Here is a 115343-nt window from a genome sequence, read left to right as displayed (position 1 = left end):
GAACTCATCGGTGCGGACGAACACTTTGTAGATCAGCTCTTCTTCCGTCAAATAAATATCGCCGATCGTAATCGTCGTGCCTCCGAACTGCTTCGTAACGGGCTCGATAGGCGAATAGCCGTTGTCGATCGCGTTCTGGACGCCGTCCTTTTTCCGCACATCCGTCAGCCAGTCCACCGCGATCTGGAAACCGGGTACGCTTTTGACGAAGGAAGCGAATGCGGGGGACATTTTCACGCCGAAGGAGAAAACAAGCACCAGCACCGCAGCCGCTGCACCTCCCGCAGCGGCACGCCGGTACCGGCGGGGCCTCGCGGAAGGAGCCTGCCCCGCGGCGGGAGTATGCTCCAGCTCGCCGGCATCGAATTTGTCCGGCAGCTCGTCCGCAAACTGATAGAGCGATTCCGGCACGGCGATATTGTCAAACGACTTGTCCAAAGCCTGTTTCAAACTATGATCGCTCTTCATATCATTATCTCCTTTGTTTGCGGTCTCGTAAGATGGAGATCCCGGCTGAGTTTCAACCGGGCATGATAAAGCCTGGATTTCACCGTTCCGGCCTTCAATCCCAGCATTTCGGCGATCTCTTCGATACTCAGCTCCTGAAAATAATACAGCACGACGACCATCCGCTGCTGGAGCTTTAAAGCCAGAACCGCTTCGATCACACGCTGCGAATTTTCCTTGCGGAGCAAGTCTTCCAGAGGGGATGAGCCGGGATCCCGGATGATCTGGTCTTCAATGTCCAGGCTGTGCTTGTAAGGTTGTTCTTTCCGGGCTACATCAATCGAACGGTTGGCTACCACCCGGCTGAACCATCCCGGGAACCGCCTGATTTCCCTGCCGCTCATAATCGTCGAGTACGCCTCTATCAATGTATTTTGTACGGCCTCTTCCGCCAGCTGTCTAGAGCCCAGAATGGCTAAAGCGGACCGGTATGACTTCGCGATCAGGGGATTGACCAGGGCACGGAATGCATCCTTGTCTCCCCGCCGGATAGCTTCCAGCTGCTGCTGCTCGGTTTCCAGTTCCATACTGACCCTCCTTCTACACTCTCTCTATCTATTGGCGTAAGAAGTCCGGCATCGGTTCAAAAAAAAGTTAAAAAACCTTTTTGAGCATACTCCACAAGATGTCGGCGGTGATATAAGGCTCTCCGGCGTTTATTCGGCGGACAATCTCGCTCCCCGGCCGGTTAATCCCGTCTTCAATCGAAAAAAAGAGCTCGATTCCCGCCCGCCGGCCTTCTACCGCGACAGCGTCCGTATAAGCCCCATACGGAAAAGCCAGCAGGCGGCGGTGGCTGCCCGTTTCTTCATCCAGTCTCTTTTCCAGAAAAGCGATGTCGCTGCGGATTCGTTTCCGGTACTCTCCGTCGATCTCGCTCCGCTTCTTCTGCTCCAGGAACATCCGGGAGATTAGCGCCGGGGTCAGCGTCTCCGTGCTTCCTTCGGATATTTGCCGGTGCAGGTTGTAGGTGTGGTTATAAATGCCCATGCCCGCATCCCTCAGCTCGCGGATCTGATTCCAGTTCAAATGGGGCTCGGCGTCCGGATTGAACAGGTCCGAGGAAATGCCCACGATAAAATTGGAAGCCGTCACGCCGTGTTTTTTCAAAATCGGCAGGGCTTCGGTATAAAAGGTTTCGTACCCGTCGTCGAAGGTCAAAACAACGGCATTGGACGGCAGTTTCCCGCCTTCCCGCATAAACTGTACAAACTGTTCCATCGGAACGATATGAAATCCCCGGTCCTTCAGCATCTTCAAGTGCTCCTCAAACCGCCCGGGAGTCACGGTTGAAGCAAGATCCCTGCGGCTGCCGGCCGTCTTCCGGATATCATGGTACAGCAGAACGATGGCTTTATTCTCGTAATAGACCGGCCCTGCCGCATTCTCCCGTCCACTCCTGTCCCATCCGACCATATAAATCAGAAGAATCCCGAAAAAAATGCCGCAGGCCGCCAAAACTATGTTTTTCATTCCTATGCTAACCTCTCATACTCCGTAATAAGCGCGCTATACTATAGTCGTAAGCGGACGGTTCCGGGTTCAATCCGGGTTCAAATCCGATGAATGCAGCACAAAAAAATCCCTTCTGACGGCACGCATGCAACCTTCCGGTCAACATCCTGTCTAAGAAGGGACTTATCGGATCTATTCGGTTACCGGCTTCTCCGCTCGCCCGCGGTTGGCGGTTTCTTCCGGTTCAATTATAGCAGGTTTGGCGGATAGGAAGGGCTTTTAAATCACTTTTTCTCCCAATCGGCGAGAGAATGGTTGAGCTTCTCCAAGGTTTCTTCCAGCCGGGAAAGCTCCGCTTCAGGCCAGCTTCCCAAAATCTCCGAATAGGCCCCGATGCGCGCTTTGCGGACATTTCTGAACACTTCTCTGCCGCGGGGAGTAATTTCAATCAGGCTTGTCCGGCCATTTTTCTGGTCGGGAGAGCGTCTGATAAACTGCTTCGCTTCGAGTGCCGCGATCTGTCTGCTCGCCGTTGATACGTTGAGCCGGAGTTCGTCGGCGATCGCGTTGATGGCCACGGGCTCGCTCTCCTCGAGTTTGCTCAGCAGGATATAGCCGGAACGGTCCAGCTCGCCGAGCTTGGGGCTGATGGCCGTCGTGAGGCGTACGAGCAGGGCGATTTCGTATTCGATCTTCTCCAAAATATCCTTCATATCGGCTCCTTCCCGCGCTTCCGCAGGCTCTCAATTGATTACTTTTAGGATACATTCGGACGCTTGTATTATGCAATCTCGGTTACATATAAAATCAGGCGAGACCCTCTTAACGGGCCCTTCACGGAAGGAAATCCGGTTATTCCCGGTTGATTTATCCGCATTTTGGTGTATACTGCAATTTGTATCATACAACTTGTATAATGAAACTCGCTAATATTATGCTTCCGGGAGGCTTTTTCTATGACCCAGTTCACTGTACCCGGGACCGGCTCCGCCGCAGGTAGAGGAATCAGAAAGATTCCATCCTATCTGATTATTTCCGTCCTGACGATTTTGACGATCGGTCCCCAATATTTTCTGAACGTCTCGTTCATCCTCAATCAGACCTTGATCCAAAGCACGCTGACCGCAAGCTCTAAGGGCCTGCTGCTGCTCTCCATCGTATCCAACCTGGCCTTCGCCCTATGCGTCCCGATCGGACCTGCGGTCACCAGGCGCTACGGCATCCGCAGAAGCTATTCCGCATTTATGCTCGTATTTCTTCTGGGGTCGCTGCTCAACCTGCTGTCCCCCAACATGGGGCTTCTTCTGCTGGGAAGAGTTTTGCAGGGCCTCGGCTCAGGTTCGCTGTTCCTTACGATTCTGCCCGTAAGCCTCCGCTCCTTCCCTAACCGGGTGCGCAACCGGTTCCTGCTGCTCGCCATCGGAGGCTTGTTCGGTTCGTCCGCCGTCGGAGCGCTGCTCGGTTCCATGTCCCTGACGTCGGACACGTGGCGCTGGCTGTTTGCCTTAAGCGCCTTAACGTCCATCCTGTGCCTGCTGATCGGTCCTACCGCTCTTCCGGCAGAGCCATCATCGCTGGCCCCGAAGCCCGCGCCGGACAAAAGCGGCATCGCCGTGCTGACGCTCTTCATGTCGGTGCTGGCGGTTCCGCTCTACTATTTGCAGGAAAAAGGACCGGGCTCGCTCTATGTCTGGCCGTTCTTTATCATCTGTCTGCTGCTGCTCATCCTCTTCCTGACGCTTGATTACGGAAAGGAGAACCCGCTGCTGCCGTGGAGGGCACTTCTGTTCTCCAAGCCCGTATTCGGCACTGTGATGAGCATAGCCAGCCACATCTCACTGATTATCGTTCTGGCCGGCACCAACGGAGTGCTGCGAAGCGTGCGGGAGATTCCTTTTATAAACCTCACGTACTTTTATCTCTGGCTTTTCATAGGCATCATGGTTTCCGCCCTGCTCTGCACGGTTTTGTATGATCGCCTGGGACCGGGGATTCTCGGTTTCATCGGCTCGCTCGCGGTCATCGCGGTCAGTCTTCAATGGCTGCATCTGGACGCTGAAGTTCCCTTGTCTACGATGTACATGCAGATCGCTTGTCTGGGCGGCGGTATCTCCATGACGCTGATTTCAGGCGCGCTCGGTACGGCCATGGCGGGCAACCTTCACCACGCGGCTCTGCGCTCGGTATCCCTGCACTTTATGCGCAATCTGGCGGGCGCCCTAGCCGCTCCGTTCGTAGGCCGGTTTCTGTACCGTCACAGCGCCGTCCACTACGAAACGCTCCGCAGCCAGATGAGCGTGACAAATCCGGCCCTGAACGCCAATATATCGGAGCTGGCGGGCCATCTCACGGCCGGAGGTCTTTCCGCCGCGGAAGCAAAAAAAACGGCGGCTTCCATGCTTCTCCTAGAGGTGAAAAAAACGGCGCTTCTCGGCGCTTATCAAAATTTGTTCACATTTTTGCTGGTGCTCGGCATCGTCATGCTGCTTGCTTCAACCGGTAAGGCATTGACCGGAAAAGGACGTTCGCTTGTCCAAAAAGAACAGGCCCCGAAAGCTCGGTCCGCGCAGGATCCGGCCCCTGTTTTAGCCCTTCCGCAGCCCTCGCCAGAGCATATCGGAAGCTAAAATCGTACATTAATCATCCATCGGTCAATTAAAATTCGGATTTTGCCATCGACCTTTTTTATCGCCCTATAAAGCATTTTTTATGGAAATATGGTTGCTCTCCCATTAAAAACATGTAATAGTATTAGAAAATTAAACCTAACAAGGTTGGTGAAGTGAATGGGAGTATCGCTAGGAGGCAAGGCCGTAAACGAAGTGGCGGCAAGAACGTATATTGAAGAAGTTTATCAGACTGTTTTACAGCGTAATTCGAATCAATATGAATTCCAGCAAGCCGTTAAGGAAATCGTGGAATCCCTCGTTCCCGTTTTCGCCAAAAACCCGCATTACATGAAAGCCGGCATTCTCGAAAGACTGGTCGAGCCGGAAAGGCTCGTTTCATTCCGTGTTCCCTGGGTGGACGATCAAGGCAATGTTAGGGTAAACCGCGGTTTCCGCGTTCAGTTCAACAGCGCCATCGGTCCTTACAAAGGCGGACTCCGGTTCCATCCTTCCGTAAACGAGAGCATTATCAAGTTTCTCGGCTTCGAGCAAATTTTCAAAAACTCCCTGACCGGTCTGCCGATCGGCGGCGGTAAAGGCGGATCGGATTTCGATCCCAAAGGCAAATCCGACGGGGAAGTCATGCGCTTCACGCAAAGCTTCATGACGGAGCTTTGTAAATATATCGGCCAGGATACGGACGTTCCTGCCGGAGACATCGGTGTCGGTGCCCGCGAAATCGGGTACATGTTCGGACAGTACAAGCGGATCCGCGGCGGCTTCGAAGCGGGCGTCCTGACCGGCAAAGGCGTCGGTTACGGAGGCAGTCTGGCCCGTCCGGAAGCAACCGGTTACGGCACTGTCTACTTCGTGCACGAGATGCTTCACGCCAAAGGCCTCAGCTTCGACGGAAGCACCGTCGTTGTATCCGGCTCCGGCAACGTGGCGATCTACGCCATGCAGAAAGCTCAGCAGTTCGGCGCGAGAGTAGTGGCCTGCAGCGATTCCGGCGGCTATATCTACGATCCGAACGGCATCAATGTGGAGACGGTCCGCCAGCTGAAGGAAGTCGAGAGAAAACGGATCAGCGAGTATACGCTTCTCCATCCCGGTTCCTTCTACCATGAAGGCTGCGAGAAGATCTGGACGATTCCCTGCGATATCGCCCTCCCGTGTGCGACGCAGAACGAAATCGACATCACGTCCGCCAAGACGCTTATCGGCAACGGTGTAAAAGCGATCGGAGAAGGCGCCAATATGCCGACGACGCTTGACGCTATCGACGCGTTCCTGCAGGCAGGCGTTCTTTTCGGCCCGGCCAAAGCGGCCAACGCCGGCGGCGTGGCGGTATCCGCGCTGGAAATGTCGCAGAACAGCATGCGCCAATCCTGGACGTTCGAAGAGGTGGATGCGAAGCTCCATCAGATTATGAAGAACATTTACCAAGCTTCGATTGAGGCTGCCGCCGAGTACGATCACGCGGACAACCTGGTCGTAGGCGCGAACATCGCGGGCTTTAAGAAAGTGGCCGACGCCATGATCGCCCAAGGTATCATTTAATTTTACTTGTGCCCGGACATCCCGGACGTATACACGAAAAGCCTCACCGCCTTTTTTAAGGCCGGTTGAGGCTTTTTTTGATCACATAACTCGAAAATAACGAATTCCGCCGTATCGGCTGCCTGGCGGACCCAAACCGGTATGGAAGGGGGAAGCTACTGCTACTGCTTCAACAGCCAAACCACTCCCGCCGTTACCGCGAATATAACCACCGTCGTCAGCATGTTCTTCAGCATTTTGTTCATTCGTAATTCCTTTCCTCCTTGGTTGTGTATGTTTTACTCATCGAAACGCTTGCGTCCGTAACGATCAGGCTGAGGGCGATAGATTCTGCGGCCCAAGCGCTCTCTTTTTTCGGAAAGCTTTGGTCATCGGCGTCCGCTCCGGCGAGCGCGTTCCCGGCGGCGCCGGAAGTCTCTGCGGCCGGAGCATGCCCGGCAGTGCGGGCAGCGCCAGCGGAGGACGCCAGAGCCGGGGCCGGGCAGCCTCCGCAGCGGGCACTCCGCCCTCGGCCGATACCTCCGCGGCGAAGGAAGAGCCTCTGCCGTCCGGCATGGCTTCGCTTTCGCCGCCCCCCGGGAGCTTGAGCCCGCCGTCAGAGACGCTGCAGGGGCCTCCTAAGACGCGGAGAAGCCAGTTGGCCATTCTCGTCCAAACTGCCCGCTTCGTCGGCACTGACGGGCTCCTGCGGGCTCTGCGAGAGATGGCCGATCTCCTCCGGCTCGCTCCCTACCTTTTTCGCTCCAAACCGGGTACTCGAAGATGAACAGATCCGGGTCGGGGGCCAGACAGCGTCCGAAACCAAGACGTCTTTGCTCCGAACCGCTCGGCTTGCCGATCCGCGTTTCTTTGGCGCCGGGCAAGCCGACCTGCCGTTTTGGTGACATGTTTCGGTTCAAGTACCGTCATGCGGATTTTCCTGCCGGAGAAGATCGGCCGGACCGTTATGCAAAAAAAGAAACCGTTCTTGCGGGCAAAGGGAACGAAATACCCAACCGTGCCCGAATAAGCGGTTTCCGGATCTTGTAATGAGCGGTGCGGCAATTTCATCCTGCTGCAGCTTTCAAACCTGGCAGGAGGCGAAAAACCCGGTTTGCCGGCATCCGAACGGAATCGCCCCGACTATCTGGCAAGACGTTCGACTACCGACCCCGACTGCTCCAGATTGGACCAGAACAGCTTTAATTCGCTGCGCAGCCTGTCCAGTTCCTCGATTGTGATGTTCAGCTCTTCATAGCCGCCGAACGTCGGAATAATTTCGCGGTACATATAGTAGCGCGAGGGCCTGTACACCGTTTCCGCCCCTTCCCACTCCGCCGCCGATTTGGAGGCCGGGATGCTGAGCGTATTGCGCCGGACAAATAACTGCGCGCTCTCCGAACAGAGGAAATCGACCAGCATGCCCGCCGCTTCTTTGTGTCTGGACGCCCGGTTAACGGCAAGTCCCGTCACAAGCAGCAGCGTCCTGGCCCTGCCCGTGTAGGGCAGAGGAGCGATATCGTACTCGAACGGCAGATCCTTTAAATACTTCAAGCCGTAGTAGGTCGTCATGATCATGGCCGTTTTCTGCTGGGCAAACAGCTTCTCCGCGTCGGCGTCCCCCTCGGACAAGAAAGAGGGAACCGGACCTTGGGTATGGATCAGGTCGCGGAAAGTCTCGAGACTCTCCCACAGCAGCGGATCGTCAAACCGGCAGCCGTCTTCCGTGCGCTTGAACTTAAATCCGTTCTGCAGCAGGAACACCGGAAACCGGTTGGTCGACGCGATATGCGCATAGAAGCCGGAAATGCCCGACTCTTCCCTGATCCGCAGAGAGACTTCCGAAAGCCGGTCCCAGGACCAGCTGCTGTCCGGCTCAGGAAGCTGAAGCTGCCGGAACAGCGTTTTGTTATAGCAGAGAATGACCGGCGAGAACAGCATAGGCTGGGCGATCTGCTTTCCGCCGCGGGCGAACACGCCCGGCAGGAAAGAATACGGAGCCGGATTCGGGGGCCGGGGCTCGAACAGGTCGAGCGCGCCACGGTCCGCCATCTCAAGAAAGTTCCAATTATTGAGGGACATGACGTCGAGCCAGCCGCTGCTCAAATAGCCCCGCACCGAATCGGGATAATTCGTATAAGGCAGCGCCGCCGTCTCCACCTGAATATGCGGGTGCTGAAGCCGAAACTGCCGTAATAGCTCCTGCAGTCCGGTTTCGCTGTCCAGCGAAGGATAGCAGCCGATCCTGACGGTGACGGCGTGCTCCGCGTCCGGCTTTATAATCCGGTTTCCCACCCGGGGAACCTTCTCGATCAGTCCTTCGGACACCAGGATATCCAGCGCCTTGCGGACGGACTTTTTGCTCAGCAGATATTGATCCGCCAAAGCCAGCTCGGAAGGCAGGTAATCGCCCGCGGGCCGGATAGAAGATAAAATCTCTTTGCGGAGGGTTCCGACCATCTCTTCGAACCGGGTTTGAAACGTAATGCGGTCTGGCTTTTTGCTCATGGTAAATCTCCTCGTTCCAGAACTGGCAGACATAATTTAACAATAGTATACCATAGGACGCCTCAACTTGGTCTATTTGTACCCCACACGGTTCTCAGTTTGGCCCCTATCCGCCGATCCCTGCCTCTTGCAAACTTTTAAACGTATACCACAGACGTTTATTCCCCCATCTGCCTTTACAAAATTGATAATTCCTTTTATGAGCTGAATTATTTTTAGAATACCCTGTGTTCATATCGAAATGGAGAGGATGGTGTAATTTTTTGTCGAAATACGAAAATAAAATGTAAACTGCATTGAAAAAGATTACATTTCATGTAAAGGCTGTACATGAGTCTGTCGGAAGGAGCGATGCGAAAAGGACCTGATTCGATACTGCCGAGTCAAACCATTTAACTTGAAGCTTAGAAGCATCGGCATGACGCGCCGAGGTCCACAAGTCACACACCCGCTTTAAAAGTCCGGTTATGGTCTTATTAAGGAGCGTGATGCAGCATTCTTGAACGCGCTTACAAAATTATCGCAAGCCTCTCCGGGAAAACTCGCTGAAATCAACTGCCGGCATCTGCGGAATCCTGAAATTCCGGGTTTCCAGCCAGTCAGCGCCTATTTGCCGCTTTATTTCACACTATACAGGGAAATTTTAATGGATATTGTTTAGGGAGGTTCATCTATGAATGGTTTAAACCGGCTGCGCAGCGTGCAGGGAAAATTGTTTATCATTATAGCCGCCGCACTGCTGCTGCCCGCATCTCTGCTCGGTTATCTCACTTACAAACAGACCGAATTCGTCAACTACACGGCAGTAACCGGTAAAAAAGAAGAGCTGGAAAAGCTGTCTCCCCGCTTCGCGGAAATGTTCTCCGAAGCGGAGAAGCTCGTTCTGGAAGCAGCCGCCAAACCCGAAATGCAGCTTGATAAATTTGCCTTCCCTGAACCCAAGCGGACCGACTACCAGAATATGCAGAAAGTGAACGATGTCCGCCAAAACGATTTTTACGTGAACTTTTTCCCTACCCTGCTCGATCAGAACTATTATTTGAGCATGTTCTACTCGACTGTCAAAGGCCAGTCCTACATTTATCCCAAGGTTCCCCTTGAAGTCGATCTCACGAATTTCGATTCGCGGGAACGCGGCTGGTACAAAGCGGCCATCGCCAATCCGGATAAGGTAAACTGGTCCGATCCGTACCTGGACGCCGTGAACACCAGCATCTCGACTATGACGCTGTCCAAAGCCGTCAAGGATGCCAGCGGCACCGTCATCGGCGTCATCGGGCTTGATTTCGGCTTGAACGCCATGGCCGGCGTGATGCGCGACAATATCAAGATCCAGACCATCTGGATTCTGGGTATAACCTTTGTCATCGGCATGACCGGTCTCTACTTGTTTGTACGCCAGTTTGCCGCCCGGATCAAGGCTCTGCGCAGCGGGATGCACAAACTGGAGGCGGGCGACTTCACGCATAAGGTGAAGCTGAAGGGACAAGACGAGATCGCCGATCTCGCCAGAAGCTTCAACGACATGGCCCTCTCCCTGGCCGGGTTGATCCGCCAGGTGTCGGTTTCGGCGCATACCGTGACGGAGGTGGCCGGCGAAGTGTTCCAGCAGACGAAATCGTTCTCCGGCTCTTCGCTGGAGGTCACCCGGTCCGTCGAGGAAATTGCCACCGGGGCGGGCGAACAGGCGGCCGTAGCCGAGCAGAACAGCCAGATGGTGAACGACATCGACTCGCTGATGCTCCGGCTCCGGGAAGATACCGGAGAGACGGTAGCCATCGCTCAGGATACGGAAGGACTGAGCGCGGCCGGACTCCAGCAGCTGAATTCCCTGCAGAATCTTGCGGCGGAAGGAACACGGAAGAACGAGCATACCCATGCCATCGTTCACGCGCTTAAAACGAAGTCCGAAGAAATCAGCCATATCATCCGGATTATCCGGGAGATCGCTTCGCAAACCAACCTGCTTGCGCTGAATGCCTCCATCGAGGCGGCCAGAGCCGGCGAGCACGGCTCCGGATTTGCAGTCGTCGCCCATGAGGTGAAGAAGCTGGCCCAGCAGTCGGAGCAGTCCGCGGACATTATCAACTCCATCGTCATGGACATTCAGCAGGAAATCGGCAGCACCCTTGTGTCTTTCACCGAGTATAACGAGCTGATGAGCCAGCAGAATCAGTCCCTGGAATACACGAAGGTTGCTTTTGCCGGCATCTCGGACGCGGTGGAGAGAACCACTTCCCGCATCCAAGTGATGTCCGAAAGCATTGATAAGATTACCGCGATTAAAGACGGCATGCTGAATTCCATCTCGAACTTGTCCGCGATCAGCCAGCAGACTGCGGCCGGAACCGAGGAGGTCGCCGCCACGATGGAAGAGCAGCGTACGGCCGTCGTCGCCTTGACCGACATGTCCGACCAGCTTAAAGCGACGGCACAGCATCTGATCGGCGAGACCCGGCGGTTCAAGCTGGAGCCGGACAACTGAGCGGGTCCTCTGCTTCATCCAGCCGGATAAAGCCCGTTAGGCCACCGCACTTGCTCTAAACTAACCCGCAGCAGGATACCGCCGGGACTAAAGAAAGCATGCCGCCCCCAAAAGTGGCGGCCGGAAAACAAATCACCCCTGCAGGGAAGCGCATCCGCTTCACGCAGGGGTGATCTTTTTTATGCGAGACCTCTCAATAGTACGTAACCTCGCTCCGGGCTCCCAGCGGAAGCATTTCATAGAGGTAGCGCTGGACTCTCTCCTTGACCGCGTCGGTGACGGGAACCGAAGCCCGGGCTACGAAATGGACGGTACCCGTGACCGAATCGTACCGGCTGAAGGTAAAGCGGATGCTCGACGTGAACATGTCGTTCAGCGCCGCCGCAATGCGGTACTGGCTGGATTCCCGGGCCACCGCCGCTTTCCAGATCGTCTCCGGAAGCTCCTGGACGCGGGCCTGCGGAATGCCGTCCGCCTTGATCTGGTCGTAAGGTTTTACTTTAAAGCAGACATGAGGCAGCAAATAGCTCGAAGCGAATTCTTTTAAATGGGCAATGTCTTCCGCGGTTAGAAGGAGTTCTTCGTTCCACGCGTAGATGACCGCCGTATTTTTACCGTCTGTATGAACACGGACATATCTCAAATGAGGATAGCGCCGCTGAATCAACTGCTCGGCTAATAATCGGGTTCCCACCAGCCTCACCTCGGCGAAAAAGTTTGGATATCCGTTCTGCGAACGGTTGCAAGCGTTTCCGATGCCTCTGCTTCGGTTATGCAGTATATGCAGCGCGGACTTACCGCGTTCAAAACAAATACCGCCCTCCGGGATGGGGGACGGTATTGCGGCAGCATGCTTACTGAACTTCGATGGCAAGCAGGGCCGGGACTTCCCGAGTCAGACTCAGAAGCTCCTCCAGCCGGTACGTTTCGGGCAGCCTCACGGTGATCTCCAGAACAATCTCATCCGTTTCCTTGGCGGCATTGTCCATCGTAAAACTGAGTACCTTGATGCCCCGGCCCCGGACGGCCGCCAGAATCGTCTCCAGTGCGTCCGGCTCGTTAGCCAGACGTATGAACAAATGCTCGCTTTTCGGAGCCGCGAGCCAATTGAACCGGCCGTGCAGCACCTTCTGCGCAGCCAGGATCAGGAGCGTGACGCCGATTCCGAGCCAGTACATGCCGGCACCGACCGCCATCCCCACCCCGGCCGTTGCCCAGATGCCGGCGGCAGTCGTAAGCCCCTTCACCGTCTGCTTCTGCATGAAGATCATGCCGGCACCGAGGAAGCCTACACCGCTGACGACCTGCGCAGCCACACGGGAAGGGTCCAAGCCCAGATTGGGCCAGTCCAGCTGATCCTGAAAGCCGTATTTGGAAATCGTCATCATAAGCGCCGCACCCACGGCCACAACAAAATGAGTACGGATCCCCGCTTCCTTGGAGCGGCTTTTCCGCTCGTATCCGATAAGCGCTCCGCATATACCGGCGACAAGCACCCTCAACAAGTAATCGAATTGAACCATTGTCTCACTCCCCTGCCGCGTCTTTCAACGATAAGACGGCTGAATTTTAGAGGCCGGAGCCGTTAAACTCATCCGCTCTTAAGCGATTAAACCGCCGGATCTTCAGAATAAATCCGCCTTGGCGGTTTCCTGTTTATTACCCGGTTTCGGCGTCTGATTCCCAGCTTATGCGGTTTCTTTTAATCGTACCCCTTTTCCTTGGCGATATCCAGCTTTGTCCAGTTTACGCAGGTTTCCAGGATCAGGGACATCAGAATCCCCACTACCAGACCGTTGCCCGCAAGGGGCCGGATATAAACGGGCAGGGCCGAGAATACGACGGAGGGCGTGTTCATGATGCTGATGCCGAGCAGAATGGGCAGGGCCAGACGATAAATGGTTTTGGAATTGAATGCCGTCCCCTCCACAGAGCGGACCGCCGTACCGAACATCTGCAAATAAGCGACGAAAAGAACGGCGCTCCCGACACTGACCGGCAGGCCGGAAAACCACCCTCCGAGAGCCGGGATCAGTCCCAGCATGAGAAAAAGGCCGCCGCCGATGGCGAGAGCCTGCCGGTGCAGGATCTTCATGCTCTCCAGCAGCCCCATGGAAGAGGCGAACGTGCCGAACGGAATCAGGCCGAATACCGGTGTCAGCAAAGTCATGAGGCCGGTGATCGTAAACGACCGGCGGTACTGGCTCTCCGTGGCGGCTTCTCCGTACAGCCTCTCGGCGGCTTTCAGCGAAGTCACCGTGTTGGACATGTTGATGAAGCCGACGACGAAAGAAGCGGCCATAATTCCGGGATCCAGCCGGAGACTTCCCCATGGAAAAAGCTCGCGTACGGCCGCAGCATGTTCCGGCATGCTGCCGGGTGCCGGGAAGGTGAGGCCATATGCGGCCCAGCCCAGCAAAATGCCGAAAAGCATGGCAAAGTTGCTCACCCAGCCGCGCCCCTTCAAATAAACCGCCGCGACGAACAGCGCGATCAGCACCGACAGAAGGGCTACGGGCGGATTCATCCGCCCGTCTTCCCCGATGCCGAGCATGCCTGTGAAGAAATTCGCCATAAGCTGGGCGGACAGAAGAAACAGGGAAACGCTGATGACGACCGGGTTAAAGAGCTTGCGCAGAATACGCGCGAAACCGAGCAGCCCGAGGACGACCATCATCAGGCCGGACAGGAGATACCCGGCGGCAAGAGAACCGCCGACCGCCTTCATATCCGCGCCGCTTGCGGCGGCCGATGCGGCAATGCTGAGCGTGAAGCCCCACCAGACGCCCGCCGGACCGTCCATCAGGGCGAACCGGTGGCCCCAGTACGCCTGAAGTATGCAGGCGGCGCCGGTCAGCACGAAGGATACCTGCAGAGAGAAGGCAATCTGACCCGGCGGCAGCTGGAAGACATGCCCCAGCGTGAGCGGTACCACAATCGTGTTCGTCAGAATGAAGAACATCCATTGGAGGCCGGCCAGGGACATCTTGGGCGTTAACATCGCGCGCATGCTCAGGCCTGGCTCTCTTTCCATACCGCGTAGGGATGTTCCGGAGAATCCGGCTCCACGCGGACGAGCTGAACGACTCTTTTATCGGCAGGAAGCGCCAGTTGATCGTAAACGAATTTCGTGCTCATGCCGATTCGCGAAGCTTCCTCTTCCGTATAGGCGTAATAAAACGCCTTGAATTTGGCCCAATAGACGGCGGCCAGGCACATCGGACAGGGCTCGCCGCTGGCATACAGCTCACAATCGGATAAATCCGGCCGGCTCAGGACCCGGCTCGCTTCCCGTATGGCCTGGATTTCGGCATGAGCGGTAGGATCGTGCGTCTCCAGCACATCGTTGACGCCTTCCGCGATAATACGGCCGTCTTTTACAATTACGGCTCCGAACGGTTTGCCTTTTTTGTCACGCGTATTCGTGCATGCAAGCTCTACGGCCCGCTTTATAAATACATCGGTTGAATTCATCGGATAACTTCCCTCTTTCCACGATTCGGATTAAATGCGCCAGTTCCATGGTATCATGATGGGAAGTATATAAATAATATCAATAAAATTTGTTTCCTATATGATTTTCGTATGGAAGGAAGGAGACGATTAGTGTTGGATCTGAAACAACTGCATTATTTCAAAGCCATTGCGGAAGAAGGCCAGATTACGGCCGCCGCCAAAAGACTGCATATCGCCCAGCCCCCGCTCAGCCAGCAGCTGAAAGCGATGGAGGAAACGCTCGGCGCCCCTTTATTCCGCAGAGAGGGACGCAAAATGCTGCTCACCGAAGAAGGCCGGACCCTGTACAAGCATGCGGTCAAAATCATCGCTTCCATGGAAGAAGCGCAGGAAGAGATTCACGCTGTGCGCAGCGGCTGGTCGGGCAGGCTCTACATCGGGGTCAATACGCTGTCCGACGACCTGCTTCCCCGCATTTTGGGCGAATTCAGACAGAATCACCCCCAGTTTACGTTCAAAATTCATCAGAACGAATCGTCGCTCCTCTGCCGGCTGCTTAAAGATCAGGCCATCGACCTGGCCATTGTGCGCATGCCGCTTCCCCTGCCCTTGCAGGATTTTACGGTACATTATTTGCGTTCGGAGCATTACTTCTTCGTAACGGCCGCCGGTGACACGGAAGCGCAGAGCCCCATCACGTTCGAGCGGATCCGCGAGTACCCGCTCATTATTCCGAGCACGGAGGGGCTGGGGCTTCATCATATGATTCATGAAGAATTCGCGAAAAGGCGGCTCACGCCCGACATCGTGTGCGAATGCTCCGACATGTCCACTCTGCTCCAGCTCGTTTCCTCGGGTCTCGGAGCCGGAATCGTGCCGGAAACCGTGCTAAAGCTGCACCCCGGCCCGCTCCTGCGGTATATCCCTATCGAAGGGGATATCCTTCCGGCTCAATCCGCTTTGGTCGGTCTCAAGGACGGGTGGCTTTCGCGGGCATCCCAGGCGTTTATCGACGCTTACCGGAACTGGTAACTCGCGCCTGAATCACCTTGCCTGTCCGAGCGTCTCTTCCAGCCGCCGCTTCATGGCGTCCCGGTGATCGGCGAACTGCTTATGGCGGTGTCCGTTGGCCCCCGAAGGATGCGGAAACCCGTGCAGAATGCCGCACTGCCCGAGAAACCCTTCCTCTTCCATCAGATGCAGCAGGCCCTCCACCGTCCTGCCAAGCGGAATAATCAGCGCCCGGGGCTGCCGGTCCAGCTCTTCCTTCGTAAAGGCGACGGCCGTTTCCCGCAGAAATTTATTGGATAAGAGGGGCGGCTGGGCTCCCGTGTAGTTTTTTCCCTGTACGAAAACGGGGTACCTCAGCAGAGAAGTCGTGTGCAGCACAGTTCCTGTGCCCTGCGCGAACAGCTCCTCGCTCGAAGGAAGCCCCAGATAGCGGTGCAGTTCAAGCTCGTCCAGCATCGAAATGAGGTTGCGGCGCATACTTCCCGAAAACCTTGCCGCTTCCTTCGCCTTTCGGACGATCTCGCCTTCAGGCAGTCCTTGAAGCAAACCGGCCCTTGCCGTTTCGAAGGCCGTTTTCATCTGGGTCCAGCCCGGCGTAATCCCCACGATCACAACCCGGGCGGCCGGACGGATAAATTCGTTGTGGGGCGCGTAATACATGGCCAGCCGGCCGCTCCGCTTCATAAGAAAGTCGTCCGTGAGCAGGTCTTCTTTGGTAAGCGGGCGGTCCGCCGGCAGTGAAAGAATAGCGGGCTTGTACGTTTGGAACTCGCTTGTCGTCAGCATATCAGGCTGACCTCCTTTCTGAGAATGGGGGGGGGGGGAAGCGAATGTTGTTGCGGAATTCCTTTTTTGCGGTGAACCGGCCTAGTCCGACCGCCGCTGTGCGATTCCCCTGCTATCTGTGCTGCATTCTATCCGGCGGGTATTACCCATTGATGCCGTGAGAGCCACAGCCGGTTTGGCGAGTCAACGTTTTACGAGCGAATGTGTCAGGGCGGGATAAAACATGCAGCGAATCTGCTTCCTCCGGCAGTCTATACGGCAGCGAAGGTTGCGGCCCGCTTGCATCAATAAAAGGCCGGAACCCCGCATAACGCTCGGTTCCAGCCTTCGCTTGTGTATCAATCTCTCTCGGGCAAAAATTTAAGAAGAAGCGAATAAGTGCCGGTTTGTCCCGAGGCCGAGAGTGCGGGGGCATTCTCATTCACGGATGCCTGATCCGCCCCTCCTTCCGCTTCCAGCGACGCCTCCCGCAGAAGCCAGTTTGACGCCAATGAACCGCCGAGCAGCTCCGCCTCGTCCGCCGTCAGCGAGAGCCCGTCGATCCGGCCTACGGACGCGGTGAAATCCGTGCCGGTTTCCCGGCCGAGCCGTTCTTTGAGCCACGTCTGAAGCCCGCCGATCGTATTGAACTTCATCCGGTAGCCGTTTCGGATGCCTTCGGCAATTTGTTCGCCATGAGTCTCACCGTAAACGAAAAAATCCTCGTAGTCCGTATCGCTGCCGGAAGCTTCCTGCAGAGGCTTAACATCTCCGGACGCCGCGCTGGCCAGCAGCACCTCGTCGGAAAGCCCTAACCGGCGTACTCGTTCCAGCAGTATGGCCGTTTTTTGCGAAAATCTTGCCTGCGTCTCCATAGAACCACCTCTATTCGTATGCCGCCTGTTGGTGCCCGCGGCATCTTGGTTTATTTTCATTCCAGTTTATAGAAAAACCCGTTACTCATGCAAGTGGCAGGCCGCATAATGCCCCGGTGCAATCTCCCGCAGCTCCGGCTCCTGCACCGCGCATCGGCCTATCGCAAACGGACAGCGGGAGCGGAATTTGCATCCCGTTATCGTTTCCAGCGGACTCGGCAGATCTCCTTGCAGAATGCGTCCGCCTGCCGCAGCCGCCTTGGGGTCGGGAACCGGTATCGCGGACAGGAGCGCCTCCGTATAAGGATGAGCCGGATTCGTGTACAGCTCCTCGCTCGGGGCGACCTCCACCAGCTTACCGAGATACATCACGCCGATGCGGGTGGAAATATGGCGCACCATGGACAAGTCATGGGCGATGAACAAGTAGGTCAGCCCGAGTTCATCCTGGAGTTCTTCCAGCATATTGACCACCTGTGCCTGCACCGACACGTCCAGCGCCGAAATCGGCTCGTCGCACAGCACAAATTCCGGTCCGGCCGCCAGCGATCTGGCGATGCTGATCCGCTGCCGCTGGCCTCCGCTGAATTCGTGGGGGTAGCGCTCGGCATGTTCGCTCTTCAAGCCGACCTTGGCGAGAAGCTCAAACACGCGCTCACGCCGTTCCGCTCGTGAATAGGCGCTGTGAATCTCCATCGGCTCGGAGATCAGCTGGAGGACGTTCATACCCGGATTCAGCGAGGAATACGGGTCCTGAAAAATGGCCTGCATCCGCTTCCGGTAAGGCTTCAGTTCCTTCTCGGTCATAGCGGCCATGTCGCGGCCGTCATAGGAGATTTTCCCGGAAGTGACGTCGTGCAGCCGGATGATGCAGCGGCCCGTCGTCGACTTGCCGCAGCCGGATTCCCCGACAAGCCCGAATGTTTCGCCTCGGTGGATGCGGAAGCTGACGTCGTCGACCGCTTTCAGCTCCCGGGTGACACGCCCGAACAAAGATCGGGACGCCGGGAAATATTTTTTAAGCCCCCGGACGTCGATCAGCACGTCCCGGTCCGGGAGAAGGGAGCCGTCTGCCGGTTCCCGACGGACAGAGTCCGGGTCCGCTAAAGCAGCGGAGCGGCTCGCGGCCCCGGTTTTGCGGTCTTCCCCCGCGCCGAAATCCGTCCCCTTCGGCGCAGCAGGGCTCGCGTCTGAAACTGTCGTACCGTGCTTTCCGCTCATGCGTCTTCCTCCTTTCGCTTTGCGTCCACCCCTTGCGGCACGCTCCCGCTATCGGGGCTGCCGGGCTCTCCCGCCTGCGTGCCGGCGATCCGTACGTCTCTCTCCGGCGCCAGGCTCCGCTTCGCTCCCGGCAATCCGCGGCCTTCCGCCGCGAAGCCGAAACCCGCTCCGGCTCCGGCAGCAGCGGTATCCGCCTCTACGGGAGCCGCAGGCGAGTCTTCTCCCGCCTCTTCCCCCAACCAGCACAGCGAGCGGTGCCCCGGCTGGTTTTCGTAATACGGCGGGAGCCGCAGGCACTTCTCCATCGCATGGGGACAGCGCTCCATGAACGGGCAGCCCGGGGGCGGATCGAGCAGATTCGGCGGTGTGCCCTCGATAGGCACGAGCTTCTCCCGGGATGCGCCCCCCGCTTTCGGAATGGACCGCAGCAACCCCTGCGTGTACGGATGCCGCGGTGCCCCGAAAATGGCGTCCACCGGTCCCTCTTCCATCACCAGCCCGCCATACATGACCACGACCCGGTTACACACCTGCGCGACCACGCCCAAATCGTGCGTAATGAGCAGAACCGACGTCCCCGTCGTATCGCACAGATTTTTCATCAAATCCAGAATCTGAGCCTGGATCGTAACGTCAAGCGCGGTGGTCGGCTCATCGGCGATCAGCAGCTCGGGCCGGCAGGAAATCGCCATCGCGATCATCACCCGCTGCCGCATGCCCCCGCTGAATTCATGCGGGTACTGGTCGATTCTCTTCTCCGGCGACGGAATGCCGACCTCCCGGAGCAGTTCTACAGCCCGCTGGCGGGCCGCCTTGCGGCCGAGCTTCTGATGGCGGCGGATCACTTCGGTGAGCTGAGCCCCGACTTTGACAACGGGATTAAGCGAAGTCATCGGATCCTGGAAAATCATCGCCACCCGGTTGCCGCGGAGCTTCCGCAGCTCTTCTTCCGGCAGCCGCAGCGTATCCGCCCCCTGGAGCATCACCTCGCCGCCGACGATCTTTCCGGGAGGCTGAATCAGCCGGATCAGGGACTTGGCCGCCACGCTTTTGCCGCTGCCTGATTCGCCCACGATCCCGACCATCTCGCCCGCCTCTACCGTGAAGCTTACGCCCCGGACGGACTGCACCTCGCCTTCCCGGGTGAAGAACGAGGTTTTTAAATCACGAACCGATAATAAGGAAGCCATTCATCTCCACTCCGTTGCTGAAAAAGTTAGCGCCGGTTCACCTTCGGTTCGAACGCCGAACGGAACACATCACCCAGATAGTTGAAGCTAAGAACTGTCGTCAGAATGAACAGGCCCGGAAACAAGGCCAAATGAGGGCTTTCGCCCAGATAGCCTTTGGCGTTGTTCAGCATGCTTCCCCAGGAGGCATACGGCGGTCTTACGCCGAGTCCGAGAAAACTTAGCGCGGACTCCATCATAATCGTGCCCGCTATCGAAATGGTGGCGGCTACGATAATCGTCGGGATAATGCTCGGAATAATGTGCCGGGCGATGATCCGGAAGGTGCTCTGCCCGGATACCCGGGCATACAGCACATACTCTCTTTCTTTGACGGAAATGGTTTCCGCCCGCACGATCCGCGAGATATACATCCAGCTGAGCAGACCGATAATGAGAATGATAGTCGAAATACTCGGCTTTAAATAAGCGTTCAGAATAAGCATCAGGAAAAAAGACGGAATGGACAGCAGAATATCGACGCCGCGCATAATAAAGCTGTCTGTTTTGCCGCCGAAATAGCCGCTGACCGTGCCTACGGCCGTCCCGATAAAGACGGACAGGATCATCGACAGGAAGCCTACGCTGAGCGAAACCCGGCCTCCGTATAAGGCCCGCGCAAAATAATCGCGGCCGTTATCGTCCGTCCCGAACCAGTGCCCGGCACTCGGAGGCTGCAGCCGCTCCGTCAGTTGAATGGCATTCGGATCGTACGGGACGGCGAATGCGAATACCGCCGCCAGCGCGTACAGCGCCAGCAGGATCAGCGCCGCGAGGCCGGACTTCTGCCGGAGCAGCTGCGCCTTGAGCAGGCGCCATCTCATGGTGTTCATTCGTCCTCACCTCATCGTTTTTATTCGGGGATCAGCCAGGCCGTACAGCACGTCGGCCAGCAAATTACCGAATATGAGCAGGAAGGACGACATCATCGTCATGCCCATAATGAGCGGATAATCCAGACCGAAGACGGCGTTGATGCCGAGCGAGCCCATGCCGGGCCACGAGAAAATACTTTCTACAATAAAAGCGCCGGTGATGATCTCCGCAAAGGACAAGCCGAACAGCGTGATCACAGGCAGGAGCACATTCCTCAGAATATGGCGGAAAAGCACCGTGCGCCGGGTCGAGCCGTAAGCATACTGAATCTGGACATAATCCTCCTCCAGCTGACTGATCGTACTTGAGCGGATGTAGCGCATGAACACCGACACATGCGTGATGCAGAGCACCAGGCACGGCATGATACCGTGCTTGATGACATCCCAGGCGGAATGGACTCCGATCGTCCGCATTCCCATGCTCGGAAGCCAGTGCAGCTTGACGGTGAAGACATAGATCAGAATCAGCGCGAACCACAGGCCCGGCAGGGATATGCCGATGTACGACAGAAGACTGAGCACACGGTCCGCCAGCTTGTTTTTATACACGGCCGAAATCAGTCCCAGCACAACCGCGATCAGCAGAGATAACAGGAAAGCCGAGCCCATCAGCCCGATGGTGGCGGGAAGGCGCTCCACGATCAGAGTCAGCACGGGCCTGTGATTGTTGAGCGAGTAACCGAAATTGCCCGTCAGCACATTTTTCAGCCAGAGCAAGTACTGCGTATAAAGAGGCTGATCAAGCCCCATGTTCCGGCGGATCCGTTCCACATCCTCCGGGCTCATATTCGGCGTTACGAAAGAAAGTACGGGATCGCCGGGCGCCAGCCGGATCAGCGCGAACGAAACGATCGAAATAAAGAGCAGGATAGGTATCAACTGCAGGATGCGGTGCAGCACGTATTTTCCCAAATGAAATTCCTCCGTCAATGACGCCTGGTTGTCTTCGGTTCCGTCCCGGCTACCGGCATCACTTCATGTAGATTTTCGAGTAATCGTCAAACAGCACCACTTGTTTCGGCACCGCCTCTTCAAGACCTCCGAATCTCGCGTCCACCGCCACGATAGACTTGCCGTAAGCGATCGGGTACGTCGTGACCTCCTCGGCGGAAATTTCCTGAATCGTCTGGTAGAGCTTCGCGCGTTTGGCCGGATCCGTCTCCACGGCGGCTTTTGTCCACAGCGCGTCGAATTCGCTGTTTTTATAATGAGAATAGTTGTACGATCCGCTGCTGAGATAGAGCGGTTTGTAGGCATCGGGTTCGAAGCCCATGCTGTAGCCGCCGAAAGACAGGTCGTATTCCTTGTTGTCTTTGTTCAGGGCTTTCTTGCCCAGCGCCGCTCCGTCCAGGGGAATCAGCTCTACGGTAACGCCGATAGCTTTCAGCTTCTGCTGCAGATATAGCGACATGTTCTCTTCCGCCTTGCTGCCGTTGTAGTACGCGAAGCGGATTTTCAGTCCTTCGGCGCCGGCCGCTTTAAGCAGCTCTTTCGCTTTTTCCGGATTGTAGTCGTAACCCTTCAAGTCCTTCTGCTGGTATAAGGTATCCGGCGAAAAAATGGAAGAAGCCGGTTCCGCAAACTCCTGCGACGAAAAACCTGTCGTAATCAGTTCCTTCTTATCGAGGCCGTGCACGATCGCCTGACGGACTTCTTTCTTGTTCATGATCTCGATGTTCGTGTTGAATACCAGTGTCGTAACGCCGCCCGACGGGAACGTGATGACGTTCGCCTGACCGGTGCCCTTCACTTTGTTGTAGTCCTGGGGCTCGATCAGCATCATGTTGATCTCCCCGTTCTGAAGGGCAAGCACGGCCGCGCTGCTGTCCTTGGCCACGCGGTAAGTGATGCTGTCGAGCTTCGCTTTTCCGGCAAAATAAGAGTCGGACCGTTCCAGCGTCACGTATTCTCCCGGACGGTACTCTTTGAATTTAAAAGGCCCCGAACCTACCGGCTGATTATTTTTGGCGCTTTTCTCCAAATCGCTTTCTCCGGCAAAAATATGCTTCGGAATCGGAATCAGCTGGACCAGCGCGCCTTCGAATGCCGCCGTTGTCTGCGGGAGGAGGAACTCCACCGTCAGATCGTCGACTTTCTTCGCCTGAATCGGCTTGCCGTCCAGCACGAACAGACTGCGGAAATAGCTGTGCTGCTTCTCGTCCAGCACCTGCTCGAAGGAGAACACGACGTCGTCGGCCGTCAGCTTCTGCCCGTCATGCCACGTCAGGCCGCTGCGCAGCTTCAGCACGTACGATTTAAGGTCCGCGGAAGGCGTCAGGCTCTCGGCCAGCACGAATGTTTTCTTGCCGTCATTAATGCTGAAAAGCGGCGAAAACAGCGACTTGCCGATCGTCAGGGACATGCGGTCCCCGGCGTACAGGGGGTTGAACGTTTTCGGGTCATCCTTGATCGCCACGATGAGGCTGCCCCCGGTTTTCGGACCGGACGGGCTCTCGGCCCCTTCCGGACTCCCCGTCCCGCTGCAGGCGCTTACCAAGAGAAGAATGACGGACATGAGGACAACGGCCAAGCTTTTGGACCTTTTCATAAAAACCCCTCCAGATCAAAATTTAAAATACTGCAAATGTATGAAATCTTTTTGTTTACTTCTAAACCTATCTGTTTAGTCGGATAAATGATAGCAGAACGCCCGGCATAGACTGCTTATTACCAGCCTGCGCCGTTTAAGACGATTTCCGCGGCAGGTCCGGCGCATACCGTGCGCTCGTTTCCTCCGTCTGCCAATCGACTCCGCCTCTTCAGCAAGCTGAAGTCAGAAGAAATGCTCGTGGACGGCTTCGGCAACATCCCTAAAGCGTCCCTGGTGCCTTCGAGTCCTCGGCAGCTTAGTTTTCCGCCTTGCCGGGCCGGTTGGCGATTTTTCCGAACGGGTGCTGCATCTTTCTCCTTGCTTTCAGCTCAAGTCGCACTGCGCCCGGCCTACTTCATCTTTTCTTTCAAAACGTTATCCAGAAGCCGCTCCAGCAGGGAAAGTCCCCGGACAATTTCTTCAAGCTCTTCCCGCGAAGAGTTTTTAACGAAAAGTTCCTGAAAATCCCGCACGTTGGCGATGATATCCTTCATCTTTTCCTCCGCTGCCGGAGACAACTGGATCTTGACCACGCGCTGGTCTTCCTTCGTCCTGAAACGCTCGACCAGTTCCATATTCTCCAGCCGGGAACAAATGGCCGAAACGTTGCTGTCGACCATATTGAGCGCCGCCCCGATATCGCTGACCCTCATCGCCCCTTCCTTATCGAGAAGAAGCAAAATGTTGATCGACGGAGCCGTAAGATTATGCGGAGAATAGTGCTGGTTGACGATTTTGGCGTGTTTCGTATCGATCACCCGCAGCAGCTCGCCCACCTTGACGCAATAATCGGTAAGTTTCATGGCATTCCTTTCCTGCATTTATTTATTACGATAAATATTATAACGATAAGTATATGGCGTCAATGCTTTTTCTTCCGAAATCGCAAATATCTTTTTGAAGGAGCGGATGTTACCGGAGCGGGAAAAGGTGTCCCCTTTCCAAGCTTGCGAGACTATAATTTTTGCGCAGCAAAAGGTGGATGAAGCGAGCGTTTTGCCGGTACAATCTTGGGTCATAAGAAAAAGGCATTTCCTCGTGACGGTCGTGTACTTGATGACGAACGGCTGCACGACCGGAAGCACTCTGTTCCCCGACGGCGGTTACATCCTGCGCTGACCGGCGGACACCCGGTCGGGTTGCCGCCTCCCCCGGTCTCTGCCCATCCACAAAAAAGCCGCCTGCCGCGGATCTTACTCCACGGCAGGCGGCTTCTTGCTGCATATTGACCGGATAGCTTAGGAAGCGGCTGCCGCCAGCTCCCCGTGTCCCCGGTAATGAACGCCGGGACTGCTTGCGGCCTCCGGTTCGTCACTCTCGAATTTGAACTTCTGAATTTCGTCCTGCAGCTCTTTCGCCATGCGGCTGAGCGCCTCGGAAGATGCGGAGATTTCCTCCATAGAGGCAAGCTGCTCCTCGCAGACGGCCGCCACGCTCTGGGAGTGGCCGGAAATATCCGCGGACAAGCCCGAAAGCTGTTCCTCCGCCTTCAGCAGCTGCTCCGTAGCGGCCGACAGCTCTTCGGTCGCGGCCGAGACTTCCTGCACCTGGCCGGTTACGGTCCCGATGGCCCGGTAGATGCCGTTAAACGCTTCGCCGGTACGGTCCATAACGCGCGTTCCGGCCTCCACCTCGGCAGAGCCCCGGTTCATGGCGGTCACCGATTGGGCTACCGTCTGAACCATCCGCTGAATGCCTCTGGCGATCTGCTCCGAGGCTTCTCCCGTCTGCTCCGCCAGCTTCTTCACTTCTCCCGCTACGACGGCAAACCCTTTGCCGTTCTCCCCGGCTCTGGCCGCCTCGATGCTCGCGTTAAGCGACAAGAGGTTGGTCTGCTGGGCGATATCCTTGATGAAGGCCGTAATCTTCTCAATGTTACGGGACTGCTCGCCCAGGTCGTGAATAACCGCGGCGGATTCCTCTATCGTGGTCCGGATCTGTTTCATCTGGACGACGGTTTCCCCGAGCAGCTTTCTCCCCTCTTCCGCCTGCAGCGCCGCCTGCTCCGATGACTCCACCGTAATGGAAGCCGACTCGGCAATGCGCTGGATACTCTGGGCGCTTTCTTCGATGGCCTGCTTGTTCTCGCGCAGCTGGTTCACCTGCCGGTCGGCGGTGCCCGAAATATCCTGCATCGATTCGGCTACCTGCTGCGAGCCCGCGACCGCCTGTTCGGAGCCGTCCGACAGTTCTCTGGAAGCGGCGGCCACTTCGACGGCATTCCGGTTGATTTTGGCAAGCAGCGTCCTCAGGTTCGCTTTCATTTCATTAAAAGCTCCCGCCATTTGGCCGATTTCATCTTTCTGTTTAAGCCGCACATCGTCGCCCGTCAAGTCGCCCTCCGCGATCCGCTTGGCCGCCTGGGCCACCAGCGTTACGGGGCGCGCGATCATCCGGGTGATCAGATAAGCGAGCACGACGCCCGCGACAAGCGCCGCAAGAAGCGTGATCCAGAGAAGCGTCTTGATGTCGCCAACCTGATGAGAAGTCTCCTGGACGGACTGGTCCAGCAAGGACTGCTGATAGTCCTCCAGCTCCGAAGCCGTTTGCATCAGCTCGCGGGCCATCGGCACGCATTTTTCTTCTACCAGCCTGGTGTAATTCCGGATATCTTCCACTTTTTTGTAGGCCGCTATCTCGGCCACTATGCCCGCATACTGCTCTTCCAGACTGCTTAACCGGGCGGCCAGTTCTTTGGACTTATCCTGATGTATATTAGCCTGCAGCTTGCTCATTTCCGCTTTGAACGTCTGTCTGTCCTGCTCATAGCTTTTAAAATGTTCTTCATTGCCCGTCAGGAGGTATCCCCGCACGTTTTTGGCTTCTTCGGACGCGGTTGTTTCCAGGTCCTTGATAAGCAGAATTTTCTCCACCCGGTCGCTAATAAGGCTCTGGTACACCTTATTTACCGAGGTAAGCTGGTAGAGCCCGATAGCCCCGACCGTGAGAGTCAGCAGCAATACCGCTGCGAAACTGAGCGCAAGCTTCTGTTTGAACTTCATAAGGTTCCTCTTTTTTTATGTAGTTTTAGGTCTTAACTCCTATTAAACCTGAAAACATGATTTTAAAACATGGATTTTTCGACTGTTTTCGATAAATTTTTCGTAAATTTTGAGTCTTACGGCTTAGTTTCATCCTGAGGATCGTGTTCATCATTTATTCATTTGACAAGTCCTTCTGCCAAGCGTAGAATTACAAAAATAAATTACTCTAATTAGAGTACTTTGATTAGAATATATTTCTCTAGGAGTGAGAGCACGTGAACGGATTTTTAAAATTTATGAAAAGCAAAGCCGTGATCGGCGGGTTAACGATGATCCTGTTTTACCAGGTCGCGTTTATCGCCATTTTTATGTCCGGATACAGCGCGATTCCCAAAAATATCGACGAGCTTAAGGTCGCGATTGTCAACGAAGACACGCAGGCCGGCAAGGAAATAGCAGCTGGTTTGCAGAAAGAGCTGCCCTTCCACGTCACTATGGGCGCTTCGCTGGAGCAGGCCCGGGAAGAGCTGAACGACCGAGACGTTCATATGGTCATCCATATCCCGGCTGACTTTACGGAGAAGCTTTCTAAGCAGGATCAGAAAGCTCCGTTGGATTTTATGATCAACCAGTCTAACCCGGCGACGGTTACCAGCACGATGCAGTCGGTCGTTACGCAAATTACCGGAAGTCTGAACCAGCAGTTCGCCGTACAAAACGCACAGGGCATTCTGCAAAGTTTGAACATGCCCGAAGAACAGGCCAAGCAGCTCGCGGCTGAAATTCCCGCCAAGCTTGCGCCCAACATGATCAATATCAATAAAGTGCCTGCGGGTATGCATAATCAGATGGCGCCTTTCTTCCTGGCGATGGTCAGCTATGTGGGAGCCATGGTTTTCTCCATGATGGTCACGGGCGCAACCCGGGCTTATACCCCTATCCTCGGCCGCGCCAAAGCATTCTGGTACGCACAGGGAGTAAACGCGCTTGTCGCCTTCTTCTCCCCGCTGATCGGACTTACGATCTATTTTCTGGTCCAAGGCGGTTACGAAGCCAGCGTCTTCCTTCAAGTATGGCTCGTTCATGCGCTGGAGCTGTTCGCGGCAATCGAGTTTATGTCTATTTTCTGCTACCTGCTCAAAGACGCCGCTATTTTCGCGAACCTGACGCTTATGCTGTTCCAGACCATCAGCAGCGGCGCCGTCATGACCCAGGATATGATGCCGGCTCTGTTCAGATGGATAAGCCACATCTCCATCATGTACTACACCGTACAAACCGATTTCAGCCTGCTCTTCGGCGGAGGCAAGGTCGGGGAAAACCTTCTCGGACTCGCCGGTATGGCCCTTGCGTCGCTTGTGGTCGGGCAGCTGGCCTATCTGTTCGTTTCTCCCGGATTCAAGAAAAAAGCGCTGACGGATGCTTCTTGAGCCCTCTTCGTGTACAATAAGAAGGCTTGGGGGTCCGGCGGACCCCCGGTTTTTCAACATGTTGGTTCAAAGGGGAGACTTTCCGATGTCACTTCAGATTTTTATTCTGGGAATCTTATGCGAAGGCAATCACCACCCTTACGATATAAAGAAAATGTTCAAGAAGAACAACATAGAGGACGTTCACAAGATCAACGACGGGACCCTTTATTACAATTTTGACGTCCTGTTGAAAAAGGGCTATATCGAAAAACGCGAAGTCATCCGCGAGGACAACCGACCGGAAAAAACGACCTACGGAATTACACCGAATGGCCGCGAGTTCCTGGAGCAGGAAATCTACGCGAGCTTTCGGAATTTCACCGGAGTCGAATCGCTCTACTCGTCTACCTTGTTTTTGCAGCATGCCGATAAGAACAAGCTTATTTTTCTGATCGAGGAAGTTATAGACAAGATGAAGAACCGGAGCGAGCAGCAGAATCAGGATTGGGAAGCCTTTAAGGACAAAACGCCGCCGAGCGTTCATCTTATTCAGGATTATGTTCATAACCGGATGAAGCTGGAGTCGGAATGGCTGGTAAAGCTGCTGGACTTCGTAAAAAACGGAAGCGAATGACGCGTTCCCTCATGAAACGGATAAAGTCACAAATCGGATCAGGTGCAAAAGAAACTTTTTGCCCTGATTTTTTGTGTTTTCGGCATTTTTTATAAAAGGGGATTGCCCCATTGTTCCGGAGGTTGTAGTAGAATGGTTTGAGTAGAATGAGGAATGGATAAATTCGACTACTTAGAGTTAGGGGCTAGAAGAAGTATGCAGGGAACCATCAAGAAAATTTTTACTCATTACTGGAGTCCTTATATCGCCATGGGTCTGGCCGGTGTATTAAGCGCTCTGTACTTCGGCATTACGAAAACCGTCTGGGCGGTAACCGGAGAATTCACCCGTCTGGGCGGTCACATTCTCCAGCTCTTCGGCGTGGATGTGTCGGACTGGGCTTATTTCAAGCTGGTCGGCATGAACGGGACTACGCTGACCCGTACCGACGGATGGATCGTCTGGGGAATGTTTATCGGCGCCCTCGTTATGATTCTGTTCAGCAACAACTTTAAAATCCGCATTCCGAAGCAAAAACGCCGCCTGGTGCAGGGGTTTGCGGGAGGAATTATCGCCGGCTTCGGCGCAAGGCTGGCCCTCGGGTGCAACCTGGCCGCCTTCTTCACAGGGGTGCCGCAGTTCTCGCTGCACTCCTGGATCTTTATCGCGGCTACCGCGATCGGCACTTATCTCGGCGTGAAAGTCGTGAACACGGCCTGGTGGAAAGGCAAGCCCGTGCTGAGCAAAGGCAATACGGCCGCTTCTCCTTCAGCCGTGAAGAAACGGGTCGTACAGCCCTATGTGGGGGCTGGGATTGCCCTCGCTTACGCGGCGCTCATCGTTTATTTCTTCGCCTCGGGCAAAACCATGCTGGGCACCGCCGCGATTTTCGGCGCAGCCTTCGGTATTCTGATCGAACGCGGGCAGATCTGCTTCACCTCGGCGTTCCGGGATCTCTGGATCAGCGGCCGCGCCACCATGACTAAGGCCATTACCGCAGGGATGGCGATAAGCTCCGTGGCTACGCTGGTCATCATTCTCGTGTACGGGCTGGAGCCCATCACCAAAATCGCCGCACCCAGCACGCTTGTGGGCGGAATCTTGTTCGGCCTCGGCATCGTGCTTGCGGGGGGCTGCGAGACCGGCATGATGTACCGGCTGATGGAAGGCCAGGTCGTCTTTCTGCCGGTATTTATCGGCAACATTATCGGAGCGACCGCACTCGCTTACGCCTGGGATCATCTCGGCGTCTTCAACCTGCTCGCCAAGAGCGGCTCGAAGATTAACCTGATCCCGCTCATGGGCCCTTACGGCGCCCTGTTCGCCACGCTCGCGCTGCTTGCGGCCGGATTCGCCGTGGCCGCTTATTGGCAGAAAAATTACCGGTTCGGAACCGGATTCAAGAAAGGGGACACTACCCATGTCCGTTGATTACACACTCGATATCAGGGGCGAATCGTGCCCGTATCCCGTCATTTATACGCTGGAAACCCTTCGCGATATGAAGAAAGGGCAGCTTCTGCAGGTGATTGCAGACTGCCCGGCCGCCTTCCGCAACGTGCCGGAAGAAGTGGTGAAGCACGGTTATACGATGGCCCAGGAGCCCGTTAGAGACGGCCAGGAATTTACGCTTTATATCCGGGCCTAGAGAAAGGTCTGCAAGGATTGTCCTCATCATCCGATATAGGAACTATCTTCTTTGGAAAGGTCGGTTGTATCCGGAATGAACGTATTCTTCTCTTCAGGCTTACATACCAGCAACAGCAAGAACGATAATTCTTCACGCTTAAAAAGTAAAACAGGTTGGCTCTTGCGCCTTGTTCCCGCGCTGATCGGACTCTCTCTGTTCGACTTCTCCGCAGGGATCTCCACCGCATCCGCATCACCGGGGCAGGATGTGTCGGTCGTCGTCAACGGCGCCGAACTGTTTCCCGATTCCCGCGCCTATATTCAAGCGGAATCCGGCTTGACTTACGTCCCGCTGAGGTCGCTGTCGGAGGCGTTCGGCACGGAAGTCGAATGGTCCCAATCGACGAAGACCGCCACCGTGCGCAAAGGCGCCACCCTTATCGACCTGACGGTCGGGAGCACTCTGGCGCACATTGACGGGCGGGAGGCCGCATTGGAGTCCTCCGCGGAGCAAGAAAACGGCCGGGTCATGGTGCCTGTCCGCTTCATTGCCGAGGCACTCGGCATTGCGATCGCTTGGAATGCCGATACACATACGGTAACCCTGGGTGATACGCCGGCACCTGCCTCCGTGTTTGCTCCGGGGGAAGGAAACGACGTCCAAAACATTCTGAATCAAGCATTCGTCACCCAATCGAACGGGTGGGTGTATTATCAGAATGTGGGTGATGAAAGCAAGCTGTACCGGATGAAAGAAGACGGGTCCGAGTCTGTAAAAATCTCGGACGACCCCGCCGCTCAGATCCAAGTGACCGGGGGCTGGGTATACTATCGGCTTCTTACTCAAGGGGAACGGACCGACGCGGGAGAAGTGTACCGGATTCGGCCCGACGGCAGCGAACGCACGAAGCTCAGCAAAGAAAAAGCCGGACAAGTCTATGTAACCGGGGACTGGATTTACTATAACGTTACCGCGGGTTTCGGCTCAGGCCCTCTTTTCAAAATGAAGCTTGACGGAAGCGGCAAACAAGAGCTTTCGCAAAAAGACGAGGACGTCATGGATTTCGTCCCTTATCAAGGACGCATCTATTACAAACGGAGCACCGGAGGTCTCTATTCACTGGACTTTGACGGCCGAAACCGCAAAACCTACACAAAGGAATTCGTCCATGAACTGCGCGCGGCCAACGGCTTTATCTACTACCATAAGGACGCTAACCAGCTTCTGAAAATGTCCATACAGACCGGCGAGGAATCTGTGGCTGTAGACAATGTGCCCTTGAGCCGTTATTATGTGGGTCCCGATTATCTCGTTCTGGAAAAGGCGCTGAGCTTCCTGGACCGGAAAGTGTACCTGACCGACCTGCAAGGCGGCGGGGAAAAGCTGCGGATAAACAACACGCTCGTTAAGTTAAACGTGATCGGCGATTGGATCTATTTCATGACTTATGAAACAAAGAGTTCTAAAACGCACCGTTACGCGGATATCGTTTTTTCTCTCGGTCGTGTTAAGAAAGACGGCTCGCAGCATGAAATCATCACGTCCAAAACGAGCAATCCGTTCCCTAATGAACGGCTGTAAGCCGGCAAAACGCAAAAACCCTCCGAACCCGCAAAATGCGGAACCGGAGGGTTTTGCTTTATCTGTTTTGCGCTACGCCTTGCGCTTCAAAATACTTTTCTTATGCGAAAATGTATCAAAGCTGCCCTGGCCGTGGTAGGAGCCCATTCCGCTCTCGCCCACGCCGCCGAACGGAAGGAAAGGCGACGTGAGATGCGCCAGCGTTTCGTTGACGCAGCCTCCGCCGAAGGAAACACTGCCGAGAATCCGGTCCTGCACTTCGGTGTTTTCGGAGAAAACATACAGCGCAAGAGGCTTCGGACGGCTCGTAATTTTGTCCAGCGCCTCGGTAAGGTCGTCATAGACCAGGACCGGAAGAATCGGACCGAAGATTTCATCGCGCATCACCGGATCTTCCCACGTAACGGAGTCCAGGATCGTCGGCTCGATAAACAGTCTGGACGCATCCGTCCTGCCGCCGGATACCAGCTCCCCGTCGCTCAGGAAGGCGCTCAGACGGTTGAAATGCTTCTCACTCACAATGCGGGGGAAGTCCGGATTCCGCGTAATGTCCTCGCCATACAGGGCATGAATGGCAGCCTTCAGTTCTGCGAGGAAGGCGTCCTTTACCTCCCGCTGAATGAGAAGATAATCCGGTGCCACGCAGGTTTGGCCGGCATTCAGGAATTTGCCTCTGGCGATGCGTTTGGCGGCCGATTCCAGATCGGCGTCGCCGTGGACGATGCAGGGGCTTTTGCCGCCGAGCTCCAGGGTAACCGGGGTCAGATGCTTGGCCGCGGCTTCCATGACGACCTTGCCGACCGGCGTGCTGCCCGTAAAGAAGATCGTGTCGAACTTCTCTTTCAGCAGCGCCGTGCTCGCTTCCACTTCCCCTTCGACTACGGCAATGTACTCTTCCGGGAAGTCTTCCCGCACCAGCTTGGCAAGCATGTGCGACGTTTCCGGAGTAAACTCCGAAGGTTTAAGGACGGCGCAGTTGCCCGCAGCCATCGCCCCTACGAGAGGCGCAACGGCCAGCTGGAACGGATAGTTCCATGGCGATATGATGAGCGCTACTCCGTACGGCTCCGGGTAAATGACACTGGTCGCATCGCCCAGGAAAGACGGCGTATCTACCTGCTTCGGTGCCATCCACGACGAAATATTTTCCAGCGTGAACCGGATTTCTTCCAGAACGATCCTGATCTCGGAGGAATAAGCCTCCGCTTCCGACTTGTTCAGGTCTTTTCTCAAGGCGGCCAGCAGATCTTTCTCATGCTTCCCGATGGCGTCCTGGAGTTTGTTCAGAGCCCGGGTACGAAACCCCATCTCTTTCGTTTGTCCGGTATGGAAAAATGTCCGCTGTCGTGTGACCAATTCCCCGTATTCTGCCATCTTGAACACTTCCTTTTCTATATTTGCCGTCTAACGAGAGGAGGAGGACATATAGTCCCCCGCCATTCGTTGCTTCATTTTTTTCTTGCGGCTTGATGGTCGCCGCTTACGTTTTGGCTGGACGGCTGACGTTTTCCCGTTACTCTCCGTTCGTCCCGCTTACTTTTACAAGCATTTTACCGAGATTGGTTCCTTTAAAAAGTTCCAGGAACGCTTTGGGGACGTTGTCGAAGCCTTCTACGATCGTTTCCTCGTACTTCAGCTTGCCTTCGGACAGCCACTTGCCCAAATCCGCTCCGGCTTCCGGAAAACGGGAAGAATAATCGCTCAGAACGAAGCCTTGGATCAAAGACCGGGTCTTGATGAGCTGAGGCTGAATCCGGGGACCGAGGTCGCCGTCCGTGCTGTTGTAGGAAGAGATGGCGCCGCAAAGCGGAATGCGAGCATGGTCGTTCAGTTGTTTCATCACGGCATCCGAAACTTGTCCGCCCACGTTGTCGAAGTAAACGTCGACTCCGCCGGGGCAAGCTTTTGCTATCGCTTCATTCAGGTTCTCCGCCGTTTTATAGTTAACCGCGGCATCGAAGCCGAGTTCCTTCTCCAAGTAGGAGATTTTCTCGTCCGAACCGGCAATACCGACGACGCGTGCTCCTTTCAGCTTCGCGATCTGTCCCACCATCATGCCTACCGCTCCGGCCGCACCCGACACGACGACGGTCTCGCCTTCTTTCGGCTTGCCGATATCCAGCAGACCGAAATAGGCGGTCATTCCCGTCAGTCCGAGGACACTCAAATACGCGGACAGCGGGGCCAGGTTTTCGTCCACTTTGCGGACGGAGGAAGCGTCTACCGTGTTGTACAACTGCCAGCCGAGCATGCCCAGCACTTTGTCGCCGGTTTCGAATTGTTCCGAGCGGGAAGAGACGACCTCCCCTACAATCCCGCCGCTGACCGGCTCGTCCAGCTTGTATGGTGGCACATAAGATTTGGAGTCGTTCATTCTGCCTCTCATATACGGGTCAACGGACAAGTATAGGGAACGCACGACAACCTGGCCTTCGGCAGGATCGGCTACGGGAACTTCCCGGAATTCGAAATTATCGACGGTCGGCATCCCCTCGGGACGCGAACGGAGTACGATTTGTTTATTCATCGGCACATGAATTCACTCATTTCTCGTTAATTTTATTGAACAATGGTTAATAAAAATGGATGCTATCATACAAACTAGCTGTACCAAAGCGGACATGACCTGTTTTTTACCCGATTTTGATAGTTTTAAAACTATGCAACTATTAGGCCGAAAAACCCAGGTTTCCCGGCAATTTTACAAACTGTCCAAGAAACCCGGCAAAAACTGGTGAAACACGTCTTTCCGCAGTTCGCTCGTTTTATTCTGGCCGTTGCGGATCACTTTTATGAGGCCGGCTTCATACAAAATTTTCAAATGATACGATACGTTCGATTTATCCATGCCTACGGATTCGCCGATTTCGCCGCATGTATTGCTGCGGTCATGACGATGAAGATACCGGATCATTTCGATTCGCTTTACTTCGGCCAGCGCCTTAAAAATCTTGACCCGCTGCTCGTCTTCCACAGTTAATTGTTCGATAGTCATAGAACTATTTTAGTCCTCTCTTCTATGTTATGTCAACTCGCCGGCCTCTTCCGTGTCCCCGAAGCTTTTCTCGTTTAAAAAGCTGTCTTCCAGAACCGCCGACTTGTCCCCGTATACTTTAATAATATGTTTCTCGCCCCAGGCGCACAGAGAATCGAGGATTTTTTGCAGCCCCCACCCGTATTCGCTGAGCTCGTAATCCACGCGAGGCGGGATTTCCTGGTGGATCGTTCTTTTGATTACTCCGTCTTCCTCCAATTCGCGCAGCTGCTGGGTGAGCATTTTCTGCGTAATCGCCGGCATAAGGCGCTTCAGCTCGCTGGTGCGCTTTTTTCCGTGCGTCAAATGGCACAGGATCACACACTTCCATTTTCCTCCGATAATCTCCAATGTCGCTTCAACCGGTATGTTGTATTTCTTCTTTGTCGTCATGGTTTAGCCTCCCTATTATAGGTTTCCCCAAAGATACTACGGTACTCCCAGGTACCTATAATACTAAAAAGTACGTTCTTTTCAAGCGGAACTCTATCCCCCATAATAGCACTCACCGGCCGGTATGCACCATACAGGCTGACAAATAACAGGTTTCCAATTATACCCGGAATTCTGAACCGATAGGAGAGAGATCCATGATTGCCGATTCACAAAAAAGCACACTCGCTCTACTGGCTCTGGCCATTAGCGCATTTGCCATAGGCACCACCGAGTTTATCAGCGTAGGGCTGCTGCCTCTGATTGCGGAGAACTTGCAGACTTCCCTGACGACAGCGGGACTTACTGTCTCCGTGTATGCGCTCGGAATTACGCTCGGCGCCCCAATCTTGACGTCCCTAACGTCCACAATGTCGCGGAAAACGCTGCTCTTGTGGATTATGGTCGTCTTCATCGTCGGCAACAGCCTGGCGGCCGGAGCGACGACCATAGGTGTCCTGCTTGCCGCCCGCATCGTCTCCTCACTGGCCCACGGGGTCTTCATGTCCGTCGGCTCGACCATCGCAGCCGATCTCGTGCCCGAACACCGGCGCGCCAGCGCAATCTCCATCATGTTCACGGGACTGACCGTGGCGACCATTACCGGCGTGCCGATCGGCACCTTCATCGGCCAGCAGTGGGGATGGCGGCTCGCTTTTGCGGCCATCGTCATTGTGGGCGTCGCCGCCTTCATCGCGAACAGCATGCTCATCCCTTCCACACTGCCGAAGGGAGTCCGCACCACGTTCCGCGATCAACTGAAGCTCGTGACGAACGGCAGGCTGCTCCTGATGTTCGTCATTACTGCGCTCGGCTACGGCGGCACCTTTGTCGTATTCACGTTCCTGTCTCCGCTGCTGCATACCGTCACCGGTTTCGCGGAGAATACCGTCACCCTGCTCCTTCTCGTTTACGGAATCGCCATTGCCGCAGGCAACGTAATCGGCGGTAAAGCCGCGAACCGCAAGCCCCTGCCCGCTCTGCTGGTCATGTTTCTTCTGCAGGCGGTCGTCCTGTTCGCGCTTGCTTTTACGGCCCCCTACAAGACGGCCGGATTGATCACCGTTCTTCTGATGGGGCTGTTCGCCTTTATGAACGTGGCCGGGCTTCAAGTCTTCGTACTGACGCTCGCCAAGCGCTATGTTCCCGCAGCGGTGGATGTCGCGTCCGCGATCAATATCGCGGCGTTCAATGCCGGGATCGCCCTCGGCGCTTACCTGGGCGGTGTCGTCACCGAACGTATGGGATTGATCCATACCACCTGGGTGGGCGGCATCATGGTCACGGCGGCCGTTGTTCTGACCGGCTGGAGCCTGCTTCTTGAGGTCGGAGGCAGAACGGTTCTTCGGGAAAAGGTCTTGAATTAACCGAACGTCCATATGGTTACGATTCATGCGAATGTTAATAGAACCGAAGGAACGAACGGAAACCTGCAAAGGCGGTCATAAAAGGCAAAGCCCCGGTAATGCTGTTCTAATTTGAAATCTGACAAGCCATCTGATCCGCCACTTTGTATATTTCCAATCCGCTTGCACCTCGTTCACATCAGGCTTCTGGCGGCAAAAGGGTCAATCTCTCCCGGAAGCCCCGCCTCTATACAAAAAACGGCACGCTGAACGAATCAGCGTGCCGTTTTATTAATTCCCTAAACGTCGTACTCCAGCTGTTTCTTCGCCTGGACGATAAAGTCGATCGGTGAATGGATCGTATCGGCCTGATACTGGACGGCGCCCATTTTCAGGCTGAGGTCGACCTTGTATTTCTGGGCAAAATCCCGGGTGTTGAACTCCTCCAGGCTCTGCTTGATCCGCTCCATCACGACTTTGACTCCGTCACGGTCCGTGAACAGCAGCAGCCCCCATGTGGCGTCTTCCTTGTCCAGCAAGTACAGGGCATCGTTGGTACGGATGCTGGCCTGGCTGATTTTGGAGACGTCGATAATGGCTTCCGCAAGCTGTTCATCGCCGATGAGCGGGCGGATTTCGTTCCAGTACTTCACCTTGATGACGAGCAGCGTCAGCGGAATGTTATACCGGGTCGAAATCCCCGCGAACACACTCGCATCCTTCCTGAACGCGATGCTGTTCTTCAGGTCCGTACGTTCGTCCAGCGTCGCCAGCCGGGCCTTCTGCTTCTGCAGATCGTCATTCTCGGCCTGGAGCTGCCTCGTTGCGGTCGTAAAGAGCCAGATGACCACGGTCAGCACCGGCGTCATGATCAGCCAGAAGTAAGTCGATACGCCGATGGTCTCTCCGCGGGTTACCGTCTCGTACAGAATGTAAGTCCCGTACCCGAAAATGAACACGATGTTCAGAATGAGCCCTGCCGTGACCGTCGTGAAGTAAGTGACTACTACAAAGAAGAAAGCAAGGTTGAGGAAAATAAGATTTTCCACGTACCTGTTAGGGTCCCCGGCGGTAAAAGCGACGCAGACGTTGCAAAGCACCAGCAGCACCAGGAAAGCGATGTCGGACAGAAGCGAACTACGATTAACTTTCATCGCGGCCACCTCTCTTCTTCAAGTGTTTGCGGATCAGCAGAATGAGCGAGAGAATCGCAAGAGCGGCAACCAGCACGAAAGCGACAAGGAAACCGAGAACGTCGCCGCGCTGCAGCACGTCTTTCACCAGGGACTGGTCTCCCTCGCCCGCTTCTTTCTTGAACCGGTAGGCACTGACGCTTCCGTCCTTATCGGTCATGACGCCGTCGCCGTATACTTTCCACTTGGCGTTCTCGTTAGCGATCAGCTTGGAAGCCAGATAATAGTTTTCGGCACGGGCTCCCGTCACGGCCAGAAAACCGTTGCCCGCCTGGAAAGGCGAGGCCAGAAGCTGGAGCGTGCCCAGCCGTTTGCCGTACTCGGTTTCTATGCTTATTTTTTCGTTCGACAGAATGCCTTCGCCCTTGGAATCGTACTTGAAGTACAGATTCTTGTTGTTTTCCTGAATGAGCTTGTTGTCGATAAACGTGCCGATGGCGATAATGTTGGAATCTTTCAGCTCGTCCGAGCCTGCCGTATCCTTGTAAAAACGGACGTCCCCGGTGTTGCCGGCGGCATATTGGCCCAGCAGGTTGAACACATTCGAGAGGGAACGGTACGTGTAGTCATCCTTCGCCTCAGGAAGCACGACCGCTATGCGGTTGTATATTCCGTCACGCAGGAACGGATACGGATAGTTGTTGAACAGCATATCCGTCCGGTCTTTGGTTTTGAAATTGATCATGGAATCCTTCGTAAGGAAGGCCCAGGGCGTCTGATTGCCGTTCTGCGTACAAGCGGCACTGACCATCTGCAGGTCAAAAGCGGCCGTCACGGAGAAGTTGCCGGATACCGCGGCGTTGGACGGAATAGCGAAAACGGCCTTGTCTCCGTTAGCCATTTCCTTCGTCAGTTTTTTGCTGCCGATCGGGATGCCGTTAATGGAGACCGTTACGAGGGAACGGTTGAAATCCAGATTCTGGGCATACCGGAAGTCGAGAGTAATCTGACCGGCATCCGCGATGGACCGGTTCGTCGGCAGAGACACGAAATAGCTCTTCTCCTGATGGCCCGGCCCTCTCAACTCGTCACCGGTTTCGGTGAACGTTACCTGCGTGCTGTAAGCAACGGGAGGCGTCGCCACATCGGTGCTTTCCTCGACGATCTTCAGGTCGCTGTCCGTCTGTTCCATCAGGGACGGATTGGCGACGAAACGGCCGGCCTGAACGAGCAGCTTCGGATTCTGGGAGGTCACGACAAGCGTCGGCTGCGTATCCTTGTTCACCAGCTGGACGACGGCCTTCGTGTTGTAATCCTGCTTGCTCAGCAGCCCCTTGATTCCTTCCGGAAGCCGGTCATACAGCCCGACGAGGACAACCGCCTGCTTGTCCTTGATCACATCGGCCCGGTAAGGCAGCAGCGGGATATCCTTGTCCGCGTTTTTCTTGGCCTTGGCGAAGCCGGAGAGCGCATATACGGCCGTCTCCAGCTCGGCGGGATCGCCGTTATCCGGCACCGTCAGAACGCTCTGCCCGGCTCCGACCGTGTCCAGCCCCGAGAAGCGGTGACTGAAGTCGTTGATGGCCGCTTTCAGCTCCGCGTTCGTGTAGGCCACATCGATACTCGATGTCGTGAACAGGCTGAGCCAGTGATCGGGCGCATCGTCCGGCGCGCACACCTCGTTATCGACCGTGCGGATGTACCCGGCAATCTCCAGCATGTTGCTTCCCTTCTTCAGCCATTCCTTCGGTACGGATACCGAAAGACGCTGGCGCCCGTTATCGGCCGCCACAGGGCGGAAGGAATGAAACGCGTGGCCGTTGACGGATAAAGTGACACTGGATATCAGTTCTTTCGCCAGCTGCGTGGCCTGATAGTCCAGATTGATTTTGACGGTCTCTACGTTCCAGTAGTCCATCAGCTCGAAATATTTCTGCCTGGAGCTCACGGCACCCGATAACGATGCTTCGCTCTCGGTGAACGGAGTCTGATACGTACGCGCTTCCCCGTTCGCGGGAGCAGCCGCGGCGCCCTGTCCGAACTGGGCCGCGAATATCGATAAGAGGCAGATGAACAGCAGCCATTTTTTCATAGTCATCATGGAATTCTCCTGTACTCGATTTTTCGTTGAAATCTTCCTAGGCGCATTAATAGCGTTCGGTTTTATACCATTTTACTTCCCGGCCGAAAAGTTGATCCTTGAAATAGTGATAAAGGCCGTAAGCGGCGACCGCCATCCACATCTGGCAATAGGATACGTACATGAGCATGATGATCCAGACATTGGAGAGGTTCATCTCACCTTTTTCGGTGGTTAACGTAACATAAGTGCCTACTACAAAGAGGGTGACCGCCAGCAGCCACAAAAACGTACTGAAGCTTGCGATGGTCGTATGTACATAACCCAGCGCATTGAGCACAAGCAGAACATCCGAGGTCACGAGCGCCGTCACCAGCAGGAAGTAGATCGACAGCAGATAGAGGATATCGAACCGGATCCTCTTCGCTTCGGGGTGAAAGAGCAGCTTGCAGTTCTTCACGATCACGTAAATGTTGCCCTTGGCCCAGCGGGTCCGCTGTTTGAACCACACTTTGACGGTCTGCGGCTCCTGTTCCCACGTGACGGCCTTCGGCTGGAACTTGATCCGGTAGCCCATCATGTAGATCCGGAAGCTGATCTCGGTATCCTCGGCGATCGCCTTCACGTCCCAGCCTCCGATGCTCTCCACGATATGCCGCCGCATAATGAAATTGGTGCCGGGGATGGTGCACAGCTTGAACAGCTTCCACCTGCCGGCTTGAGCCATCCACTGGAACGAAAGCGTCTCGATGTTAATGAAGCGCGTAAGCAGATTCACGTCCCGGTTGCGGGTGCGGAACTTGCCGATGACGGCCCCGAGCGAAGCGTCGTTCGTGATTTCCGCCACCAGGTACCGCAGCGCTTTTCTCTCCGGTGTGTTGTCGGCGTCGTAGATGGCGATCAGCTCGCCCTTGCTCTGCGCGAAACCCAGATTGAGCGCGTTGGATTTCCCCTTGCCTCCCGTTACGGAGTCGGTATTGATGATGATGAGATTGCGCTGGGGATTCCTCGCCTGGATGTTTGCCAGCAGTTCCGCACTGTTATCCGAGGAATTATCGTTGATCACGATAATTTCATACCGGTCGTGCGGGTAATCGAAGGCCAGCAGCGCTTCCACCGTCTGGCTGATCACTTTGCCTTCGTTGTGAGCCGGGACCATGATCGTGACGAAAGGTTCTTCTCCCGCCGGAATGTCCGGTATAGGCTCTCTCTCGGTTTGTACGTAATAGAAGTAGCCCGCGATAATGAGCAGAACGTTAACGAGAAGTAGGGACCAGATGCATAAGACCGCTATCACCATCAGGTAGTCTGAGATAGTCATGGAGAGCTCCTTATTTTAAATATTTTTTGCGGTACAGACGATATCCGACCACGATCAAACCTCCGAAGACAACCAGGGACACCAGGATAATGATGATAAAAATGCGGTTTTGGACGCTGAATGCCCCTGCCAGGCTCTGCTGCTGTTTCTTCTCGTATTCATAATCGGCGCTGATTTTTTTGGGCGTGTATTCCGTATTGACCGGACTGCCGTTGATCGTGACGGCTCCCCGTGAGGATGCGACGACGATGTCGCCCGCCTTCACCTCATGGCTTCCGGATTTATAATCCGCGAACGGGATTCCGGAGGAGCCCAGCGTTCCGACAGCCTCTTCCATCTCTTCCTTACTCGCGAAAAAGTCATAGACGACGGCGGTATCCATCGGAAAGGCGGGTACCGACCGGTCCGGGGTACCAAACTGACGCAGAAAGCTCATCGGCATACTGTACGGGGCGGACGCGAAAGGCTTCGACGTATCGGACGGATCGATGTACAGCGTCTTAACATCCGGAAAAAGTACCGCGGAATCGAAAAAGCCGAGACCCGATTTCGCGTACTCCTTGTCATACGCCCAGTACATCTCCGTGCCGACGCCGAGAGGAGCCACGCCGTACTTCGCGAGGACGGAAATAAACCAGCTCATTTTCCGCTGCAGGTCGCCGCCCTCCCGGCTTACTCCGTCCAGTACGACCGGAGCGTTGACCAGAATGCTTCCGTTGCGGGTCTGCACATATTTCAGCGCTTCCGCATACCGCTGCATAGCCGGGAAGTCGGTGTTGCTGAATACGGGCCTGATGCTGATCACAAAAGGAATTCCCGCTCCGTACAGCCGGTCCGCCGTCTTTTCCAGCAGATCCAGATCGGAGAAGGGATAAATCTCCTTGAGGACCACATAGGCTTGGCCGTCCTCCTCTATGCGAAGCCACTTCTTCAACACGGAAGCCATGGCGAGCTCGCTCAAATTCCCTTTCTGGAAATAAGGGACGTACGCCGTGCCGCCCGCCTTGGCGCTGAAGGGCGCTTTACGGCCGCTTCCGCTGAGCGTAATCGTGCCGTATGTGCTTCCACTCGTCTGCGTCAGCACCTCGATATCCCGGACAGGGACATTCGGCTGCGTCCGCTTGTCTGCGGCAATCTCGGCAGTGTCGCGGCTGACTTTCTCCGTTGCGGCAGAGAGCTTGTCGCGGATCGCCGGGGGCAGCTGATAGCCCGCATGGAGATACGCGCCCGGATAAGCGGCCAAGTCGTCCAGATACGCCGGGCTGCTTATCCGGATATCCCCGTCGTTGACGACGGTAATGACGTTGGTGTAAGCCTGCATCGTTCCCTGCTTGTACTTGTCGATACTCGATACGGTCACCTCCGCGCGATAAGAGGCCAGCAGCTGCTGGAGCACCGTCACATTGCCTTCGCGCGGCGTCCCTTTGGCCAGGCTGTCATAGAGCAGCAGCACCTTGACGGGCTGGGAGCCGGCAGCGGACACACGCGGCAGAGGAATCAGCGCCAGGGCAAGCAGGAGCAGGACCGCCAGGCTGATTTTACAGGCTTGGATGCTGCGCAAGCGCGTTCCCTCCTTTCCCGGCTTCCGTGCGGATCTCATCCGCTCCGCCCGCATACTCGTGATTGCGCATCAGGCGCCGGCTTATTCCGTCTGCAATCGCCATGAACGTGACGAGATCGAACGCGACCGTAAACAGAAATTCGTGCTTCGCGAGATCCGCGTCCCCTGCCCCGATGATCGAAACGAGAATCCCCGCCAGGCCGATAAAAATCATCGTCATGATCAGAAGTAGACGCTGGGCAAGCCGAGGGTCGCGGGCCCGGAAAGCGGCGATAAACGAAGGCATGTAGAGGCCCACGATCACAACGATCCAGATGACGATGAATCCGTACGTTTTGGGCGACAAGCCTTTCTTCATCGCACTGTAGCCGGAGAAGAAACCCGCGTGCGTCCCGAACGGTTTTCCGGCGGAGGCTTCATAGTTCCCCATCGCCGTAGGCCTGATCGTAAAGGCGTCCTTGGCCGCCACATTCAGGATGGAATGCAGCTTATCCGGATGAGTGACATAGTAGGCCAGGATGGAAACAAACCCGTAGCGGCTGTAGAAATCTTTTTCCAGCATAGGCGAATTTACGTCTACGGTAGCGTAGGGCTCGTAAAAAATGCTCCCTTTCAGAACCGCGTACTGCTTGTCGATCTCGAACGACTTCAGCGTATCCTCCGGATTCTCAGACTGCATCAGAACCCCGCGCGTCATGGCGTGATACTGGTTGATGTTCACGAACTCCTTGGAAATCATGGCGTAAGTCGCCACCCCGGCCACGAACAGCAGCACCAGCGATCCCGCCGCAAGCAGCCGGAAGAGCTTCTCTTTGCGGACCCACAGGAGAACCAACGCCATGCAGGCGACGATAATGCCGACGGGAGCGTTCTGCTGCTTGGACGTCGTCAGGATGAGCGTGCTTATTACGAATAGAGCCAGAAGCGCGTAATCGTTGTATCTTTTGCGGTACAAGAGCAGCCAGGACGCGAAGACGAACAGCATCATCACGTACACGATGCTTTCCCCGAAGAAGGAACTGAAGTAGGCGGTATACCCCGTGTCACCGAACATGAAAATAGCCAGGAGCGCAATGAGGTAGCCGTGTTTCCTGGCGATTTTCCAGGTCAGAGCTTCCACCAGCAAATACACGGCGGCCGTCAGCAGCAGCGTAAAGAGCAGCGCCTGAAAGCGGATGTCGAATACAACCGAGCTGAACAGAAGCTGGTTTAACAGAAGCGCCGCCTTAATGAAAAGCGACTGGGACGACACTATGGTCGTGCCGTTTTCGTTAAAGTACTGGTAAATGCCGTACTGCTTGACGAAATAGCCGAAGCGCTGGCTGTCGTAATCCGGCAGATTGAAATAAAGGCCCTCGCTGTAGATACTCCGGAAAAAGTCCCCGTTATCGGCTACTCCGATATACGGAGGAACAAATAAGGCGAAGCCGGTGATCAGCAGAACACCCAGAGCGGCCAGCAGAGCCGGGGAAACATAACGCCCCGCTAGAATAAATCTTTGAAGAATCCGCTCTTTGATGGATTTTTCCGTCGTCATCCGGATCACCTTCTTTCGTGTTAGTAAGTATAAGCCAGCAGGGCCATCAGATTATCGAAGGAATACGCCTGGCCGGATGCGGTATCGCCGAAGCCTCCGTTAAGCGGACTGCCTTCGTCTTTCACCTGGTAGGCGTTCATTCTCTGAATGCTGTCCCGATAAAGCGAGGCATCGCCGGTCTCCGAACCGATCATCGCCGTAATCGCGTAAATCGCCGTAGACTGCACCTGGCTGGCTGGCGTGCCTTCTTTCGTATAGCGGCCGTAAAGGGTTCCCGCTTGTACATGCTCTTTGATGTAACGAATGGAAGCCAGCTTCGGTTCACCCGCTTCCGCCAAATGCAGCACCGTCAGCAGAGATTCCACCATATTGATCTCCTCGGAGACATAGGCGTTCTTCTCGTAATCGAACCGTGTCTCGTAAAAAGGGAACGCGTCCGATAAATACCCTTTTGAGATAAGACCTTTCATATTATCCAGGAGCGCTTGTCTCGAAGCATCCGGCACAGGCAGCATGCCGAGCGTCCGCAAATCGATATAGCAGAGCGTCACAAACTTGTTCGTAATCCCGTACGTTTCATCGTAAAAATCGTAAAGCCTGCCGTCCTTCACGTTCGTCTCGTAAAACCGCTTGCCGTATTTCTCCGCTTCCTTGGCGTAAGCCGGTTCGTCGAAGGCCTTGGCCGCCTCAGCCAGAGCCCGGATGACCCGCAGGTCGTCCACGGCCGCGTTGAGCGAATATTTCTTCTGCTGCTTGGGACTGTACCGGTAACTGAAGCCCTGCTTCAGATCAAACGTCTGCTTGGCCAGCGCCCAATGCTGCGCAAATTGTTCTTTCCGGCCGGATCGTGCGTCTTCCCTCATTTGAAGTGAAGCGGATTCGCTCAGCACTTCACGGCCCGTGGCCGCTTCCCCGGCTTCATCCGTTTCTTTGAAGTTCGTAAACACGCCGAATGGACCCGTCATGCGGGTCTTTATAAAAGCATACAACGCCTCGCGTTCATTCTGCACGTTGATGATTTTTCCATTCTGCCCGGCCGGTTCTCCGGAAGGGACCGGCATCGGGGAAGCGTCATCCGTTTTCCGGTTGAACGTCAGGAACAAAATCAGACACAAAACGACACCGAGCATGATCAAAGTTCCTTTCTTCAAGCCTTCACTTCCTTAATGTAGATATTCTTCTATATCGCCGTTATCTATGTTCACGCTTAAAATCCGCTTTTCTTGCCAAAATATTCTACTTCTTAATACTGCCACAAAGTCACAAATCAAAGCAATGCCCCTTCAATTAAATTTGACATAAGACGACATTAAGAAAAGCCGCCATCACGGGTTCCCGTCATGCACGGCTTTCGTCCGAAACGCTTTCTATAACGCGGCAGCCGACTCCTTTAAAAAGAAGCATAAACCGAACGCGCGAAACTTCCGGCGCAAGGTGCCCGGCGTCACATGACGGTGTGGTGTCCAACCAGCGAGGTAGGACTGTACCTTCCTTCCTGCCGGTTTCCCATAAAAAAGAAGACCCTCCCTGAAAGGGACGGGTCTTCCGGCTGTTCCTTGCGGCTTGACGATACCGGAGTCCGGCTTAGAACGGATTCTGGACGTGGAAAAAGACGTTTGGCGACGCCATCCGGTAGTAGAAGCTGCACCAGCCGACGCCTTTGTTCGTGAACCGGTTCGACGTGCTGTACAGCAGGCGCTCCTGCTCCAGCTCCTCGATCCGGACGATCCGGCCTTCGGCATAATCCATAAGCCGGACGGAAGCGGTGTCCAGACGGCTCAGAACGCCGCCGTACCGGATGTCGATGATTTCCCATCCGAAAGGCTTGAACATGCTCAGCCACTGGGTTCTGTGAGCGGCCCGCAGGGCGCGCACCGCTTCCGCGATTTCCGGAAGCACATCTTGAGCGATACGCTTCAGCGTATCCTTGTCGCCCGCATCATACGCGCGCTTGAGCTCGATGCCGATCTCGCTCTTTCGCTTCAGCACGCCGGCCAGTTTCTCCGGCACGTCGAAGATGTAATCGAGCGCCGCGGCCGGGTCGCGCCTGCTGCGGATGTCCTGCTCCACTTTCGCGTAGTGGGCGGACATCTCCAGACCCTCGATCTGCTTGTCGAACAAGCCGAGCAGCACATCCTGGTACAGCAGGAACTTCGACGGGTTGCTCTGCTTGCGGTTGTCGGGCTCCGAGCCCGGCGTTTCGTCCAGATATTTCATCTGGAGATAGGCTTCCGCATCAAGGCCGGTACAGAACTTCACACGCTCGGCGAGCACCGCCCAGTCCGGGGAGCCCTCCGTATACGCGTGCTCCGCATAGAATTGGAGACCGAGCAGCGCGATGTACGGGTTGCTCTCCATTCCGTCGTCGCCCCACATGGTAGCATAAGCTTCGCGGATGCCGTGCTTCTTATTCACGCGCAGCGCGGCGTCGGTCGCTTTCAGCGACAGGCCGTAGTTCACGCCGAACGTATTGAACACCCAGACGCCGCCGGCGTAGACGAGATTGCAGCCGAGCGGAGCGTGCTGGGCAATCTGGCTTTCGTAGTCTTCTTCTTCGGTATGAACGTAGTCCCAGTACACCAGATCGACGTCTTTGGGAATACGTGCGGCCATTTCAGCCGGAATTTGCGTATCCTTGTTGTAATGCTCGCTGCCCGTGCCGGAAGCCAGCTTGAGGAACATATCGCTCCACATCATCGCTTTCAGCCCGCGGCGGCGCGTAATGTCCAGCACCTTGTCCAAGTGCGTGATCATAATGTCAAAACGGCTCGTAAACCCGTTCTTGTCCAAATATTTGCCGCGGCCCAGCTCTTCCGCCTCGTCCATGCCGATATGGATTTTACGGCTGCGGAACGGAGCGCTGGCCGCATCGATCATCTTCTCGACGAGCTCGTCCGTTTTGTCGTAGCCGACCAGAAGGGCGCCCTTCGTGTCTTTGTATTCCTTGACGGGCTCCCACTTCAGGAATTCCTCCAGGTGGGCAAGCGTCTGGATGCTCGGGAACGCTTCGATTCCGAATTGATCGGCGTAATCGTCGATCTCTTTCAATTCCGCCTGCGTGTAGCGCCCGCGCATATATCCGAAATAAGGCTGTCCTTCGATCTCATACGTATCCTCAAGATACAGCATGACCGTATTCATGCCCATCAGCGCCATTTTGCGGATCATAAATTTAAAGCTTTCAACCGTCAGCACACCGTTGCGGGACAAGTCGAACATCGGCCCGACTACGTCCAGGTGCTGCTTCTCCCGGATGCTGAACGCCTCTCCGCCGCGGCCGTGCTGCACAAGAAGGCCGAGCGCGCGGTAGAACTGGTGCTTTTGACCGTAACGGATGTAAGCCTCTCCCTGCTCCAGACCCACTTCCAAATCGCCGGAAGAAGGCCCCACGGCAACTTTCAACCCGTCTTCCGCTTCCGTGACGGAAAGCTCCTGCAGCAATACCTGAAGACCCGGCTGCAGGCCTGTCAAATCTCCTTCGAAACGCAATTTCATTAGCGGTTTCCTCCCCAATTGTTTTCCTGTTCCCGGCTTGGCCGGTCTCTTTTTGTATGGGCATAAAGACCGAATCTGACGATGACTGAAAGCTCTTTACACCGTTTCATCGAGTCAAAAGCTTCAAAAACTCCGAAAAAAGCGTGGCTTCGGACTGACAGAGCAATTCCTTGCAGAAAATTCCCTCAAAAGGCCGTGTCCTTGCAGAATGGATGCGTGTAACCGTTTTTTTACCCAGATACTACGTTCTACAGGCCGCGTGATTGTCCTTCTCGCAACCGTATTCAAATAATTGATTAGGTTAAAAGAAAATGTTTTCAAGGCGGCGCCGAAAACCTCCCAGTACTGGAAAGCCGCTCCCCATAAAGAAAGCTGCCCCGTCAGGTCCGGAGACCGCGGGACAGCTTTTTATGCCGATGGAACTTGAATGGACCATACAAATCTGATTTTACGGAGCCGTAATTTTTAAAACAGGCCGGCTCGCGGCTGCGGCATTTTCCTTGCTCGCATAACTGACGTACGTGTCAGAGCCGTTGGTGAGGGAACGGATCTCAACGGCAATCCTCTTATCCCCGGAAGCCAAAGACCGCTGCACTGCCTCCGAAACGTCGATCATGACAGGGCTCCCGGCGGCAGGCACCTTCCACTCGGCCAGGGGCAGACCCGGCACAGGTTTGGTGCTCCAGGTCAGCGATTTCTCATCCCACTGTGCGGAAACGAGCCTGGCCTGATGGGTGACAGCCTTGGCCGGGGAGTCAATCGGCGTCAGAACAATCGCTGCCCGGCCGGCTGCGCCCGTATAGGACGATAGGTCGAACTGCACGAGCGCGCTGCGGTTGTAGCTCACCGCCTCATTCTTCACTTCCATGAAGCCGGCGGTTCCGTAGTTCGTTCCCGCATAGCTGCCGTCCCGAACGGTCGCGTCTCCCTTGGACGGAAACAGGGTGGCGGACGCGTTCGTGAACTTCGCGTGGAACGACCTGCCGTAAGAACCGTTTACGTCCACCGAGAGCTTCAGCGTCGGGCTCGACTGGATAACCTGAATCCCCGGTTCCAGGAAAACGGCGCCGCTGTAGCTGCGGTTGATTTCGACCTGGATCGTGCCGCTGTTCTGCTGGGTCGGATCGGAGACGGAAACATCCAATCCGTCCGCGCTTTCTTTAACCAGAACGGAGGCCTTTTTATCCACGGTCAGAACATCCGTCCCGTCCGCTTTGACCGTCTTGATACCGTCCTGCCAGAAATTTGCGGCGGTCAGGTTCAAGGTTTTCTCTTTGACGGCTTGAACCGCCGTCGTGTTTTCCAGAATCGCGATGTCCGGATTGGCGGCATAGCCCTGCACCTGCGCCCGGCTGCGGTTCGGCAGCGTGACATAGCTGTAGGAAGCGTTCGAAGGATTCACGCCGTGATCCATCCAGAGAGTCAGATAATCGGCGGTTTTTATTTCCTTATAGCCGCTCAGCACCAGCTTGGGACGATAGCTTGAATTCGGATTCTCGCGGCTTGCGTAAGCAACCGTTCCGTCCGGGTCTGCAGGCGACGAAGCATAGATGCGCAGGGAGAACACTTTCCGGTTATTCTGTAGAGCGTTTTGCAGCGCCTGGGACACGTCGATCGTGACGGGGGTTCCCGCCTGCATGCCCGACCACTGCTGGACCGGGCTAAGCGGATTCGAGACCGGTTTGTTCGTCCAGAGCAGGCCGGTTTCCGTCCAGGAGTTGTCGGGAACCCATTCCGCCGTATGCTGGACCGCTTTAGCCGTAGGTCCGATGGCAGTCGGAACGAGCGTGACTTTAGCGCTGTCGAACTTGACCTGACCGGGCACGAAATTCGTTAAATCGAATTTCAGATAGGTTTCTCTGGCGTAGCCGTTGGCGTCGTTTTTGACAACCAGCGTCGGCTCCGCGCCATGGTTCCCTTCATTGGAACGAACATAGGAATCTTCCGTTCCCATTACGTTATATACGCCGGGCGTCGCCTCGTTGATCTCGTTCCAGGAGCCTGTTCTTGTTTCACGGGACGCCTTCAAAGCGGCCGAACCCGGGAAATAATACCCTACACTGGACGATTCCCCGCCCGTATTGCCCTGCAGATACGCCCAGTTCGTTCCGGGCAGAGCCACCGACCAGCCGGAAGCCGCAGGCTGAGCCGTTCCGTTCACGGCGAACTCGTTGCCTCCGGCGATCTTGCGGTTCTCCACGACGGTCTCCACCTTGCGGGGAGAACCGTCCCATCCGCTGCCGGTCTGACCGGAATTCGTGATGCCCGCCCCGAGCGATACGATCTCGTCATCGAACATGAACCACGATTTCTTCGCCGTCAGATTGGACGGAGTCAGAATGGCTCCTCCGCTGCCGATATCACCGGGCGACTTCAGGTCCATGCCGGCGGCGCCGTAAGTTCCCAGCAGCTCCGCGCCGCCCGCCCACCGGTTCGGGCTCAAATAGCTTGTCCAGTTGCTGCTGTTCGTACGGGTCTGCGTATCGACGGTCGTGCCCGGGAGCCGGTACCGGTTTACCGTCGGCCAGAAGTTGTCGTACTGGCCGCTGTCCGCGTTGTACAGGTAAGTCATCCCGTCCCCGGTATACCAGCCCTGTACGTTGTTCTTATTGCCCGATTCGTACTTATCGACCCGGTTGGACGACAGACTGAGCCCGAAACCGAAGCCCGGACGCAGATGCACGGCACGGTCCTGATTCGCGTAGATCGAGGTTCCCGTCTTCTCCCCTCGGGACGGAACCGCCGAATTTACGATCTGCTTGAGCTGAAAATACTGGTACATTGAAGAGGAATCCAGAATCTGATTGGAGGTGTCCTTGCTTAACCAGTATTTCAGCATGCCCTGAATAGCCTGCTTCGGGTTGTCCGGGTATTTCTCCCCCATCTGTTCATTCGTGGACGGAGCCGTAAGCAGTAGGTAACCGATGGAGGCGATGAGCCCTTTGCCGGTCAGAACCGGTCCGCTGTCCGTATTTCCCAGCGCCGGCCCATAGGCAATATTTCTGCCCCTTACCATATCCATTACATTGCCGTCGTAAATAAACGGCTCCACGGAATCGAACACCCACTTGTAGGCGTTCCATTTGCCCGCATCGGTCACGTCCCACTGGGTACCCTGCAGCGTGTAAAGCAGGATTCCGATATCGTTCAGCAAAGTAGTTCCGTAGCCTCCGATATAGGGCATCGCCGCATGCTGGATAAAGGAACCGTCCTGATAGAAACCGTCGCGTGCAGGCGTATTCGGAGCCGAAGCCGGATTCACGTAGGCAAAAACGCTTCCGAGCGCGTCTCTCGCATTCGTTATTTTGGCGGCATCTTTCACCAGAATGCCCCGGTAAGCGACCGAAACGGCCTGGTCGAGCAGATTGGCTCCGGTCATAACCGGGCTTCCGCTCACTGTTCTTGCCGCCGAATCCGGAATAAACCGGTTCACCGCATTCATATAATTCGTTAGCTGGACGGCGCTTAAATCATCCCGCATCAGAATGCCGATCTTGGTCAGCGCCTGAGGCACGCCGATCTGCCAGTGATACCAGTTGCCGTAAGGAGCCACGCTTGTGTTGTACTTTTGCGTATAAAGCCAGTCGAGAGCGCCCAGCACGTCGTTTTTCAGAGCTGCATTTCCGTAAAAGGAGGAGCCCGGCGTGTAGTACGCCGTGATCATCGATAGCAGGCGGTTATACGAATTGGTGATATCCCCCGATTTTGTATAGCTGTCCGTGCTGGTAAAAGGGAGGTCGATCCACAAATAGGTCCGGTCCGCTCCGCGGTTCAGGATATCCCATATTCCTTTGCCGCTTGAGCAGGGGGCCGAGGCCGCCGCACAGGAAGAAACGGCGCTGTCCATTTTGGCAAGCTTGTCCTGCAGCAAGGGGTCGGAAACAGGAAGGGAGTATTGGTCGTCTCCCAAAATCAAATGAAGCAGCTTTAAACGCATGCCGTCGTAAGAATCCTCCGCCCGGACCGGCCGCGTTCCCGCACCGAGCAAGGTAAAGACAAGGGAAAAACAGAGGATCACGGCGAGATACGAAGTTTTTGTCAGACGGTACATGAGCATACCTCCTCTATTTTATCGAAAACATTATGAAAGCGTTATCTTTCCCATCATACGGCAATATAACGCCTTCCACGTGCAATATTTTTACTTTAATCCGTCTAATTTTGACTTCCATAATTTACATTTTTGACATTAATAGCATTTTTCTAGTAATCTGATAATGTGGCTTCTTGCACCCCTCACGTCATTATAAGCATTCTTTGCCCTGCGAGATTGTAACTTATGACACCTGGGTATTATATCTTATGGGAAAAACTTACTTGGCTCCGCCCATAAAGAGAATCGTTTAAACAGGGGAGAATGGTATATGCCGGCTATCGACAAGCAGAAAATCGTAGAAAGTGTACCCCAAAAGGGGTTTTTCGGACATCCCAAGGGGTTGTTCACCTTATTTTTTACAGAGTTTTGGGAGCGGTTTTCCTATTACGGAATGAAAGCTATCCTTGTTTTCTACATGTACTACGAAGTGACCCGCGGCGGTCTCGGCTTCCCGGAAGGAACCGCGCTGGCCATTGTGTCGATTTACGGTTCCCTCGTATATATGTCGGGGATCATCGGAGGATGGCTTGCCGACCGGCTGCTCGGTACTTCAAGAGCCGTGTTCTACGGCGGAATTCTGATCATGTTCGGGCATCTGGTGCTGGCCGTGCCGGGCAACGTCGCTCTTTTCTTCGTCTCGATGGTGCTGATCGTGCTCGGAACCGGGCTGCTTAAGCCCAACGTATCCAGTATCGTAGGTGAAATCTACAGCGAACAGGATACCCGCCGCGATTCCGGCTTCAGCATTTTCTATATGGGAATTAATCTGGGCGGCTTTCTCTCTCCGCTTATCGTGGGAACGGTGGGGATGAAGAACTTCCACCTCGGCTTCGGTCTGGCGGCTATCGGAATGTTCCTCGGACTGGTCCTGTTCGTTCTGACCAAGAAAAAGAACCTCGGGCTTGCCGGAACCATCGTGGCCAACCCGATGTCGCCCGCCGAGAAGAAGAAAGTTTTCACGATTATGGGAATAGGAATCGTCGTAGTGGCCGTCCTGGTTGCCATCGCCATCCCGGCGGGCCTGCTGACCTTCTCCACGTTTATCAAGCTCATCGGGGTACTCGGTCTTCTGATTCCGACGATTTACTTCATCGTCATGTATAGAAGCCCCAAAACCACGGCGGTAGAACGTTCGCGGCTCGTGGCTTATATCCCGCTGTTTATCGCGTCGATCATGTTCTGGGCCATTCAGGAGCAGGGCTCCACGATTTTGGCCAACTACGCGGATAAACGGACCCAGCTGGACTTCATGGGCCTGAACATTTCGCCGGCCTGGTTCCAGTCGCTCAATCCGCTGTTCATTATCGTTTTCGCGCCCGTCTTCGCGTGGCTGTGGATGCGGCTCGGCGACCGCCAGCCGACGATTCCGAAGAAGTTCTCGCTCGGCCTGCTGTTCGCCGGCTTGTCCTTCCTCGTCATCCTGCTGCCGGCCTACTTCGGCGGAGACGCCCTGGTGAACCCGCTGTGGCTGGTGCTCAGCTACTTCATCGTCGTAGTCGGCGAACTATGCTTGTCGCCGGTCGGCTTGTCCGCCACGACGAAGCTTGCGCCCGCGGCCTTTACGGCCCAGACGATGAGCCTGTGGTTCCTGTCCAACGCGGCGGCGCAGGCGATCAACGCGCAGATCGTCAAGTTCTACACGCCCGAAACGGAGATGCTTTATTTCGGCGTCATCGGCGGAGCCGCCATCGTGCTCAGCCTGCTGCTCTACGTGCTGTCTCCGAAAATTCAGGGCTACATGAAGGGTGTAAAATGAGTTTTTACGGCGAACCTCCGGTGCAAACTGGAGGTTTTTTATGCTTCCGGAATTTAGGAAGGCGCGGAGTCCACCCGTTTTCTGCTCTCATTCTCCGGTCCGCGTGTCCTCTTTTCAAAGCATCCTCCTGCTCACTAACATAACTTTAGAACCATTGACAATAAATCCCTGTTGAACTACGCTATTTCTAGAAATACTAAAATACTAGGACTTCTTGAAAGCGGGTTTTTGCAGTGACCGATGATTGCGCGGTTAAAGTCTACAAAGCTCTCGGCGAAAGCACGCGTCTGCAGATCGTCCGGATGCTGGTCAAACGGCGGGAACTGGCCTGCCTGGAGATGGCCGGATTGCTGAATAACACGGCCGCTTCCACTTTGACGCATCACTTGAAGCCGCTTCTCGAATGCGGAGTGATTGCCGTCCGTAAGGAGGGAACGTTCCGTTACTACCGCATACAACGGCATGTTCTGGAACAATACGCGCCTTATCTGCTTAGAGAGTAACCCGCACATTTGTTATTTCGGTATTTGCAGAAATATAAAATTAATAAAAAACGGAGGAGAGTTACGATGGCTGAGGACAAAGGAGTTTTTGAAGCAACCGGCATAAGCACTTGGGGGAAATTGCAGGACGGGCCGGAAAGCAAGCTGTTCGAACCGGTGAAAATCGGAGTCTGGAGCCTTCAAACCCGTACGGCCATGGCCCCGATGACCCGCTGTTTCGCGGATGACAAGGCAGGCGTCGTCGGTGATGACGTAACCGAATATTACCGGAAGCGGGCTGCGGACGGAATCGGCCTGATCATTTCCGAAGGCATTGTGGTCAGTCCCCGCGGTAAAGGGAATCCCGGGGTTCCCGGCCTCTACACGCGGGAACAGATCGAAGGGTGGAAGAAAGTAACCGAAGGCGTACATGCGGAGGGCGGCACAATTATCGCGCAGATCTGGCACGTGGGCCGCTTGTCTCACCATGAGATTGCCGGCGGTTTGCCGCCTCAAGCCCCGTCGGCCATCCGGGCGGAAGGGAATGTGGCCCGGCTGCGCAAGCCTTATGACACTCCCGAAGAGATGACCCTCACGGACATTCACGAGCTGGTCGGCCAATTTGCCCAGGCGGCCCGCAACGCGATCGAAGCCGGCTTCGACGGCGTCGAAATTCACGGTGCGCACGGCTATCTCATCGACCAGTTCAATTCGGAGGCAAGCAACCGCCGGACAGACCGGTACGGCGGCGGCCTTGCGCAGCGGTTGACGCTGACGAAAGAAGTGCTGAAGGCGGTTATCGATGCGATCGGGGCGGAGAGAACGCTGATCCGCTTTTCCGCCCACAAAGTCGATGACCCGGCTTATATGTGGCCGGATCCGGACAGTGCCATCCGTACGTTCACGGAGGCGTTCCGGGAAGCGGGCGCGACCATGATCCACCCTTCCACCATGCAGTTTACCCGGGTGCTTGCCGACGGGAAGACGATGCATGAGCTCGTGCGCAAATACTGGGACGGTGTTATCGTCGGCGTCGGAACGCTGGACCCCCAAACCGCGGAGCGGGCTTTAGCCGAGGGAACGATTGATCTGGCCGCTTTCGGCCGTCCGCTTATTCCGAACCCGGACTTTATTCACCGCTTGAAGAACGGCGAACCGCTGGAGGAATACGACGCGAAGCAGCATCTCGGCGTTCTGGCTTAACCTCTGGAGCTGAGAGCCGCTTTCCGGCCGCATGCTCGGCTCCCCACAACAAACAAGCTGACACCGCTATAATCCAGCAGTGTCAGCTTGTTTGTTTGTTTTAGTCCTCGCCTGAGCGGCTAAAAGCCGCGCGGGATCGGGCCAAGCCCGTCATGTCAGCACCGGCCGCATGGCCCCGGCACGATGCCTCCCGCAGACGCTTAGCCCTGTATGCCTTGAGCCTGGGCCATGAACGCTTTAAAATCCGGAACGGTCGGATTAGCCAGGTAGTGTCCGCCCTCGACTTGAATCGTCTGGCCGGTAATAAACTTCGATTCGTCCGATGCCAGGAACAGCACGGTGTAGCCGATATCGTCCGCTTCGCCGTGATAAGGCAGAGCGTTGTACTTGGCGAAAATGTCCAGCACCGGCTGCGGCATGTTGTTCTTCGCCGCCGGGGTCAGAATCAGACCCGGTGCGACACCGTTGCAGCGGATGTTGTCCTTGCCGTACTGAGTCGCGATATACCGGGTCAGGTTCACGACGGCTGCCTTGGAGGCACCGTACGCGGAGCGTGTCGCATCCGAGGCGAAAGCGGCCATCGATGCCGTATTGATGATCGAGCCGCCTCCGGCTTTGATCATATGCGGAATCGCGAAACGGCTGCCGAGCAGCACGCTTTTCAGATTGACGTTCATGAGGCGGTCCCACTCTTCGAGATCCATGTTCACGACGTCGACATCTTTCTTCAAATTGGTCAGACCCACGTTGTTAAAGAGAACGTTCAGGGTGCCGTATTGTTCCACGGTAAAATCAACGGCTTCGCGGATCGATTGTTCATTGGAAGCATCCAGGAATGTGGCTGTCGCTTCCCCGCCTGCTCTCTTAATCGTTTCGGCAACTTCTTTCGCGCCTTCGATGTTGAAATCGCCGATTACGACTTTGGCCCCTTCTTTGGCCAGCAGTGCCGCCGCGGACAACCCGATGCCGGACGCCCCGCCTGTTACTAAAGCTACTTTACCTTGTACTCTTCCCATCATAATAACCCCCTGTATACTTGCTTAGCTCTTATCTTTGAAGTTTTTAAGCAGCTTCTCGTAAATGGACAGAAATTGTTGGATCTCTTCCTCGTTCAGCACCTGGAACATCTCAATGCGCAGTTCCTGGCCTTTCTTCTGGGCTTCGCGGAGGACGGTAATTCCCTTGTCCGTAATCGCCAGGAACACGTTCCGGCGGTCGTTCTCGTTATATCTGCGCTCCGCAAGCCCCAGCTTCGTCAGCCTGCCCGCTATATTCGTCATAGCCCCCGGCGTGTAGCCAAGCTTGGCAGCCAGCACACTCTGCTTCTGAGGACCATGCTGGTTGAGCTCGGCCAGAGCGATAATCGGAGAAATCCCTATATTAGGCTGAAAAGATTTCGTCCAGCGGATGATCGCTTCGTTCGTGAACAGTTCTACGGCATGGATCAGTTTGAAAACATCGGTTTTTTCCAAAGTAGCCTCCTTGACAGAAAAGTCATACAAGTAGGGCTGCTTGATCGGATCAGGTAGGCAGCTTTCGCCGATTATCTCAGCTTCGTCGCCCCACCGTCAACCATAATGGTCTGTCCCGTAATGTAGTCGGAATCCTCGCTCGCCAGGAATACGGCCACACGGCCGATGTCGCTTTCAAGCTCCCCGAGTCTTCGGAGCGGAATTTTGGACAGCATCGCCTCATAATATTCCGGCTGCTCCTTCGCCCATTTCCGGATGCCCGGAGAGTTCGCGATCGGCGAAATGATATTGACATTGATGCCGAACGGTCCGAATTCATTGGCGGCCACACGGGAAATCGCCCGGATCGCTTCTTTCGCAGCCGCGTAAGAGGCTTGGTTCACGTCCCCGTTGATGCCTGCTCCGGAAGCGAAGTTAATGATTTTACCTTGGGATTCTTTTAAATAAGGCAGGGCCGCCTGCATCAGGTAGAAGGTCGGATAAAAGCCTGTGTCGAAGGACAAATCGAGCACTTCTTGCGTAATCTGCTCGAACGGCATGTTTTTGGACGCATGGGCATTATTGACCAGAATATCCAGTCTGCCGTATTTCTCGGCAACCTGCTTCACGAGGCCTTCCAGCTTGTCATGCTCAGCCAGATTGGCCTGAATAAACATGGAGTCTGGCTGATACTGCTGCAGTTCCTCAACCGACTGCTTGCCCACTTCCTCGTTCAAATCGATAATGGCGACGGTCGCCCCTTCTTTGACGAAGGCCATAGCCATCCCTTTGCCGATACCGGAAGCTCCGCCTGTTATTATGGCGACTTTGCCTTGTAATTTTTCAGACATGATAATATTCATCTCCCTTGCATATATTTTAACATCTAATAGTTTATTAGTAAATAGTACCTCGTTAAAGGACCAGTCGAACGAAACGACCGGGGGCGGCAAGCCTTCATAACGCCAAAAAGACGCCCGGCTGCCGGACGCCTTACTGGGATGACCAAAATCATTCGGTTTAACAGGGTTGGAATATTTACGGACAGGCTTACGTACGGGTTTTATCCGTTCCTTCCGCAGCCGGGTCCTCCCAGCACTCAAGGTCTTGCAGCCCAGGCACACTGTTTCTCGTGAAAACAGGGTCCTTGCCCGCTTTTTTCTGTTTCATATAGTCGTTCAAAACCGCAAAGGCGATTTTGGATAACCAGGTGATCGCGATCAGGTTAACCACTACCATCAAGCCCATAAACAAGTCGGCCAGATCCCACACGACCTGGACCTTGGCGACGGAGCCGAAAATAACCATGGCCAGAACCGCAATCCGGTAAAGCCGGACCCAGGCTTTATTGGAATGGAGAAATTCGATGTTCGTTTCTCCGTAATAGTAGTTGCCCAGCAGCGTACTGAACGCGAAAAGAAACACCATAATCGCGAGGAAGCCGGATGCCCATGACCCGATATGGACGCTCAAGGCAGCCTGCGTAAGCTCGATGCCGTTGAGGCTCGGATCGGTGTACGCGCCGGAGAGCAGCACGATAAAGGCCGTGCTCGTACAAATGACCAGCGTATCGGTCAACACGCCGAAAGCCTGGATCAGCCCCTGCTTCGCCGGGTGGGACGTCGTAGCCGTCGCCGCGGCGTTCGGCGCGCTGCCCATCCCCGCTTCGTTGGAGAACAGGCCGCGCTTCACTCCCTGGAGCAGCGCCGCTCCCAGTGAACCGCCCGCAATCTGCTCGATTCCGAAGGCGTTTTTGACGATCAGAGCCAGGACCTCGGGCATTTTCGTTATGTTCATCAGGACGATGAACACGGCGATCCCGATATACAATACCGCCAGCACAATCACAATGTACTCGGACATTTTCGCAATCCGTTTGACCCCGCCGAAAATAATCGCTCCGAAAACCAGCGTCATGATGATGCCGACCGTCAGACGATCCGTACCGAAAGAATTTTCGAACGCGACCGTAATCGTATTGGACTGTACCGCATTAAACACCAGACCGAAAGAAATCGTAATCAGGACGGCGAACAGCGCTCCCATCCAGCGTTTCTTCAAACCCGTTTGCATATAATAAGCCGGTCCTCCGCGGAAGCCGTTCTTATCCTTGATTTTATAAACCTGCGCCAGCGTGCTTTCAACGAAACTGGAAGCCGAACCGATAAGCGCGATAATCCACATCCAGAATACGGCGCCGGGTCCCCCCAAAGCGACGGCGATAGCCACCCCGGTAATATTCCCGGTTCCCACGCGGGCCGCCATACTGATACAGAACGCCTGGAAAGGCGAAATATTGTCGCCGGCGCCGCTCTTGGACTCGAACAGGACCCGCAGCATTTCCCGGATCATGCGGAACTGCATGAATTTCGACCGGTACGTAAAATAAAGACCGATGCCGATCAACAGGACAATCAACAGTTTAGACCATAGAAGGTCGTTCAGCAGATTAATCATACTTTGTAAAAAATCAATCATGGAGTACCTCGCTTGTCGGTTATTTTTTTGCACAGTATGATAAAAAACCTTTTAAGTATATCAAGTTTTCGCCCGTTGAGGTAGGATCTTAACGCCTGTTTCAGATTTTGGAAATTAGCGGCTGCCTTGACAGGAGAGTGGGTACAAAAGGTTATTTGCCCCAGCGGATATCCGGTTTATCGGAGACCTTCCGAGGCAAGCCGGCATTCTTAGCCGGTTCCGCAGATTCGGCGGCCAGAAAAAGCGTAAACAACAGCCAGGTCAACACCATTTTTCTCATCTTATGAAAACCTCCGGTATCCGAAATGTAGGCGGTGACCGTATTATTCCCTTCTCCGCAAAAAAAAGCAGCCCTGCCGGATGGCAGAGCCGCTTGGTTCAACGATAAGGGCGAAGCTGTATTTGAGATTACGCTTCCCCTTTGCGGCGGGCCTGCACCTGCAGACCTGCACATTAAATCAAAGGCCGGCGAAGTCCTGTCGCGGACGGCTGTATGGGGCTGCCGCAAAGAACGGTAACGTCTACCGTGACTTCATCCGCTTCCATGGCCAAAACCTCCCGCAGCCGGTCTTTCCCGGCACCCCAGGCTAAAGGCGTCATGTCCAGCAGAGGCTCCAGCAGCCCCGGCCGGAGCTGCCAGGTGTACTTCAGCCGCCTGCTGTCCAGAAGCGTAAAGCGTTCCCGGAACCGCTCCACGGCCCGGCGGCTTGAGTACGCTTCCCGCTGTGTGCCGGCATACAGCCTCCTGCGGATTTCACGTAGGTAATCTTGCTCGGGGACAACCTTGATCAGCAGCCCGTCCCCGCTCAACAGCCTGCCGAATTCCGCATAATTGGAGGGCGACAGGATGTTCAGAATAACGTCGAACGAGGCCGCCCGGAAAGGCGCCTTTGCAAGATCTGCCGCACACCACAGCGCTTCCGCATCTCCTTTGGACGCCAGCCGGACCCCTTCCTTCGCGAGGTCCATGCCGACCGCCAGCAAATCCCCTTTGGTCCGGCCGCTCACTTGTCTCTTGATACCCGATAAAAGAGAGCCTTCTCCGCAGCCGGCATCGAGTATTCGAAGGCGGGAGCGCCGTTTATCCGGTGGAACGCCTTCCGCAATCCGTTCAGCGATTTCGTCGCGTATCGGGTCGAAAAGCCCGTTTTCGTTTACGGCTTTACGCGCGGCGAAAAGACTTTTGCCGTATTTGCTCTTAACGGCTTGCGTGAGCAGATTCAGATATCCTTCTCTCGCGAGATCGAAATTGTGGCCTCCGCCGCAGCGCAGACTTCTTCCTTCTATTACTTTCATCCGCCCGTCGCAGACGGGACAGCTGAATATCGTTTCATGGGCCGCCAAAAGCCGGGCGGCCCCGTTTTTTTCCCAAGACATGCCAAAAACACCCCGTTCATTCGAAATAGTTGAATGAAAAAGGCACAGGTAAACAAACCCTGATCCATTTCGTAAAAAAACGGAAGAGTTTGGCTTAGCTGTACCTTTCATTAACGATATCGGATGAATTGGATGATCATGATCCGCAGTTCTCCTTGCTTATTATATGGAAGAAGCTCAGGCTCCTTCTCTTTCATTATAGCAGATGAATCAAGAAGTCATTATGTTTCGACCGCGAGATTGGAAGGCATCCGCTGTTTTCGGCTTCATAGAGGCGGATAATGCCGGCCGGAATTTTTCTTTGACAACAGATAGTTTAGAACCTATACTAAATCCATGGAAAAGAATAGAACTTCTCAGACTGACAACAGAACGGATGATACCGGCAGCGGCCGCAGCCTCGGCCGTCTGATCCTGCAGCTCCGCCGGCTTGAACGGCGGCCCCAGACTTTCGGAAGCGCGGGACCGCTCACTCCCAGCGAAATCCACACGATTGAGGCGATCGGAACCGAGGGCGGCATTCTTATGAGCGAGCTGGCCGGAAGGCTGGAAATCACGAAGGGAGCGGTGACTCAGCTTATTGCGCGCCTGGAGTCCAAGGAGCTGGTCGTGCGTTCACCGCATCCGGAAGATTCCCGGGGAACGCTCCTTTCGCTGACCGACAAGGGCAAGGAAGCCCATACGGCTCATGACGAGGTGCATCGCGCTTTCTACGCACAGCTCCGGGGGGAGCTTACCGAGCAGGAAATCGAAGTGTTCGATACCTGCATCGACAAATTGATCGCTTTTTTAAAAAAATAAAGACCCCATAGGGCCTGAACGACAAGAGCATTATTTTTTTGTCTTATTAGTTTAGTATCTATACCATTATCGGAGGTGATTGATCGTGCAATCCGCAACAATACGGACAAAGGAACTCCGGCCATCGCTCATGGTAACGGCTATATGCCTGGGCGCCTTCATTTCGCATTTTACGGCCGGGATCGTGAATGTTTCTCTGCCCCAATTTGCCGCCATCTTCGGGACTACGCTCGGCACGGCCCAGTGGATTACGACCGGATACCTGCTCGTTATCGCTTCCCTGCTGCCTGTGATGGGCAAGCTGGGAGACCGCTGGGGCTTCCGTCTCATCCACAACCTCGGGTACGTCCTGTTCGGCGTCAGCTCCGTACTGGTCGCTTTCTCTCCCGGCATAGGGGCGCTGCTCGGTTTCAGAATCGTGCAGGCGGTCGGCGCGGCCATGTTTCAGGCGACCAATATGGCGCTGATAACCCTGCACCTGCCCAAAGAAAACCGGGGACGCGCGCTGGGAACGGTTAATACCGCCGTCGCTCTCGGCGCCATGAGCGGGCCTATCGCCGGCGGAATGGTTGCGGAGTGGCTGAACTGGCACTGGCTGTTCCTCATTCACGTGCCTGTCGCGGCTATCGCAACCGTGCTGGCTTTCCGCTATATTCCGCCCGCTCCCGCCATGGAAAAGCGCCCATCCGCTCCTTTCGATACAATAGGAGGCTTAATGTTCATGGCGATCATCAGCTCCGTCATCTGGACGATATCCGGCAGCTCATCCAGGGGATGGCTGTCTCCGATATCGGTGTTCGTGCTGGCATCTGCGGCGCTCCTGCTGGCCGTCTTCCTGATCTGGGAACGGAGGCAGATGAATCCGTTCATTCCCGTACGGGCTTTCCGGATCCCCGCGCTGTCCGCCGGCCTCATCATCAGCTGCGTGGCATTCGTGCTCGCCAACAGCTTCCTGGTCACTCTCCCGTTCTACTTGTCCGGCGTATCCGGGATGTCCCCGTCAGCCGCCGGAGCAGTCATGACGGCCTATCCGATTCTGCTCGCCGTCACCGGTCCGTTCGCCGGTCATTTATCGGACCGCTTCGGCTCGGGCCTGCTCGTCCTTCTCGGACTGCTTGCCATGGGCGGCGGTGCGGCTGTATTCTCCTTCGGCCTCGGCGGGCTGCCTATAGCGGGATTGGCCGCTCTTCTGGCGCTGGTCGGCCTAGGCATGGGCCTGATTACCTCGCCGAACAACAGCACCATTCTCCATCACGCGCCGAAAGAGCACGTTGGCTCTATTGGCGGCATGATCGCGTTAACCCGCAACCTGGGCATGGTCGTCGGAGCCGCTTTGGGGCTCGGAGTCGTCCAAGGAGCGGCTCAGTCCGCTTCTTCGGAACCGGACCGGCTTCTCGGCGCGTTGAGCTCGGTGTTCGAAATCAACGTGTGGCTTTGCGCGGGAGCTGCAGCCCTGCTGGGCTTTAGTTTTTACCTGGAAAGGCGTCGCCGGAGTCAGCCGGGGGCGGCACCGGGAGTGCAGCCGAAAACGCAGACGCGCACCTGAGACTGGAGAGATGGCGGATGGACGAGACGGATGGACGAGCGTTGGTCCGCAATGTTCGCAGCCGAAACGATTGCTAATCAGAACTAACCGTACGCTCGGCCGAGAGAGCCGGAGCCTGATGGCCTGACCTCCCAGCGTGTTTGCCGCAGAAAAAGCCTTCGTCCGGACTCCAGCCCACACGGCCTGTGAACTAGCTGCGGGAGGTCTTAAACCCGCCTATTCTCTAAAAAAAGCCCGTTTAGCTTAAAACAAGCTAACGGGCTTTATTGTCTTCGCGATTACCGCTTTTCCGTTACGTAGTCCTGCCGCACACCCGCGCCAGCCGCGTTCATCGGCTTCTTCCCGGCCGCGGCTAGGCTTTCTCGCCGCCTTCCGCTTCCCATGCGGTTACTTCCTCGCGTACCCGCGGCGCCACTTCGGTTCCCAGCAGCTCGATGGCTCTCATGACTTCGTCATGAGGCATCGTGCCGACCGGCACGTGCAGCAGGAACCGGGTAATGCCCACGTTCTTGCGAAGATGAATGATCTTGCGCGCGACAGTTTCCGGGTCCCCCACGTACAGGGCTCCGTTAAAGCTCCGCGCGGAATCGAAGCTGGACCGGTCGTAAGGCCCCCAGCCCCGCTCCCGTCCCAGCACGTTCATGACGGCCTGCGTAGACGGGAAAAACTTGTCGGCCGCCAGCTCCGTCGTCTCGGCGATAAAGCCGTGCGAATGCGAGGCGACCGGCAGCTTCGAGGCGTCGTGGCCCGCATGAGCGGCCGCTTTTTTGTAGAGCTGCACGAGGGGCGCGAACTGCACGGGACTGCCTCCGATGATGGCCAGCACAAGGGGCAGACCGAGCAGACCGGCGCGGACTACGGACTCCTGGTTACCTCCGCTGCCGATCCAGACCGGCAAAGGGTCCTGAACCGGACGCGGATACACGCCCAGGTTGTCGATTGCGGGCCGGTGGCCGCCCTGCCAGGTCACTTTCTCGGACGCGCGGATCTTCAGAAGAAGTTCCAGCTTCTCATCGAACAGCTCGTTGTAATGGTCCAGATCGTAGCCGAACAGCGGGAACGACTCGATGAAGGAGCCCCGGCCCGCCATGATTTCCGCGCGGCCGCCCGATATGCCGTCCAGCGTGGCGAAATCCTGGAACACGCGTACGGGGTCCGCCGAAGAGAGCACCGTGACCGCGCTGGTCAGCCGGATCCGCTTTGTCTGCGGCGCGGCTGCGGCCAATACGATCGCTGGAGAAGAAGCCGCATAATCTTTGCGGTGATGCTCCCCTACCCCGTACACGTCCAGCCCCACCCGGTCGGCGAGTACGATCTCTTCCACAACCTCACGCAGCCTCTGCGCGTGACTGATTACCTCCCCGGTATGAACGTCCGGCGTCGTTTCCACAAACGTGCTTATCCCTATCTCCATTGTGCAGTCCTCCTGATTTTTAGGTTCCGTCTTCCGCAGCTTTGAAAGCGTGCAGGCTCAAATCGGCCGTCGTACCGTTCACGATGTCGGCTTTACCGGCTGGATGCGGGCTGTTTGTAGACCTCGGCCATCAGCACCTTTTTGTACGGCAGAAATTGTTCTTCGCTCATCGGACCGGGATAGCTCATGATTTGCAGGGCAAGCTCCGGCTGTCCTTCCCTGAGGGGAGGCTGAAAATAATCGAAAGCGTTCAAATGAAAGCCGAGACGCTCGTAGAACTCAATTCTCCGCTTGGAATCGGTGTCGCTCGCCGGCTCTACTTCAAGTACAACGGGAGTCGCGGATTCGCTCGTATAGGCTGTCATCATTTTTCTGCCTATGCCTCCTCCCCGCATGTTCGGGTTGACCGCAATATGCTCCACGAAACGAAACCCTTCGAATTCCCAGACTCCCATAAAAGCGAGGATATCCCCGTTCTCGTTCCGGCTTACGTTAAGTCGGTAAGCGGGATGATCAAGCAGCCTCCGCTGCCCTTCATAAGTCCTAATTTCCGTATCGGGAAAAGAAGCTTCCATTAATTCAAATACTTCGTCAAACGATTCCCTGTTCATAAGTCTTCTTCCTTTCGCTGTCTCATGTATCTTAAAGTTAAGATTTTTTTGAAGGTACTACGCCCGTCTGTCCCGATGGACCGCCCGGTCACGGTGATGCAAAAATAAAGCCCTCCAAGTCAGAGGGCTTCCTGATACAGGCTCGTTTTTGCTCTATTTTCGCATTAAATTTTCTTAACGAACTCCGACTTTAATTTCATGGCTCCGAAGCCGTCGATTTTACAATCGATATCATGATCTCCGTCCACGAGACGGATGTTTTTTACCTTGGTGCCTATCTTCAGAACGGAAGAGCTTCCTTTAACTTTCAGGTCTTTGATGACGGAGACGGAATCACCGTCTTTTAAAATATTGCCGTTGGCATCTTTAACAACCTTTTCTTCTTCCCCGTTACCGGATTCGGAATCGGAATTCCATTCATGGGCACATTCCGGACAAACCAGAAGGTTTCCATCCTCATATGTATATTCGGAATTGCATGCCGGACAGTTTGGCAGATTCGACATAAGTTCTGTTCTCCATTCGCTAGTCAGTACCTTCTATCTTTATATTCTGCCATACTCTCATCGTCCTGACAAACATTCCGCGGTTTGCCTGCCTTAAAGTGAACCGGCACGAGCCGGGTCTTCCTTGTTTTTTGAAAGTATAGCAAAACAACGGATTCATAAACAGACTTGTATTTTCATTACTTTCTCCTATAATTTGTAATCATATTCATTAAATAGCGATACCCGGGGGGATTAAACTTGGCTTATTCCTTATTCGAAAAGACGATGGCTGACATGAGCTGGACCGAAATCGAAGCGGCTATTATGGAGGGAGCCGTTGTGCTGCTACCTTCGGGCGTTATTGAACAGCAGGGGCCCCATATCTGCACGGGGAAGGACATTTACGAGAGTCACCTGATCTGCAAGCTCATGCTCGAGGAATTGGAGGCGGAAGGTATCCGCACCCTGATCGCACCGCCTTTTTACTGGGGGATCAATCAGATTACCGGGTCGTTCACGGGTTCATTCACGGCCAGAACAGAAACCGTCCAAGCGATGTTATACGATATTTTCGACTGTCTTGGGCGATGGGGGATTCATCAGGCATTCCTGGTCGATGTGCACGGGGACCACAAACATGGAATGGCCTTGTACGAAGCGATTAAAGAGGCGAGAATCCGGCTGCAAATGGATGTGAAATCCGTTATCTCCCACTGGATCGCCGAGGATTTAAGGATTCAGGAAGACGATGAGCACTTTCTCATTTTCCAGGTTCCCTTGGAAGAACCCCGGCCTACCCCGTTCCCGGATATCCATGCGGGAGAAAACGGAACGGCAAGTATGCGCAAACATTTTCCCGGACTTGTCGATGAAGCTCTCGCGCAGAAACTGCCTCCTGCCCGGCTAACCTTCGAGCATCTTAAGGAATGGCAAAGAGGAGGTCAACATGCAAAGGAACTAACGCCTTTGGGCTACTTTGGAGCACCCGCCGACTATAAAAAAGTGCCCTCTGATCCGGATTTCATCGAATGCTTTGCTCGCTTTGCCGCAGTCCGGATCAAAGAGTACGCCGCTAAGCGCGGCAAAAAGACCCCGTAACTTCGGGAGAAGGGGTCTTTGCTCCTTAACCGGTTAGACGGATAGCAACGCTCGTTAGCCAAACTCGCTTCTGCGAGAACGGGATAAACAGAGAGCCCCATTCGAATCGGATTCGTTGGGGCTCTCTTGCTCGCTTAAGCATTTATTCCATTAATATGCGGATGTTAATGAAATCACTCCGCTGCTCCAAGGGCGAGGCGTCCTATTTGACGATGCCGAACTGGTCGTACAGAGCAGTCGCGCCCGTTTCCGTCGTCGTATACACCTGGAACGAGATTTTATCGTTTGCCACGGTAATGCCCGTGAACATTTCCTTGCCCGGCTGGCCGTATTTAAACGCAAAAGGGAACGGCCCCGACTTCGGCGTGTACCTTTTGTCTCCGGCGGCATTGCTGACCAGATAAAGGGTTCCCTTCGGATTAATCAGGTTACCGTCTTTATCCGCCGCCGTGTCTTTCTGCGGCACGTTATTGTACATCGGATAGGTGCGCGTATACGTATGATCGTGACCGCTCAGCACGACGTCGACACCGATCTCGTCGAATAAAGCCGTAAGCTTCTTGCGGAAGAAAAGCACGTCGCTGTCGGAGGTATGATTCGCCACGGAATAAGGAGACTTGTGGAACAGGACGATCTTCCACTTCTTATCCGTCTTGGCCGCTTCCGCTCTCAGCCACTCTTCCTGTTTCCGGTACACGGCGTCGGTGCCTTTCGCCTCATTGTACTCGGTATTGATGACCAGGAAACGGGCGGAGCCGTAATCGAAGGCGTATACCGATCCGTCCGGTTTCGCTCCCGTATTGGAGGTGTTCGGCAGGTTGAAGTGGTACCAGAAGTTGTTGTTCGACTTGCTCTCATGGTTGCCGAGCGCGGGCACGAGAGGCATCTTCTTCAGAATGGCCTGCGGCTTGCCCAGCAGCCAAAACCATTGGTTCTCGATATCTCCGTTATCGACCAGATCCCCCGTAACCGTAATAAAACGGGACGCGGGAAACTTCTTGACCGCTTCCTCCAGCGTATGGTTCCAGGTCGCGTATTCCCGCTCGGTCGTACCCTGCGGGTCCGTCGTGTACAGGAACGTGAACGCTCCGCCGCTCTGTTCCTCGGTCTTGAACGTGCCGGTCTCGCTCCAGTTGCCCTCCTGGCCGTCTCCGGCGCGGTACGTGTACTGGGTGCCCGGCTTTAAGCCCGTTGCCGTCACCTTATGATCGGCGTAAGCGGTCTTCTTGCCCGCACTCTTGTCCGAGCTCGACTGATAAACCTGGATCGGCGCCGTGTTCCCCTCGAAGGTAATGACGCCGCTCCCCGGCCATACGCCGCCGGTAACGAGAGACGATTCCACCACCTGCAGCTTCGTGCCGGTAACGGCGGGATCGGTATACCAGGCGAAGCCCTGCGAGGTTTTGGCATCGCCGTTGAACGTCAGCGCCAAAGCCGTCGGAGTCTTGGTGCCTGCCGCGGACGCTGTGGAGCTTCCCAGAGCACCGGGGCCCGCTCCCGGTAAAACGACGGCCGCCGCCACGAAAACGGCCATGGGCACGGCGAGCCACTTGGACTTGCTGAATTTGTACATCATACACACCCCTTCAAACAAGAATGAAATCACTTCATCCTAGCAAAGAAATGTTTGGTAAATATTAACAGTTTATTTGGGGCAGATTAATTTCCTTTTTCCCCTTGGATCCCGGTTCCCCGAGTCCGCCGCGCTTTCTGTCCGATCAGGCATTTGATATAATGACAGGGCTGTACAAGAGCAATGGAGGGATTTCTATGAATCTCGCGGAAAAGGTAAAAAACCTCCCCTTAACACCCGGCGTTTACTTGATGAAGGACCGCCTGGGCCATATCATTTATGTGGGCAAAGCCAAGTCTCTCAAGAAAAGAGTCCAAACCTATTTTCAGCATTCCAAGGCCCATTCTCCCAAAGTCAAACGACTCATAAGCAACATCCGCGATTTCGAGATCCGGCTGACGGATACGGAATTCGAGGCTTTCATGCTGGAGTGCCGGTTAATCAAACAACTGAAGCCTTTGTACAATAAAAAAATGAAAAATCCCCTCGCCTATACGTATCTGGTCATCCGGAGCAGCCGGGAGGGTCTCCGCCGTATCGACATTACGAACGACCCTGCCGGGCAGGAAGGCGATCTTTTTTTCGGGCCCTACACGAGCAGAAGTACGGTGGAAAAAGCCGTCCAAGGACTCCGGGAAAGCTACCGGATACTCTGCAGCAGTCCCCACGCCAAGCACTCGCCCTGTCTCAATCACTCTCTCGGCTTATGCATTGGAATGTGCACGGGCAGGGAGGACGCCGTAAGAGCCTACAACGCCATCCTTGATAAAATCATCTCTTCCTTGAGCGGGAAACCTCCGGTTGTTCTGCAGGATCTGGAACGGCGGATGATGGAAGCGGCCGAAAATCACCATTTCGAAGCCGCCGCCAAATACCGGGACCTGATGAAAACCGTCGGTTCCCTGATCCGGGGTGAGAAGGTGATCGGATTCGCCGAAGAAGACCGGAACATCGTCATCCTTGAACCCATTAACGAACGGGAGGCTAAGCTTATCCTCGTTAAAGGGAACCGCATTGTGCGGGATGCCAAAGTCGCGGCTCCATGCGGTGACCGGAACGGGCCGGCAGCGCCGCATGCGCTCCGCATGGGGATACGCTCTGCGATTCTGGCTGCCTTCCGCCCGGAAGAACCAGTGTCACCCCGCCCCAAAATCAGCCGGCACGATATTGACGAGGCGCAGATCCTGTACAGCTTTCTGCAAGGGAGCGCCCGCAGCTATCTGATCGTTCCCGGACGCTGGCTCGTTCCCGGGCATGAGGACGAGCTTGGAGAAGCGGTTGAAGAGTTGATTGCGGGTTATGTACGCGCGCAAAAAAGCGCCGGGGACCAGGAAGGCCCCGACGCTTGATTCTTCTTATACGAATCATGATTTTGTTACTGGCTGTTGCTGTTGTGCCGGTAAGCGGCAACGAGTCTCTCGGTATGCTGTTGCTTTTCCGCAAGAAATTCATTCACGTAGGTGCTTCCGTTTCTGCGGTTGAACGCTTCCGTCAGCTTTGCGATCTCATGGTCGATCCAGGGCAAAGTAACGCGGTCTGACTCGGCCAGCCTTTTCCTTCGCTTCGTCTTTCCCCACTCATTCAGAAACAAACGGACCGAGTAAAAATATTGCAGCCTGGACCAGCCTATTTTGCTCTCCAGGCCGTATCTTATCGTCTGCTCATAAAGTTTTGTCGCCTTAGCCATATCGGTTATGGTGAAGAATTCCAGGAAAACCCCGTATTCCTCCAAATATTGCGGGCCTTCGAGTTCACGGACGGCCTTCTTCGCAATTGAGACGGCCCTGTCATACTCTTTTAATTTCAGCAAAGGCATGATAATCAGGCTGTACGTATTTTGCGGAACCGATCCGCACCTCATCCTGCCTTCCAGAATGGGCTTCACGGCCTGCATGCCTCTTTTTAAATGATTCATTTTAAATGAAAATTCCCCGAATAAGTTCTGTTCGCAGGCTTGGCAGTCCGCCAGTGAGTCCCTTGGCGTCGATCTCCACAGCTTGTAAGACTCGGCAGCTTCCTGAAGCATCCCAAGCGAGATAAACAAGTTTACCCGCTTCTGGTGGTAGGCCCGCAAATTATACCCATAGCGGATGCATCTTTCTTTAAAATCCTCGAACATCCGCTCCATCTGCTCAAACGTAATTTCGGGTATTCTCCATACGCTGTCCAGAATCCATTTATAATGCCAGAGTAAATCAAAATGCGAGTATCTCCCCGGATTTTGATCGAATTTGGCTACACACCAGGCAAACGAGATTAACATTTTTTCCGAAAAGCCCGCATCCATGGCCGCTGACGTGTAATTCATCCGGACGTGGTAAGAGTCTTCTTCCGTCATGTAAAGATCAGCTATTCGAATCATTTCCTCCATGACCGCCAGCTTCTGTTTTCCGTCCGGCATGCTCCAGCTTCCGCGCCTCAATTCATCGAAACGTTGCTTCATTGTCCGACCTCAGGCATCCGGTCCAAACCCATATTCATGAAATGAAACAACGATTCGTTCATCATGGAAAGCTCCGCCGGGCTTAAAGGATGGTTCCCCAGCAACAGCGCTTGGGTATAAAGCAGCTCGACGCAAGCTTTCTGGGCTTCCAAGTCGCGAGACTCCATGGCTTTCCGGACAATGGGATTGTTGTAGTTATAACAAAGCCTCGCAAAGGGTTGATCGTACAGCTCATTTTTGACGACGCGCACGGCTTCAGCGAATAGAGGGTTCGCTTCCTTCTCGCTCTCTTCCGCCAGCTTAAAGAAATTAACTTCCTGATTCGTATTGTATAGAACCGGAATATCAGCAGGCTCAAACCATCTGACTACGGAGCGGCACTGGAAATTCCGGAGTATTTCATTAGAATAATCAAGGAAAGGCCGGGTTTCTTGTTTTTCCATAACGCTCAGCTCTTTAAACCGGTTTGCAAATTCCAAAATATCCAGAACATCAACGGAAACATCGTCCACAACGCTGCGCAGATTCAGTACGAGATCCAAGTCATGAACAAACCCGCCATTGATAACCATCAAATCCTGCGCCTTAGCCACCCGCGCTACCTGCCGGAATTCATCCAGAGTGGGCGCCACTAACAGATGGGTATGTCTTTCAAGAATTTCCGCCATTTTAAGATCGCCGAAAGAAGTTTCAAAACTCAAGTGCCGGATAAAAAGCTCGTAAAGCTCTTCATCTTCAACAGCCATTGTTTTGATAGAAGCATAGTGTACCAGTACGATGCGTTTAAACAGCTCCTGATTCTCCTGGGATAATTCGATCAAGTAGTTCTTGATGCATTCTCCGAGTTCATCCCTAACGCTAAAAAACAAATCGTTTTCCTGGAAAGCTTCCCGTGAAGCCGTGGGCCGTAAATTTTCCGTATTAATAATCCCGTTCACAAAAAAAGCCCAAGGCGGCAAAACACTGCTCATTTTATCGGACAAAAGCATGCCTTTCAAATAAACACGATGTTTTTTCTCATCCTGCAGGCTTACCGCATAAGGCAGGATCGAAGCGATGCCCTTAACGCCCCCGATGACCGAACTAAGCGAGATTACATCCATGGGTCTGGAATAGGCCGTTTCCTCTACAAAATCCATGGCTTCTTGTTTCTCCATATCCCACGGCGGGATGGAAGTATTGATGTTCACTTCGTAGTTATCCTCGGACAATATAATCGGTGTCGGCAGGAACTCCCCGTATTTCTCCAATAACTCTCTCAACCGGTAAAATTCGAAATACTCTTCGTAATCCGTTTTCGCTTTCAAATATACCGTAGTTCCTACAGGAACTTGGCGCTCTAATTTTTTGATGGAATAGGTGCCGTCCGGCTTGCCCCGCCATTCCAAAGAGTCGCCTTCCCCGTTTGCCGAACGGGTAATCAGTACGATCTCTTCGCTGACGACAAAGCAGGACAGAAGACCGACGCCGAATTGTCCGATATAATCATCTGCAAGATCCTGATCTTCCCGTTTGGTGGAGCTTCCGATCTTGGCGAGAAATTGCTCGATTTCCTTTTCCGTTAAGCCGCAGCCATTGTCGGAGAAAGAAATCGTATTTGAAGAGAACACCTCTACTTTTACTTCTCCTTTAAACTCCTGTCCGAGTCGTTTTCTTGCCGTAACGGCATCTACGCCGTTCTGAAGCAACTCCCGGATAAAGACCCCTGGATCGGAGTAAAGGTGATTCGACAGCAAATCAATGACACCCTGTAAATTAACCTGAAAGTTCATCATTTTCATCGTCCTTTTAAAATTTTATAATCACAAATTGGTTAAAATTAGTATACCAAATTGTAAATTTAGGCGTGTAGATAAAAATTAACTGTATTTAGAGTTTATTTTAAATTGAATTACCCTTATTTATTTGTATTAAATAAAATAAACAATTCGCTACATACCGATCCCATGTATTCCGCAGTTTACCGGATGAAGAGCCCGAGCTGGCCGAGCTTACCCGCCAGAGCATTCCGCAGTCCCGCATCGTGCATTTCGAAGGCAGCGGGCATGCCATGATGTTCGACGAGCCGGAGAAATTCAACGAGGAGCTGCTTGCTTCAATTTCTGAAGCAGGCCCGGATTCCGGGGCGCGTGTCTCCAGATGCATTCCCGCAGGATTGACCCTTCCGGGAGCGGCGGTTATTGATTCAACCCGGCTGACTCCGGTAAAAAAAGCACCCCTTACCCGATCACGGATCGTTCCCTTCGAGGGACAACCGTGAACATGTAAGGGGTGCTTTTTCAACGGGACGGATTGCTTAGCATGCCCGCAGGGATGCCGGCCTGGATGGTGAACACGAAGACCGCTCCTTTTGCGACGTTCGACCGGGCATAGATAGTTCCGCCCATCAAATTGACCAGTGTTTTGCAAATCGACAAGCCGAGTCCCGTGCCGCCGAATTTCCGGCTGATGGTGGCGTCAATCTGCGTAAAGGGCTGAAACAAGTGATTCATTTTGTCTGCGGGAATGCCTATTCCGGTATCCTCCACGATAAACTCAAGGGTGATCAGATTACCATCTACCCTTTTTTGGCTGACCGTTACCTTCACGCTGCCGGTTTCCGTAAACTTGACCGCGTTTCCGATCAGATTGTTCAGCACCTGCCTCAGCCGATTGGAATCGCCGATCAGGACCTCGGGAATTCCAGGCTCTATGTGCGCTTCCAGACGAAGGTTGCGCTCGCGTGCCAGAGCACGGAACAGGTCCATCGTTTCTTTCAGACAGATCGTGAGATTGAACGGCTCATAGTCGAGCTCCATCTTCCCCGATTCGATTTTAGTGAAATCGAGGATATGGTTGATGACGGATAACAGAGCGTGTCCGCTCGTATGAATAATCTCGGCCATTTCCGCGTCGTCCTGCTTCAAATCCGAAGCCCTCAATATATCCGACAAGGCGAGGATGCCGTTCAGCGGGGTGCGGATCTCATGGCTCATCATGGCCAGAAAACCGGATTTGATCCTCGAAGCGACCTCGGCCGTTTCCTTAAGCTGGGTCAGCACGCGGTTGGCTTCTTCCAGCTCCAGGGCTTGCCGCTGAAGCTCGTTTGTTTTGATCTGAAGCTCTTTGCGCGCTTTGTACAAACGTACAAACCCTTCGATCTTGCTTCTTAACACGTCGGAATGAAAAGGTTTCGTCAAATAATCGATTCCGCCCGCCGTATAAGCTTTCATATAATCTTCGACTTCCGGGGTAAGAGCAGTCAGGAAAATGATCGGAATGTCCTCCGACTTTTTGCGTCTCTTGATTCGCTCCGCCGTTTCGAACCCGTTCATGTCCGGCATCAGGACATCCATAATGATGAGGGCATATTCGCTTTCCAGCAGAAACTTCAAAGCCTCCATCCCGGAGGACGCCCGGATTAACTGATAAGGCGTATCAACCAGCAGCGCTTGTATGGTGAGAAAATCTTCCGGCCGGTCATCGACCAATAAAATGCGAATCGGATACTTCATTCTGATCCCCCGTAACAAGCTCGCACGGATCCGGTAAATGATCTAGGTGATCAACCAGGTCTTGAGCATACTGACTAACTGTGTGGTATTAATCGGTTTCGAGATGTAATCGGAGGCGCCTGCCTGCAGACATTTGACCCGGTCCTCGTCCATGGCTCTTGCTGTCAGCGCGATGATGACGAGCTTCTCGAACGCCGGCATTTTGCGAATCTCCCTCATGGTCTCGTAGCCGTCCATCTCAGGCATCATGATATCCATGAAAACCAGATCGACTTCGGGATGATCCCCGAGAATGCTCAAAGCCTCTTTGCCGTTCTGGGCAAACTTTATATTCATGTTATACCCTTCTAGCACACTGGACAAAGCAAAAATATTTCGCATATCGTCATCCACCAGCAAAATGTTCTTGTCCTGGAACGCCGCTTCCGGGTTATGGAGCTTCTCGATAAGCTGCTGCTTGTCCGCAGGCAGATCCGCATGTTTACGGTGGAGATAGAGAGCCGTTTCATCATACAGCCTTTCCATGGACCTTACGTTCTTGATCACAATACTTTCCGCGTAATGATGGAGGCGCTGCTCGTCCTGCTTGCTCAATTCCTTCCCCGTATAAATGATGACCGGCAGCGTCTGAAGCTTGCGGTTGGTCTTGACCTGCTCAAGCAGATCGAAGCCGGAAATATCGGACAGGCCCAGATCGAGCACCATGCAGTCAAAATGATGGGAGGCCAGTTGTTCCAGTGCCTCCCGGCCCGTTGGGACCGCGACGATATTGACGTCCGGATGGGCGATAAACGCGACTAGGCTGCTGCGCAGAACCGGGTTGTCTTCCACAATGAGCAGACTCTTCGTACGCCTGCGGATGTAGGATTCGATCTGCAGGAAGGCCGCCTCCAGCTCGTGGACGTCGTTCGGCTTCTTCCAGAAGGCGAGCGCCCCCATGGCCAGCCCCTGCTGGTTCTCATCGGCCGTCGAAATGACATGAATCGGAATATGTCTGAGCTCCGGGCGGCCTTTCAAGCGGCTGATAATGGACCAGCCGTCCAGCACGGGAAGCTGGATGTCGAGCAGAATCGCATCCGGCTTGTACGCGTGAGCCAAGGCCAGCCCCTGGTCTCCCTGGGAGGCGACAATGGCCTTGAAGTTTCGCTGCCGCGCCAGGTTCAGCAGCGTGGACGCAAACTCGGCGTCCTCCTCGATGATCAGCAGCAGCGTATCGCCCGGCTGAAGGTTGTCGCGGTCGTCTTCCAGCTCCGCGAGCTGAAGCAGCTTCGGATTCGAGATGGAGATATCCGGGACGAAGGACTCCTGGAAGCTGCTTTTCCCGCGCTTGGCCTGCTCGGATGCAGCGGACGTGGTGTCGGCCGCCGCCGCGGCCTGGGAACCGGCCGTATCCGGCTGCGAGGCCGGCAGATGAAGGGAGAAGGTGCTTCCTTCCCCTTCCGCCGAGCGGACCTCGATCCGGCCGCCCAGCAGCGCCGCCAGCTCCCGGCAGATCGTCAGGCCGAGGCCCGTGCCGCCGTATTTGCGGCTGGTCGTGCCGTCCGCCTGCTGGAACGCCTCGAAGATGCTTTCGAGCTTCGAGGCGGGAATGCCGATCCCCGTATCGGTGACGGAGAAGACGACTTCCTCGGCGGCGGATCCGTCCGCGCCGCCGGATGGAGCGGGGGCCGTTTGAATGGAAAGCGTGACGGCCCCCTTTTCCGTAAATTTAAGCGCATTGGACAGCAGGTTGTTCAAGATTTGCTGCAGTCTGTGGCCGTCCGTCAGGATGCTTTCGGGAAGCCGTCTGTCGCTGTGTATGTCAAAATGGACATTTTTCTCCCGTGCCTGTTGTTCGAAATGGCGGTATAAATGGCTGCTGACATCTTTCAGGTAGGTCGGCTCGACGACCGCCGTCATTTTGCCGACTTCCAGCTTCGCCAGATCCAGAATCTCGTCAATCAGCGTAAGCAGGTCCTTCCCTGCCGAGAAAATGGTATGAATGTATTCAAGCTGTCTGGATTGAAGATTTCCTTCCTTGTTTTCCGCAAGGATCTGAGAAAGGATCAGCAGACTGTTAAGAGGCGTCCGCAGCTCGTGCGAAACGTTCGCGAGAAACTCCGATTTATATTGAGCCGCCATAAAAATTTCATCGGCCTGCTCTTTGATTTCGACCTTCTGCTGTTCGGTCAGCTCGACCTGCCGCTTCAGATTCTCGTTGGAGGCAAGCAGTTCCTCCGCCTGTTCTTTGAGCTCGTCGGCCTGCTCGGCGATCTCGGTCTTCTGCAGCTCGGTCAGTTCCATCTGCTCCTGGAGCTGGTTGTTGGACTCGAACAATTCATCCGTTTGAGCTCTCAGTTCCTCCGCCTGCTGCCTGATTTCCTCTTTCTGAAGCTCAGTAAGCTTCATCTCTTCCTGGAGCCGCTCGTTGGACGTGTGCAGGTTGTCCGCCTGCATTTGGAGTTCTTCGGTTTGAGCCTGCAGCTCTTCCGTCTGGCTTTCAAGCTCCTCCGCCTGCATCTGCAATTCCACGGTCTGTGCCTGCAGCTCTTCCGTCTGGGCTTGAAGCTCCTCGGTTTGAGCTTCCAGCTCTTCCTTCTGCAGCTGGGTTTCTTTCAGAAGCTCGCCGATCCGTACCACATCCGCCAGCGTATTAAGCAGAATTCCCATATTCGCGCCGGTCTGATCGATCAACTGGCGTTCTTTGGACGTAAAATCCCGCAATGAAGCCAATTCGATAACGGCAACGACTTCATCTTCATAGCAGACGGGGACGATTATTAACGCCGCAGGCTTCGTATCGCCCAGCGCCGAATGAATTTTCACATAACCGTCCGGAAGATCCCGCAGCAGAATCGTCTGCTTGTCCAGGGCGCACTGGCCTACAAGGCCGCTGCCCAAAGCAATCGGCTGCCGCCGCTCAGCCGCCGTATCATCGTAAGCGTAGCCGGCCGCGAATTGCAGCAGGCCGTCTTTTTGTACATAAAGTGCCCCATAGGCCGCTTGTACGCACGAAGCCAGCTTGCCGATGAATATCCGCGAAGCCGTATCGATTTGAACGGACCCCTGCAGCAGGATCGCCATCTCCGTGACATGGACGTTGATCCATGCCTGCTCCTCCGCTTCGAGGCGCAGGATGCGCTCCTCTTCGGTTTTGTTGTACAAATCTACCGCCAGAGAGCGGAAAGACTGCGCCAGCTGCCCGAACTCGTCCCCCGCCTCGGCGGAACGGTCGGAAGGGTCTACCGTACCCTGCGTCATGTCTCCGACGATCTGCGAGACCCGGTGCATGCCTCTGTTGATTCCCCGGTGGACGTCCACAATGAGATAAATGCCCGCAGTCAGGCCGAATAATCCTAAAATCAAAGAAAGAGCCAAAAACACTCCGTCTAAAAATACGCAAGCAATCGCGGTTAAGCCGCCTATAACGAGGATCGAAACGGCGGCTCCCAACCATACCTTCAGTTTAATGTTCATGCCTGTCCACCCTGCCTTTCCCCAATAAAGCAATTATAACTTTCCGCGGGCGTCATGGGTAGTGCGGGATGGGGCGGAACGGGGCTGGAAAGCGCAGGGGAATACATCGTGTACGGCGAGGGACACAAAACGGGAGCTGGAAGGGCCCGCCGTCACGGATTGCCGCATGCGGTACAGACTCCGATTACCCGGCCCTTTATATCTTGCAAAGACAAGCTGCGAGAGGTGGGGGCGCCGCTTCTGGACCAATCGTCGCCAATGACGAATACTTCGTCACCGCCCAAAGTAATCTCGCTGACTTCTTTTTTAAAAATTTCAGCGATCAGATTTTGTTTGGCCGGCTCTTCCATGTCACTCGCTTGGAACTCTTTATCATCATAGCCCCGAACATGGGCAGCTCCGTAAAACGCAGCCAGTTTGGCCCCGTTAATATAAATTTGTCCGTTCTTTATCTTTATTTTCTCATTCGGAAGCGCGACCACTCTGGATACACTCTTATCCCCATAGTAAACGATGTCCCCTCTTGCCACGATCCGGGTTTTATAATAGGCGGTATCTACCGCCACATTCTTCTCCAATTCATGCTGACCGCGGTCCATCGCGTCACTTAGCGGGTTCACGATTGTGCCGTTTCCGGCGGATACTTCTGTAATGGACTCCTTCGTAACTTTGTCCTCTATCGCCTTTTCGGAACAAGCGGCAAGCGAGCCTAGCAGAAGGCCTGCCAAAAGCCATTGTTTCATGGTTTATCCTCCTCCGCATGCAATTAACTATTGTTTATTCGCACATTCATCCCATATGTTTCTCCGCCTTTCCAAAAAAGCGGTAAGCCCGCATAGATAATGAAAATTTCCACCTTGTCGACAACATATGCCCGTCCGGCACTTCTTTCCTTCCCATACTTCCCCTAACCTTTTCCGCCCCCGTTCGTCCTACTATCCGTGAAAGCAAGTCCGCCGCGAGGCGTATCCGGATAACCTTGTATCCTTTCGCAAATTTTTTTTAAAATCAGTGAACCTTTTCGGCCCGAAGAGCCAATCTCTCATGTATACAAGTTCAGGGGGCCCTCGAATGAATGATGAACAGCTCGAACATTGGCTCGACCGGCTGGCGGCCGGGGATCAGGAAGCGATGGAAGAGATTTATCGCATGACCCGGCGCAAAGTTTACGGAACCGTCGCCGTGCTCGTTTCCAATAAAGAAGACGTCAACGATATCGTGAGTGAAATTTATTACCAGCTGTGGCGCGCATTGCCCGGCTACGACCGCAGCCGTCCTTTTCATTTCTGGCTGAACGGAATTGTCATCCGGCAGGTGAGCAGTTGGCGCCGGCAGCTCTGGAGGCGATTCCGTCTGACCGACAAAACTTCTCGTCTGAGCGAAGAGCCGCATGTGGAGACGCCGGATGAAGCTCTGGCCGGCAACGAACTTCGGCAGGATGTGCGGGATGCCATTAATCGGCTGCCCTATAAACTCAGGGTGGTCATTATATACCGCTACTTCTACGAGTATACGTACGACGAAATTGCCGAACTGCTGGCGATTCCGTCGGGCACGGTAAAATCCAGAGTACATCTGGCTTTGAAGCAACTGCGAAATAAATTCGACACTCAATTGGACGAGGAGGCTTACCCGAATGTCTATTCCAGAAAACATTAAAGAAACACTGAAAGATCAAATCGAAAACGTTGAGATCCCGCAGGAAGTGGATCGGCGTGTCCGCCAATCCTTCCTCGAATTTCATAAAAAAAAGGAGTCCAAACCCATGAAAAAAAGACTTGTCGCCTTCAGTATCGCCGCCGCTATCCTTGTTCCCACGAGTGTATTCGCCTCCCTGGGCGGAACGTCTTACTTCTTCAAAGATTCGGCCAACATCAACGGGCTGGTCAATGAAGGCACCAAACGCGCCCTTTCCGAAGGCTTGTCGGTTCAGATGAACGAGAAAATTACCGATCGCGGCCTCACCGTCCAGTTCTCCGAAGTATACGTCGAGGATAGCAAAGTACTCGTACACTATAAGATCACCGGGGAAGACGGGAAGCTCGTTCCTTACGAATTCGATACCCGCGGCCTGAATGTCATTAATGACGGCAAGAAGAACGGCAAGCAGGTCGAAAATCCGACCTATCAGGAGAAGGGATTGGAAGGTTTTTCGGTCCTCAGCTTTATCGGCACAGGTAAAAAGGACCATCTTCCGTTCACCTTGACGGACGCGGCCGGAAACGAAATCAACACAGGCATCGCCGAGAAGGATCAGCCGGAGGGCGTGCTTGCTTTCGCCATAAACGCCAAGCTGCCCGAGTCTATCCGCCTGAACGTGGATATTAACCGCATCGGCGCCGTGAAAGGCAGCTGGAAAGCGCAGTTCACGATTGATCAGAGCAAAGCCAAGCAAGCCTCCGAGAAAGCGCATTAAGTCCGGCAGATAAAAATTTGGAGAATATGAATCAGGAAAAAGACGCCGGCGGCCCGGCGTCTTTTGACATGTGCATCACATTCCCCGTCTTTCAAACGCACTGTTTTTCCCTCAACAGACATCGGCACAGCTTGTGCTTATGCTCTATTTTCCCGGCTTGCCGTTCCTATTACTAGCATTCTACATATCGTAGATTGTGAGGGTACGCAGTTTTGCGGATAGGAGGAAGGGAATATGAAAGACAGTTCAACGGGCTCGATTAAAAAACAGGGAGTTTCCGTTATCACATGCACAAACCGCCGGAGCTATTTAAAAAATCTGCTCGATAATTACAAAAGACAGGACCACGCGGCCAAAGAACTCATCATTGTGGTGAATAACGATAAGATACCGCTGGCTCCCTACCGGGAGTCGGCCAAAAAAATCCGGAATGTCCGCATCTTCCGGGTTTCGGAAAAAACTTCTCTCGGCGCTTGCTTGAATTACGCGGTGAAAAAAGCAAAACACGGCTATATTGCCAAGTTTGACGACGACGACTATTACGCTCCCTATTATCTCACCGAAAGCTTGCGGACTTTCCGGCAAACAAAAGCCGATATTATAGGAAAGCGGGCCCATTATATGTACCTCCGCGGGTCGAAGACGCTTATCCTCCGTTTTGCGCAGGATGAAAATCGCCCCGTAACGAGATTGCCGGGAGCCACACTCGTCATTAAACGCGACGTTTTGAAGAAGGTTCCGTTTCCGGACCGGAACGTCGGGGAAGATGATCTTTTTTGCATAAGAAGCAAGAAAAAAGGGTTCAAAGTCTACTCCGCGGGAAAAAACAATTTCGCTGCCGTACGCCGGAAAAATTCCAGCAACCATACTTGGATCATCAGTGATAAAGAGCTAATTGCCCATCACAAGAAAATCCCGGGCGTGAGCGATTACAAGAAATTCGTGCAAAGAAAGCTCAAGGACGGCGTTCTCTAATGGCGAACCACGATGCCGATCGGCGGGAACATGCCGTTTCCATCATTACTTGTACCAAACGAAGGGACTGCATGGAGACTCTTTTCCGGAACTACGGCAGGCAAAACTTCAGAAACAAAGAACTGATCGTGATCCTGAATCAGGACGACCTGAAGGCAAATGAGTATATTAAAGCCGCAAAAGCCTATAAACATGTCCGGATATACAGCTTGCCCGGGCAAATGTCCCTCGGGATGTGTATGAATTTCGGCGTCCGTTTATCGAAATACAACCGGATCGCTAAATTTGACGATGACGATTATTATGCCCCGGACTATTTGACGGACAGTATGAGGACCATGCTGAAAACCGGTGCCGACATTGTAGGGAAGCGGGCCCATTATATGTATTTGTCCGGGACGAAGACTCTCCTTCTGCGTTATCCCGCCCGGAAAAACCGGCCTGTCTCCCTGGTACAAGGGGCAACCCTCCTCGTGAAGCGGCACCTGTTCGATAAAGTCGGCTTCCCGGATCTGAACCGGGGCGAATGCGTGAAATTTTGTTCCGACAGCAAAGCAAAAGGCTTTGAGATTTATTCAGGGAGCCCCCATAACTTTCTGGCGATCCGCAGAAAAAATTCCAAAAATCATACGTGGATCATAAGCGACCGGCAGCTTTTGACAAGGAACGCCAGACTGGTGAGAGCGAAGAACCCGCAGGAATTCGTAAGCCGCCGGAGTTAGGACCTTTAAGTTCACGGCGATTTAAGGCGCCGTGCCTTAAGGGACGCGGCGGTCCCCCATCCGTCAGGCGGCATACAGAAGAGCACCGTTCGAAAGAACGGTGCCTTTTTGCAGCCTTTTAGGGCCGAATTATTTAAGATTCGGATGAACAAACCCCTTCAGATCTGCGGTCAAGTGCCGCAGAACGTCCGGTACGGACTGCCGCAGGCTTCCGGCAGGGTGGCGTAAGCAGCCTGTTCAGGGGAATGCGCGAAGGGGTCCGCCAGAACAGCCAGCAGGCGCTCCATTACGCTGTAATCCCCCTGTTCCACCGCGGCTTCCAGCGCCTCTTCCACCCGGTGGTTGCGGGGGATTACGGCAGGGTTGCTGCTTCGCATAAGGTCATGCGAGGAGGCCCCGGATTCCGGCTGCCTGCCCCGTCTGGCCTGCCACAGCTCATGCCACCGGGTAAACTCCTCCGCCCCGGACAAGGCCGTGTCTTCCGTTTTGCCGAAAGTTAAGGCAAGGAACGTGTTGGTATAGTCGGCCCCCTGCTTCCGCATCAAACCGAGGAGATCTTCTATGAGGGACTCGTCCCCCTCCTCCTCGTTAAAGAGGCCGAGCTTCGCCCTCATGCCGGCCAGGTAGCTGCGGTTATGCAGCACGCCGAAATTCGCGATCGCCTCTTCGGCCAGTTTGACGGCCTGCTCCTGATCGGCATGAATCAGCGGCAGAAGAGTTTCGGCGAACCGGGCAAGGTTCCAGGCCCCTATGTGCGGTTGATTGCCGTAGGCGTAGCGACCGTACGTGTCGATGGAGCTGAACACCGTCTCGGGGTCGTAGGCGTCCATGAAGGCGCAGGGCCCGTAATCGATGGTCTCGCCGCTGAGGGTCATGTTGTCGGTGTTCATCACGCCGTGGATAAAGCCGACAAGCTGCCACCTGGCAATAAGCGTGGCCTGGCGCTTGATCACTTCCTGAAGCAGCGAGAGATAACGGTTTCCGCCATCGGCGGCCGCTGCTTCCGGGTAGTGCCTCTGCAGGGTGTAGTCGGCCAGCGCCTGCAGATCCTCGGCGGACCCCCACTTGGCGGCGAACTGGAAGGTCCCGACGCGCAGATGACTCGCCGCCACACGGGTCAGAACGGCGCCGGGCAGCTCCGTTTCGCGGTACACGGGTTCGCCCGTGGTCACTACGGCCAGGCTGCGCGTAGTGGGAATGCCGAGTCCGTGCATGGCCTCGCTGATGATATACTCGCGCAGCATCGGCCCTAGAGCCGCCCGGCCGTCGCCCCGGCGGGAATACGGGGTCCGGCCCGGCCCCTTGAGCTGGATGTCCAGCCGCTCGCCCGCGGGAGTGAGCTGCTCTCCGAGCAGCACGGCACGTCCGTCGCCCAGCATCGTAAAATGCCCGAACTGATGCCCCGCATAAGCTTGAGCCAGCGGCTCGGCCCCTTCGGGAATCCGGTTGCCGGCGAACACTTCGGTTCCCTCGTGACTTTTAAGCGCTTGACTGTTCAGTCCCAGAGACGCCGCCAGCGCATCGTTAAAAATGACTACATCCGGCGAAGCTGCGGGAGTCGGATTCGTCTTGGTAAAAAATATTTCCGGCAGACGGGCATAACTATTGTCAAAATTCCAACCGGTTTCCGGTCCTGCTTTTTTATCCGTCATCTTATCTCCTTCTGTTCTCGATCATTTTATTTGGATCGCTTAACGGGTTGCGGATAGGAGGGGCATGTCTGCACACGGCACTGCCCTTTCCGCAGAGTCCCGCTTTTTATAAACTATATTACCCTTCCTAGATACGAATCACTCGAAGCCGCCTGTCTGTGCCGAGCCTTCTATGTAAACCTGTATACCAGGCGGGGAGGAACGCGGTGCCGTACTCCTGCTTTCGCCCCTTCGCCCGTTAGGGCTTTCTTCATTATTCTCTTATCCGGAACGAAATTTCAAATCTTTTTAGACGGAAAGAGCTTAGTGACTCTGAAAAATCAAGCCATAAGCTCTGTTTGGCTGCCTTGCTATCTCAAAGGTTCATCGGATCCAGTAATCGGAAAAATCTATAAATTCAGCGGAAAGAAACGTGTCTGTTCTCCCTTTCGATATCCGCAGAGGGATTTTTCTTGCAAAAAAATAGCCCCGCATAACGCGGAGCCGTTTGATTCTCATCCGTTCTTCGGATACATATGCTGCAAATAACGCCAGCGGATAAGGAAGAAATAACCGATCTGAATTCCGATGAAGGATAAGAAAATGAGCACGGAATTCATCCAGACGGAGAAATCCACGAGCTGCTGCAGAGCAATGAACGCTACGCCGCTGTGCACGAGCGCCAGTATGATCGGCAGGAAGAACATGAGCAGGAGCTGCCTCGTCACGATCCTCCGCAGCTCCTTGTTCAGCAGGCCCATTTTCGCGATCATCCGGTATTGTTCCCGGTCCCGCTCCATGTCGGCATACAGCCGGAAGTACAGGAGGCTGGCGGCGAAGGTGAAAAATACGACGCCTACCATCGCGCTAATAATGAACAGCAGTCCGTTAGTCTGCTTATCGGCCAGCCAGTCCAGCACCAGCGCATCGAATTCGAAGCGGTCGAAATCGTCCTTGCCGATCTTGTCTGCCAACACGCTGGCGACATCCCGGGTATTCTCCCAATCGGCCACGTAGAAAAAATTAAAATGCAGCTGCGTGTCTTCAATTTCCGGCACGGTATCAAACATTCGGTCGGAAACGACAACGGTATAGTGGCCGTCCGGCAGGATGACCGTCGGCACGTACTGCTTTACCATCACGCTTTTTTGCCAGGTTTCACTTATTCCGAGGTCAATGGCGTGAGGCACGGTTTCCTTATTCTCTTTAATCTGAGTAGCCAAAAAGAGGCTGCCCGGCAGAAGCAGACTTTCCCCGTCCGCCAGTTCCTCTGTATCGCGCAGTCCCAAAGTTTTGGCCAGGGCGTTAAACTCGCTCTGCTTGACGAGGACAAGGCGCCCCCACAGCCGCTTGGCATGGACGGCGTTCAAATCGTAAGCGAAACCGTGGTCACCCAGTTGTTTTTGAATCTCTGAAATAACTTCTTCTTCCTTTTGGACGCTCTGATCCGTTTTGTAAGTAAAGGCATAGGGATTCTCCATCTCCTTCAGCCCGGGATGATTCGTCGCAAGCACCGTGCCGATTCCGGTAAAGGCAATCGCCGACACGATCGTGATCATGAAAAACATCGTCGCATTATCCTTCATGCGGTACGACAGCTGTGACAAAACGAGCAGATTCGTCCCTTTGAAGAACACACGGTCCTTCCGTTTCAAGCTCCGAAGCGCGTACACGCTGAGCTGCGTGAACAGAAAGTACGTGCCGGCGACGACGAGGCCCACACCGGCGAAAAGCAGCCAGAACGAGTGAAAGTACCCATTCACGTAAATCATCACAGCGGCGTATCCGGTCAGGATCAGGACAATCGCCAGGACCGACAGCAGCCGCGAGGGCTTAGGTTCGGGCTTAGGTTTTTCATCCGACCGGAATAAATCCGCCAGGCGTCCGGCTTTCACTATCCGGGAGGTGAACAGCGCGACAAAGCCAAACAGCAGAACGAAGGCGGCCGCGGTTACGATAATGGCCAGCACCGGAACGTAGAAGGTCAAGCCGGCCTTGATGACGAGCAGCTTGGCAATGCCGAGCAGAATCATCTTCGTGAAAACAAGCCCCACGATGATACCCGCTGCAATCGACGCTCCCCCGATAAGCAAGTTCTCCATGAAAACGAGCCGGCGCAGCTGCCGCGGGGACATGCCGTGCATCATCAGAATGCCGAATTCCCGCTTGCGGGTTTGCAGAAAAGTGCCGGCCGAGTACAGACAGAAGAAAAACGAAAAAATGAAGAGGATCACCTGCGAGACGCGCATGCCACTCGTTGCCAATGCACTGATCGTTCTGCTCGTCGTTCTCAGCTCTCCCTGCAGATCGGGATGAAACAGCAGCAGGGCATAGACGAAAAAAACAAGGACGGAGAACGAGCTGCTTAAGAAATGCGCCAGGTAGATCCGTTTGTTCCGAACGACGTTATTAAACGCGAACTGCCGGAAAGTCATGTCTGTAGCCTCCTAGCAGCGAGAGGGCATGGATGGTTTTCTGGTAAAAGACCTCACGGTTCCCTCCCTGCGTGATCTCGTTATGAAACTTGCCGTCTTTAATAAACACCACACGATCGCAGTAGCTCGCCGCCATCGCATCGTGCGTGACCAGCATCATTGTCGCTTCCTGCCGTTTGTTCATCGTCGTCAGCAGCTCCATGACATCGCGCGCGGACTTCGAATCGAGATTGCCAGTCGGCTCGTCGGCGAGCACCAGCTTCGGCGAATGAATCAACGCACGCGCGATAGCCGTACGCTGAGCCTGCCCGCCGGAAATCTCATAGGTCCGCTTGTCCAGGACCGGCGTAATGCCCAACTGCTCCGCAATCGGCTCCAGCAGGCTTTTCATCTGATCCAGCGCGACCCCGTCGAGCGTAAGCGGGAGTAAAATATTTTCCTTCACGGTCAGCGTAGGCAGCAAATTGAACGATTGAAAAATAAAGCCCAGCCTGCGTCTGCGAAAAAGCGCCAGCTCGTCCGCGTTCATCCGGTGCGGATGACTGCCGTCCACGCAAACCTCGCCCGACGTCGGTTCGTCGATGGTCGATACCAGATTGAGCAGTGTCGTTTTACCGCTTCCCGAAGGCCCCATGATTCCGACAAATTCGCCTTGCTCGATCGTCAGGTTAATATCCGACAATGCCTCGAACGGCATTTTTTCGTTGTAAATCTTGCACAAGTTCGTCACTTTCAAAATGTCCAAGCCCGTCACGTCCCTTCTTGCTTCTAGCATACCCCAGGCAATCCGCCGCTCCTATACCGCTGCATTACGCCAATCTTACAGGGTTGTAAGACTCCGGAAAACTTTCATACCGGTCTATGTAAAAAGGCGAAGAGTGATCGCTCACTATTCGCCCCGTTCGGTCGCGTACGGAAAAATGATGCGGACGGTCGTCCCTCGGCCGATCTCGGATTCGATCTCCACCCGGTGATTCAGACGGTCCGTCACTTCTTTTACCAAATACAGGCCCATGCCTGTCGATTCTTTAAACTTCCGCCCGTTTTCGCCGGTAAAAAAGGGATCGAAAACCCGCTTCAAATCGGATGGCGGAATCCCGACGCCGCAGTCCGTCACGCTTAGAATAACGGCTTTATCCTCCGCATGCGCTTTGAAGACAACCTTCGTCCGGCTGCCCGCCGAATAAGTAATGGCGTTCGAGATCAGCTGCTGGACGATAAACCGGAGCCATTTGGCGTCGCTCTCGACCGTGATGCTCTCGCCGATGAGAAGCTCCGGATGCACGTAATGCCGGATAAACGACCGCCGGTTATCTTGAATCACTTCGTTGACCAGCTCTCTCAGCTGCACCCGGTAAATATGGAAGTCCTGGGCGAACGTCTCCCGCCGGGCCATATAAAGCACCATTTCGAGCCCGCGACGCAGCCGGTCGGACTCCTCCGCGATGCTGGCAAACCGTTCGTCGTCGCCGTTCTGCGTGATGAGCTGGATAACCGATAGCGGGGTTTTCATCTGATGCACCCATTGATTCATGAATGTCAGGTGCTGCCGCTGTTTTTCCTCCCATACGTGCTCCCGCTGTTTACCTCTGCGATACTGGGCATCCAGAATCTTCGTTAAAGACGCTGCAAGCGGCGCACGGCTTACCTTGAGCTCCCGCGGCAGGACATCGCTCGGGCCGGAGATATACCGGTAAAACGCCCGAAGCCGGACATAGCGGTAAGCCAAATAGCCGGACAGCACGCACAGGCCGAGAAACAGCGCGTACAAAGCGGTTCCCAGATGATTGTACCCGTCCAGCCAGCAGATCAGCAGGATGACCAGCATCTGTACCAGGCTGAACCCGACAAGCGGCACATGGTCCCGTACAAATAACCTCATCGCCCGGTTTCGTCCTTCCATGTGAGGTGCAGCCGGTACCCGACGCCGCGCAGCGTTTCGATGGCGTCATCGATGCCGAGCTCCGCCAGCTTTTTGCGCAGCCGTGTAACGTTAACGCTCAGCGCGTTATCATCGACGTAGCTGTAATCGTCCCACAGCTTGTCGAGAATGGCCTCCCGGCTGGCGATCCGGGGACTGTGATGCATCAGCGTCTCCATCAGCAGCGATTCCTTGCGCGTCAAAAGCGCGGACCGCTCCTTCAGCCGCAGCTCCATCCGCTCGGGATACAGCAACAGCCCGTCCCGCTCCACAATGCGCTCCTTCGTCGCATAATCGCCGTAGACGCGCCTGATTTGGCTGCGGATCTTCGCCATCACGATCTCGTAATGGAACGGCTTCGTGATATAATCGTCCGCCCCGCTCTCCAGGGCCAGCACCTGATCCATTTCCCCGCTGCGGGCGGAAATGAAAATAATCGGACACGTGGACACCGTGCGGATTTGACGGCACCAGTAATAGCCATCGTAACTCGGCAGGTTGACGTCCAGCAGCACGACCTGCGGCATCTGGTCTTGAAATAATTCCATCACACTCTGGAAATCATCCGCCACGATGGCTTCATCTCCGTACTTTTGAATGTGCGACTTCAACAATTCCGCTATTTTGGGATCGTCTTCGACGATCATGATTTTATTCATCCGGGAAAATCCCTCCCTTTTTCTGCAAATGCCTGGTCGTCACCTCCATTAAACCACAAAAAAGCGCGTGTCCCAATAAGGAGACGCGCGCGTGCTGGAAAGATAGTACTGCTTTTCTTTGTTTCATCCTGTTCGTTAAAATCATCCAATAAAACTTTCATTCTATTTCTGATTTTAAAACCAGCCTTACCAGCAAAGTCTATAGGGATTGGATTTCCCGCTACCCTAACCCAATTCGACCGTTTTGTTCAGATCCGATTCGTCATTCTCTTTCCCCGTCAGTTTCTTGAACATATTCTTCACCAGCTTCATCCTGTTGCCGGCTTCCCAGTACTCGGCGGTTTCCGCTTTAATTTTAATTAGGACAAGACTCGGATCATCGCTCGAAACCCCGAAAAACTTCTCGTAAATGGGGCTCCAAAGCTCTTCCAGCTTGGCCCGGTCTTCTATCAGTTCCGCCTCGCCGCGGACGGATACATACGATTTGTCCACGTAAGCGACGTTAACGCTCTTATTCTCAAGAAGCTCCCGATAGACGCTCTTATCTTTCATCGTCATAAACCACAGGTCCCCGTCGAACTCCACTTCCTGAGTGCTCATCGGCCGGGAAACGAGCCCGTCGCTGCTTATGGTCGTGAGCATGGCGACGTCGATGCCTTTGATTAGATCCCGGACCTTCTCGACAGCTTCCTGATTTTTTTCATAAGTGCTCATTCTAACATCCCCTTCATGCGTTTGTCGGTATACGAATGGAACCATCTGAAAGGTTCCTGCCAAGTGCGCAGTCTCTCTTCTATTTAAACCAAACGGATGGACCGGCAAACGGGAGCTTCTAAAGCTTGGACGAAGCTTACTTCATCCTTCTCCTAAAAAGATTCCGAAGCGTGCGAGGCTCCCGGCGTACGGATGCTTCGCGTCCCATGACGGTAAGCAATCAAGCCGGGTTAATGATTTTCGATGCTGTCGCGGGGAACACAAAAGGAAGCCCCCTAATGCGGGAAGCTTCCTTGATTCATCGGCTTTTCGGATAAAAGGTTTCCGGGCGATGCCCGCCGCAAGCTTGGTCAGCTTCCGGCCAATTCCGCCAGCACCTCACCCAGCCTGTCGAGGTTCTGTTCATTGGCTTCCGCACAGTAAGGCTTGGCCTCTTCGAACTCCTCTTTTACCTTGAAACGCTGGCGGAACGTAACCTTGGTGCGTCCATGCAGATCCTCGAAGGTTCCCGTTAACCGGAATTCGTGACCGGATAAATGATCCAGCACAACCCGCTCCGGCGCCAAGATCTCGGCAAAGACGCTGCGGTTGGGATAATCCGTGCCATCCGGTCCGTGCATGGTGAGGGTCCACGTGCCGCCCGGCTTGATGTCGCACTCGTGAAACGTATTCGTGAAGCCCTTCGGTCCCCACCACCGGGCTAACAACTCGGGGGTTGTCCATGCCCGAAAAACGAGCTCCCGCGGTACATCGTACTCGCGCGTGGTTACGAGTTCATTTTCACCGGTCGCCATGCTCATTCCTCCCCTTCCAATGCTTTGCCCAGTGCGTCCAGCAGCGCATGTGTGCCGTGTTCCCGCACCTCCGGCGTATCGTGACCGTCAAAGAAGGCGCCCTGCTCCGTGAAAATAAGCTTCGTGCCACCCTCCGTCTCCATCAGATCGATCGTTGTGATAGAGACCGACATGCGCGTATCGCCCGAATCCAGGGTATACGTATACACAATGCGCCGGTCCGGGACAAGTTCCTGATAGCTCGCGTCGAAGGTAAAAACCGGACCTTCCGGCGGCCCGCCGCTGCTGTACTCGCGTCCGCCGACCCGAAACTCGAAGATGTCCGGCTTCGAAAACCACTTGGCTTTGGCATCGGGGTCGGCCCAGGCGTGATACACCCGCTCCGGCGATGCGGCATAAACCTTCTCGACGACGAAGGTTGCATGTTTGACGAATCGTTCGTTCATTGTTTGTCCTCCTCAGGTTTCGGCATTCCATTCTCTCCCGCAAGGTAGTCTCCCAACCGGTCCAAATGTCGTTCCCAGCTTCTCTGCCGCTCAATGACAGGCTTTTCAAATCCCGTTTGCATCGCTTGCAAAAGGCCAGTGAAATCCTCTACCGTTACTTGCGCCCTTCCCTGCATAAGCTTGGATACATGTCCGAGCTGATCCAGCAGCTTTTGCTGCCGCCTCATATGCTCTTTGATCCGGTCTATCTGCAAATGGACGATCTCAAGCGGACTGATTTGCCCGCCGGTTAGGACCGAGCCGATCTCTTCGAGAGACAGCCCCAGCTCCTTAAGCGACAAAATCTGGTGAAGGCGCGACAAGTCCGGCTCGCTGTACAGCCTGTGGCCGGATTCCGTCTGGGCGGAGGGAGAGAACAAGCCGATTTGATCGTAATAACGCAGCGTACGTACGGTAAGACCCGTCAACTTGGCGAGGTCTCCTACTTTCCAATGCTTCTTCATGCATCATCTCCGCTTCATTAGCGCCAGCTGTATACCGGTAACTGTATTATAAAAGCTTACGCTGCGTAAGCTGCAAGCGAAATCACGATCCGCTCCGGAATTTTTTTCAAAATGAGCATCCCTCTTGATTTAAGTCAATGAACCGTTCCGAGATGCCTATTACAATAAAATCCATACAGCAACTGGGGAGGTAATGTTGTGGTTCCATCGAGAATACAGCGCACGGATCAGCGAACAGCGGCTCTGACTGCCGGCATCGCGTTGATCGTCATGTCGCTTGCGGCATTTTTTTCTTACGGCTATGTTCATGGAAGTCTTGTTGTGCAGGGCGATGCAGGTCTCACCTTTCAAGCCGTCACTTCTTCGAGGACCCTTTTCAAAGCGGAAATCTTGGGCTGGGTCGTCATTCTGATCTGTGACATTGTGGTCGCCTGGGCTTTTCACATCTTTCTGAAGCCGATTCATCCGGATCTGTCCCTGCTCGGTGCATGGTTCCGTCTCGCCTACACGGCTGTTTTGGGAACCGCTCTGCTGAATTTACTCGTTGTGCTGCTGCTTTCCGGCCGAGCCGGCTATTTATCCGTTGTTGATACCGGGGAACTTCATGCCTTTATGATGATGCACTTGGAGGCGTTCGAGCTGATCTGGTCGATTGGTTTGATTATTTTCGGAGGGCATCTGCTGATTGTAGGCATTCTGGCTTTCAAATCTGACCGCATTCCTAAGATCATTGGCATTTTCCTGTGGTTGGCTTCCATCGGCTATATGGTCATTCACCTGTGCAAAACGTTTCTTCCGGACAACGAGACGCTTGCGATGCTGCTTCATGTCATATTTATGATCCCGATGGTTGTAGGGGAATTGGGCTTTGGAGTGTGGCTGCTGGCACGAGGGGGAAGAGCACGGAGTAAGACGCGGATTCTTCTCAAATCTTATCCCGCTTCACCCGATTCTTAATTCTGCTTAATGATTCGGGGGTCATACCGAGATAACTTGCCAATTGATGCTGGGGTACACGGCCGATCAAATCAGGGCGTTTTATTTCCAGCGCTCTGAAACGTTCTTCGGGGGTAGAGGCGATAAAAGCAGCGAATTCTTCCTGCACCTGACCTAAATTTTGTTCAATCATCCTGCGTGTCATGGATTCTAACTGAGTGTGTCTGGCATACATATCTTGTTCGATCTCCAGCCTGCCGACAACCACTGCGCAGTCCTCCAGACACGTAAAGGTGTATTCCGAAGATTTGTCCGGCTTATGGTGATTGAAAATCGCGACGGCTTGTTCTTCCGTGTAGAAATTCGTAGTCGTCTCTCTGCCCGCTTCATCTATCGAGAACTGCCGGACACAACCCTTCAGCACGAAAAAACAGGCCGTGGGAACATCACCTTGTTTAAGGAGCACGGTCCCTTTTTTATACTCCTTGACAGGAATCTCTTCAAGGACAGCCTGCCTTTGTTCTTCGTTAAGGGATGTATACCGGGTCAGATACTTGTGCAGGATTTGTTTCATTCTGCTGTACTCCCCCTTACGACTACGATGGGATGCTTGCCTGACCCGCAAGCTGCGGTCTCCGGTCCACGCATCCTTAAGTTACATCCGCAGCTGAAGCCCGATGGCCGGCTCGTCACGGACGCGTTTCTAGCTGTTCAGTTTTTTAAACAGGCTTGCTAGTTCCGCTTTCTCGTCATTGGTTAATTTTTCGAATAAATTCCGGCGCAGTCTCTCCCCCTCCAGTGTGGCTCTTTTCAGAACCTTCGCCCCTTGGTCGGTGATGCCCAAATAAATGATGCGGCGGTCGGACTCGTCTACCGTACGAACAGCCAGCTTTTTGGCGACGAGCTTTTCCGATAAATAGCTGAGCGTCGGTGGCGTAAGCCCCAGCATTTTCGCAATGTCCGAAGGCCGGCTTTTCCCGTTCTGCTTGAGATGACCAAGCACAAGAACATGAGAGACGCCGAGGTCCTCGTTGAATGTTTTGTTCCACTGGACAATCAACCCGTTCGTGAATTTGTCCATGTTATGTATAAGTTCGAAAACCGTTTGCTCTTCCATAAAATCCTCCTTGATAAAAAGAAACGACAGCCCCGATGAAAATGAGGGGCTGTCATAATTTTACACGCTATTGCGCGGAGTATCCACCATCAATAACTAACTCGGCTCCCGTAATATAGGAAGAAGCGTCGGAAGCCAGGAACAGGGCCGCCTTGGCGATATCGTCCGGTTGTCCCAGGCGCTGCAGAGGCGTCATTTGAATCAAACGGCCCAGCAGGTCTTTGGAAGTGCTCAGAGCCTGAGTCATCGGAGTTTCGATGATCCCCGGGAACAGAGCGTTCACGCGGATGCCTTGACGGCCGAATGCCGCGGCAGCCGCTTTGGACAGAGCGCGTACAGCACCCTTGGATGCGGAGTAATGGTTGAAACCTTGGCCGATCATAGCCGTGTACGAAGAAATGTTTACGATGGAGCCTTGCTTCTGCTCAGCCATGTACGGAGTAACATGCTTTATACCGGCAAACGGGCCAAAGCCGTTAATGGAGAGCATTTTCTGCCAATCCTGCGCGTCGATTTCCTGGAAAGGTTTTTCCGAAGAGATGCCCGCGTTGTTCACGAGGATGTCGATTTTGCCGAAGCGCTCGTTTACTTCCTTCGCAAGCGCCGCCCAGTCTTCATCGGAAGCCACGTTCAATTTCATCCCGTGTACATTCTGCTTTTGGCTGGCTCTCTCAAGCGCCTCTTCATTGATGTCCGCCGCGATAACGATGGCGCCTTCCTGTGCGAAAAGATCTACCATACGTTCGCCGATACCGGAAGCTCCGCCGGTAATGATCGCTACTTTGTTATCCAATTGTCCCATTTTACATGCTCCTAACGTAGTTTGATTGAACCGCCGTCTACCATAATGGTTTGGCCGGTAATATAATTCGAGTCGTCACTTGCCAGAAATAGGGCGACACGGCCGATATCCTGTTCCGGATCGCCGAGACGGCGAAGCGGAATACGCTCGATCATCGCGTCATACAGGTGCGGGGCGCTCTCACGCCATTGTTCCACGCCCGGCGTCAGTGCGATCGGCGAGATCAGGTTGACGTTGATGCCGTCCGGACCCCATTCGTTCGCGGCAACGCGGGAAATGGCGCGAATCGCTTCCTTGGCGGCCGCGTAAGAGGTTTGCGTCACTTGTCCGTCAAGACCGGCGCCCGAAGCGAAGTTGATGACCTTGCCCTTCGTTTTTTTCAACTCGGGGTAAGCGGCCTGCATGAAATGAAACGTCGGGTAGAAGCCTGTTCCGAAGGACAGGTCCAGCAGCTCCTGCGTTGTCTCCACGAAAGAAGCCTGTCTGGAAGCATGCGCGTTATTCACGAGAATGTCCAGCTTGCCGAACTTCTTGACGACTTCATTTACGATTTCATTGGCATTTTCTTTTACGGAAATATCCTTGATAAAAAGGCATCCTTCCGTGTGCTGATTGACTTCCGCAAGGGTTTCCTGCCCCTTCTGCTCGTTCACGTCAACAATGGCGACATGTGCGCCTTCTTTAGCCATGGCAAGGGCAATACCGCGGCCGATGCCCGAAGCGCTGCCTGTGATGATGGCTACTTTGCCTTGCAATTTCATGTGTAGGTCCTCCATTTCTCTGTGAATGATTTTGCCGGCCGGTTTAGTTCCATAAACCGGCCTGCTCCAGCTTCTTCTTCCCGCCGAAGGCAATGCTTATGCAGACGATGTTAATGACTAGCATAATGCCGATGGCGTACAAGACAGGCGTGTAGCTTCCCGTAAAGTCGAATACGAACCCGTAGGCCGGCAGAGCGATAATCGAAGAGATCGCGAGGCCCATGGAAGCATTGGAATAAATCTGGCTGTATTCCTTGTTGCCGAACAAACTTGATGTAAGAGCCGGTCCCAATGTCCCAATCGAAGCGGAAACCAGACCGAAGAGTCCTACGGCCAGCGAGATGATAACCGTGCTGGAGGACGCGAACAACAACATGCCGATCGCGATCACGCCCAGAGTCATGGCGATAAACGTGGTATTCTTGGCACCGATCTTATCGCTTGCAAAACCGATAATCAAAGACCCGATCAGCACGCCGATCATATTGATCGCCATCACATTGCCCGAAAAAACAACATCGAAACCTTTGCTCGCCAAGTACTTGGGAATATGCACCGAGAAACTTGCGGCGGATGTGATCAGGAAGAAAAACGCGATGAGCGCATAGAAGGAAGAGGACTTTTTGGCCGCAGCCAGTGTGACGCCTTTGTTTTCCGTTTCTGCAGCCGCAGCGTTGGCCGCAGCACTGCCTGCGGCTTCCGCTCCATAGGGAAGCGTTTTCTTTTCAAGAGGTGATTTCCTTAACAGCAGGAGCACTATGGGAACCACAATCACGATAACCGCAACACCAACGATGATGTAGGAGGTTCTCCATCCTTGATTGGCAATCAGATTGCCTACAACCGGTTGAGAAATTGCGCCGATCGCTCCGCCTGCGGCTCCCATAATTCCAAGGGCCAAACCCTTGCTTTTTTTAAACCATTGGTTAATTAATACCGGTCCTGCGAGTACGGTAATGAATACGCCGCCCATAGCGAGAGGAATCGCCAGGATGTACCAGCCCCATACAGAACTCATCAATCCGAACAATGCAAACGCTCCGGCTTGCAGAATGATCGCGCCGCTTAAAAGCGTACGAGTATCATATTTCGCAAGCAGTTTACCGCCGATCGGCAAAAAGACCATGGTCACGATAGCCGAGACGCTGAAATAGAGGCTCAAGCTTCCCATGCCGACGCCAAGATCTTTGGATACTTGCGCCAAAAAAAGACCGGCTGAGTTATTCAGGGTACCTTTACCCAAGCCGACCATAATACATAGCCCTAGCAAAATCCACCACGCATAGTGAATTCTCCCTTTGTTTTGGCTCATAAAATTTGTTCGCTCCCCGCTTCTAATATCCGTTCCAACTAAGATGACGTTCCATTATGCCATTCTCACAAATGGCGAAGCCTATCATTTTGTTCTACTCCGGTTCTTCGATACTCGACGGACTCCTTTCGTGGAGGAACAGACATGATACATGCGATATAATATTTAGATATCGAAATATTATATGTCTAAATAGTAACAAAATATTTTCCCAGCTGCAACGGAGAACAATGGAAAAGTTCATTAAAAATTCAAGATTTGGGTTTCGAGTATCGTAAATCTCCTTGAAAAACGTAAAAAGAGGAGCGTCTGCTCCCCTTTGCCTGCCTGATTGTGAGGCTAATAAGTTAAGTCTATCCTTTTTCTAGGAAATGATGCGTTCCCAAGGCGGACGCTCCAGCTTAAACCACGTACTCCGCCATAATGTGCTCGATATCGTAGGGAGTAACCCCTCTATCCACCGAAAATATCGTATCCGCCTGATCCGCCGTATCTACAATTTCTCCTCTGGCTTTGGCATGGAGGGCGAACAAGTCGTACAGATCCGGCTTCCGCAAAGTGCTCATCGCTTTGCCGATCAAGACCATTCCCTTCTGGTTCCCTTCCACATTGTTCTGGTAGTGAGGTTGTCTCGTGAGGGAGAGATCCGTCCAAATGACCGTACGTTCCACCAGATCCAGGATGACGGGAACGGCAATCCGCGTATCGGCGGTGATATCGATTTTGTTGACCACCGTCGCAGGCTCGAAGATTTCCCCGGAACCGGGCTTCTTGCGCATCATCCAGCCTGCAAAGCACTCCGGCAAATCGCAGTACGGCTGTTCCGTAAAGGAATGCAGGGAAGCCACAATATAACGCCCGCCGTATTCAACGATGGAAGGAATATGAAGATCGATGAACTCGCAGGCCCCTTGAGGAGCCGAAACGATGTCTCCGCTGTGGACGGCCCGGTACTTGGAAGACCTCAGATTTGTATACGAAATGTGCTCCACATACTCCCAGTTGCGGTCGTACATGACTGCGGACAAGTCGATGTCCACGCGGCCCGTTGGCTTGCCGTCCACGGTTCCTTCTTTCCACCAGTTGAAGAAACGGATCGTATCTCCCTCCGCCATCGGCACACGGCTTCCCCGTACAAGCGTATGCAGCGCTTTGCTTGCCGATCGTTGGGAAAATGGGACATGGTAGTCCTTCAAACGTATATCGACATGGGTCTTCCCCAAAGAAGGCAGCTCGGAGAATCGCTGAACCAGCGTCTTCTCGCATACCTCGACGATGTTCCGGCATGCCGTTTCGCCGATCTCGGGAAGCGTATGGGGAATCGCAAACGCTTTGGCCGTATTGCCTTTCGGGAAGAAGACACGCAGCTCGGGACGCTCGGGACGGCGGGCAAAATGATTCTTCACCTGCAGCAGCACGGGCGTCGATACCTGGTCCGCCACTTCGCCGAATGCCAGCACGACATACTCCGTGTGAGGGGTGGAACGCAGCAGTTGATCCAGTCTTCTTGCGAATTCACCCGGACGCCGCATCAACAGATCGATCAAAGTCCACACCTGCCCGTACCGGAAGGCAAGTTCCACGCTCCCGCCGAAGGTCGTGAAGGGCTTGTTATTGCGTAATATTCCGAAAGCCTCCTGACAACGTGTAAACCGGTTCTTATACTCGGAAGGATGAAGGATCTCTCCGAGCCGGATCCAGCGGTCCTTATATCTCCGCATATCTTCCGTCAGGGAAGGACACCGTTCCAGCAGGCCCAGCAGCAGCCGTCTCTCGCTGCGCTTAAACTTGCGGAAACGGGCGGGCTCGGCGAGACTGACATCGCCATCCGACCAGGCCGCGGCCAGGCGCAGGACATCCGTTGCGGTTTTAAAGTATCGTCCGATCCGGTCCGTGCCCGCTTTGTCATGCTTCAACAAGGAAGCCGCCACGAAGGCCGCATTCTCCTTGAACGGAATCTCGGGCGGGAGGATGGCCTCCAGTTCATCCGGGTCCGCGCATGCTATAGCCGCATCGATATCTCCTTTGTCTGTCTCCGAAATCGATGTCTTGGCTTGAACCAGCCGGCTTATCATGACGTGAAAATCCGCTTTGCTTCCAAGATCAATCGCTTTCAGGTTTACTTCGTCCCGCAGCGGAAGTCTTTCCTGCGTCTCATACTCGGGCAAATCCAGCGTTAGATAATGATAAACGGCGTTCCAATAAAGCTCCGCATCATATTCCCGCATCACCTGCGCCGGAAAGCCGGGATACATCGGCTTATACTTCACATGGGCACCGACCAGCCTTTTCAGATCACCGATCAGCCCATGATAAAATTTCTCAAATTGCTCCTTGGATAAGGTGGACACGGCACGCATCAAGCGGCGGGAGAACGTAAATCCAAGAGATTCGATATTTTTTAAGGCCGCGGCCAGGTAAGCTTTAGAAAGACGACCCGCGCCTTCTCCTTGCTCCACAATCACTTTAGCCGCTCTGCGTACATAGATGGTATTTATGTTCATAAAAAGAGTCCAGGAAAGCCATATCCCTACTGTGTTTGGCGGAATGCCCTTAGAAGGAAGGACTATGATAGCCTGGACGCCTCCTCTCGCGAATAGAAATCCTTCAGGAAAGCTGCGACCCTAATTCGCCCAATGAAGTAGAAGGAAGGATCGCAATAGCCTGAAGTTCAAGGTTCACAGTCCGTGACTCCGAACCTTTGATGGATTCATCATCCCATATTCCGCGGCAGGCCAACAGGGCGAAAGTATTACGACTATGGAAAAGATAAACAACGCGGGCGCTATTCGGATATAAAAAAAAGCGTCTGCCGCAGAGCACGGCAGTCGCTTGATCGGTGAGGTTTTCCGGCGGATACTATCCGCAATCAGGGCACAAACAAAGTTCCCTGCATACACCTGCTCCGCTGCAGGCGTGACAGACAGCGGCGGACCCTTATTGCAGCTCTCCCTCAAGAAATCGGATGAGGTAGGTTTCAGGCTGCGTAAGGAATTCCGTAAAGCCGCATAAATCCGCATACTCCTGATGCTCTACGTCATAACAGCCTATCAGGCCTTTTTTCTTCGGATTCCAGACGAGGAGCAGATCCGAGTAGTTGTCGATATCGGCCGATAGGCGCAGCAGCTTTTGCCGGCCGATTTTCATCTCAAAAGTATCGGTCAGAGTGAAAAAGTCAATATGCCCGATCTCATACTCATTGGGCGCCAGCTCCAGACGCAGCTTGTCTCCGGTAAGAAAGGTGAGCAGTTCATCGGTCAGCTTGTACTTTTTCAGCTCAAACTTCTTGTTCTCCCGATCATGAAGCTCTGCCGGCTCAAGAGATTTCAAATAATCGGCCAAAGCCGCATCCTTATTGCCGACCGCAATCGTATATGCCCGGTCGCCGTCCTTTTCCGTTATCGTAACGTCCGCGCCGCGTTCAATCAAATACTTGGCCATCGCCATATTGCCCATTCGCACGGCAACGGTTAAAGGAGTCGCCTGATAAGGATAGACCTGATCCGCCTTATTGTAATTAATGTCCGCCCCGTGATCGAGTAAATACGCGAGCGTCTTAAGATCATGGTCCGAAGCGGCCTGGCGCAGTACGGCGCTGCCGTGCCGCTTTATATCCAATCCCATCTCATGGAGGAGCGGAATATTGTTCTTATTGCCGTAGTAGGCCTGGGAATAAGCGCCCGTGCCGATATGATTGAGCTTGTCCATCCTGGCCCCTTGCTCCGCCAGATAGCGGACGATGTCTTCCTTGCAGTAGCGGACAGCACGCAGAAAAGCCGGATTATCGGGGACATTCAGGTTGACGCCGTTCTCTGCGAGCAGTTTTACAACGTCCAGTCTTTCCGATATAAGCGCCAGGTCGAGCGGACTCAGTGTCGTATATTTACCCAGTACGATACCCTCTTCGATATTCCAGCCGGCCGCAACGGCTTCCCGTAAAGCCGGCATATTCCCTTTGTAAATGTGCATCGCGATTTCCGGCAGCTTCTCGAACTTTCCGATATCTTTCAGTTGGATCATCGATTATCCTCTCCTACCCATGTCTTATATTAAATATAGAAAAGTAACTGGCAAAAAACAACAGAGACCCGGCCGTTGGGCACGATTGCGGCCATTAGCCGGGAAGCGAAAAGCTTGCCTCTTCGCGCGCTGTCAAACCTCCCGGCTATGCAAAAAAGAGAACCCGGCCGCAAAGCCGGGCTCTCTCTTTATGTCTCACGATTCGCTTACAGGTGCGATCCGCCGCTCGCGTCGATCAACTGGCCGGTTACCCAGCGGCTGTCCGGCGAAGCGAGAAAGGCGGCGACGTCCGCCACATCCTCAGGCTCTCCCCACCGGCTAAAGACGGAGAGTCCGGCCGCACTTTTTTGCCCGTTCGGATCTTGCAGCGTTCCCGCATTCATCTCCGTGTTAATGATGCCCGGCTGAATGGCGTTTGCCGTAATCTTGCGGCTCCCCAGCTGTTTAGCCAGAAGAAGGGTAAACGTGTCGATAGCCCCCTTCGACATACTGTAGGTGAACACACCGGGAGAAGCGGCGCGCGTCACAAAAGAGGACACGTTAATAATGCGCCCGCCGTCCTTCAGGCGCGGTAAAGCCTGCTGGGTAACAAAAAGCGGAGCTTTGACGTTAATCTTCATCACTTCGTCAAAAGAAGCCTCCGTCGTCTCTTCGAGGCTGAGAATTTGCCCGATTCCGGCATTGTTGACCAGAATATCGAATCCGCTGCCGCCCGTATGTTCCCGGATCGCCTCATCCAGTGCCGCGAATAAATCATGGATGCCCTCAAGAGAGCTGAGGTCGGCACCTATCGCGCACGCTTTTCCTCCGCTTTGGCTAATCTGCCGGACCACCGCCTACGCCTCGTTACGTCTTTGTCCGTAATGCACGGCGACAAACGCGCCTTCCCGGGCCAGACGCAGTGCGATAGCGCGGCCGATCCCCCTGCTCGCTCCCGTTACTAAAGCAATTTTACCTTCCAGTTCCCTCATGCTCTCATCTCCTTGTCCGAATTCAAGAAGAATATAGCACAGGATAAATTTTGAAATGTTGCTCTTATATTCGGTCTAAGGGGCTGGGACTCTCGCATGCCGCTCACTTATTTCGTAAGTTTAGGAGAATTGACAAAAACCTGCTATCGGATTTTCCATTTGCTCCAAGCATTTCCTTCCGCTCAAAAATTCAGCCAAGCTGCTCTTCCGCACAGCTGGAACGGATTCCTTCTAAGGCGGTTAGCACCAAATGCTGTACATAGGGCTCATCCAACGCGTCCCCTGTCACCAGCAGCCGATAGAAAATCGGTCCGTAGATAAGATCGATGCATATGTCAATGTCGAGCTCTTTTTTCAATTCTCCGAGTTGAACGGCCTTCTCCAGAAGACCTCTTGCCTCAAGCCGGCGGGGACGGAAGAAACGGGTTCGGTAGGCTTCCGCCAACCCTGCATCAAACTGTCCTTCGCCCAGTAATTCCGTAATGATCTTTCCTTCACGGCTTGTCAGAAACCGGGTTAAATTCGTGGCGTGAATGACAATATCATTCGTTGCCGAGCCTGTATTAGGCACGGGCAATCTGGCTGTGGCGGCGTACAGGAAACCGTCCATTACCACGGCAGCCTTGTTAGGCCACCATTTATAAATCGTGGCCTTGCTGACTTGGGCGCGATCGGCAATTTTATCCACTGTGACGGCCTGAAAGCCGTTTTCCAGCAACAACTCATAAGAAGCGGAAAGGATAGCCTTCTGCGCTTCGACATTACGCGGTCTGCCTCTTTTGCCATTCATCGTAATCGTCTCCTTTCGTCCAAACCTCGCTTAACCGTTAAGAAACTACACGTTCAGTATACCAATTGTGAATAAAAAAGAAAGTTGAAACCACCTATTTACAAAACCATACGTTCAGTATATTATTTGGTTACCAATTAATAAACTAAACGTTCAGTATTTAAAATCGATGAAGGGAGTAATTATCTTCTGAAGAACCCCACACGAAATTGTAATGGCATGGAACCATGCAGTCACTGCTTCACAGCATGATATTTCGATATAAGGAGTTGTCTATAATGACTGCTTTAAAAAAACAAACAACCGAAAAAAATATCCCCGCATGGCTAACCCTGCTGCTGGCAGCCGCATGCGGCATCATTGCAGCCAATCTTTATTATGCGCAGCCTTTGATCGGGGAAATCAGTGCCTCAATCGGGCTGTCCGCAAACAGTTCCGGTTTTATCGTGACGTTAACGCAGCTTGGTTATGTAGTGGGTTTGTTGTTTGTCGTGCCTCTGGGGGATATCGTTGAAAATCGTAGGCTGGTTGTCGTTTCTTTACTTCTGACTGGGGCCGCCCTTGCCGTCACGGCCGTGTCGAAACAGGCTGTCCCCTTCTTAGCCGCTTCGTTTGTCATCGGATTAGGGTCGGTTGCCGCGCAAGTACTCGTCCCGTTCGCATCCTACCTGGCAGCGGAAACTTCACGCGGCCGCGTTGTCGGCAATGTCATGAGCGGGCTGCTGCTTGGCATCATGCTTTCGCGTCCCCTGTCGAGCCTGGTAGCGGACTTCTTCGGCTGGCATGCCGTATTCGCTCTGTCGGCCCTGGCTGTAGTAATTCTGGCTGTCGTCCTCTCGAAGGTGCTGCCTGCCAGAAAACCTTCGACAGACACAACCTATACGGCTCTGCTCGGTTCGATGTGGCACCTGCTGCGGACAACCCCGATCCTACGCCGCCGGGCTGCCTATCATGCCTGTGTGTTTGCGACCTTCAGCTTGTTCTGGACAACGGCGCCGCTGCTGCTATCCGGTCCGCTCTTTCACTTTTCCCAGAAAGCCATCGCGTTGTTCGCGCTTGCCGCAGTCGCGGGTGCCATAGCGGCACCGGTAGCCGGACGGTTGGCCGACCGCGGCTGGACCAGACCCGCAACAGGGATTGCACTCGCTGCGGTCGTTATTTCTATGCTGCTGCCGCTTATAATCCGTACGGGTTCATCCGTGGGAGTAGTCGTTCTCGTCGCTTCAGCCCTGTTATTGGACGCCGGCGTATCCGCAAATCTTGTACTTGGACAACGCGCGCTCTTCTCACTGAGTCCGGAAATCCGCAGCCGTCTGAATGGGCTTTTTATGGCTATTTTCTTCTTTGGCGGAGCCGTCGGATCGGCAGTCGGGGGATGGATATTCGCCTCGGGGGGATGGAGCGCCGCGTTATGGATCGGAATCGCCTTCCCGGTCGCTGCACTGCTTTATTTTGCCACGGAAAAGAAACAGGTTCTATGAGCAGTCATCCTTAACACGATGTTAGAGCAGCCAGGAAATGTACGGATGCACTGCACCCAAAGAGACAGACTGACCTCTGCCGTAAAAACAAAACCATCCCTGGAAATTAATTATTCCTTGGATGGTTTATCAATCTTTTTTGAGGATTCCTGATCGTTCAATAAATCAAGTCGTCAGTTTCGCATACGCGATAAAGAAAACCATCATCTCCCCGACGATCGCATAATTCGGTACAGGGAAAATTAAGTTCAATGCTATGCAGCAGCCCAATATCCCTAATAATACGCCCAAGTGATAGGGCTTCAAACGCAGATGTTTCGGTCTGTACAAGTGAAAAACCAGAGAGGTGGAGAAAAAATAAAGAAGAACGGACCCGAATGCAAACATCAACATGAACGTATAATTCAGTTTCTCTTGATATAACAGCTGGATGGCAGCGGCTAACATACTCATGGACAAGTAGATGAATAAGTGTCCGTAAATAATCGTCTGGCCGGCCGTTTGGATTTCCTTACTCACTTTGGTTTCAACATTTTCAAAGTACTGCCACCAGATGGCGATCACTAAGACGCTTGTAAACGCGACAAACAAAACGGAGGGCAGATCCCAGCTGTTGAACTGCAGCACGGCCAGAATACTGACCACCGATTCTCCTAAAAGAATGAGCGTAAATAAAGCGAAACGTTCAAATAAGTGAGGGGTATGTATAGGTGTTTTTACCAGATGTTTTCGCCCGACTAAGGGAAGTATAATATCGACGGCAATTCCCAAATACAGAACGGCATAACGGATCCACGAGTCAAAGAAAAGCGAACAGGAGGATATCAGAATTCCGATCAAAAAGTGGGTCCCCAAGTAAGAAGCGGTCGATTGCTGATGAGCGGCTTTGGATTTATGCACCAGCAGATATTGAATGGCGGTCAGCGCTCTCGAGCCTATATATCCGATAAAGAAGGGAATGTAGTATTGATCGAAATCGGGAGACAAGCTAGCTGTCATGATTAAAATAAAAAAGAGCTGCAAAATGCCCAATATTCGATGGATAAAGATATCTTGACCGAATCGGTTTACAAAAAGCGTTTGTCCTACCCATCCCCACCAGATCGGGATAAAAATCAGAACAAATTTGACTAAATATTCGATGGGAATAACTCCGTTTTCCGCATGCAGCAGAACATGAGTTGCTTTGGAGACTGCCGCGACAAAAAGAAGATCATAAAACAGCTCTAACCAGGTGACCTTTTTCTCAACCATACCCTTATAATCCCCCTACCGGATGCCTGTTCCTCAAAGATGATTTATTTATTATACCAACTTTCCAGCCGGGGTCTATAGGATTTAAGGCTTACCATATAAGGGCGGTCCGTTGTCAGGTCTATCCGACCCTGATGTTCCTGTTATCGGGGTGAACGTCCGCAGGCTCGCAGTCATTCATACGCAGCAAGATATATTCAATTTCCTCCAGAGGCATTTGCAGTTCCTGGCCAACCTCATAAAGTCCCTTATCCTGTGCGAGAAGCTCCCGCGCTCTATTTATTTTTCCGTCGAGCCAGTTATTTTCCTGCATCCAGCCTTTCACCAGAGTCAGCAGGCGGTCCCTGGTATCCTTATCCGCGTGCTTCTTGTATTTCGCAACCGACTCCGACAAATAATCGTACAACCGGATGCCCAGCGCCTCACGCTGCTCGTTCTTAGACATTCGCAGATACTGTTCATAAATTAGGCTGATGTCTAGTGCCAGCATATTATCCGAACTATCAAAACGTCTGAATGTTCTTCGTTCATAGCTTTCAGGCAGAACCCGAAATACTACAACGACAGCATACGGAAAATCCCATGCCCGGGCCGCTTCCTCCAAGGGCAGCAGTTCATCTCTCAATTGCCCCACGCACGTTCCATGTATATCTGCATAAAAGGAAAGTTCCATTCCTTCCTCCTTTTAGTACCGTTTTTGACCCGTCTAAAAAAGCCGCCGTTTTGCAAGCCTCATCTGCTGTCCGAATACGGCTCGCATCCTTTTGACACCAGCCACTGCCTTATAGCGGCAAACGCCTCTTGCGCCGGTGCGTCCTGTTCATACATGACGGCCACCTCCTGCTTGTTGGCATAATTAAATCTCACATAACCCCCAAGTGTCTGATAGAAGAGGTGACAAGAATAATCGGTTTCAACGGACAGATCCGGCGGAAAAGCAGCCCGGCACATTCCGGACAGATCCGGCAGCGAAAGCTGATCCAGTCCCGGCGGCAGCCGCAGAAAGAGATGGCTCCGAGTCCCCGTCCACGGTTCGTAATAAGCGGCCCTCTCCCGGCCGCATCCGTACACCTGACGATAGATTTCGTCCAGCACCGAAGCGTATGTCCTTTCATCTTCCTGCTCACGCGCCCGAAGAGAAACAGCCGTCACTTGTTCCCCGTGACGAGGCAGCCAGATCAGCCCGGCCGTCGGGGGATGCACCGCCAGAAAATCGCCGTCCACAGTCGTGCCGATAGCGACACACTCTCCGATCTGGCGCTCGGTAATCGGGCTGTCCGCGTCATGCTCCCACAACCCGTATTCGGCAAATGGCTTAAGCACCTCCGGGTCCGGCAGCTGGACATTCATCCAGCCGCTATAGGTCCCTTCGCCGAAGGAACGTAAAAACCGGAGATAGCCGGGTGGAAAACAAGCGGCCACTTCCTCCGCAATCGTTCGGTTGATGCCCTCAGGCAGCGGTTTAGGCCGGGATACCAGATACATGCATCTTTCCTCCTGTGTCATGATCTTTCAACCTTCATTACGACTTCATTATACTATATATTGGAACGGCTTCTATCCTCCCCCTTACAGTTTGCAGTCTGTTGAAAATGGCCTGCCTATCCATCCGGCCGCTCTTCCTGCCGCAAATGCAAAAGAACCTTCCACCCAAAAAGGATAGAAGGTTCTTTTTATAAGAAAATCAGCTGTACGCCAATTCTTTTTCAGCCAGACCAAGCGTCTGCGCAGTGGATGCAAGAATTTCCCGGAAGAGCTCGGGATTATTCAAGAGGGACAGGCCGTAAGAAGGAATCATTTCCTTGATTTTCGGCTCCCACTCTTGTATATGCTGCGGGAAGCATCTTGCCAGAATCTCAAGCATGACGTGAACGGCGGTGGAAGCCCCCGGAGAAGCGCCGAGCAGTGCGGCGATCGAACCGTCGGCGGCCGTAATAACCTCCGTACCGAATTGAAGGGTACCTTTGCCGCCGGCTTCCGTATCCTTGATCACCTGCACACGCTGGCCCGCTACGACGATATCCCAGTCCTCGCCTTTGGCGTTCGGGATAAACTCGCGCAATTCTTCCACGCGTTTTTCATTCGACAGCAGTACCTGCTCAATCAGGTATTTGGTCAATGCCATCTCTTTGACGCCGGCGGCTAACATCGTCAAGACATTATCCGGTTTCACCGACGTGATCAAGTCAAACATGGAACCGGTTTTCAAGAATTTAGGCGAGAAGCCGGCAAAAGGCCCGAACAGCAGAGACTTTTTGTTGTCGATATAGCGTGTATCCAAGTGCGGAACGGACATAGGCGGAGCTCCGACCTTTGCTTTGCCGTATACTTTGGCATGGTGCTGTTCGATCACTTCCGGATTGTTGCATACCATAAAGAGCCCGCTTACCGGGAATCCGCCGATATGTTTTCCTTCGGGAATGCCGGACTTCTGCAGCAGGTGCAGGCTTCCGCCGCCGCCACCGATAAAGACGAATTTCGCCGTATGGCGCTCGACGCTGCCGTTATCGAGGTTGCGTACTTTCAATTCCCACGATCCGTCGGCGGCACGTTTAATATTGTCCACGCTATGTTTGTAATGCATCTCCACATTCTGGGTCTGCAGGTACTCAAAAAGCATGCGCGTTAAAGCGCCAAAGTTGACATCCGTCCCTGAGTCGATTTTCGTAGCCGCGATCGGTTCACTTGAAGTACGGCCTTCCATAATAAGCGGAATCCATTCCATCAGTTTCTCCGGATCATCGGAAAATTCCATCCCTTGGAACAAAGGGTTGCTCGACATCGCTTCAAACCGCTTTTTCAGGAACGTAACATTCTCTTGCCCCTGTACCATGCTCATATGCGGAATCGGCATAATAAAGTCCTGCGGATTGCGGATCAGCTGTTTGTTTACAAGATAAGACCAGAACTGTCTGGAAAGCTGAAACTGTTCATTGATTTGAATCGCTTTGCTTATATCTACGGAACCGTCCGGTTTTTCGGAAGTATAATTAAGCTCGCACAGTGCGGAATGGCCTGTACCCGCGTTATTCCATTCGTTAGAGCTTTCTTCTCCTGCCTTTGCGAGTTTCTCGAACACTTTAATTTCCCATTCCGGCACTAGCTCTTTCAGTAACGATCCCAGAGTCGCGCTCATGACCCCGGCACCGATTAAGATAACGTCTGTTTTCATGATAACCTTCCTTATCCTCTATATTTATAAAAAAAGAGCAGGCACGCCTGCTTCGTATAGTAAAAAAGCAAGGCACCACCTAAGAACAAACCGATTCTGTCTCCACTATAACCCTATCTACTCTATTATAATTATTTTTACACTAAAATATCTACCATTAAGTACTTCCAAACGCCCTAAAAACAAAAAAAACCAAGTCCTTAACTCAGTTTATGCTGAATTGAGGAGTCTGGTTTGTGTTTTTTTGTGAAATCTTCTAGACTACCGTCTATTTCGGTCCTCTTGTTTTAGTTCGTCCGGCGCTTTTTCGATATCGGGGTCAGACTGCCGGCCGGCCGTCTCCGGATGAATATGTTTAAATAGTTTAAAAATATAGACTTATTTTCTTGGTTAAATTAATCTTGTTAGGTAGGATCATTTTTCCATTTCCGAATAAGGAAAGGGCCTCGCCTGGGGCATTGTCATTGGACGCCGTGTGCTTAAAGCTGAGAAGACTAGCGGAAAACAGTTAACGAAAGGTGAGATAAACGATGGGATCTTGGGGTACGGCATCACTGGAAAGTGACGAAGGACTGGACGTTCTTCATGCGTTAACGGAATACACAGCGGAGCGTAAATCGGTCAAGTTAAAAGAGCTGATCACTCATTTCAGGGAAATCGGATTCCTTGCGGAGGACCCTGAAGAGGAAGATTTCCTTTACGATAATACGGCCATCGCTCTGGCTGAAATCGTATGCGCCTATATCGAAGACGGAAAGACGAAGTACGAGCAGCTGAACGGCCTGAACGAGATTGTCCTGGAGACAGAGGATCTGCGCGAATTAAAGCAGCTGGTTCAGCAGGTGCTCGATAATAAAGGCGGCGACCGCGAGCTGTATGAACTGAGAGACGGAGATTCCGACTGGACCGTACATATGGAGCATGTGGTCCGTACTTTGTCGGGTCGGCTGTAAATGCCGGACACCGCCGCTTAACACGGCCGGCGGCATCCTATCAAGCCTCATCATGCAACCTTTTGCGATGGCCGCCAGTGGAAAGGTATTCTACTGCTTTCCATTCATAACAAGCTCATATTTCTTGAAAATCCACGAAGCCGCCAGTTCATTTGCCGCATTTTCGCTTATGCGCACAGGCGGCTTTTGCTTTTGCTCTTGCCCGGCAGCCGCTTCACGGACTGAATAACGAAGCGGCTTCGTGATTTTTTTCGTATAGCTTGCCAGTTCCTCAAAAAACGCATAAGTTAACGGCCGGTGTTCCCGGATATCTTCATACACATAATACTTGCCTTTTTCATCCTCCCGATTGATTTGGAAGCCTTTGGGAAGCGAAAGCATGATATACGGCAGTTCATCTTCCGCCCACTGACCGTGATAAGGAAACCCGACTCCTTCATTTTTTACAAAGAATCCGGAGCTTTCATTACCCCTAGCAATAGAAATGGAGTATACGAAGAAAGGGTGGTAATCGGGCCTTTCCTGCGCCGTAAAATACCGGTAAAACGCTGTATAAGCCTCGTATACCTGATTCTGGTCGTGTTTGGTCTGAGCGTAATTACTAAGTTGAAACTGCGTTTCTTTTGGGTTAAAGAGCTCCAAGATATTTTTAAATTCCTCCGGTGTTACAAAAAATTTCAGCTTATAAAATCCGCTGTGTTTCAATCGATCCATTTATCTCACCGCCAAATATAGACTGGGGATACAAGCCAGAGTTTGGCCTCCCCGCATCTAATAATGTCTGCTACCTATATTCCACACGGCCCCGCGTCCTCCTGTCTTCCTCAGAACATTATTTTATACGGTTCCCGGTCGTTCTAGCGGCATAATTAGAATAAAAACCCCTTGCTATAAAGCAGGGGGTCCATTTCATGATAAAAGGTTTTGGCATATGCCTTACTTGAGCCTTATCAGGGCCTTAGGCGATATCTATACGTGGCCTTCTTATCAAGAAGACTCTCACACTTTACTTTTTCTCCCATATACAAAGTATAACGTAATAGCGGACATAATCATCAATATGACGGAGTAGACCAACGTTAACGCTTTGGTGTCGGCCAGAGCCTGTGCATCCGTACTGTTCTTGATCACGATACCGAGAGGCTGGTAGAGAGGATGATAGAGAAATACGGTAAGATCGTAATCCGCCAAAATACCGTTGAAATTCAGCGCAAGGATGGCCAGCGTTGACGGGAGTATAATGGGCAGCAGTACTTTGGTGAATGTATAGAAAGACTTCGCGCCCAAATTTTTCGCCGCATCTTCAAGGTTGCTGTCCAGACTGAAGAAGGACGCTTTGACCATCCGGAGAGTGAACGGTATGTGCACGATGACATAGGCAAGAAACAGCATCCAGGCTGACCCCACCAATATGTAATTCCCGATAATCAGTCTTGGCGTGTTAAAGGTTACGATGAGCCCGATTGCGATCAAAGTCGACGGCAGCATCCACGGGATCAGCAGCGCGTACTCCAGAGCCGTTGTCCACTTGTTCTTGTATTTATGCAAAATGCGCGATGCCGCCAAGGCCAGAGCCACAACGGTTACCGATGCCGCAGCGGCATACACAATGCTGACAAGGTAAGGTTTGAACGCGGACATGTTGGAGAACACATTTATATAATTGCTCAAGGAGAAGCTGTGAAAACTCAACGTGGCCGTTGATATGCTGTGTGCATCCGTAAAGGAAAAGACGATGATGAGCACGACCGGAATGATATAAAGGAGAAACAGGAAGTACGCCAGAATATGCGCGGCAATATTTCCGAGCTTATTGTTGATCTTCTGCTTAACCAGCTCCGACTTGACTTTGGAAACGGACATGAAGTTGCCTTTTCGTTCAAATCGGATCATAAAGGTCAGCAGAATTAAAGTAGCCAAGCCCAGAATGAGGGCCAGCAGCGCGGCTAAATCTTTGGAGGACGAGCTGTTCGAGAACGTTAAGATCATCGGTGTGATCGTTTGAAACTCCACTCCGCCCAAGATCAGAGGAGCGGACGTTGCTGCGAGTCCCGTCAGGAAGATCAAGATGGTCAGCGCAAACATCGTGGGCTTCAAGACCGGGAGAACGACTCTCCACAGGATATAAAAGGTCGATGCCCCCATATTTTTTGCCGCTTCTACGGTTTGAAAATCAATTTTGCGAACGGCATTGCTTAGAAACAGGACGTGGTTGGAAGTGCAGGCGAACGTCATGACGAACAGAACGGCCCAGTAGCCGTGAAACCATGTCGTATCAAAGGAAGGAAACAGATTGACCAACAGCTTGGTCATGAAACCCGTTTCGCCGTATACGAATTTGTACCCCGATACCAATACGACGCCGCTGTAGATCAGAGTTGTAAAATAGCCAAGCCTTAAAATCTTCGCACCTTTAATATCGAAATACTCCGAGATCAGAACCAGAGTAACGCCGACGATGTTTACCGTAAAAACAAGGGATACGGCCAGAATAAAACTGTTATATAAGCTCCTCATCGCACGTTCGGATGACAACAGCTTCTCCGCCGCTTCGAACGAAAATTTGCCGCCCTTAAAAAAGATTTCATAATAGGTGTTCAGGTTAGGATAAATCAGAAAGGCTATCACAAACCAGGCTATCACAGCGTAAAAAACGAATGCGGTCGGATTGATGGCTGCCAGCCTTTTCTTAAATTTCTCTGTGTTCAACACACTTCCTCCTTCCCTTAGTACTGCAGAATATCGCCGATACGGATATACATATCAATATCGTCGCCGACTTTATTGGGAGCAAACCCGCTTTCTTTCTCGATGGTCTTGATGAATCCCCCTCCGGCCGCCTCTATTACATATTTGCTGTACAGCCCATAAAACTCCTGATCTACGATTTTGCCTTTCATTTGTACGGCTTCCGCAGCGGGCAGGGGCAGCAGGCTCACTTTTTCGTTGCGGATATAGGCAATTTTGTTAGGGTCGATGAAATCCTTCAATCGGCTGTTTCGAATAATCAGCGGGTCGATCCTGTTGATATCGCCTATAAAGTTACAGACGAACTCCGTTTTGGACTGATTGTATACTTCTTGGGGGCTGCCGACTTGCTCGACGATCCCGTTATTGAAGACAGCGATGCGATCCGACAAGGTCAGCGCTTCTTCTTGATCGTGCGTGACATAGATCGTGGTGATCCCGAACTTCTTCTGAAGATTTTTTAACTCATTTCGCAATTGCACCCTCAGCTTGGCGTCCAAATTGGACAAAGGCTCGTCCAGCGCCAGAATACTCGGCTTTAGAACCAGCGCTCTGGCAATCGCTACGCGCTGCTGCTGGCCGCCGGACAATTCCGACACTTTCTTAAAAAGCTGGTCTTCCTTCAGATCCACCTTCTGCGCAATGTCCCTCACTTCCCGGTCTATATCGGCCTTGGAAGCCTTCTTGACACGCATGCCGAAAGCGAGATTATCATAAACATTCATAGTCGGAAACAGGGCATAGCTCTGGAACACCATGCTGATTCCTCTTTTTTCGATAGGCACATGGGTAATATCTCTGCCGTCGAGCATAATGTGTCCGCTCGTGGGTTTAATAAATCCGACGAGGCTGCGCAGAATCGTAGTTTTTCCACACCCCGACGGACCGAGAAAGGTGAAGAACTCGCCTTCTTTTATTTGCAGATTGAGGTTTTTGATGGCGTGGAAATGACCGAATTTAATTTGAATTTCATTAAATGTTATCATAGTTACCCCTATCCTTATTTTCTTAAAGAATAACTGCATATTGGCCCCCCAATATGCAGTCTGTCGTTCATCCCGCTCTGTTTATTTCATGATCTGCAATTCGATTTTCTCTACCCACTTTCCGATGTTGCCGGCAATAAAGCCCCAGTCCATAGGCTGTGCTTTTAAATTGGCATATAAGGCCTTCACGGACTCGTTAGCCTTTGCGGCAGCCTGGGTATTCGCGGGCATGGAATTGAATTTAGAGGCAAATTCCCCTTGGACTTCGGCAGTTCCTATCCACTCGACGAACCGTTCTGCCGTTGCTTTCTTCTTCGTACCGTTAATGATAGCCGCATGTTCCACAATCATAGGCACGCCGATTTGCGGACTTACGATGCCTGCTTTCACTTTATACTGTTCTTCCTTCTTGCTTAGTGTGCCGGAAACCACCGCCCCAAGCGGCGTCTTGCCGCTTGCCAGATTGGCATAGAAGTCTTCCCCTTCTACCGCGCGCACTCCGTTGTCAAACAATTGCTTAACTTCATTCCAGCCTTCTTTGGAAATGCCGAGTTCACCGTTCGGATCCTGGTAGCGGGTCAGAATGCCCGCCACTACGAGCTGCGGCGTAATTTGGCCCAGCAGGGTTGGAGCTTCATATTTGCCTTTAAACGCATCAATTTTATAGAGCTCCGTCCAATCCTTCGGTGCAGTTTCGGCCGTGAATTTATCCGGATTGTAGCTGAGCAGAATAGCCTGCTTCACTAGTCCGTGATAAAAACCGTCCGGATCGTTTAAGCCCGGCTCCACATCTCCGGCCCATTTCGGAACATACTTGGACAGAACATTTTCTTTCTTCAAATTTTCATAAAGCATGTTGTTCAAGCCGAACACAACGTCCGCGATCGGATTGTTCTTCTCGGCAATCAACCGGTTGGTTAAATTGGCACCGCCTGCGCCGACAAGCTCAATCTCAAAGCCGGCGCTTTTCGCTTTGTCAACCAGCCATTCGCCGCGGCCGTCCGAATTCGCGTTTGTATAAACAATGAGCTTATCGTTCTTAACCGGTGCGGACGAGGCATTGGCCGATGGGGCAGTCCCCTCCGCATTCCCGTTGTTATTGCTTCCACCGCAAGCAGTTACCGCCAGACACAGGATCGTTAACAAAGATGCACTTATCATTTTCTTGAACATTCTGATTCACACTCCCTATTCATGTAGTTGGAATTTTTATAAAACGATAGTATTTCATAGGCCCCGTCTGTATGGCTAGATGTGCAGGATCATTCCGTCATAGGCCACCACGACCCCGGTTGGTTTGAATATATCTTCAAATTCATCGTGAAGCAGTTTGGAATTATGGCTGAAGTGCGTGACGATGATGCGTCCTTCTTCTTTTAAAATCTGCTCGCTCCGAAACTCACGCTGGGCCTCCAATACCGTCTCGATACACATATGATTGCGATCGCGGGATTTCCCGGTGTATCCGTGCGTGCAGTCGAGTATGGCTCCGTCCAGGTTTCTTCCCTTTAACCACGCCCACGTAGCTTCCGGGAACCAGCCCGAATCGTGCCCGTACAGCAGGCTTTTGCCCTCCTTCTCAATCACGTACAACAAGCAGGTTTCCATCTTGTCATGGTCCGCCAGCAGGGGAGTAACCCTCGCATCGCCTACCGTTATCGTCTCAAACGGCCGAAGGAGATGAAAGGCAAACCGCTCCCCTTCAAATCGGCCGATGGCAGCACGCGTATGATGCATCACGGCATCGTTCCCGTAAATATGCAACGGATACGGAAGGTTGTGAGCGATTCCCGCTCTGCGGCATTCCAAATCATAAGCGTTATAATGATCCGAGTGCGTATGGGTGACGAGCAGGTGCTCGATGGCGCCCAAATCAATGTTGTCGCGAAGCGCCTGCATATAAGAATCGGGGCCATAGTCGAATTTGATCACATCGTCAATGATGGCCGAGCTTCGTGTACGGATGTTTCTTCCTCCGAGCTCCCGTGCTTTGAGGCAATATTCACAGCGGCAAAATGCATTCGGAAAGCCCTCTGCGGCCGCTGTTCCCAGAAAATGAATTTTCATATAAACTCCTTCTGTCAATCCTAAAGAACGGATTTCCTCTCTACGATCGTCGTTTGAATTTTGATGGTAATCTGTTTCTCAAGAGAATGTTTGACCCTCTTCATAAGAAGATTAAATGCCGATTGGGCAAGCTGCTCGGTATCCTGTCTGACCGTTGTAAGAGGAATCGGAGTCAAAGCCGATAATTGGATATCGGAGAACCCGACAATAGAAAGCTTTTCAGGGACGGGAATCTCCATACGCAAAGCTGTATACAAGGTTGAGATGGCAACATGATCATCCCCGCACATAACGGCTGTCATCTGCGGATTCTCATGAATAAACCGTTCCTGTTCCGGGTCTCCCTCGTTGATATTGCTCGGATTGCAAGGGACGCTTCTAAAATGAATAGATTGGTTTTTGACCGGAATCGCATGATCAAGCAGCGCCTGGATATAACCTTGATACCGCTCTTCCCGGCTCGTGATATTATCCAGCGAGTTCGACGTGTATCCGATTTCCCTGTGTCCCTTCCCGATCAGATACTTGGTCATCTGGTAAGAGCCCAGATAATGATCGTGATACACGCAATCAATCTGAACCTCGTGAAAAATGCGGTCGATAATAACAATCGGAAATTGCATCAATTTTAATCTCAGCACTTGGTCACTGCACGTCTTGCGCCCTTGGGGAAATAGAATGATGCCGCTTATTCCCCCATCCACAAGCCTCTGCAGGCAGCGGTCCTCATCCTCTTTATTCCGGCTGATTTTCAGAATAAGATCGCAATCGTGCTTTCGTGCTTCGTTCTCGGCTGCGGCAATGATTCTTGAAGTGTAGTCAGATAGATGGGGCACGATGAGAGCCATCTGATTACTCTGTTTCTTTTCTTCTGGAAGCGCTTTCTTTTCTGCTGGCAGCAGTCCGCTTTCAGGCACGCCGTCCTGTTTTCCGGAGAGAAAGGTCCCTCTTCTCGGCAAACGGTACACCAGCCCCTTCTCGGCCAGCTGTTCCAGCGCCAGCTTGCTCGTCATCCGGCTTACGCCGAACAGCTTCGCGAGCTCTCCTTCCGAAGGGACGGGATCATGCGGTTGAAGCCTGCGGCTCTGGATAATCTCCAGGACCTTATCGGCAATTTGCAGATACAGCAGATTCGGTTTCTTGGTCGCCTGTACATGTTTCATGTAAGGTGTTCCCTGGCCAATGACTTCTCTCTGTCGGCATATTTATCCATAGATGTCGGACTTTCCCCTTCCTGAGTTATTGGGCGTCGTTTTACTTGTCTCCCTTGCTCCCTGACGCTTAATTACAGGTGATCTAAATTGAGCTTACTTAATGTCACTGACATATTCAATGACATACGTATTAAAAATATGTAAATACAGCTTTTTTCAACATAATTTCTTGATAGATCGATGATTTCTATATCAGTGGAACCCTTATTTTCATAATCTGATATTTGTAAAATCGGCTTTTAGGCATACAAAAGGGCCGCCCTTACCCGTCATCTCAAATGACCGGAGGACAGCCCTTTCTCGGTACAGCCAGCCTTGCTTTCCCGGTTAGCTATAGCCAAATCCTGAATTGTGTGCCGAACCTTTTTGCAGTTACCTCTGCTTTATTCGGGCTCATCAAAATGGCTGATCAACGCCAACGCCTCTTCATGATGGGGCTCAAGTTCCAACAGTTTTCTCGTATAACTCACTGCATCTTCCACTAATTCT

General features: G+C 53.6%; 97 protein-coding genes and 2 pseudogenes (2 of these 99 running past the window's edge). 24 read left to right on the top strand and 75 right to left on the bottom strand.

What is annotated here, in order from left to right; genetic code table 11:
* The 4 genes from C4S74_RS11820 to C4S74_RS11805 all read right to left on the bottom strand — a co-directional run.
* Positions 1-468, bottom strand: the start of a protein-coding gene (locus C4S74_RS11820) for a DUF4179 domain-containing protein (RefSeq protein WP_103995528.1). 1035 nt of this gene lie to the left of the window's left edge; 468 of the gene's 1503 nt are visible here — the first part of the coding sequence; the start codon lies at positions 466-468; its stop codon lies beyond the left edge, outside the window.
* On the bottom strand, positions 465-1034 hold the full coding sequence (locus tag C4S74_RS11815) for an RNA polymerase sigma factor (RefSeq protein WP_103995527.1): 570 nt from the start codon (positions 1032-1034) through the stop codon (positions 465-467). Before C4S74_RS11815 ends, C4S74_RS11820 begins: the two co-directional genes overlap by 4 nt.
* A gap of 67 nt (positions 1035-1101) precedes the next feature.
* Positions 1102-1980, bottom strand: a complete 879-nt coding sequence (locus tag C4S74_RS11810) for a polysaccharide deacetylase family protein (RefSeq protein WP_103995526.1) — start codon at positions 1978-1980, stop codon at positions 1102-1104.
* Between the two features lie 266 nt (positions 1981-2246).
* The gene (locus C4S74_RS11805; protein ID WP_103995525.1) at positions 2247-2675 is read right to left on the bottom strand and encodes a MarR family winged helix-turn-helix transcriptional regulator; all 429 of its coding nucleotides are present in this window, start codon (positions 2673-2675) and stop codon (positions 2247-2249) included.
* A 243-nt stretch (positions 2676-2918) separates the two neighbouring features.
* Between C4S74_RS11805 and C4S74_RS11800 the strand changes: the two genes are divergently transcribed.
* The gene (locus C4S74_RS11800) at positions 2919-4589 is read left to right on the top strand and encodes an MFS transporter (protein WP_103995524.1); all 1671 of its coding nucleotides are present in this window, start codon (positions 2919-2921) and stop codon (positions 4587-4589) included.
* Positions 4590-4748: 159 nt separating this feature from the next.
* The gene (gdhA, locus tag C4S74_RS11795; RefSeq protein ID WP_103995523.1) at positions 4749-6131 is read left to right on the top strand and encodes an NADP-specific glutamate dehydrogenase; all 1383 of its coding nucleotides are present in this window, start codon (positions 4749-4751) and stop codon (positions 6129-6131) included.
* Between the two features lie 309 nt (positions 6132-6440).
* On the opposite strand, the gene C4S74_RS11790 is transcribed toward gdhA, so the two are convergent.
* Positions 6441-6806 (bottom strand): hypothetical protein, encoded by a 366-nt coding sequence (locus tag C4S74_RS11790; protein WP_103995522.1) that lies wholly within the window; start codon positions 6804-6806, stop codon positions 6441-6443.
* 447 nt (positions 6807-7253) lie between these two features.
* Entirely contained in the window at positions 7254-8618 is a 1365-nt protein-coding gene (locus C4S74_RS11780; protein ID WP_103995520.1) for an extracellular solute-binding protein, read from the bottom strand.
* 673 nt (positions 8619-9291) lie between these two features.
* Here C4S74_RS11780 and C4S74_RS11775 point away from each other — a divergent pair.
* Complete coding sequence (locus C4S74_RS11775) at positions 9292-11103, top strand: methyl-accepting chemotaxis protein (RefSeq protein WP_103995519.1); 1812 nt, start codon at positions 9292-9294, stop codon at positions 11101-11103.
* Positions 11104-11296: 193 nt separating this feature from the next.
* Here C4S74_RS11775 and C4S74_RS11770 read toward each other — a convergent pair whose 3' ends face one another.
* From C4S74_RS11770 to C4S74_RS11755, 4 genes are all read right to left on the bottom strand, one after another.
* Positions 11297-11797 carry a hypothetical protein gene (locus tag C4S74_RS11770; RefSeq protein ID WP_103995518.1) on the bottom strand — a complete coding sequence of 167 codons (501 nt, stop codon included), beginning with the start codon at positions 11795-11797 and terminating at the stop codon, positions 11297-11299.
* A 160-nt stretch (positions 11798-11957) separates the two neighbouring features.
* Positions 11958-12626 (bottom strand): MgtC/SapB family protein, encoded by a 669-nt coding sequence (locus tag C4S74_RS11765; protein ID WP_103995517.1) that lies wholly within the window; start codon positions 12624-12626, stop codon positions 11958-11960.
* A 179-nt stretch (positions 12627-12805) separates the two neighbouring features.
* Positions 12806-14113: a uracil/xanthine transporter gene (locus C4S74_RS11760; protein ID WP_103995516.1), complete on the bottom strand. Its 1308-nt coding sequence runs from the start codon at positions 14111-14113 to the stop codon at positions 12806-12808.
* A gap of 2 nt (positions 14114-14115) precedes the next feature.
* Positions 14116-14577: a nucleoside deaminase gene (locus C4S74_RS11755; protein WP_103995515.1), complete on the bottom strand. Its 462-nt coding sequence runs from the start codon at positions 14575-14577 to the stop codon at positions 14116-14118.
* A gap of 135 nt (positions 14578-14712) precedes the next feature.
* Here C4S74_RS11755 and C4S74_RS11750 point away from each other — a divergent pair, with 135 nt between their 5' ends.
* Complete coding sequence (locus C4S74_RS11750) at positions 14713-15591, top strand: LysR family transcriptional regulator (RefSeq protein ID WP_103995514.1); 879 nt, start codon at positions 14713-14715, stop codon at positions 15589-15591.
* 12 nt (positions 15592-15603) lie between these two features.
* Here the strand turns inward: C4S74_RS11750 and C4S74_RS11745 are convergent, their stop codons facing one another.
* The 9 genes and pseudogenes from C4S74_RS11745 to C4S74_RS11700 form a co-directional block, all read right to left on the bottom strand.
* Positions 15604-16356: a hypothetical protein gene (locus C4S74_RS11745; RefSeq protein ID WP_103995513.1), complete on the bottom strand. Its 753-nt coding sequence runs from the start codon at positions 16354-16356 to the stop codon at positions 15604-15606.
* 338 nt (positions 16357-16694) lie between these two features.
* Positions 16695-17210 (bottom strand): hypothetical protein, encoded by a 516-nt coding sequence (locus C4S74_RS11740; protein WP_103995512.1) that lies wholly within the window; start codon positions 17208-17210, stop codon positions 16695-16697.
* An 81-nt stretch (positions 17211-17291) separates the two neighbouring features.
* Positions 17292-18431 (bottom strand): ABC transporter ATP-binding protein, encoded by a 1140-nt coding sequence (locus C4S74_RS11735; RefSeq protein WP_103995511.1) that lies wholly within the window; start codon positions 18429-18431, stop codon positions 17292-17294.
* 194 nt (positions 18432-18625) lie between these two features.
* Positions 18626-19621: pseudogene (locus C4S74_RS11730) on the bottom strand (ABC transporter ATP-binding protein); the annotation flags it as partial.
* 26 nt (positions 19622-19647) lie between these two features.
* The gene (locus tag C4S74_RS11725) at positions 19648-20493 is read right to left on the bottom strand and encodes an ABC transporter permease (protein WP_103995510.1); all 846 of its coding nucleotides are present in this window, start codon (positions 20491-20493) and stop codon (positions 19648-19650) included.
* A 6-nt stretch (positions 20494-20499) separates the two neighbouring features.
* Positions 20500-21450: an ABC transporter permease gene (locus C4S74_RS11720; RefSeq protein WP_103995509.1), complete on the bottom strand. Its 951-nt coding sequence runs from the start codon at positions 21448-21450 to the stop codon at positions 20500-20502.
* Positions 21451-21508: 58 nt separating this feature from the next.
* Complete coding sequence (locus C4S74_RS11715; protein ID WP_103995508.1) at positions 21509-23086, bottom strand: ABC transporter substrate-binding protein; 1578 nt, start codon at positions 23084-23086, stop codon at positions 21509-21511.
* A 392-nt stretch (positions 23087-23478) separates the two neighbouring features.
* Positions 23479-23931, bottom strand: coding sequence for a MarR family winged helix-turn-helix transcriptional regulator (locus C4S74_RS11710; protein WP_103995507.1), 453 nt, complete (start codon positions 23929-23931; stop codon positions 23479-23481).
* Between the two features lie 435 nt (positions 23932-24366).
* Positions 24367-26130 carry a methyl-accepting chemotaxis protein gene (locus C4S74_RS11700; RefSeq protein WP_103995506.1) on the bottom strand — a complete coding sequence of 588 codons (1764 nt, stop codon included), beginning with the start codon at positions 26128-26130 and terminating at the stop codon, positions 24367-24369.
* Positions 26131-26387: 257 nt separating this feature from the next.
* On the opposite strand from C4S74_RS11700, the gene C4S74_RS11695 reads away from it, so the two are divergent.
* The 5 genes from C4S74_RS11695 (at position 26388) to C4S74_RS11675 (ending at position 31348) form a co-directional block, all read left to right on the top strand.
* Positions 26388-27542: a YhgE/Pip domain-containing protein gene (locus C4S74_RS11695; RefSeq protein ID WP_103995505.1), complete on the top strand. Its 1155-nt coding sequence runs from the start codon at positions 26388-26390 to the stop codon at positions 27540-27542.
* An 85-nt stretch (positions 27543-27627) separates the two neighbouring features.
* A complete protein-coding gene (locus tag C4S74_RS11690; RefSeq protein ID WP_103995504.1) occupies positions 27628-28158 on the top strand; it encodes a PadR family transcriptional regulator in 531 nt (176 codons plus the stop codon).
* A 195-nt stretch (positions 28159-28353) separates the two neighbouring features.
* The gene (gene yedE / locus C4S74_RS11685) at positions 28354-29568 is read left to right on the top strand and encodes a selenium metabolism membrane protein YedE/FdhT (RefSeq protein ID WP_103995503.1); all 1215 of its coding nucleotides are present in this window, start codon (positions 28354-28356) and stop codon (positions 29566-29568) included.
* Entirely contained in the window at positions 29558-29785 is a 228-nt protein-coding gene (gene yedF / locus C4S74_RS11680) for a sulfurtransferase-like selenium metabolism protein YedF (RefSeq protein WP_009675875.1), read from the top strand. The genes yedE and yedF overlap by 11 nt, the downstream gene beginning before the upstream one ends.
* A gap of 162 nt (positions 29786-29947) precedes the next feature.
* Positions 29948-31348, top strand: a complete 1401-nt coding sequence (locus C4S74_RS11675) for a DUF5050 domain-containing protein (protein ID WP_103995659.1) — start codon at positions 29948-29950, stop codon at positions 31346-31348.
* 72 nt (positions 31349-31420) lie between these two features.
* Here the strand turns inward: C4S74_RS11675 and C4S74_RS11670 are convergent, their stop codons facing one another.
* From C4S74_RS11670 to C4S74_RS11655, 4 genes are all read right to left on the bottom strand, one after another.
* Positions 31421-32722, bottom strand: a complete 1302-nt coding sequence (locus C4S74_RS11670) for an aldehyde dehydrogenase (protein ID WP_103995502.1) — start codon at positions 32720-32722, stop codon at positions 31421-31423.
* A 139-nt stretch (positions 32723-32861) separates the two neighbouring features.
* On the bottom strand, positions 32862-33881 hold the full coding sequence (locus C4S74_RS11665) for an NADP-dependent oxidoreductase (RefSeq protein WP_103995501.1): 1020 nt from the start codon (positions 33879-33881) through the stop codon (positions 32862-32864).
* Between the two features lie 168 nt (positions 33882-34049).
* On the bottom strand, positions 34050-34343 hold the full coding sequence (locus C4S74_RS11660; protein WP_103995500.1) for a helix-turn-helix transcriptional regulator: 294 nt from the start codon (positions 34341-34343) through the stop codon (positions 34050-34052).
* 27 nt (positions 34344-34370) lie between these two features.
* Positions 34371-34775 carry a helix-turn-helix domain-containing protein gene (locus tag C4S74_RS11655; protein ID WP_103995499.1) on the bottom strand — a complete coding sequence of 135 codons (405 nt, stop codon included), beginning with the start codon at positions 34773-34775 and terminating at the stop codon, positions 34371-34373.
* A 197-nt stretch (positions 34776-34972) separates the two neighbouring features.
* On the opposite strand from C4S74_RS11655, the gene C4S74_RS11650 reads away from it, so the two are divergent.
* Positions 34973-36181 (top strand): MFS transporter, encoded by a 1209-nt coding sequence (locus tag C4S74_RS11650; RefSeq protein WP_103995498.1) that lies wholly within the window; start codon positions 34973-34975, stop codon positions 36179-36181.
* A 278-nt stretch (positions 36182-36459) separates the two neighbouring features.
* Here the strand turns inward: C4S74_RS11650 and C4S74_RS11645 are convergent, their stop codons facing one another.
* The 8 genes from C4S74_RS11645 to C4S74_RS11610 all read right to left on the bottom strand — a co-directional run bounded on the left by C4S74_RS11645 (position 36460) and on the right by C4S74_RS11610 (position 51338).
* Entirely contained in the window at positions 36460-37314 is an 855-nt protein-coding gene (locus tag C4S74_RS11645) for a diguanylate cyclase domain-containing protein (RefSeq protein WP_103995497.1), read from the bottom strand.
* The gene (locus C4S74_RS11640) at positions 37304-39394 is read right to left on the bottom strand and encodes a cellulose biosynthesis cyclic di-GMP-binding regulatory protein BcsB (RefSeq protein WP_103995496.1); all 2091 of its coding nucleotides are present in this window, start codon (positions 39392-39394) and stop codon (positions 37304-37306) included. The genes C4S74_RS11645 and C4S74_RS11640 overlap by 11 nt, the downstream gene beginning before the upstream one ends.
* Positions 39395-39440: 46 nt before the next feature.
* Complete coding sequence (locus C4S74_RS11635) at positions 39441-40694, bottom strand: glycosyltransferase family 2 protein (protein ID WP_103995495.1); 1254 nt, start codon at positions 40692-40694, stop codon at positions 39441-39443.
* Positions 40695-40704: 10 nt separating this feature from the next.
* A complete protein-coding gene (locus C4S74_RS11630) occupies positions 40705-42255 on the bottom strand; it encodes a hypothetical protein (protein WP_103995494.1) in 1551 nt (516 codons plus the stop codon).
* Entirely contained in the window at positions 42233-43792 is a 1560-nt protein-coding gene (locus C4S74_RS11625) for a hypothetical protein (protein WP_103995493.1), read from the bottom strand. The genes C4S74_RS11630 and C4S74_RS11625 overlap by 23 nt, the downstream gene beginning before the upstream one ends.
* 20 nt (positions 43793-43812) lie before the next feature.
* Positions 43813-44943, bottom strand: coding sequence for a hypothetical protein (locus C4S74_RS11620; RefSeq protein WP_103995492.1), 1131 nt, complete (start codon positions 44941-44943; stop codon positions 43813-43815).
* Between the two features lie 433 nt (positions 44944-45376).
* Positions 45377-47287 carry a family 20 glycosylhydrolase gene (locus C4S74_RS11615; protein WP_103995491.1) on the bottom strand — a complete coding sequence of 637 codons (1911 nt, stop codon included), beginning with the start codon at positions 47285-47287 and terminating at the stop codon, positions 45377-45379.
* A 448-nt stretch (positions 47288-47735) separates the two neighbouring features.
* Positions 47736-51338 carry a polysaccharide lyase family 8 super-sandwich domain-containing protein gene (locus tag C4S74_RS11610; protein WP_103995490.1) on the bottom strand — a complete coding sequence of 1201 codons (3603 nt, stop codon included), beginning with the start codon at positions 51336-51338 and terminating at the stop codon, positions 47736-47738.
* A gap of 313 nt (positions 51339-51651) precedes the next feature.
* On the opposite strand from C4S74_RS11610, the gene C4S74_RS11605 reads away from it, so the two are divergent.
* The 3 genes from C4S74_RS11605 (at position 51652) to C4S74_RS11595 (ending at position 54824) form a co-directional block, all read left to right on the top strand.
* A complete protein-coding gene (locus tag C4S74_RS11605) occupies positions 51652-53139 on the top strand; it encodes a peptide MFS transporter (RefSeq protein ID WP_103995489.1) in 1488 nt (495 codons plus the stop codon).
* 233 nt (positions 53140-53372) lie between these two features.
* Positions 53373-53642: a helix-turn-helix transcriptional regulator gene (locus tag C4S74_RS11600; protein ID WP_103995488.1), complete on the top strand. Its 270-nt coding sequence runs from the start codon at positions 53373-53375 to the stop codon at positions 53640-53642.
* Between the two features lie 66 nt (positions 53643-53708).
* Positions 53709-54824 carry an alkene reductase gene (locus tag C4S74_RS11595; RefSeq protein WP_103995487.1) on the top strand — a complete coding sequence of 372 codons (1116 nt, stop codon included), beginning with the start codon at positions 53709-53711 and terminating at the stop codon, positions 54822-54824.
* A gap of 200 nt (positions 54825-55024) precedes the next feature.
* Here the strand turns inward: C4S74_RS11595 and C4S74_RS11590 are convergent, their stop codons facing one another.
* From C4S74_RS11590 to C4S74_RS11565, 6 genes are all read right to left on the bottom strand, one after another.
* Positions 55025-55840, bottom strand: a complete 816-nt coding sequence (locus tag C4S74_RS11590) for an SDR family NAD(P)-dependent oxidoreductase (RefSeq protein ID WP_103995486.1) — start codon at positions 55838-55840, stop codon at positions 55025-55027.
* A gap of 24 nt (positions 55841-55864) precedes the next feature.
* Positions 55865-56296, bottom strand: coding sequence for a MarR family winged helix-turn-helix transcriptional regulator (locus tag C4S74_RS11585; RefSeq protein WP_103995485.1), 432 nt, complete (start codon positions 56294-56296; stop codon positions 55865-55867).
* A gap of 71 nt (positions 56297-56367) precedes the next feature.
* Positions 56368-57126, bottom strand: a complete 759-nt coding sequence (locus tag C4S74_RS11580) for an SDR family NAD(P)-dependent oxidoreductase (RefSeq protein WP_258042462.1) — start codon at positions 57124-57126, stop codon at positions 56368-56370.
* Positions 57127-57325: 199 nt separating this feature from the next.
* A complete protein-coding gene (locus C4S74_RS11575) occupies positions 57326-58753 on the bottom strand; it encodes a sodium:alanine symporter family protein (RefSeq protein WP_103995483.1) in 1428 nt (475 codons plus the stop codon).
* Between the two features lie 151 nt (positions 58754-58904).
* The gene (locus C4S74_RS26975; RefSeq protein WP_258042461.1) at positions 58905-59033 is read right to left on the bottom strand and encodes a hypothetical protein; all 129 of its coding nucleotides are present in this window, start codon (positions 59031-59033) and stop codon (positions 58905-58907) included.
* Between the two features lie 173 nt (positions 59034-59206).
* On the bottom strand, positions 59207-60130 hold the full coding sequence (locus tag C4S74_RS11565) for a putative RNA methyltransferase (protein WP_258042460.1): 924 nt from the start codon (positions 60128-60130) through the stop codon (positions 59207-59209).
* Between the two features lie 336 nt (positions 60131-60466).
* Between C4S74_RS11565 and C4S74_RS11560 the strand changes: the two genes are divergently transcribed.
* Positions 60467-60931 carry a MarR family winged helix-turn-helix transcriptional regulator gene (locus C4S74_RS11560; RefSeq protein WP_103995481.1) on the top strand — a complete coding sequence of 155 codons (465 nt, stop codon included), beginning with the start codon at positions 60467-60469 and terminating at the stop codon, positions 60929-60931.
* An 85-nt stretch (positions 60932-61016) separates the two neighbouring features.
* Positions 61017-62477 carry an MFS transporter gene (locus C4S74_RS11555; protein ID WP_103995480.1) on the top strand — a complete coding sequence of 487 codons (1461 nt, stop codon included), beginning with the start codon at positions 61017-61019 and terminating at the stop codon, positions 62475-62477.
* 352 nt (positions 62478-62829) lie between these two features.
* On the opposite strand, the gene C4S74_RS11550 is transcribed toward C4S74_RS11555, so the two are convergent.
* The 3 genes from C4S74_RS11550 to C4S74_RS11540 all read right to left on the bottom strand — a co-directional run bounded on the left by C4S74_RS11550 (position 62830) and on the right by C4S74_RS11540 (position 65008).
* Positions 62830-63891 (bottom strand): LLM class flavin-dependent oxidoreductase, encoded by a 1062-nt coding sequence (locus tag C4S74_RS11550; RefSeq protein ID WP_103995479.1) that lies wholly within the window; start codon positions 63889-63891, stop codon positions 62830-62832.
* Between the two features lie 92 nt (positions 63892-63983).
* Entirely contained in the window at positions 63984-64502 is a 519-nt protein-coding gene (locus C4S74_RS11545; protein ID WP_103995478.1) for a GNAT family N-acetyltransferase, read from the bottom strand.
* Between the two features lie 164 nt (positions 64503-64666).
* Positions 64667-65008, bottom strand: a complete 342-nt coding sequence (locus C4S74_RS11540; RefSeq protein ID WP_103995477.1) for a zinc ribbon domain-containing protein YjdM — start codon at positions 65006-65008, stop codon at positions 64667-64669.
* Positions 65009-65248: 240 nt separating this feature from the next.
* Between C4S74_RS11540 and C4S74_RS11535 the strand changes: the two genes are divergently transcribed.
* Complete coding sequence (locus C4S74_RS11535) at positions 65249-66088, top strand: creatininase family protein (RefSeq protein WP_219819054.1); 840 nt, start codon at positions 65249-65251, stop codon at positions 66086-66088.
* 202 nt (positions 66089-66290) lie between these two features.
* Here the strand turns inward: C4S74_RS11535 and C4S74_RS11530 are convergent, their stop codons facing one another.
* A complete protein-coding gene (locus C4S74_RS11530; RefSeq protein WP_103995476.1) occupies positions 66291-67664 on the bottom strand; it encodes a metallophosphoesterase family protein in 1374 nt (457 codons plus the stop codon).
* Between the two features lie 194 nt (positions 67665-67858).
* On the opposite strand from C4S74_RS11530, the gene C4S74_RS11525 reads away from it, so the two are divergent.
* Positions 67859-69010: a GIY-YIG nuclease family protein gene (locus C4S74_RS11525; RefSeq protein WP_103995475.1), complete on the top strand. Its 1152-nt coding sequence runs from the start codon at positions 67859-67861 to the stop codon at positions 69008-69010.
* Between the two features lie 26 nt (positions 69011-69036).
* On the opposite strand, the gene C4S74_RS11520 is transcribed toward C4S74_RS11525, so the two are convergent.
* The 5 genes from C4S74_RS11520 to C4S74_RS11495 all read right to left on the bottom strand — a co-directional run bounded on the left by C4S74_RS11520 (position 69037) and on the right by C4S74_RS11495 (position 77797).
* Positions 69037-70104 (bottom strand): hypothetical protein, encoded by a 1068-nt coding sequence (locus C4S74_RS11520; RefSeq protein ID WP_103995474.1) that lies wholly within the window; start codon positions 70102-70104, stop codon positions 69037-69039.
* Positions 70101-71879 (bottom strand): HSP90 family protein, encoded by a 1779-nt coding sequence (locus C4S74_RS11515; RefSeq protein WP_258042459.1) that lies wholly within the window; start codon positions 71877-71879, stop codon positions 70101-70103. Before C4S74_RS11515 ends, C4S74_RS11520 begins: the two co-directional genes overlap by 4 nt.
* Positions 71880-72383: 504 nt before the next feature.
* Positions 72384-73598 carry an ATP-binding protein gene (locus tag C4S74_RS11505; RefSeq protein WP_103995472.1) on the bottom strand — a complete coding sequence of 405 codons (1215 nt, stop codon included), beginning with the start codon at positions 73596-73598 and terminating at the stop codon, positions 72384-72386.
* A 42-nt stretch (positions 73599-73640) separates the two neighbouring features.
* The gene (locus C4S74_RS11500) at positions 73641-77054 is read right to left on the bottom strand and encodes a response regulator (RefSeq protein ID WP_103995471.1); all 3414 of its coding nucleotides are present in this window, start codon (positions 77052-77054) and stop codon (positions 73641-73643) included.
* A 152-nt stretch (positions 77055-77206) separates the two neighbouring features.
* Positions 77207-77797, bottom strand: a complete 591-nt coding sequence (locus tag C4S74_RS11495; protein ID WP_103995470.1) for a S26 family signal peptidase — start codon at positions 77795-77797, stop codon at positions 77207-77209.
* A 328-nt stretch (positions 77798-78125) separates the two neighbouring features.
* On the opposite strand from C4S74_RS11495, the gene C4S74_RS11490 reads away from it, so the two are divergent.
* From C4S74_RS11490 to C4S74_RS11475, 4 genes are all read left to right on the top strand, one after another.
* A complete protein-coding gene (locus C4S74_RS11490) occupies positions 78126-78713 on the top strand; it encodes a sigma-70 family RNA polymerase sigma factor (protein WP_103995469.1) in 588 nt (195 codons plus the stop codon).
* A complete protein-coding gene (locus tag C4S74_RS11485) occupies positions 78691-79470 on the top strand; it encodes a DUF4179 domain-containing protein (protein WP_103995468.1) in 780 nt (259 codons plus the stop codon). Before C4S74_RS11490 ends, C4S74_RS11485 begins: the two co-directional genes overlap by 23 nt.
* 234 nt (positions 79471-79704) lie before the next feature.
* Positions 79705-80445: a glycosyltransferase family 2 protein gene (locus tag C4S74_RS11480; RefSeq protein ID WP_103995467.1), complete on the top strand. Its 741-nt coding sequence runs from the start codon at positions 79705-79707 to the stop codon at positions 80443-80445.
* Complete coding sequence (locus C4S74_RS11475) at positions 80445-81167, top strand: glycosyltransferase (RefSeq protein ID WP_103995466.1); 723 nt, start codon at positions 80445-80447, stop codon at positions 81165-81167. Before C4S74_RS11480 ends, C4S74_RS11475 begins: the two co-directional genes overlap by 1 nt.
* A gap of 170 nt (positions 81168-81337) precedes the next feature.
* Here C4S74_RS11475 and C4S74_RS11470 read toward each other — a convergent pair whose 3' ends face one another.
* The 9 genes from C4S74_RS11470 to C4S74_RS11425 all read right to left on the bottom strand — a co-directional run bounded on the left by C4S74_RS11470 (position 81338) and on the right by C4S74_RS11425 (position 90270).
* Positions 81338-82819 carry a YdiU family protein gene (locus tag C4S74_RS11470; protein WP_103995465.1) on the bottom strand — a complete coding sequence of 494 codons (1482 nt, stop codon included), beginning with the start codon at positions 82817-82819 and terminating at the stop codon, positions 81338-81340.
* A gap of 494 nt (positions 82820-83313) precedes the next feature.
* The gene (locus tag C4S74_RS11465; RefSeq protein WP_103995464.1) at positions 83314-85233 is read right to left on the bottom strand and encodes an FtsX-like permease family protein; all 1920 of its coding nucleotides are present in this window, start codon (positions 85231-85233) and stop codon (positions 83314-83316) included.
* Positions 85208-85978 (bottom strand): ABC transporter ATP-binding protein, encoded by a 771-nt coding sequence (locus C4S74_RS11460; RefSeq protein WP_103995463.1) that lies wholly within the window; start codon positions 85976-85978, stop codon positions 85208-85210. The genes C4S74_RS11465 and C4S74_RS11460 overlap by 26 nt, the downstream gene beginning before the upstream one ends.
* A 144-nt stretch (positions 85979-86122) precedes the next feature.
* Positions 86123-87115: a sensor histidine kinase gene (locus C4S74_RS11455; RefSeq protein WP_103995462.1), complete on the bottom strand. Its 993-nt coding sequence runs from the start codon at positions 87113-87115 to the stop codon at positions 86123-86125.
* A complete protein-coding gene (locus C4S74_RS11450; protein WP_103995461.1) occupies positions 87112-87813 on the bottom strand; it encodes a response regulator transcription factor in 702 nt (233 codons plus the stop codon). Before C4S74_RS11450 ends, C4S74_RS11455 begins: the two co-directional genes overlap by 4 nt.
* A 225-nt stretch (positions 87814-88038) precedes the next feature.
* Positions 88039-88527 (bottom strand): pyridoxamine 5'-phosphate oxidase family protein, encoded by a 489-nt coding sequence (locus tag C4S74_RS11445; protein ID WP_103995460.1) that lies wholly within the window; start codon positions 88525-88527, stop codon positions 88039-88041.
* A gap of 350 nt (positions 88528-88877) precedes the next feature.
* On the bottom strand, positions 88878-89321 hold the full coding sequence (locus C4S74_RS11435) for an SRPBCC family protein (RefSeq protein WP_103995458.1): 444 nt from the start codon (positions 89319-89321) through the stop codon (positions 88878-88880).
* Positions 89322-89323: 2 nt separating this feature from the next.
* Positions 89324-89767: an SRPBCC family protein gene (locus C4S74_RS11430; RefSeq protein WP_103995457.1), complete on the bottom strand. Its 444-nt coding sequence runs from the start codon at positions 89765-89767 to the stop codon at positions 89324-89326.
* Positions 89764-90270, bottom strand: coding sequence for a MerR family transcriptional regulator (locus tag C4S74_RS11425; RefSeq protein WP_103995456.1), 507 nt, complete (start codon positions 90268-90270; stop codon positions 89764-89766). The genes C4S74_RS11430 and C4S74_RS11425 overlap by 4 nt, the downstream gene beginning before the upstream one ends.
* Before the next feature lie 198 nt (positions 90271-90468).
* On the opposite strand from C4S74_RS11425, the gene C4S74_RS11420 reads away from it, so the two are divergent.
* The gene (locus C4S74_RS11420) at positions 90469-91227 is read left to right on the top strand and encodes a DUF4386 domain-containing protein (RefSeq protein ID WP_103995455.1); all 759 of its coding nucleotides are present in this window, start codon (positions 90469-90471) and stop codon (positions 91225-91227) included.
* Here the strand turns inward: C4S74_RS11420 and C4S74_RS11415 are convergent.
* From C4S74_RS11415 to C4S74_RS11375, 9 genes and pseudogenes are all read right to left on the bottom strand, one after another.
* Positions 91196-91780, bottom strand: a complete 585-nt coding sequence (locus tag C4S74_RS11415; RefSeq protein WP_103995454.1) for a Crp/Fnr family transcriptional regulator — start codon at positions 91778-91780, stop codon at positions 91196-91198. The two genes, C4S74_RS11420 and C4S74_RS11415, sit on opposite strands and share 32 nt — an antisense overlap.
* 129 nt (positions 91781-91909) lie before the next feature.
* On the bottom strand, positions 91910-92323 hold the full coding sequence (locus tag C4S74_RS11410) for a MarR family winged helix-turn-helix transcriptional regulator (RefSeq protein ID WP_103995453.1): 414 nt from the start codon (positions 92321-92323) through the stop codon (positions 91910-91912).
* 67 nt (positions 92324-92390) lie between these two features.
* On the bottom strand, positions 92391-93125 hold the full coding sequence (locus tag C4S74_RS11405) for an SDR family NAD(P)-dependent oxidoreductase (RefSeq protein ID WP_103995452.1): 735 nt from the start codon (positions 93123-93125) through the stop codon (positions 92391-92393).
* A gap of 11 nt (positions 93126-93136) precedes the next feature.
* Positions 93137-93886, bottom strand: coding sequence for an SDR family NAD(P)-dependent oxidoreductase (locus tag C4S74_RS11400; protein WP_103995451.1), 750 nt, complete (start codon positions 93884-93886; stop codon positions 93137-93139).
* A gap of 43 nt (positions 93887-93929) precedes the next feature.
* Complete coding sequence (locus tag C4S74_RS11395; protein ID WP_103995450.1) at positions 93930-95198, bottom strand: MFS transporter; 1269 nt, start codon at positions 95196-95198, stop codon at positions 93930-93932.
* A gap of 401 nt (positions 95199-95599) precedes the next feature.
* Positions 95600-97702 (bottom strand): TerD family protein, encoded by a 2103-nt coding sequence (locus C4S74_RS11390; RefSeq protein ID WP_103995449.1) that lies wholly within the window; start codon positions 97700-97702, stop codon positions 95600-95602.
* A 433-nt stretch (positions 97703-98135) separates the two neighbouring features.
* Complete coding sequence (locus C4S74_RS11385; protein WP_103995448.1) at positions 98136-99218, bottom strand: ankyrin repeat domain-containing protein; 1083 nt, start codon at positions 99216-99218, stop codon at positions 98136-98138.
* 206 nt (positions 99219-99424) lie between these two features.
* Positions 99425-100189 (bottom strand): annotated as a pseudogene (locus C4S74_RS11380) (SDR family oxidoreductase).
* A 190-nt stretch (positions 100190-100379) separates the two neighbouring features.
* A complete protein-coding gene (locus tag C4S74_RS11375) occupies positions 100380-100979 on the bottom strand; it encodes a TetR/AcrR family transcriptional regulator (RefSeq protein WP_103995447.1) in 600 nt (199 codons plus the stop codon).
* 278 nt (positions 100980-101257) lie between these two features.
* Between C4S74_RS11375 and C4S74_RS11370 the strand changes: the two genes are divergently transcribed.
* Positions 101258-102460 (top strand): MFS transporter, encoded by a 1203-nt coding sequence (locus C4S74_RS11370; RefSeq protein WP_103995446.1) that lies wholly within the window; start codon positions 101258-101260, stop codon positions 102458-102460.
* A gap of 165 nt (positions 102461-102625) precedes the next feature.
* Here the strand turns inward: C4S74_RS11370 and C4S74_RS11365 are convergent, their stop codons facing one another.
* The 4 genes from C4S74_RS11365 to C4S74_RS11350 form a co-directional block, all read right to left on the bottom strand.
* On the bottom strand, positions 102626-103714 hold the full coding sequence (locus C4S74_RS11365; protein WP_103995445.1) for a low temperature requirement protein A: 1089 nt from the start codon (positions 103712-103714) through the stop codon (positions 102626-102628).
* 121 nt (positions 103715-103835) lie between these two features.
* The gene (locus C4S74_RS11360) at positions 103836-104387 is read right to left on the bottom strand and encodes a hypothetical protein (RefSeq protein ID WP_103995444.1); all 552 of its coding nucleotides are present in this window, start codon (positions 104385-104387) and stop codon (positions 103836-103838) included.
* Between the two features lie 59 nt (positions 104388-104446).
* Entirely contained in the window at positions 104447-105199 is a 753-nt protein-coding gene (locus C4S74_RS11355) for a hypothetical protein (protein ID WP_103995443.1), read from the bottom strand.
* A gap of 199 nt (positions 105200-105398) precedes the next feature.
* Complete coding sequence (locus tag C4S74_RS11350; RefSeq protein WP_103995442.1) at positions 105399-106886, bottom strand: malate:quinone oxidoreductase; 1488 nt, start codon at positions 106884-106886, stop codon at positions 105399-105401.
* Positions 106887-107416: 530 nt separating this feature from the next.
* On the opposite strand from C4S74_RS11350, the gene C4S74_RS11345 reads away from it, so the two are divergent.
* Positions 107417-107839, top strand: coding sequence for a DUF4259 domain-containing protein (locus C4S74_RS11345; protein ID WP_103995441.1), 423 nt, complete (start codon positions 107417-107419; stop codon positions 107837-107839).
* A 90-nt stretch (positions 107840-107929) separates the two neighbouring features.
* On the opposite strand, the gene C4S74_RS11340 is transcribed toward C4S74_RS11345, so the two are convergent.
* The 7 genes from C4S74_RS11340 to C4S74_RS11310 all read right to left on the bottom strand — a co-directional run.
* On the bottom strand, positions 107930-108553 hold the full coding sequence (locus C4S74_RS11340) for a hypothetical protein (protein WP_103995440.1): 624 nt from the start codon (positions 108551-108553) through the stop codon (positions 107930-107932).
* 285 nt (positions 108554-108838) lie between these two features.
* Entirely contained in the window at positions 108839-110551 is a 1713-nt protein-coding gene (locus C4S74_RS11335; RefSeq protein ID WP_374755400.1) for an ABC transporter permease, read from the bottom strand.
* 14 nt (positions 110552-110565) lie between these two features.
* Complete coding sequence (locus C4S74_RS11330) at positions 110566-111573, bottom strand: ABC transporter ATP-binding protein (protein WP_103995438.1); 1008 nt, start codon at positions 111571-111573, stop codon at positions 110566-110568.
* Between the two features lie 81 nt (positions 111574-111654).
* A complete protein-coding gene (locus tag C4S74_RS11325) occupies positions 111655-112746 on the bottom strand; it encodes an extracellular solute-binding protein (RefSeq protein ID WP_103995437.1) in 1092 nt (363 codons plus the stop codon).
* Positions 112747-112821: 75 nt separating this feature from the next.
* Entirely contained in the window at positions 112822-113640 is an 819-nt protein-coding gene (locus C4S74_RS11320; protein WP_103995436.1) for an MBL fold metallo-hydrolase, read from the bottom strand.
* Positions 113641-113660: 20 nt separating this feature from the next.
* Complete coding sequence (locus C4S74_RS11315; protein ID WP_103995435.1) at positions 113661-114803, bottom strand: GntR family transcriptional regulator; 1143 nt, start codon at positions 114801-114803, stop codon at positions 113661-113663.
* A 434-nt stretch (positions 114804-115237) separates the two neighbouring features.
* A protein-coding gene (locus tag C4S74_RS11310) for an SAM-dependent methyltransferase (RefSeq protein WP_103995434.1) crosses the window boundary here: on the bottom strand, positions 115238-115343 show its 3' end. Its footprint extends 1454 nt past the window's final position; the window shows 106 of its 1560 coding nt (coding positions 1455-1560); its start codon lies off the right edge, out of view — the gene reads right to left on this strand; it ends in the stop codon at positions 115238-115240.

The sequence above is a fragment of the Paenibacillus sp. UNC499MF genome, from assembly GCF_900107975.1.
Lineage (GTDB): Bacteria > Bacillota > Bacilli > Paenibacillales > NBRC-103111 > Paenibacillus_F.
Note: the sequence above shows the minus strand (reverse complement) of the source record. Positions and strands in the feature narration are given on the sequence as shown.

Bases quoted from the DNA above. Each gene is read 5' to 3' on its own strand.
- C4S74_RS11670 (WP_103995502.1), bottom strand. From the start codon at position 32,722: ATGGCAGAATACGGGGAATTGGTCACACGACAGCGGACATTTTTCCAT.
- C4S74_RS11700 (WP_103995506.1), bottom strand. From the start codon at position 26,130: ATGAAGTTCAAACAGAAGCTTGCGCTCAGTTTCGCAGCGGTATTGCTG.
- C4S74_RS11810 (WP_103995526.1), bottom strand. From the start codon at position 1,980: ATGAAAAACATAGTTTTGGCGGCCTGCGGCATTTTTTTCGGGATTCTT.
- gdhA (WP_103995523.1), top strand. From the start codon at position 4,749: ATGGGAGTATCGCTAGGAGGCAAGGCCGTAAACGAAGTGGCGGCAAGA.
- C4S74_RS11650 (WP_103995498.1), top strand. From the start codon at position 34,973: ATGATTGCCGATTCACAAAAAAGCACACTCGCTCTACTGGCTCTGGCC.
- C4S74_RS11485 (WP_103995468.1), top strand. From the start codon at position 78,691: ATGTCTATTCCAGAAAACATTAAAGAAACACTGAAAGATCAAATCGAA.
- C4S74_RS11395 (WP_103995450.1), bottom strand. From the start codon at position 95,198: ATGAGCCAAAACAAAGGGAGAATTCACTATGCGTGGTGGATTTTGCTA.
- C4S74_RS11410 (WP_103995453.1), bottom strand. From the start codon at position 92,323: ATGGAAGAGCAAACGGTTTTCGAACTTATACATAACATGGACAAATTC.
- C4S74_RS11725 (WP_103995510.1), bottom strand. From the start codon at position 20,493: ATGAACACCATGAGATGGCGCCTGCTCAAGGCGCAGCTGCTCCGGCAG.
- C4S74_RS11800 (WP_103995524.1), top strand. From the start codon at position 2,919: ATGACCCAGTTCACTGTACCCGGGACCGGCTCCGCCGCAGGTAGAGGA.
- C4S74_RS11635 (WP_103995495.1), bottom strand. From the start codon at position 40,694: ATGACTATCTCAGACTACCTGATGGTGATAGCGGTCTTATGCATCTGG.
- C4S74_RS11655 (WP_103995499.1), bottom strand. From the start codon at position 34,775: ATGACGACAAAGAAGAAATACAACATACCGGTTGAAGCGACATTGGAG.
- C4S74_RS11605 (WP_103995489.1), top strand. From the start codon at position 51,652: ATGCCGGCTATCGACAAGCAGAAAATCGTAGAAAGTGTACCCCAAAAG.
- C4S74_RS11660 (WP_103995500.1), bottom strand. From the start codon at position 34,343: ATGACTATCGAACAATTAACTGTGGAAGACGAGCAGCGGGTCAAGATT.
- C4S74_RS11350 (WP_103995442.1), bottom strand. From the start codon at position 106,886: ATGAAAACAGACGTTATCTTAATCGGTGCCGGGGTCATGAGCGCGACT.
- C4S74_RS11340 (WP_103995440.1), bottom strand. From the start codon at position 108,553: ATGGATCGATTGAAACACAGCGGATTTTATAAGCTGAAATTTTTTGTA.
- C4S74_RS11375 (WP_103995447.1), bottom strand. From the start codon at position 100,979: ATGAATGGCAAAAGAGGCAGACCGCGTAATGTCGAAGCGCAGAAGGCT.
- C4S74_RS11715 (WP_103995508.1), bottom strand. From the start codon at position 23,086: ATGAAAAGGTCCAAAAGCTTGGCCGTTGTCCTCATGTCCGTCATTCTT.
- C4S74_RS11625 (WP_103995493.1), bottom strand. From the start codon at position 43,792: ATGACGACGGAAAAATCCATCAAAGAGCGGATTCTTCAAAGATTTATT.
- yedE (WP_103995503.1), top strand. From the start codon at position 28,354: ATGCAGGGAACCATCAAGAAAATTTTTACTCATTACTGGAGTCCTTAT.
- C4S74_RS11365 (WP_103995445.1), bottom strand. From the start codon at position 103,714: ATGGTTGAGAAAAAGGTCACCTGGTTAGAGCTGTTTTATGATCTTCTT.
- C4S74_RS11530 (WP_103995476.1), bottom strand. From the start codon at position 67,664: ATGATGTACAAATTCAGCAAGTCCAAGTGGCTCGCCGTGCCCATGGCC.
- C4S74_RS11480 (WP_103995467.1), top strand. From the start codon at position 79,705: ATGAAAGACAGTTCAACGGGCTCGATTAAAAAACAGGGAGTTTCCGTT.
- C4S74_RS11475 (WP_103995466.1), top strand. From the start codon at position 80,445: ATGGCGAACCACGATGCCGATCGGCGGGAACATGCCGTTTCCATCATT.
- C4S74_RS11320 (WP_103995436.1), bottom strand. From the start codon at position 113,640: ATGAAAATTCATTTTCTGGGAACAGCGGCCGCAGAGGGCTTTCCGAAT.
- C4S74_RS11580 (WP_258042462.1), bottom strand. From the start codon at position 57,126: ATGTCTGAAAAATTACAAGGCAAAGTCGCCATAATAACAGGCGGAGCT.
- C4S74_RS11755 (WP_103995515.1), bottom strand. From the start codon at position 14,577: ATGAATTCAACCGATGTATTTATAAAGCGGGCCGTAGAGCTTGCATGC.
- C4S74_RS11565 (WP_258042460.1), bottom strand. From the start codon at position 60,130: ATGTCTTGGGAAAAAAACGGGGCCGCCCGGCTTTTGGCGGCCCATGAA.
- C4S74_RS11540 (WP_103995477.1), bottom strand. From the start codon at position 65,008: ATGTCGAATCTGCCAAACTGTCCGGCATGCAATTCCGAATATACATAT.
- C4S74_RS11330 (WP_103995438.1), bottom strand. From the start codon at position 111,573: ATGATAACATTTAATGAAATTCAAATTAAATTCGGTCATTTCCACGCC.
- C4S74_RS11515 (WP_258042459.1), bottom strand. From the start codon at position 71,879: ATGATGAACTTTCAGGTTAATTTACAGGGTGTCATTGATTTGCTGTCG.
- C4S74_RS11575 (WP_103995483.1), bottom strand. From the start codon at position 58,753: ATGATTGATTTTTTACAAAGTATGATTAATCTGCTGAACGACCTTCTA.
- C4S74_RS11765 (WP_103995517.1), bottom strand. From the start codon at position 12,626: ATGGTTCAATTCGATTACTTGTTGAGGGTGCTTGTCGCCGGTATATGC.
- C4S74_RS11345 (WP_103995441.1), top strand. From the start codon at position 107,417: ATGGGATCTTGGGGTACGGCATCACTGGAAAGTGACGAAGGACTGGAC.
- C4S74_RS11525 (WP_103995475.1), top strand. From the start codon at position 67,859: ATGAATCTCGCGGAAAAGGTAAAAAACCTCCCCTTAACACCCGGCGTT.
- C4S74_RS11315 (WP_103995435.1), bottom strand. From the start codon at position 114,803: ATGAAACATGTACAGGCGACCAAGAAACCGAATCTGCTGTATCTGCAA.
- C4S74_RS11415 (WP_103995454.1), bottom strand. From the start codon at position 91,780: ATGAAACAAATCCTGCACAAGTATCTGACCCGGTATACATCCCTTAAC.
- C4S74_RS11735 (WP_103995511.1), bottom strand. From the start codon at position 18,431: ATGAGCGGAAAGCACGGTACGACAGTTTCAGACGCGAGCCCTGCTGCG.
- C4S74_RS11490 (WP_103995469.1), top strand. From the start codon at position 78,126: ATGAATGATGAACAGCTCGAACATTGGCTCGACCGGCTGGCGGCCGGG.
- C4S74_RS11815 (WP_103995527.1), bottom strand. From the start codon at position 1,034: ATGGAACTGGAAACCGAGCAGCAGCAGCTGGAAGCTATCCGGCGGGGA.
- C4S74_RS11370 (WP_103995446.1), top strand. From the start codon at position 101,258: ATGACTGCTTTAAAAAAACAAACAACCGAAAAAAATATCCCCGCATGG.
- C4S74_RS11775 (WP_103995519.1), top strand. From the start codon at position 9,292: ATGAATGGTTTAAACCGGCTGCGCAGCGTGCAGGGAAAATTGTTTATC.
- C4S74_RS11610 (WP_103995490.1), bottom strand. From the start codon at position 51,338: ATGTACCGTCTGACAAAAACTTCGTATCTCGCCGTGATCCTCTGTTTT.
- C4S74_RS11500 (WP_103995471.1), bottom strand. From the start codon at position 77,054: ATGAACATTAAACTGAAGGTATGGTTGGGAGCCGCCGTTTCGATCCTC.
- C4S74_RS11760 (WP_103995516.1), bottom strand. From the start codon at position 14,113: ATGCGCGCGATGTTAACGCCCAAGATGTCCCTGGCCGGCCTCCAATGG.
- C4S74_RS11435 (WP_103995458.1), bottom strand. From the start codon at position 89,321: ATGGCGACCGGTGAAAATGAACTCGTAACCACGCGCGAGTACGATGTA.
- C4S74_RS26975 (WP_258042461.1), bottom strand. From the start codon at position 59,033: ATGAGAAAAATGGTGTTGACCTGGCTGTTGTTTACGCTTTTTCTGGCC.
- C4S74_RS11780 (WP_103995520.1), bottom strand. From the start codon at position 8,618: ATGAGCAAAAAGCCAGACCGCATTACGTTTCAAACCCGGTTCGAAGAG.
- C4S74_RS11390 (WP_103995449.1), bottom strand. From the start codon at position 97,702: ATGAACATAAATACCATCTATGTACGCAGAGCGGCTAAAGTGATTGTG.
- C4S74_RS11645 (WP_103995497.1), bottom strand. From the start codon at position 37,314: ATGAAAGTTAATCGTAGTTCGCTTCTGTCCGACATCGCTTTCCTGGTG.
- C4S74_RS11495 (WP_103995470.1), bottom strand. From the start codon at position 77,797: ATGAAACAATGGCTTTTGGCAGGCCTTCTGCTAGGCTCGCTTGCCGCT.
- C4S74_RS11550 (WP_103995479.1), bottom strand. From the start codon at position 63,891: ATGGAGATAGGGATAAGCACGTTTGTGGAAACGACGCCGGACGTTCAT.
- C4S74_RS11505 (WP_103995472.1), bottom strand. From the start codon at position 73,598: ATGAAGTATCCGATTCGCATTTTATTGGTCGATGACCGGCCGGAAGAT.
- C4S74_RS11615 (WP_103995491.1), bottom strand. From the start codon at position 47,287: ATGAAATTGCGTTTCGAAGGAGATTTGACAGGCCTGCAGCCGGGTCTT.
- C4S74_RS11430 (WP_103995457.1), bottom strand. From the start codon at position 89,767: ATGAACGAACGATTCGTCAAACATGCAACCTTCGTCGTCGAGAAGGTT.
- C4S74_RS11445 (WP_103995460.1), bottom strand. From the start codon at position 88,527: ATGAGCACTTATGAAAAAAATCAGGAAGCTGTCGAGAAGGTCCGGGAT.
- C4S74_RS11710 (WP_103995507.1), bottom strand. From the start codon at position 23,931: ATGAAACTTACCGATTATTGCGTCAAGGTGGGCGAGCTGCTGCGGGTG.
- C4S74_RS11355 (WP_103995443.1), bottom strand. From the start codon at position 105,199: ATGTATCTGGTATCCCGGCCTAAACCGCTGCCTGAGGGCATCAACCGA.
- C4S74_RS11360 (WP_103995444.1), bottom strand. From the start codon at position 104,387: ATGGAACTTTCCTTTTATGCAGATATACATGGAACGTGCGTGGGGCAA.
- C4S74_RS11325 (WP_103995437.1), bottom strand. From the start codon at position 112,746: ATGTTCAAGAAAATGATAAGTGCATCTTTGTTAACGATCCTGTGTCTG.
- C4S74_RS11470 (WP_103995465.1), bottom strand. From the start codon at position 82,819: ATGACGGATAAAAAAGCAGGACCGGAAACCGGTTGGAATTTTGACAAT.
- C4S74_RS11405 (WP_103995452.1), bottom strand. From the start codon at position 93,125: ATGGGACAATTGGATAACAAAGTAGCGATCATTACCGGCGGAGCTTCC.
- C4S74_RS11590 (WP_103995486.1), bottom strand. From the start codon at position 55,840: ATGGGAAGAGTACAAGGTAAAGTAGCTTTAGTAACAGGCGGGGCGTCC.
- C4S74_RS11690 (WP_103995504.1), top strand. From the start codon at position 27,628: ATGTCACTTCAGATTTTTATTCTGGGAATCTTATGCGAAGGCAATCAC.
- C4S74_RS11425 (WP_103995456.1), bottom strand. From the start codon at position 90,270: ATGAAGAAGCATTGGAAAGTAGGAGACCTCGCCAAGTTGACGGGTCTT.
- C4S74_RS11560 (WP_103995481.1), top strand. From the start codon at position 60,467: ATGGAAAAGAATAGAACTTCTCAGACTGACAACAGAACGGATGATACC.
- yedF (WP_009675875.1), top strand. From the start codon at position 29,558: ATGTCCGTTGATTACACACTCGATATCAGGGGCGAATCGTGCCCGTAT.
- C4S74_RS11545 (WP_103995478.1), bottom strand. From the start codon at position 64,502: ATGAACAGGGAATCGTTTGACGAAGTATTTGAATTAATGGAAGCTTCT.
- C4S74_RS11385 (WP_103995448.1), bottom strand. From the start codon at position 99,218: ATGATCCAACTGAAAGATATCGGAAAGTTCGAGAAGCTGCCGGAAATC.
- C4S74_RS11400 (WP_103995451.1), bottom strand. From the start codon at position 93,886: ATGAAATTGCAAGGCAAAGTAGCCATCATCACAGGCAGCGCTTCGGGC.
- C4S74_RS11450 (WP_103995461.1), bottom strand. From the start codon at position 87,813: ATGAATAAAATCATGATCGTCGAAGACGATCCCAAAATAGCGGAATTG.
- C4S74_RS11520 (WP_103995474.1), bottom strand. From the start codon at position 70,104: ATGAAGCAACGTTTCGATGAATTGAGGCGCGGAAGCTGGAGCATGCCG.
- C4S74_RS11740 (WP_103995512.1), bottom strand. From the start codon at position 17,210: ATGGAGACGCAGGCAAGATTTTCGCAAAAAACGGCCATACTGCTGGAA.
- C4S74_RS11745 (WP_103995513.1), bottom strand. From the start codon at position 16,356: ATGCTGACGACAAGCGAGTTCCAAACGTACAAGCCCGCTATTCTTTCA.
- C4S74_RS11805 (WP_103995525.1), bottom strand. From the start codon at position 2,675: ATGAAGGATATTTTGGAGAAGATCGAATACGAAATCGCCCTGCTCGTA.
- C4S74_RS11640 (WP_103995496.1), bottom strand. From the start codon at position 39,394: ATGATGACTATGAAAAAATGGCTGCTGTTCATCTGCCTCTTATCGATA.
- C4S74_RS11595 (WP_103995487.1), top strand. From the start codon at position 53,709: ATGGCTGAGGACAAAGGAGTTTTTGAAGCAACCGGCATAAGCACTTGG.
- C4S74_RS11465 (WP_103995464.1), bottom strand. From the start codon at position 85,233: ATGACTTTCCGGCAGTTCGCGTTTAATAACGTCGTTCGGAACAAACGG.
- C4S74_RS11455 (WP_103995462.1), bottom strand. From the start codon at position 87,115: ATGAGGTTATTTGTACGGGACCATGTGCCGCTTGTCGGGTTCAGCCTG.